105 protein-coding genes, 2 tRNA genes and 1 pseudogene (2 of these 108 running past the window's edge) are annotated in these 112219 nt (G+C 73.3%); 40 read left to right on the top strand and 68 right to left on the bottom strand.

Annotation, left to right across the window (positions count from 1 at the left end):
• Positions 1-356: the end of an aminotransferase class IV gene (locus BLT67_RS12870; RefSeq protein WP_157674359.1), read on the top strand. Its footprint begins 499 nt before the window's first position; the window shows 356 of its 855 coding nt (coding positions 500-855); the start codon falls outside the window, past its left edge; it ends in the stop codon at positions 354-356.
• Between the two features lie 3 nt (positions 357-359).
• Here BLT67_RS12870 and BLT67_RS12865 read toward each other — a convergent pair whose 3' ends face one another.
• The gene (locus BLT67_RS12865) at positions 360-1250 is read right to left on the bottom strand and encodes a hypothetical protein (protein WP_092667375.1); all 891 of its coding nucleotides are present in this window, start codon (positions 1248-1250) and stop codon (positions 360-362) included.
• Between the two features lie 49 nt (positions 1251-1299).
• Complete coding sequence (locus tag BLT67_RS12860; protein ID WP_092667374.1) at positions 1300-1902, bottom strand: TetR/AcrR family transcriptional regulator; 603 nt, start codon at positions 1900-1902, stop codon at positions 1300-1302.
• Positions 1903-1974: 72 nt separating this feature from the next.
• Between BLT67_RS12860 and BLT67_RS12855 the strand changes: the two genes are divergently transcribed.
• Entirely contained in the window at positions 1975-3324 is a 1350-nt protein-coding gene (locus BLT67_RS12855) for an MFS transporter (RefSeq protein WP_092667373.1), read from the top strand.
• Positions 3325-3386: 62 nt separating this feature from the next.
• Positions 3387-4010 carry an IMPACT family protein gene (locus BLT67_RS12850; protein ID WP_092667372.1) on the top strand — a complete coding sequence of 208 codons (624 nt, stop codon included), beginning with the start codon at positions 3387-3389 and terminating at the stop codon, positions 4008-4010.
• A gap of 39 nt (positions 4011-4049) precedes the next feature.
• Here the strand turns inward: BLT67_RS12850 and BLT67_RS12845 are convergent, their stop codons facing one another.
• A complete protein-coding gene (locus tag BLT67_RS12845) occupies positions 4050-4826 on the bottom strand; it encodes a fructosamine kinase family protein (RefSeq protein ID WP_092667371.1) in 777 nt (258 codons plus the stop codon).
• Between the two features lie 53 nt (positions 4827-4879).
• Here BLT67_RS12845 and BLT67_RS12840 point away from each other — a divergent pair, with 53 nt between their 5' ends.
• From BLT67_RS12840 to BLT67_RS12830, 3 genes are all read left to right on the top strand, one after another.
• A complete protein-coding gene (locus BLT67_RS12840) occupies positions 4880-5065 on the top strand; it encodes a hypothetical protein (protein WP_092667370.1) in 186 nt (61 codons plus the stop codon).
• 79 nt (positions 5066-5144) lie between these two features.
• Positions 5145-7745 carry a valine--tRNA ligase gene (gene valS / locus BLT67_RS12835; RefSeq protein WP_092667369.1) on the top strand — a complete coding sequence of 867 codons (2601 nt, stop codon included), beginning with the start codon at positions 5145-5147 and terminating at the stop codon, positions 7743-7745.
• Positions 7745-7978 carry a hypothetical protein gene (locus tag BLT67_RS12830; protein ID WP_092667368.1) on the top strand — a complete coding sequence of 78 codons (234 nt, stop codon included), beginning with the start codon at positions 7745-7747 and terminating at the stop codon, positions 7976-7978. The genes valS and BLT67_RS12830 overlap by 1 nt, the downstream gene beginning before the upstream one ends.
• A gap of 201 nt (positions 7979-8179) precedes the next feature.
• On the opposite strand, the gene BLT67_RS12825 is transcribed toward BLT67_RS12830, so the two are convergent.
• A complete protein-coding gene (locus BLT67_RS12825; protein ID WP_092667367.1) occupies positions 8180-8974 on the bottom strand; it encodes a methyltransferase domain-containing protein in 795 nt (264 codons plus the stop codon).
• 53 nt (positions 8975-9027) lie between these two features.
• On the opposite strand from BLT67_RS12825, the gene BLT67_RS12820 reads away from it, so the two are divergent.
• A complete protein-coding gene (locus tag BLT67_RS12820; protein ID WP_092667366.1) occupies positions 9028-11061 on the top strand; it encodes a M3 family metallopeptidase in 2034 nt (677 codons plus the stop codon).
• Positions 11062-11098: 37 nt separating this feature from the next.
• Entirely contained in the window at positions 11099-11920 is an 822-nt protein-coding gene (locus BLT67_RS12815; RefSeq protein ID WP_092667365.1) for an aspartate dehydrogenase domain-containing protein, read from the top strand.
• A gap of 54 nt (positions 11921-11974) precedes the next feature.
• Here BLT67_RS12815 and BLT67_RS12810 read toward each other — a convergent pair whose 3' ends face one another.
• The 4 genes from BLT67_RS12810 to clpX all read right to left on the bottom strand — a co-directional run bounded on the left by BLT67_RS12810 (position 11975) and on the right by clpX (position 17213).
• A complete protein-coding gene (locus BLT67_RS12810) occupies positions 11975-14005 on the bottom strand; it encodes an iron ABC transporter permease (protein WP_092667364.1) in 2031 nt (676 codons plus the stop codon).
• Positions 14002-15000: an ABC transporter substrate-binding protein gene (locus BLT67_RS12805; protein WP_092667363.1), complete on the bottom strand. Its 999-nt coding sequence runs from the start codon at positions 14998-15000 to the stop codon at positions 14002-14004. Before BLT67_RS12805 ends, BLT67_RS12810 begins: the two co-directional genes overlap by 4 nt.
• 55 nt (positions 15001-15055) lie before the next feature.
• The gene (locus BLT67_RS12800) at positions 15056-15871 is read right to left on the bottom strand and encodes an ABC transporter ATP-binding protein (RefSeq protein WP_231945509.1); all 816 of its coding nucleotides are present in this window, start codon (positions 15869-15871) and stop codon (positions 15056-15058) included.
• Positions 15872-15935: 64 nt separating this feature from the next.
• A complete protein-coding gene (gene clpX, locus BLT67_RS12795; protein ID WP_092667362.1) occupies positions 15936-17213 on the bottom strand; it encodes an ATP-dependent Clp protease ATP-binding subunit ClpX in 1278 nt (425 codons plus the stop codon).
• A 121-nt stretch (positions 17214-17334) separates the two neighbouring features.
• On the opposite strand from clpX, the gene BLT67_RS12790 reads away from it, so the two are divergent.
• On the top strand, positions 17335-18033 hold the full coding sequence (locus tag BLT67_RS12790) for a copper resistance CopC family protein (RefSeq protein ID WP_092667361.1): 699 nt from the start codon (positions 17335-17337) through the stop codon (positions 18031-18033).
• A gap of 60 nt (positions 18034-18093) precedes the next feature.
• On the opposite strand, the gene BLT67_RS12785 is transcribed toward BLT67_RS12790, so the two are convergent.
• The 3 genes from BLT67_RS12785 to tig form a co-directional block, all read right to left on the bottom strand.
• Positions 18094-18762 carry an ATP-dependent Clp protease proteolytic subunit gene (locus tag BLT67_RS12785; RefSeq protein WP_092667360.1) on the bottom strand — a complete coding sequence of 223 codons (669 nt, stop codon included), beginning with the start codon at positions 18760-18762 and terminating at the stop codon, positions 18094-18096.
• Positions 18762-19418: an ATP-dependent Clp protease proteolytic subunit gene (locus tag BLT67_RS12780; RefSeq protein ID WP_231945508.1), complete on the bottom strand. Its 657-nt coding sequence runs from the start codon at positions 19416-19418 to the stop codon at positions 18762-18764. The genes BLT67_RS12785 and BLT67_RS12780 overlap by 1 nt, the downstream gene beginning before the upstream one ends.
• A 134-nt stretch (positions 19419-19552) precedes the next feature.
• Positions 19553-20914, bottom strand: coding sequence for a trigger factor (gene tig, locus BLT67_RS12775; protein ID WP_092667359.1), 1362 nt, complete (start codon positions 20912-20914; stop codon positions 19553-19555).
• A gap of 218 nt (positions 20915-21132) precedes the next feature.
• Between tig and sigK the strand changes: the two genes are divergently transcribed.
• The 5 genes from sigK (at position 21133) to BLT67_RS12750 (ending at position 25135) form a co-directional block, all read left to right on the top strand.
• The gene (sigK, locus tag BLT67_RS12770) at positions 21133-21681 is read left to right on the top strand and encodes an ECF RNA polymerase sigma factor SigK (RefSeq protein WP_231945507.1); all 549 of its coding nucleotides are present in this window, start codon (positions 21133-21135) and stop codon (positions 21679-21681) included.
• Positions 21678-22490 (top strand): anti-sigma factor, encoded by an 813-nt coding sequence (locus BLT67_RS12765; protein ID WP_157674358.1) that lies wholly within the window; start codon positions 21678-21680, stop codon positions 22488-22490. Before sigK ends, BLT67_RS12765 begins: the two co-directional genes overlap by 4 nt.
• An 82-nt stretch (positions 22491-22572) precedes the next feature.
• Positions 22573-23484: a DMT family transporter gene (locus BLT67_RS12760; RefSeq protein ID WP_197674422.1), complete on the top strand. Its 912-nt coding sequence runs from the start codon at positions 22573-22575 to the stop codon at positions 23482-23484.
• A 17-nt stretch (positions 23485-23501) separates the two neighbouring features.
• Entirely contained in the window at positions 23502-24188 is a 687-nt protein-coding gene (locus tag BLT67_RS12755; RefSeq protein WP_092667356.1) for a response regulator transcription factor, read from the top strand.
• Entirely contained in the window at positions 24185-25135 is a 951-nt protein-coding gene (locus BLT67_RS12750; protein ID WP_092667355.1) for a sensor histidine kinase, read from the top strand. The genes BLT67_RS12755 and BLT67_RS12750 overlap by 4 nt, the downstream gene beginning before the upstream one ends.
• On the opposite strand, the gene BLT67_RS12745 is transcribed toward BLT67_RS12750, so the two are convergent.
• The 3 genes from BLT67_RS12745 to BLT67_RS12735 are packed head-to-tail and all read right to left on the bottom strand — an operon-like array spanning position 25132 to position 27905.
• Positions 25132-25968 carry an FAD:protein FMN transferase gene (locus tag BLT67_RS12745; RefSeq protein ID WP_231945506.1) on the bottom strand — a complete coding sequence of 279 codons (837 nt, stop codon included), beginning with the start codon at positions 25966-25968 and terminating at the stop codon, positions 25132-25134. The two genes, BLT67_RS12750 and BLT67_RS12745, sit on opposite strands and share 4 nt — an antisense overlap.
• Positions 25965-26483 carry an FMN-binding protein gene (locus BLT67_RS12740; protein WP_092667354.1) on the bottom strand — a complete coding sequence of 173 codons (519 nt, stop codon included), beginning with the start codon at positions 26481-26483 and terminating at the stop codon, positions 25965-25967. The genes BLT67_RS12745 and BLT67_RS12740 overlap by 4 nt, the downstream gene beginning before the upstream one ends.
• 9 nt (positions 26484-26492) lie before the next feature.
• Positions 26493-27905 carry a ferredoxin reductase family protein gene (locus BLT67_RS12735; RefSeq protein WP_092667353.1) on the bottom strand — a complete coding sequence of 471 codons (1413 nt, stop codon included), beginning with the start codon at positions 27903-27905 and terminating at the stop codon, positions 26493-26495.
• A 135-nt stretch (positions 27906-28040) separates the two neighbouring features.
• Here BLT67_RS12735 and BLT67_RS12730 point away from each other — a divergent pair, with 135 nt between their 5' ends.
• Positions 28041-28931, top strand: coding sequence for a phosphatase PAP2 family protein (locus tag BLT67_RS12730; RefSeq protein WP_092667352.1), 891 nt, complete (start codon positions 28041-28043; stop codon positions 28929-28931).
• Here BLT67_RS12730 and BLT67_RS12725 read toward each other — a convergent pair.
• Positions 28894-29349 carry a hypothetical protein gene (locus BLT67_RS12725; protein ID WP_092667351.1) on the bottom strand — a complete coding sequence of 152 codons (456 nt, stop codon included), beginning with the start codon at positions 29347-29349 and terminating at the stop codon, positions 28894-28896. The two genes, BLT67_RS12730 and BLT67_RS12725, sit on opposite strands and share 38 nt — an antisense overlap.
• Before the next feature lie 209 nt (positions 29350-29558).
• On the opposite strand from BLT67_RS12725, the gene BLT67_RS12720 reads away from it, so the two are divergent.
• A complete protein-coding gene (locus BLT67_RS12720; RefSeq protein ID WP_092667350.1) occupies positions 29559-30455 on the top strand; it encodes a universal stress protein in 897 nt (298 codons plus the stop codon).
• Positions 30456-30497: 42 nt separating this feature from the next.
• Positions 30498-31307, top strand: coding sequence for an alpha/beta fold hydrolase (locus tag BLT67_RS12715; protein WP_231945505.1), 810 nt, complete (start codon positions 30498-30500; stop codon positions 31305-31307).
• Positions 31308-31397: 90 nt separating this feature from the next.
• Here the strand turns inward: BLT67_RS12715 and BLT67_RS12710 are convergent.
• Both BLT67_RS12710 and BLT67_RS12705 read right to left on the bottom strand, forming a co-directional pair.
• Positions 31398-31475, bottom strand: a tRNA-Pro gene (locus BLT67_RS12710).
• A 162-nt stretch (positions 31476-31637) separates the two neighbouring features.
• Positions 31638-33467, bottom strand: a complete 1830-nt coding sequence (locus BLT67_RS12705; protein WP_092667348.1) for a redoxin domain-containing protein — start codon at positions 33465-33467, stop codon at positions 31638-31640.
• A 208-nt stretch (positions 33468-33675) separates the two neighbouring features.
• Here BLT67_RS12705 and BLT67_RS12700 point away from each other — a divergent pair, with 208 nt between their 5' ends.
• Positions 33676-34371, top strand: coding sequence for a fasciclin domain-containing protein (locus tag BLT67_RS12700; RefSeq protein WP_092667347.1), 696 nt, complete (start codon positions 33676-33678; stop codon positions 34369-34371).
• A gap of 57 nt (positions 34372-34428) precedes the next feature.
• On the opposite strand, the gene BLT67_RS12695 is transcribed toward BLT67_RS12700, so the two are convergent.
• On the bottom strand, positions 34429-35841 hold the full coding sequence (locus BLT67_RS12695) for a GH1 family beta-glucosidase (RefSeq protein WP_092667346.1): 1413 nt from the start codon (positions 35839-35841) through the stop codon (positions 34429-34431).
• Positions 35842-35921: 80 nt separating this feature from the next.
• Here BLT67_RS12695 and BLT67_RS12690 point away from each other — a divergent pair.
• The 3 genes from BLT67_RS12690 to BLT67_RS12680 all read left to right on the top strand — a co-directional run bounded on the left by BLT67_RS12690 (position 35922) and on the right by BLT67_RS12680 (position 38099).
• Positions 35922-35992, top strand: a tRNA-Gly gene (locus BLT67_RS12690).
• A 62-nt stretch (positions 35993-36054) separates the two neighbouring features.
• The gene (locus BLT67_RS12685; protein WP_092667345.1) at positions 36055-37311 is read left to right on the top strand and encodes a DUF2254 domain-containing protein; all 1257 of its coding nucleotides are present in this window, start codon (positions 36055-36057) and stop codon (positions 37309-37311) included.
• Positions 37312-37427: 116 nt separating this feature from the next.
• A complete protein-coding gene (locus BLT67_RS12680) occupies positions 37428-38099 on the top strand; it encodes a hypothetical protein (protein ID WP_092667344.1) in 672 nt (223 codons plus the stop codon).
• 101 nt (positions 38100-38200) lie between these two features.
• Here the strand turns inward: BLT67_RS12680 and BLT67_RS12675 are convergent, their stop codons facing one another.
• From BLT67_RS12675 to BLT67_RS12665, 3 genes are read right to left on the bottom strand one after another with little or no spacing between them, the layout of a single operon-like run.
• Positions 38201-39217 carry an Fpg/Nei family DNA glycosylase gene (locus BLT67_RS12675; protein ID WP_092667343.1) on the bottom strand — a complete coding sequence of 339 codons (1017 nt, stop codon included), beginning with the start codon at positions 39215-39217 and terminating at the stop codon, positions 38201-38203.
• A 14-nt stretch (positions 39218-39231) separates the two neighbouring features.
• Positions 39232-39717, bottom strand: a complete 486-nt coding sequence (locus BLT67_RS12670) for a ribose-5-phosphate isomerase (protein ID WP_092667342.1) — start codon at positions 39715-39717, stop codon at positions 39232-39234.
• On the bottom strand, positions 39717-40358 hold the full coding sequence (locus BLT67_RS12665) for a mycothiol-dependent nitroreductase Rv2466c family protein (RefSeq protein ID WP_092667341.1): 642 nt from the start codon (positions 40356-40358) through the stop codon (positions 39717-39719). The genes BLT67_RS12670 and BLT67_RS12665 overlap by 1 nt, the downstream gene beginning before the upstream one ends.
• A gap of 275 nt (positions 40359-40633) precedes the next feature.
• Between BLT67_RS12665 and pepN the strand changes: the two genes are divergently transcribed.
• From pepN to BLT67_RS12645, 4 genes are read left to right on the top strand one after another with little or no spacing between them, the layout of a single operon-like run.
• On the top strand, positions 40634-43171 hold the full coding sequence (gene pepN, locus BLT67_RS12660; RefSeq protein WP_092667340.1) for an aminopeptidase N: 2538 nt from the start codon (positions 40634-40636) through the stop codon (positions 43169-43171).
• Between the two features lie 11 nt (positions 43172-43182).
• Positions 43183-44097, top strand: coding sequence for a mechanosensitive ion channel family protein (locus BLT67_RS12655; protein WP_157674357.1), 915 nt, complete (start codon positions 43183-43185; stop codon positions 44095-44097).
• Positions 44094-44489, top strand: coding sequence for a globin (locus BLT67_RS12650; RefSeq protein WP_092667338.1), 396 nt, complete (start codon positions 44094-44096; stop codon positions 44487-44489). The genes BLT67_RS12655 and BLT67_RS12650 overlap by 4 nt, the downstream gene beginning before the upstream one ends.
• Positions 44490-44505: 16 nt before the next feature.
• Complete coding sequence (locus BLT67_RS12645) at positions 44506-46143, top strand: FAD-binding dehydrogenase (RefSeq protein WP_092667337.1); 1638 nt, start codon at positions 44506-44508, stop codon at positions 46141-46143.
• A 100-nt stretch (positions 46144-46243) separates the two neighbouring features.
• Here the strand turns inward: BLT67_RS12645 and ctaF are convergent, their stop codons facing one another.
• From ctaF to BLT67_RS12620, 5 genes are all read right to left on the bottom strand, one after another.
• On the bottom strand, positions 46244-46663 hold the full coding sequence (gene ctaF / locus BLT67_RS12640) for an aa3-type cytochrome oxidase subunit IV (RefSeq protein WP_092667336.1): 420 nt from the start codon (positions 46661-46663) through the stop codon (positions 46244-46246).
• 1 nt (position 46664) lies between these two features.
• Entirely contained in the window at positions 46665-48386 is a 1722-nt protein-coding gene (gene ctaD, locus BLT67_RS12635; RefSeq protein ID WP_092667335.1) for an aa3-type cytochrome oxidase subunit I, read from the bottom strand.
• 5 nt (positions 48387-48391) lie between these two features.
• Positions 48392-49285, bottom strand: a complete 894-nt coding sequence (gene ctaC / locus BLT67_RS12630; RefSeq protein WP_456236377.1) for an aa3-type cytochrome oxidase subunit II — start codon at positions 49283-49285, stop codon at positions 48392-48394.
• 155 nt (positions 49286-49440) lie between these two features.
• A complete protein-coding gene (locus BLT67_RS12625; protein ID WP_092667678.1) occupies positions 49441-49782 on the bottom strand; it encodes a HesB/IscA family protein in 342 nt (113 codons plus the stop codon).
• A gap of 30 nt (positions 49783-49812) precedes the next feature.
• Positions 49813-51222 (bottom strand): dipeptidase, encoded by a 1410-nt coding sequence (locus BLT67_RS12620; protein ID WP_092667334.1) that lies wholly within the window; start codon positions 51220-51222, stop codon positions 49813-49815.
• Between the two features lie 94 nt (positions 51223-51316).
• Here BLT67_RS12620 and BLT67_RS12615 point away from each other — a divergent pair, with 94 nt between their 5' ends.
• On the top strand, positions 51317-51877 hold the full coding sequence (locus BLT67_RS12615) for a DUF3043 domain-containing protein (RefSeq protein ID WP_157674356.1): 561 nt from the start codon (positions 51317-51319) through the stop codon (positions 51875-51877).
• A 308-nt stretch (positions 51878-52185) separates the two neighbouring features.
• Here the strand turns inward: BLT67_RS12615 and BLT67_RS12610 are convergent, their stop codons facing one another.
• The 3 genes from BLT67_RS12610 to hisD are packed head-to-tail and all read right to left on the bottom strand — an operon-like array spanning position 52186 to position 54997.
• Positions 52186-53211 (bottom strand): quinone-dependent dihydroorotate dehydrogenase, encoded by a 1026-nt coding sequence (locus tag BLT67_RS12610; RefSeq protein WP_092667332.1) that lies wholly within the window; start codon positions 53209-53211, stop codon positions 52186-52188.
• Complete coding sequence (nrdR, locus tag BLT67_RS12605; protein ID WP_092667331.1) at positions 53208-53678, bottom strand: transcriptional regulator NrdR; 471 nt, start codon at positions 53676-53678, stop codon at positions 53208-53210. Before nrdR ends, BLT67_RS12610 begins: the two co-directional genes overlap by 4 nt.
• A complete protein-coding gene (hisD, locus tag BLT67_RS12600; RefSeq protein ID WP_092667330.1) occupies positions 53678-54997 on the bottom strand; it encodes a histidinol dehydrogenase in 1320 nt (439 codons plus the stop codon). The genes nrdR and hisD overlap by 1 nt, the downstream gene beginning before the upstream one ends.
• Positions 54998-55272: 275 nt before the next feature.
• Here hisD and BLT67_RS12595 point away from each other — a divergent pair, with 275 nt between their 5' ends.
• Both BLT67_RS12595 and BLT67_RS12590 read left to right on the top strand, forming a co-directional pair.
• On the top strand, positions 55273-55890 hold the full coding sequence (locus tag BLT67_RS12595) for a hypothetical protein (protein WP_092667329.1): 618 nt from the start codon (positions 55273-55275) through the stop codon (positions 55888-55890).
• A 38-nt stretch (positions 55891-55928) separates the two neighbouring features.
• Positions 55929-56156: a hypothetical protein gene (locus tag BLT67_RS12590; protein ID WP_092667328.1), complete on the top strand. Its 228-nt coding sequence runs from the start codon at positions 55929-55931 to the stop codon at positions 56154-56156.
• Positions 56157-56262: 106 nt separating this feature from the next.
• On the opposite strand, the gene dnaE is transcribed toward BLT67_RS12590, so the two are convergent.
• From dnaE to BLT67_RS12490, 21 genes are all read right to left on the bottom strand, one after another.
• Positions 56263-59772, bottom strand: a complete 3510-nt coding sequence (gene dnaE / locus BLT67_RS12585) for a DNA polymerase III subunit alpha (protein ID WP_092667327.1) — start codon at positions 59770-59772, stop codon at positions 56263-56265.
• A gap of 117 nt (positions 59773-59889) precedes the next feature.
• Positions 59890-60810, bottom strand: a complete 921-nt coding sequence (locus BLT67_RS12580; RefSeq protein ID WP_092667326.1) for an RluA family pseudouridine synthase — start codon at positions 60808-60810, stop codon at positions 59890-59892.
• Entirely contained in the window at positions 60810-61367 is a 558-nt protein-coding gene (gene lspA, locus BLT67_RS12575) for a signal peptidase II (RefSeq protein ID WP_092667325.1), read from the bottom strand. Before lspA ends, BLT67_RS12580 begins: the two co-directional genes overlap by 1 nt.
• 56 nt (positions 61368-61423) lie before the next feature.
• Complete coding sequence (locus BLT67_RS12570) at positions 61424-62206, bottom strand: DivIVA domain-containing protein (protein ID WP_092667324.1); 783 nt, start codon at positions 62204-62206, stop codon at positions 61424-61426.
• 113 nt (positions 62207-62319) lie between these two features.
• Positions 62320-62616: a YggT family protein gene (locus tag BLT67_RS12565; RefSeq protein WP_157674355.1), complete on the bottom strand. Its 297-nt coding sequence runs from the start codon at positions 62614-62616 to the stop codon at positions 62320-62322.
• A 5-nt stretch (positions 62617-62621) separates the two neighbouring features.
• Positions 62622-63101 carry a cell division protein SepF gene (locus BLT67_RS12560; RefSeq protein ID WP_092667322.1) on the bottom strand — a complete coding sequence of 160 codons (480 nt, stop codon included), beginning with the start codon at positions 63099-63101 and terminating at the stop codon, positions 62622-62624.
• 27 nt (positions 63102-63128) lie between these two features.
• Positions 63129-63803: a YggS family pyridoxal phosphate-dependent enzyme gene (locus BLT67_RS12555; protein ID WP_092667321.1), complete on the bottom strand. Its 675-nt coding sequence runs from the start codon at positions 63801-63803 to the stop codon at positions 63129-63131.
• 7 nt (positions 63804-63810) lie between these two features.
• The gene (gene ftsZ, locus BLT67_RS12550; protein ID WP_231945504.1) at positions 63811-64980 is read right to left on the bottom strand and encodes a cell division protein FtsZ; all 1170 of its coding nucleotides are present in this window, start codon (positions 64978-64980) and stop codon (positions 63811-63813) included.
• Positions 64981-65164: 184 nt separating this feature from the next.
• Positions 65165-66382: an FtsQ-type POTRA domain-containing protein gene (locus tag BLT67_RS12545; protein WP_092667320.1), complete on the bottom strand. Its 1218-nt coding sequence runs from the start codon at positions 66380-66382 to the stop codon at positions 65165-65167.
• Positions 66379-67803 carry a UDP-N-acetylmuramate--L-alanine ligase gene (murC, locus tag BLT67_RS12540; RefSeq protein ID WP_092667319.1) on the bottom strand — a complete coding sequence of 475 codons (1425 nt, stop codon included), beginning with the start codon at positions 67801-67803 and terminating at the stop codon, positions 66379-66381. The genes BLT67_RS12545 and murC overlap by 4 nt, the downstream gene beginning before the upstream one ends.
• A complete protein-coding gene (locus BLT67_RS12535; RefSeq protein ID WP_092667318.1) occupies positions 67800-68882 on the bottom strand; it encodes a UDP-N-acetylglucosamine--N-acetylmuramyl-(pentapeptide) pyrophosphoryl-undecaprenol N-acetylglucosamine transferase in 1083 nt (360 codons plus the stop codon). Before BLT67_RS12535 ends, murC begins: the two co-directional genes overlap by 4 nt.
• Position 68883: 1 nt before the next feature.
• A complete protein-coding gene (gene ftsW / locus BLT67_RS12530; protein ID WP_092667317.1) occupies positions 68884-70125 on the bottom strand; it encodes a putative lipid II flippase FtsW in 1242 nt (413 codons plus the stop codon).
• On the bottom strand, positions 70091-71602 hold the full coding sequence (gene murD, locus BLT67_RS12525) for a UDP-N-acetylmuramoyl-L-alanine--D-glutamate ligase (RefSeq protein ID WP_092667316.1): 1512 nt from the start codon (positions 71600-71602) through the stop codon (positions 70091-70093). Before murD ends, ftsW begins: the two co-directional genes overlap by 35 nt.
• Positions 71599-72702 carry a phospho-N-acetylmuramoyl-pentapeptide-transferase gene (gene mraY / locus BLT67_RS12520; RefSeq protein ID WP_092667315.1) on the bottom strand — a complete coding sequence of 368 codons (1104 nt, stop codon included), beginning with the start codon at positions 72700-72702 and terminating at the stop codon, positions 71599-71601. Before mraY ends, murD begins: the two co-directional genes overlap by 4 nt.
• Entirely contained in the window at positions 72702-74120 is a 1419-nt protein-coding gene (locus tag BLT67_RS12515) for a UDP-N-acetylmuramoyl-tripeptide--D-alanyl-D-alanine ligase (RefSeq protein WP_092667314.1), read from the bottom strand. The genes mraY and BLT67_RS12515 overlap by 1 nt, the downstream gene beginning before the upstream one ends.
• Complete coding sequence (locus tag BLT67_RS12510) at positions 74120-75694, bottom strand: Mur ligase family protein (protein ID WP_092667313.1); 1575 nt, start codon at positions 75692-75694, stop codon at positions 74120-74122. Before BLT67_RS12510 ends, BLT67_RS12515 begins: the two co-directional genes overlap by 1 nt.
• A gap of 31 nt (positions 75695-75725) precedes the next feature.
• Positions 75726-77513, bottom strand: a complete 1788-nt coding sequence (locus BLT67_RS12505; protein WP_172802028.1) for a peptidoglycan D,D-transpeptidase FtsI family protein — start codon at positions 77511-77513, stop codon at positions 75726-75728.
• A gap of 97 nt (positions 77514-77610) precedes the next feature.
• Complete coding sequence (locus tag BLT67_RS13560; protein WP_172802027.1) at positions 77611-78261, bottom strand: hypothetical protein; 651 nt, start codon at positions 78259-78261, stop codon at positions 77611-77613.
• Positions 78258-79262, bottom strand: coding sequence for a 16S rRNA (cytosine(1402)-N(4))-methyltransferase RsmH (gene rsmH, locus BLT67_RS12500; protein WP_092667311.1), 1005 nt, complete (start codon positions 79260-79262; stop codon positions 78258-78260). Before rsmH ends, BLT67_RS13560 begins: the two co-directional genes overlap by 4 nt.
• A gap of 97 nt (positions 79263-79359) precedes the next feature.
• Complete coding sequence (gene mraZ, locus BLT67_RS12495; protein ID WP_092667310.1) at positions 79360-79791, bottom strand: division/cell wall cluster transcriptional repressor MraZ; 432 nt, start codon at positions 79789-79791, stop codon at positions 79360-79362.
• A gap of 386 nt (positions 79792-80177) precedes the next feature.
• Positions 80178-80555, bottom strand: a complete 378-nt coding sequence (locus BLT67_RS12490) for a DUF3040 domain-containing protein (protein ID WP_092667309.1) — start codon at positions 80553-80555, stop codon at positions 80178-80180.
• Positions 80556-80628: 73 nt separating this feature from the next.
• Here BLT67_RS12490 and BLT67_RS12485 point away from each other — a divergent pair, with 73 nt between their 5' ends.
• Positions 80629-81741 carry a polyprenyl synthetase family protein gene (locus tag BLT67_RS12485; protein ID WP_157674354.1) on the top strand — a complete coding sequence of 371 codons (1113 nt, stop codon included), beginning with the start codon at positions 80629-80631 and terminating at the stop codon, positions 81739-81741.
• 155 nt (positions 81742-81896) lie between these two features.
• Here the strand turns inward: BLT67_RS12485 and BLT67_RS12480 are convergent, their stop codons facing one another.
• Together BLT67_RS12480 and BLT67_RS12475 are read right to left on the bottom strand one after the other, a co-directional pair.
• Positions 81897-82226 carry a GIY-YIG nuclease family protein gene (locus BLT67_RS12480; RefSeq protein WP_092667307.1) on the bottom strand — a complete coding sequence of 110 codons (330 nt, stop codon included), beginning with the start codon at positions 82224-82226 and terminating at the stop codon, positions 81897-81899.
• A gap of 411 nt (positions 82227-82637) precedes the next feature.
• Positions 82638-82985, bottom strand: a complete 348-nt coding sequence (locus BLT67_RS12475; protein WP_331712144.1) for an Rv2175c family DNA-binding protein — start codon at positions 82983-82985, stop codon at positions 82638-82640.
• A 78-nt stretch (positions 82986-83063) separates the two neighbouring features.
• Here BLT67_RS12475 and pknB point away from each other — a divergent pair, with 78 nt between their 5' ends.
• Positions 83064-84986, top strand: coding sequence for a Stk1 family PASTA domain-containing Ser/Thr kinase (gene pknB / locus BLT67_RS12470; protein ID WP_231945502.1), 1923 nt, complete (start codon positions 83064-83066; stop codon positions 84984-84986).
• A 34-nt stretch (positions 84987-85020) separates the two neighbouring features.
• On the opposite strand, the gene BLT67_RS12465 is transcribed toward pknB, so the two are convergent.
• Complete coding sequence (locus BLT67_RS12465; RefSeq protein WP_092667306.1) at positions 85021-86403, bottom strand: class II 3-deoxy-7-phosphoheptulonate synthase; 1383 nt, start codon at positions 86401-86403, stop codon at positions 85021-85023.
• 64 nt (positions 86404-86467) lie between these two features.
• Positions 86468-87175, bottom strand: coding sequence for a lysophospholipid acyltransferase family protein (locus BLT67_RS12460; RefSeq protein ID WP_092667305.1), 708 nt, complete (start codon positions 87173-87175; stop codon positions 86468-86470).
• Positions 87176-87303: 128 nt separating this feature from the next.
• Here BLT67_RS12460 and BLT67_RS12455 point away from each other — a divergent pair, with 128 nt between their 5' ends.
• Positions 87304-89136, top strand: a complete 1833-nt coding sequence (locus BLT67_RS12455; protein WP_231945501.1) for an AMP-dependent synthetase/ligase — start codon at positions 87304-87306, stop codon at positions 89134-89136.
• A gap of 60 nt (positions 89137-89196) precedes the next feature.
• Here BLT67_RS12455 and BLT67_RS12450 read toward each other — a convergent pair whose 3' ends face one another.
• Positions 89197-89688: a peptide deformylase gene (locus tag BLT67_RS12450; protein WP_092667303.1), complete on the bottom strand. Its 492-nt coding sequence runs from the start codon at positions 89686-89688 to the stop codon at positions 89197-89199.
• Positions 89685-93089, bottom strand: a complete 3405-nt coding sequence (locus BLT67_RS12445) for a pyruvate carboxylase (protein WP_092667302.1) — start codon at positions 93087-93089, stop codon at positions 89685-89687. Before BLT67_RS12445 ends, BLT67_RS12450 begins: the two co-directional genes overlap by 4 nt.
• A gap of 63 nt (positions 93090-93152) precedes the next feature.
• Between BLT67_RS12445 and BLT67_RS12440 the strand changes: the two genes are divergently transcribed.
• Positions 93153-94067 carry a ParA family protein gene (locus BLT67_RS12440; protein WP_092667301.1) on the top strand — a complete coding sequence of 305 codons (915 nt, stop codon included), beginning with the start codon at positions 93153-93155 and terminating at the stop codon, positions 94065-94067.
• A 158-nt stretch (positions 94068-94225) separates the two neighbouring features.
• Here BLT67_RS12440 and BLT67_RS12435 read toward each other — a convergent pair whose 3' ends face one another.
• The 5 genes from BLT67_RS12435 to BLT67_RS12415 all read right to left on the bottom strand — a co-directional run bounded on the left by BLT67_RS12435 (position 94226) and on the right by BLT67_RS12415 (position 97297).
• Positions 94226-94789: a MerR family transcriptional regulator gene (locus tag BLT67_RS12435; RefSeq protein ID WP_092667675.1), complete on the bottom strand. Its 564-nt coding sequence runs from the start codon at positions 94787-94789 to the stop codon at positions 94226-94228.
• 197 nt (positions 94790-94986) lie between these two features.
• Positions 94987-95670, bottom strand: coding sequence for a transcriptional regulator FtsR (gene ftsR, locus BLT67_RS12430; RefSeq protein ID WP_092667300.1), 684 nt, complete (start codon positions 95668-95670; stop codon positions 94987-94989).
• On the bottom strand, positions 95667-96122 hold the full coding sequence (locus BLT67_RS12425) for an FHA domain-containing protein (RefSeq protein WP_092667299.1): 456 nt from the start codon (positions 96120-96122) through the stop codon (positions 95667-95669). Before BLT67_RS12425 ends, ftsR begins: the two co-directional genes overlap by 4 nt.
• Positions 96123-96257: 135 nt before the next feature.
• Positions 96258-96572 (bottom strand): AzlD domain-containing protein, encoded by a 315-nt coding sequence (locus tag BLT67_RS12420; protein WP_092667298.1) that lies wholly within the window; start codon positions 96570-96572, stop codon positions 96258-96260.
• Positions 96569-97297, bottom strand: coding sequence for an AzlC family ABC transporter permease (locus tag BLT67_RS12415; protein ID WP_092667297.1), 729 nt, complete (start codon positions 97295-97297; stop codon positions 96569-96571). Before BLT67_RS12415 ends, BLT67_RS12420 begins: the two co-directional genes overlap by 4 nt.
• 45 nt (positions 97298-97342) lie before the next feature.
• On the opposite strand from BLT67_RS12415, the gene BLT67_RS12410 reads away from it, so the two are divergent.
• Genes BLT67_RS12410 through BLT67_RS12400 form a run of 3 tightly spaced genes read left to right on the top strand, consistent with a single transcriptional unit; the run spans position 97343 to position 99809 of the window.
• The gene (locus BLT67_RS12410) at positions 97343-97966 is read left to right on the top strand and encodes a DNA-3-methyladenine glycosylase I (protein ID WP_092667296.1); all 624 of its coding nucleotides are present in this window, start codon (positions 97343-97345) and stop codon (positions 97964-97966) included.
• Positions 97963-98682 carry a glutamine amidotransferase-related protein gene (locus BLT67_RS12405; protein ID WP_157674353.1) on the top strand — a complete coding sequence of 240 codons (720 nt, stop codon included), beginning with the start codon at positions 97963-97965 and terminating at the stop codon, positions 98680-98682. The genes BLT67_RS12410 and BLT67_RS12405 overlap by 4 nt, the downstream gene beginning before the upstream one ends.
• Positions 98679-99809, top strand: coding sequence for a glycerate kinase (locus tag BLT67_RS12400; protein WP_231945500.1), 1131 nt, complete (start codon positions 98679-98681; stop codon positions 99807-99809). Before BLT67_RS12405 ends, BLT67_RS12400 begins: the two co-directional genes overlap by 4 nt.
• A gap of 26 nt (positions 99810-99835) precedes the next feature.
• On the opposite strand, the pseudogene BLT67_RS13485 reads toward BLT67_RS12400, so the two are convergent.
• From BLT67_RS13485 to BLT67_RS12385, 3 genes and pseudogenes are all read right to left on the bottom strand, one after another.
• A pseudogene (locus BLT67_RS13485) lies at positions 99836-100021 on the bottom strand (CHRD domain-containing protein); the annotation flags it as partial.
• Between the two features lie 28 nt (positions 100022-100049).
• Positions 100050-101051, bottom strand: coding sequence for an LLM class flavin-dependent oxidoreductase (locus tag BLT67_RS12390; RefSeq protein WP_092667293.1), 1002 nt, complete (start codon positions 101049-101051; stop codon positions 100050-100052).
• Positions 101052-101110: 59 nt separating this feature from the next.
• Entirely contained in the window at positions 101111-102289 is a 1179-nt protein-coding gene (locus tag BLT67_RS12385; protein ID WP_092667292.1) for an acetyl-CoA C-acyltransferase, read from the bottom strand.
• A gap of 122 nt (positions 102290-102411) precedes the next feature.
• Between BLT67_RS12385 and BLT67_RS12380 the strand changes: the two genes are divergently transcribed.
• Both BLT67_RS12380 and BLT67_RS13480 read left to right on the top strand, forming a co-directional pair.
• Positions 102412-102825, top strand: coding sequence for an arsenate reductase ArsC (locus tag BLT67_RS12380; protein WP_092667291.1), 414 nt, complete (start codon positions 102412-102414; stop codon positions 102823-102825).
• 98 nt (positions 102826-102923) lie between these two features.
• A complete protein-coding gene (locus BLT67_RS13480) occupies positions 102924-103079 on the top strand; it encodes a hypothetical protein (RefSeq protein ID WP_157674351.1) in 156 nt (51 codons plus the stop codon).
• A gap of 36 nt (positions 103080-103115) precedes the next feature.
• On the opposite strand, the gene BLT67_RS12375 is transcribed toward BLT67_RS13480, so the two are convergent.
• Together BLT67_RS12375 and BLT67_RS12370 are read right to left on the bottom strand one after the other, a co-directional pair.
• Complete coding sequence (locus tag BLT67_RS12375) at positions 103116-103538, bottom strand: VOC family protein (protein ID WP_092667290.1); 423 nt, start codon at positions 103536-103538, stop codon at positions 103116-103118.
• Positions 103539-103611: 73 nt separating this feature from the next.
• On the bottom strand, positions 103612-105582 hold the full coding sequence (locus BLT67_RS12370; RefSeq protein ID WP_231945499.1) for an FAD-dependent oxidoreductase: 1971 nt from the start codon (positions 105580-105582) through the stop codon (positions 103612-103614).
• A 113-nt stretch (positions 105583-105695) separates the two neighbouring features.
• Here BLT67_RS12370 and BLT67_RS12365 point away from each other — a divergent pair, with 113 nt between their 5' ends.
• Both BLT67_RS12365 and BLT67_RS12360 read left to right on the top strand, forming a co-directional pair.
• Positions 105696-106991, top strand: a complete 1296-nt coding sequence (locus BLT67_RS12365) for a hypothetical protein (protein WP_092667289.1) — start codon at positions 105696-105698, stop codon at positions 106989-106991.
• 164 nt (positions 106992-107155) lie between these two features.
• Positions 107156-108304 carry a trans-sulfuration enzyme family protein gene (locus BLT67_RS12360; protein ID WP_407922507.1) on the top strand — a complete coding sequence of 383 codons (1149 nt, stop codon included), beginning with the start codon at positions 107156-107158 and terminating at the stop codon, positions 108302-108304.
• Between the two features lie 6 nt (positions 108305-108310).
• Here the strand turns inward: BLT67_RS12360 and BLT67_RS12355 are convergent, their stop codons facing one another.
• On the bottom strand, positions 108311-110290 hold the full coding sequence (locus BLT67_RS12355) for a sensor histidine kinase (protein WP_172802026.1): 1980 nt from the start codon (positions 110288-110290) through the stop codon (positions 108311-108313).
• A 105-nt stretch (positions 110291-110395) separates the two neighbouring features.
• Here BLT67_RS12355 and BLT67_RS12350 point away from each other — a divergent pair, with 105 nt between their 5' ends.
• The gene (locus BLT67_RS12350; protein ID WP_092667672.1) at positions 110396-111535 is read left to right on the top strand and encodes a PQQ-dependent sugar dehydrogenase; all 1140 of its coding nucleotides are present in this window, start codon (positions 110396-110398) and stop codon (positions 111533-111535) included.
• 38 nt (positions 111536-111573) lie between these two features.
• On the opposite strand, the gene BLT67_RS12345 is transcribed toward BLT67_RS12350, so the two are convergent.
• A protein-coding gene (locus BLT67_RS12345) for an isocitrate lyase/PEP mutase family protein (RefSeq protein WP_092667286.1) crosses the window boundary here: on the bottom strand, positions 111574-112219 show its 3' portion. The gene runs 170 nt beyond the window's last position; 646 of the gene's 816 nt are visible here — the last part of the coding sequence; the start codon falls outside the window, past its right edge — the gene reads right to left on this strand; the stop codon is at positions 111574-111576.

Here is a 112219-nt window from a genome sequence, read left to right as displayed (position 1 = left end):
CCGCGAAGCGGCATGCGGCGCAGCACGGCTTCGACGACGTCGTCTTCGTCTCCCCCGCCGGGCTGCTGCTCGAGGGCCCGACGTCGACCCTCGTGGTCGACCGGGGCGGGCGGCTGCTGACGCCGCGGCAGGACGGCATCCTCGCCTCCATCACGCTCGACCACCTCATGCGCGACGCGCCTGCGGCGGGCCTCGACGTCGCGTTCGCGGCGCTCGAGCCCGAGGACCTCACGAGCGCCGACGGCGCGTGGCTCCTGTCGTCGGGGCGCCTGCTGGCACGCGTCACGAGCGTCGACGGCCGGCCGCTGCCGACCTCGCCGCTCGATGCGGCGCTGCGCCGCGTGCTCGGCGTCTGAGCCTCACCGCACCGCGGCCAGGAGCGCCGTGACCGCCTCGGGCGGCGCGCCCTCGTGCTGCACGACCACGAGCAGCTCGCCGCGCACCGCCGACTCGACGACGAGCGCGGCGTCGCCGGCGCGCAGCAGCACGATCGCGCCGTGCGCGCCGACGCCGGTCCCGAGCGTCCCGTCGGCGGTCGGGACGCCCGCGCACGCGACGCCGAGGGCGCGCAGCGCCGTGAGCGCCTCCCGCGCGACGGTGTCGCTCGGGTAGCGCACGAGCGCGAGGTCGAACGGCGCTCCCGGCGCGGGGTCGGCGGCGTAGGACGCGCTGGCCGCCTCGAGGCTCCCGGCGACCGCGGCGTCGGCGATCGCGGCGCACTCGGCGCTCGCGTCGCGGGCGGCGGCGACCGGCGCGATCGCGAGCGCCGCGGGCAGCTCGCGCGCGGGCAGCACGGCGCTCCAGGCCGCGGTGCGCTCGCGGTCGCCGTCGTGCCAGGCGAGCGGCGGCAGCGAGGCCGCCGCCGGCAGCCGTGCCGCGAGCCCGGCAGCCGCGGGCGGAGTCGGCTCGGGCGACGGCGCGGCCGTCGGCCGAGGCGTGGGCGTGGGCGTCACGGCGGGCGCGGGTGTCGCCGCAGGCGGCGTCGAGCCCGGCGGCCGGGGCGCGTCGGACGGGGGCGGCGGCGGCACGTACGGGCCGACGACCGTCGGCACCTCCGGCATCGGCACCTCCACCGGCGGCGAGAGCGGCGCGGGCTCGAGCACGACCGGCGGCGCGACGACGGCGGTCGGCGGGCTCGCGCTCGGCGCGTCGGGCAGCTGCTGCGGGGCCGGCTGCAGGCCGCAGCCCGTCAGCGCCGCGGCTGCGAGCACGCCCGCGGCGATCCTGACGGCGATCGGCCCGGGTCGCATGCCACCCATGATGCGCCCACCACGCTGGACGCGCCGTGCGACGCGGCCGTCAGCCGCGGGATCCGTCGGGCGCGCGCGACGCCGCCGCGAGCGGCGCGATCGCCGCCCGCACCGCGTCGGCCGCCGCGGGCCTGCCCGGCGTGCCCGCCCACGCGACGAGGGCCGCGCACGCGGCCGCCACGATCGCGACCGGGGCGACCGCCGCATCCGCCGACTCGGGCAGCGCGTCGCGCTCGAGCGCGAGCGCGAGCGCCGCGCGATCGACGAGCGGCTGCAGCCGTGCCGGCGCACCGTCGCGGAGCGCCTCGACCGCGCCCATCGCCGCCGCGTCGCGCAGCGCCGTGGGCGGGGCGCTGCCCCACGGCTCGACCGCGAGCGCGAGCGCCTCGACGAGCCGGTGCAGCGCGTCCCCCTCACCCGCCTCGAGCGCGGCGGCGGCGCGCTCGATCGCGGCGTCGAGCCCGACCCAGAGGGCGTCGGCCTTCGAGTCGCAGTACGCGAAGACGGTGCCGCGCGAGACGCCGGCGCGGCGTGCGATGTCGTCGACGCTCACCGCGTCGTAGCCGCGCTCGAGGAAGAGCTCGAGCGCCGCCTCGTGGATCGTCGCCGCGCTCGAGGCGCGCGGACGCCCGGGACCTCTCGACGATGCCATGGGAATCCCTCCTGAGGACTATTGTTGCACCCGGTACCGATATCGTGCCGACCCGCGCACCGAGGAGCATCCGTGAGCACCATCCCAGCCGCACCGCTGCGGCAGCCGACCTCGACGCGCCGCGTCGCCGCCGCGGCGACCGTCGGCACCGCGCTCGAGTCGTACGACTTCTACGCCTACTCGTACTTCGCGGCGTTCTTCGCCGGGCCGTTCTTCTTCTCGGCCCTCGGCGAGACCGGGGCCCTCCTGGCCTCCTTCGCGACGATCGGCATCGCCTTCGTCGTGCGGCCGATCGGCGCCGTGCTCTTCGGCCACCTCGGCGACCGCATCGGCCGCCGCTCGACGCTGCTCATCACGATCACGCTCATGGGCATCGCCACGGGCCTCGTGGGCCTCCTGCCCACCGGCGAGGGCTGGGCGGCGTTCGGCGCCGTCGCGCTCGTCGTGCTGCGCATCGTGCAGGGCCTCTCGCTCGGCGGCGAATGGGGCGGGGCGGTGCTGCTGGCCACCGAGCACGCCGACGCCCGCCGGCGCCCGTTCTTCGCGTCGCTGCCGCAGCTCGGCTCCCCCATCGGCTCGGTCGCCGCGGGCGGCCTCATGCTCGCGATGTTCTTCGGGCTCGGCCCCGAGGCGATGGCGGCGTGGGGCTGGCGCGTGCCGTTCCTCATCGCGATCCCGCTCATCGCCGTCTCGCTCTACCTGCGCTGGTCGATCGACGAGACGCCGGTGTTCAAAGAGCTCGCCGAGCGCGGCGAGCGTGCCAAGAACCCGGTGTGGGCGGCCATCCGCACGCAGCCGGCGGCCTTCGGCGTCGCGATCCTCGTGGCCCTCCTCGGCATCGGCTCGTACTCGCTCATGAACACGTACACGATGGGCTACGGCGTCACGGCGCTCGGCTTCGACGAGATGCAGCTGCTCACCGCGGCGACGATCGGCGGCCTGCTGCAGTTCGTGACCGTGCCGCTGTTCGGCGTGCTCGCGACCCGCATCGGCTCGGCCCGCGTCGTCGCGCTCGGCGCGCTCGGCACGCTGCTCATCGCGTTCCCGATCTACTGGCTGCTCGGCTCGGCGACCTTCGCGGTGCTCGTCGCGCTTATGATCATCGGCGGCATCCTGCCGACCGCGTCGTGGGCGGCGCTCGGCGGCACGATGCAGGAGCTCTTCCGCGGCCGCCACGCCTACTCCGCGCTCTCGGTCGCGTACGCGCTCGCCGCCGTGCTCTCGGGCTTCATCCCCTCCATCACAGCCGCCCTCGGCGCCGCGACCGACGAGGCGTGGTGGCACCCGGGGCTCGTGCTGGCGCTGCTCTCGGCGCTCACGCTCGTCGGCGCGGTCATCGCGGGCCGGATGCGCAAGCTCGGCGACGAGGACGCCGACGCCGCGCAGGCGGCCGTCGCCGAGACGGTGCCCGAGCCCGCCTGACGCGCGGCGCGCATCCGCCGCCCCGCCGGTCGCGCCGACGGCGGATCGGCGAGGATGGACGCATGGCGAGGCCCACGATCGCGCGGACCGCGAGCGCCGAGATCGAGATCTCCCGCTCGCGGTTCCTCGCGACCGCCCACCGCATCGGCTCCCTCGACGACCTCCCCGAGCTCGTGCGCGCCGCGCGCCGCGCGCACCCCGACGCGCGGCACGTGTGCAGCGCCGCCGTCGCCGGACCGCACGGCGAGGCGAGCCGCTCGAACGACGACGGCGAGCCCGCGAGCACCGCCGGGGCGCCGATCCTCGCCGCGATCGCCGGCCGCGACCTCACCGACGTCGCGGTGCTCGTCGTGCGCTGGTTCGGCGGCGTCAAGCTCGGCACCGGCGGGCTCGTGCGCGCCTACGGCGGCATCGCGGCCGACGCGCTCGACGCCGCGGGGCGGCTCGCGCGCGTGCCCGCGACCGAGCTCGCAGGAGCCGTGCCCATCGCCGACGCCCCTCGCATCGAGCACGCGCTGCGCGCCGGCGGCTACGAGCCCGCGCTCGACTACGCGGCCGCCGAGGCAGGCCTGCGCATCACCGTCGAGGACGAGGCGCTCCCGGCCGCCGAGGCGCTCCTCGCGCAGCTCGGCGTGCGGCACGAGCGCGGCCGCGCGCTGCTGCTCGAGGTGCCCGGACCCCGCTGAGCCCGGCCTGCCGGGACGTGCGCTGCGCGCCGGCCGCAGTCAGCGCAGCGCGCGGGCGACCGCGACCGCCTGCGCGCCGTAGCCGCCGCCGAAGAGCATCGTGTGCACGAGGAGCGGCTGCAGCTGCTGCATCGGCACGCGCTCGCGCCAGCCGTCGGCGAGCGGCGACGCCTCGTCGTACGCGGCGAGCACCGTCTCGAGCCTCGGCAGCCCGAAGAGCGCGAGCATCGCGAGGTCGGTCTCCGCGTGCCCGCCCTGCGCGTGCGGGTCGATGAGCACCGCCCCGGTGTCGACATCCGACCACAGCACGTTCCCGCTCCACAGGTCGCCGTGGATGCGCGCGACCCCCGCGACGAGCGCGGGCTGCGGCGCGTCGAACGCGCCCTCGGCCATGCGGTCGACCGCGCGGGCGACGACCCGCGCATCCGCCGCGTCGAACCTGCCGAGCGCGATGCAGCGCTCGAGGATCGGCCGCACGGCGGTCGCCGCCCACGCCTCGCCCCACCCTTCGCCCGCGGGCTCGGGCGCGAGCGGCGTGCGCGACGAGCCGACCTCGAAGGGCGCGACGGCGCCGCTCGGCGGGCAGCAGTGCCACACGGCGCCGTGCGCGTGGAGCGCGGCGAGGCTGCGCCCGAGCGCCTCGGCGCGCTCCGCCGTCGCCGGCGCCGCTGCGACGTGCGCGACCCGCAGCGCCTCGCCGTCCAGTCGCGCCCGCGCGATGCGCGTGCCCCCGTGCGGCTCCGCCTCGGCGAGCCACGCGAGGCCCGCGGCCTCCATGCCGAGGGCCGAGGCCGGGCCGGTCTTGACGACGTCCATGCCCCGACCCTACGAGCGCGCCCCACGGCATCCGCCCCGCTAGCGTGGATCGCATGGCCCGCTCCCCCAAGCCCGCGCCCCTGTGGGTGCCGATCGTCGCCGCCGTCTGCTTCGCGCTCGCCGCGCTGCTGCAGGAGGACACGTTCGGCCGCGTCGCGTTCGGGATCGCCGCCGTCGCCCTCGGGCTCACCGCGCTCGTGCAGTGGCGGATGCGCCGCAGCGGGCGCGAGCGCGCGTAGGATCGGACGAGCAACAACCAGGCTTCATGCCGCACGAGCGGCGCAGACGCGAAGCCGCGCACATCGAAAGCGAGACGCCATGAGCGCCCAGCCCGCCGCATCCGGCATGCCCGAGAAGCCCGCCCTCGAAGGACTCGAGGAGAAGTGGGGCCAGCGCTGGGAGGAGGCCGGCACCTACCGCTTCGATGGCGTCGGCGCCGACGGCGCCCCGCTCGAGCGCGACGCGATCTACTCGATCGACACGCCGCCGCCGACCGCATCGGGCTCGCTGCACGTCGGCCACGTGTTCTCCTACACGCACACCGACCTCATCGCGCGCTACCAGCGCATGCGCGGCAAGCACGTCTTCTACCCCATGGGCTGGGACGACAACGGCCTCCCGACCGAGCGCCGCGTGCAGAACTACTACGGCGTGCGCGTCGACCCGACGCTCGCGTACGACCCCGACTTCACGCCCCCGCAGGAGGGCGGCGAGGGCAAGAGCGCGAAGGCCGCCGACCAGGTGCCCGTCTCGCGCCGCAACTTCATCGAGCTGTGCGAGCGCCTCACCGAGGAGGACGAGGAGAAGTTCGAGCACCTGTGGCGCACGCTCGGGCTCTCGGTCGACTGGCAGCAGTCGTACCGCACGATCTCCGACGACGCCCGGCGCACGTCGCAGCTCGCGTTCCTGCGCAACCTCGAGCGGGGCGAGGCGTACCAGGCGGATGCGCCGACGCTGTGGGACGTCACGTTCCGCACCGCGGTGGCCCAGGCCGAGCTCGAGGATCGCGAGCAGCCCGGCGCGTACCACACGCTGCTCTTCACGAGCGAGGAGGGCGACCTCCGCATCGAGACGACGCGGCCGGAGCTGCTGCCCTCGTGCGTCGCCGTCGTCGCGCACCCCGACGACGAGCGCTACCGCCACCTGTTCGGCACGACGGTGACGACGCCGGTGTTCGGCGTCGAGGTGCCGTTCGTCGCGCACGAGCTCGCCCAGGTCGACAAGGGCACGGGCGTCGCGATGATCTGCACGTTCGGCGACGTGACCGACGTCATCTGGTGGCGCGAGCTCGACCTGCCGAGCCGCTCGGTGATCGGCTTCGACGGCCGCTTCGTCGCCGAGGCCCCCGAGGCGCTCGCGAGCGACGCGGCGAAGGCCGCCTACGCGGAGCTCGCCGGGAAGACCGTCTTCAGCGCGAAGAAGGCGATGGTCGAGCAGCTGCAGGCCGCCGGCCGCATGGTGGGCGACCCCAAGCCCATCCAGCACCCGGTGAAGTTCTACGAGAAGGGCGACAAGCCGCTCGAGATCGTCTCGACGCTGCAGTGGTACATCAAGAACGGCGGTCGCGACACCGAGCTGCAGGAGCGGCTCATCGGGCACGGGCGCGAGATCGCGTGGCACCCCGAGCACATGCGCACGCGCTACGAGAACTGGGTGCAGGGCCTCAACGGCGACTGGCTCATCTCGCGCCAGCGCTTCTTCGGTGTGCCGATCCCGGTCTGGTACCGCCTCGACGAGGCGGGCGAGCGCATCCCCGGCGACGTGCTGCTGCCGACGCCCGACCAGCTGCCCCTCGACCCCTCGACCGACGTGCCCGCGGGCTTCGACGAGTCGCAGCGCGGCGCACCGGGCGGCTTCGAGGGCGAGGTCGACATCATGGACACGTGGGCGACGTCGTCGCTCACCCCGCAGCTCGCCGGCGGCTGGGCCGACGACTCGGCGCTGTGGCAGCAGATCACCCCGTTCGACCTGCGGCCGCAGGGCCAGGACATCATCCGCACCTGGCTCTTCTCGACCCTGCTGCGCTCGATGTTCGAGGACGGCCGGGCCCCGTGGAAGCACGCGGCGCTCTCGGGCTGGATCCTCGACCCCGACCGCAAGAAGATGTCGAAGTCGAAGGGCAACGTCGTCACGCCCCTCGGCATGCTCGAGGAGCACGGCTCCGACGGCGTGCGCTACTGGGCGGCGTCGTCGCGGCTCGGCGTCGACGCGACGCTCGACCCGCAGAACCCGAAGATGATCAAGATCGGCCGGCGCCTCGCGATGAAGGTGCTGAACGCCGCGAAGTTCGTGCTCTCGATGGAGGGTCAGCCCGGTGACGTGACCGAGCGGCTCGACCGCGAGATGCTCGCCGAGCTCGCCGACGTCGTGCGCGCCGCGACGCGCGCGTTCGAGTCGTACGACCACGCCAAGGCCCTCGAGGTGACGGAAGGCTTCTTCTGGACGTTCTGCGACGACTACCTCGAGCTCGTCAAGGAGCGCGCCTACACGGGCGAGGCGGCCGGACGCGGCTCGGCGATCGCGGCGCTGCGCCTCGCGATCGACGTGCAGCTGCGCCTGCTCGCGCCATTCCTGCCGTTCGCGACCGAAGAGGTCTGGTCGTGGTCGCACGAGGGCTCGATCCACGTGAGCGCGTGGCCGACGCCCGAGGAGCTCGGCAACGGCGAGCTCGGCGCGGGGGCGACCGGGATGCTCGACACGGTGGGCCGCGCGCTCATCGGCATCCGCCGGGCGAAGACGGATGCGAAGGCGAGCCAGAAGACGCCCGTCGCGTCGGCCGTCATCGCCGTCCCCGGGGCGCTCCGCGAGCACCTCGAGGCCGCCGCCGGCGACCTGCGCGCCGTCGGCCGCATCCAGGACCTCGAGCTCGTCGAGGCGGACGAGCTCGCCGTGCGCGAGATCGTGCTCGAGGAGGCCTGATGCAGATCGGCACCCGCTGGCCGGTCGGCGGCGAGCCGCCGGCCGCGGTGCCGGTCGCGATGCGCGCGGCGATCGCCGACGAGGAGCGCACGCTCGTCGAGCTCGGCGCCGACACCGCCGCGTGGCGGTGGACGCTCACCTTCCTCGAGGGCCAGCCCGTCGTCGAGCTCGACGACGGCACGACGATCCGGCTCGACGGGGACGACGTGCTCGTCACGCGCGAGCAGCCGTAGGTCCGCCACGCTGGTCGACTAGGTCGGCGCAGCCGGCCGTATCGAGACCCGCCACCCGCGTCTCGATACGCCCCTTCGGGGCTCCTCGACGACCGAGTGTGGTCACGCTGGTCGAGTAGGCCGGCGTAGCCGGCCGTATCGAGACCCATCACCTGCGTCTCGATACGCCCCTTCGGGGCTACTCGACGACCGAGCGTGGCGTCACTCCCGCGCGAGGATCCACCCGTGCAGCATGGCCATCCAGCCGTCCTCGTCGCGCTGCCACGCCGCCCACGCGTCGGAGATCGCCTGGCGCTCCGCCGCATCCGCGAGCCCGAGCCGCTCGGTGCCGTCGGCGAAGGCCGAGTGCAGCGCGCGCTCGACCCACTGCCCGCCCCAGAAGTCCCGGCCCCGCTGCGTCTCGAAGCACCACGTCTCGACGTCGGTCTCGATGCTCGTGAAGCCCGCGGCCCGCGCCCACGCCTTCAGCTTGGCTCCCGCGTCGCCGTCGCCGCCGTTCGCCGACTGCAGCCGGCCGACGAGGTCGCGCCAGCGCGCGAGCTCGGGCGTGAGCGGATGGATCGTGGTCGCCGAGTAGACGACGTCGCGCGCCGCGACCACCTCGCCGACCGCCCGCCACGCGCGCAGCGCCGCGACCGGGTCGCCGAGATGCTGCAGCACCTGGTGCGCGTGCACGATGTCGTAGCGCTCGGCGGGCGTGGGGTCGTAGGCGTCGCCGACCTCGAAGACGGCGTTGACGATCCCGGCCTCCGCCGCCGCGGCACGCGCGGTCTCGACCACCTCGGCGCTCGCGTCGATGCCCACGACGAGCCCCGCATCCCCCACCCGACGGGCGAGGTCGATCGTGATCGACCCCGGCCCGCAGCCCACGTCGAGGATCCGCATGCCCGGCTCCACGAGCGGCGACAGGTAGGCGGCGGAGTTCGCGACGGTGCGGGCGGCATGCGCGGCCACCACGGATGCGTGGTGGCCATGCGTGTAGGTTGCAGCGGTCATACGCAGACTGTATAGCCAAGTCGCTGCCTCGGCCGCCGCTTAGGGTGGATCGCATGACCAACCCCTTCCTGACGCCCAGCGCGCTCCCCTACCAGCTGCCGCCGTTCGCCGACATCCGCGACGAGCACTACGAGGAGGCGCTCGAGGCGGGCTTCGAGGAGCAGACGCGCGAGGTGCAGGCGATCGTCGAGGCCGACGACGCGCCCACGTTCGAGAACACGATCGAGGCGCTCGAGCGCAGCGGCCAGACGCTCTCGCGCGTCGCGCACGTGTTCTGGAGCATGACCTCGACCGATTCGACGCCGTTCCTCGAGGAGCTCGAGGAACGCTACGCGCCGCGCTTCGCCGCGCACGCCGACTCGATCACGCTCGACCCGCGCCTCTACGCGCGCGTGCGCGCCCTGCACGAGCAGCCCGACGCATCCTGGACCGCGGAGCAGCGCTACCTCGTGCAGCGCCAGCACACCGAGATGACCGTGGCGGGCGCGGGCCTCGACGATGCGGCGCGCGAGCGGCTCAAGGAGCTCAACCAGCAGATCGCGACGCTCACGACGCGCTTCGACAAGCACCTGCAGGCCGACACCAACGACCTCGCGGTCGTGATCGACGACGCCGCCGAGCTCGACGGCCTCTCGGACGGTGAGATCCAGGCCGCCGCGGCCGCCGCCGCCGACCGAGGCCTCGAGGGCAAGCACCTCGTCACCCTCCCGCTGTTCTCGGGCCACCCGTGGCTCGCGTCGCTCACGAACCGCGACGTGCGGCGCCGCATCATGGAGGCCTCGCTCGCGCGCGGCACGCGCGGCAACGAGCACGACAACCGCGCGACCGTGCTCGAGCTCACCGCGCTCCGCGCCGAGCGCGCGCAGCTGCTGGGGTTCGCCACGCACGCGCACGCGATCACCGCCGACGAGACCGCCGGCTCCCCCGACGCCGTCATGGCGATGCTCACGCGGCTCGCCGCCCCCGCGGCTGTCAACGCGCGCGCAGAGGCGGCGGCGCTCCAGGCGCAGATCGAGTCGGCGGGCGAGTCGTACGAGCTCGCCGCGTGGGACTGGGACTACTGGACCGAGAAGGAGCGCACCGCCCGCTTCGACGTCGACACCGCGGCGCTGCGGCCCTACTTCGAGGCCGAGCGCGTGCTGTGGGACGGCGTCTTCTACGCCGCGACCCAGGTGTACGGCATCACGTTCGAGGAGCGTCACGACCTCGTCGGCTACCACCCGGACGTGCGGGTGTTCGAGGTGCGCGACGAGGACGGCTCCGAGGTCGGCCTCTACCTGCTCGACCTCTACACGCGCGACTCGAAGCGCGGCGGCGCGTGGATGAACTCGCTCATCCAGCAGAACGCGCTGCTGGGGCAGCCGACCGTCGTGATGAACAACCTCAACGTGCCGAAGCCCCCGGCCGGCACGCCGACGCTGCTGACGTTCGACGAGACGACGACCCTCTTCCACGAGTTCGGGCACGCGCTGCACGGGCTCTTCGCGCGCGTCACCTACCCGTCGCTCGGCGGCACGAACGTCTTCCGCGACTTCGTCGAGTTCCCGAGCCAGGTGAACGAGATGTGGATGCTGTGGCCCGGCATCGTCGACCACTACGCCAAGCACATCGAGACGGGCGAGCCGCTGCCGGCCGACGTCATCGAGCGGCTGCAGGCGTCGGAGTCGTTCAACCAGGGGCACGACACGAGCGAGTACCTCGCCGCCGCGCTGCTCGACCAGGCGTGGCACGCGCGCACCGCGGGCGATGAGGTGACGGATGTCGCGGCATTCGAGCGCGACGCCCTCGACGCCGTGGGCCTGCTGAGCGAGACGGTGCCGACGCGCTACTCGACCGGCTACTTCCAGCACGTGTTCTCGGGCGGCTACTCGGCGGGCTACTACTCCTACATCTGGTCGGAGGTCATGGACGCCGACACCGTCGAGTGGTTCAAGCAGCAGCCGTCCATCCGCGAGGCCGGGCAGCGGTTCCGCGAGCGGCTGCTGGGCGTCGGCGGCTCGAAGGATCCGCTCGAGGCGTTCCGCGACTTCCGCGGCCGCGACGCCGAGATCGCGCCGCTGCTCGAGCGCCGCGGGCTCCAGGGGTAGCGCGGCGCAGCGCGGGCTCCAGGGGTAGCACAGAGCCATGACGGCACGCATCGCCCTGATCGGCTACGGGGCCATCGCCCGCGAGCTCGTCGAGCACCTCGCGCCCGAGCGCGAGGCAGGCGTCGTCGAGCTCGCGGGTGCCGTCGTGCGGCACCCCGAGCGGCACCCGTCGCCGCCCGGCGGGTTCGTCCCGATCGGCGAGGCAGCGGCCCGCGACCTGGTCGTCGAGTGCGCCGGCGTGGCCGCCGCGCGGCAGCACGGCCCGGCGCTCGTCGCGGCCGGCACCGCCCTGCTCGTGACGAGCGTCGGCGCGCTCGCGGATGCGGAGGTCGCGCGAGCGCTGCTCGGAGGGCCCGGCGAGCTCGTGCTGACGAGCGGCGCGATCGGCGGGCTCGACCTCATCCGAGCGGCGGCGCAGGCCGGCGGCCTCGACCGGGCGACGATCACGACGACGAAGACCGCGTCGTCGCTCGTGCAGCCGTGGATGGGTGCGGCGGAGGCCGCCCGCATCCGTGGTCTCGCCGAGCCGGAGCTGCTCTTCGACGGCACGCCCGCGGAGGCGATCGAGCGGTTCCCCGGGAACGTCAACGTCGCGGTCGCGCTCGGCATCGCGGCGCGCGGGCTCGGCGACATCGCCGACGGCCTCGCGAGGGTCCGGGTGCGCATCGTCGCCGACCCGCGCACGGACACCTCCACCCACGTCATCGGGGCCGAGGGCTCGAGCGGCGCCTACCGCTTCGAGATCGGCAACCGGCCCTCGCGCGCGAACCCCCGGACGAGCGCGCTGACCGCGCAGGCGGTGGCGGCCGACGTGCGCGCGTGGCTCGCTCGGCGGGGTCACGGCGCCGCTGGCCCGTGACCCGCAGCCCGTGACCCGCAGCCCCGTGACTTGCTGCCCCGTGACCCGCAGCCGCTACCGCGCGCGGCCGGCCTGCAGCACGAGCCAGATGAAGTAGGGGATGCCGACGAGGGCCGTCATGATGCCCGCCGGCAGCTGCGCGGGCGCGATGAGGGTGCGGCCGAGCGTGTCGGCGAGCAGCGTGAGCGAGCCGCCGAGCAGCGCCGCGAGCGGCAGCAGCACGCGGTGCCGCGCGCCCACGAGCGCGCGCGCCGCGTGGGGGGCCACGAGCCCCACGAACGCGACGACCCCGATCGCGGCGACCGCCGTCGAGGCGAGGACGACCGCGAGGGCGAGCGCGGTGATCTGCACGGCCGTCAGCCGCACGCCGAGCAGCCGCGGGGTCGCCTCGTCGAGCTGCGCGAGGTCGAGGTCGCGGTGCATCCACACGAGCGCGAGCACGGCGACGACGATCGCGACCGCGACCGGCGCGACGTCCTCGAAGCCGCGCCCGTAGGTGCTGCCGGCGAGCCACACGATCGCCTTGCCGCGGTTCCACGGGTCGGTGACGACGATGAGCATGCTCGTGAGCGCGGCGGTCGCCGCCGAGAGCGCGAGTCCGGTGAGCACGAGCCGCAGGCTCCCGAGCCGGCGCCAGCCGACGAGCAGCAGCACGACGACGCCGGCGAGCGCACCGCCGGCGAGGGCGCTGCCCGCGACCGCCCAGCCTGTCGCGACCGGCACGAGCGTGATGATCCCGACCGCGCCGAGGCCCGCGCCGCCCGCGACGCCGAGCAGGTAGGGCTCGGCGAGGGCGTTCCGCGCGACCGCCTGCACGAGCGCGCCGGAGAGCGCGAGCGCCGTGCCCGCGAGCACAGCCGCGGCGACGCGCGGCGCGCGCGAGTCGAGCGAGAGCCGCACCGCGTCGCCGGCGCGGCCCGCGAGCCAGTTGGCGACGTCGCCGAGCAGCAGCATGCGGTCGCCGAGCAGCACCGCTGCCACGACGAGCGCCGCGAGCACGACGGCCCCGATCGCGATCGGCGGCCACGCCCGGCGGGCGAGCGTGCGCGCACCGAGCACCGTCATCGACTCCGTCTCGGCAGCGCCGGCCATCGTGCGGGCGAGCACGATGATGCAGACTGCGCCGACGAGGCTCGTGACGACGCCCGTGGGCACGTCGAGCGAGGCGGAGCCGGGCAGCACGGCGCGCAGCAGGACGTCGGCGCCGACGACGAGCACGGCGCCGGCGAGCGCGGCGAGCGGGATCGCCACCACGTGCCGAGCGGCGCCGGGGATGCGAGCGGCGAGCATCCGCACGACGATGGGCGCCGCGAGCCCCACGAAGCCGATGGGCCCGGCGATCGCGACCGCAGCGGCGGCGAGCGCGACGGCAGCGATGAGGGTGCCGAGCCGCAGGCGGCCGACGCCGACGCCGATCGTCGTGGCCGCCTCCTCGCCGAGGGAGAGGACGTCGAGCCGACGGGAGAGCACCAGGAGCACCGCGATGCCGGCGAGCACGACGGGCAGCAGCTGCGCGACCGTGTCGATGCCGTTCTGCGACAGCCGGCCCACGCCCCACGCGTAGAGGCCCGCCGTCTCCTGCTCGTTGAGGATGATCGTGACGGTCACGACCGATTGCAGCGCGAGCGCGAGCGCGGTGCCGACGAGCACCATCTGCGTCGTCGACCCGCGGCCGCGCCCGATCGCCACGACCGCGAGGGCGGCGAGCAGCCCGCCCGCGAACGCGATGCCTGCCCCGCCGATGCCCGGCAGGCTGATGCCCGCGACCGCCGCGAACGCGATCGCCGCCCCCGCTCCCCCGTTGACGGCGAGCGTGTCGGGCGAGGCGAGCGGGTTGCCGGTGAGCGTCTGCATCGCATAGCCGGCGGCGCCGAGCGCGAGCCCGACGACGATCGCTGCGGCGATGCGCGGCAGCCGGCTCTCGACGATGACGGCGGCGTGGCCGCGCTCACCACCGAGCCAGCCCAGCAGCTCGTCGACCCCGAGGTCGGTGGTGCCCTGCGTGGCGTGCCAGCCCGAGAGCAGCACGAGCGCGACGAGGAGGGCCGCGCCGAGCGTGAGCCCTCCCGGTCGGACGCGCGTCACGGCGTGGGCGCGAGGGCCTCGACGAGCGCGTCGAGGTAGGCGGTCAGCGAGTGCACGCCGCCGAACAGCCAGATGCCGTCGGGCAGGCGGTGCACCTTGCCGGCCTGCACCGAGGGCAGCTCGTTCCAGATCGCGTTGGAGGCGAGCTGCTGGGTGAAGACGTCGCGGTCGCCGACCGTCATGTAGACGATGTGCGCCTCGTCGTCGAGCGCGGTGAGGCCCTCGACGTCGGTCACGCCGAGCCCGTACTGCGGGTCGCCCTCGCCCGGCCAGCCGTTGACGAAGCCGATCGACTCGAACGCGGCGGGCAGCAGCGCGCCGTCGGCGTACGGACGGATCTCGACCTGGCCGCCGTTCTCGTAGCCGTCGAGCTGCGCGACGGGCGTGCCGGTGAGCCCGGCCTCCTCGACGGCACCCGCGAGCTCCTCGACGTGCGCCTCGTAGTCGGCGATCGCCGTCTCGGCGGCGTCCTCGGCCCCGACGGCCTCGGCCACCAGGCGGAGGTCGTCGTACATCGTCTCGATCGGCGCGGATGCGTCGGCGCCCTGCAGCACGAGCACGGGCGCGATGGCCTCGAGGTCGGCGTAGGCGCCGGCGTCGCGCCCCGCGACGGCGACGATCAGGTCGGGCGCGAGCCCCGCGATCGCGTCGATCGACGGCTCGATGCGCGTGCCGACGTCGGCCGGCTCGCCCTCGAGCGGCGCGCCGACGCCCGCCCAGTCCTCGTAGCCCGCGACGTCCGCGACGCCGACGGGCGTGATGCCGACCGTCTGCAGGTGCTCGACGGCCACCCACTCGAGCGCGACGACGTCCTCGACGCCTGCCGGGATCTCGACGGCTTCGCCACGCGCATCCGTGACCGTGACGGCCTCGCCGGCCGCGTCGGGGGCGGAGCTCTGGGCCGGGGCCTCGGTGGTGCCGCACGCGGCGAGGGCGAGCGCGGTGAGCACCGCGGCGCCCGCGAGCAGCGGCCGCGTCAGGGTTCGCTGGGACATGGTCAGCCTTCCTCGGCCCGGGGCGCGCAGCCCTCGAGCCCGATGGTGGATCGCGTCACGCGGCGCGTGGCACGAGCGGCCTGCGGCGGAGCCGCTGGGGCCGGATGCGCAAGCCGTCGGAGACGGGCTCGACGTCGATGGGCACCTCGTAGGCGGCGCTGAGCCGCTCGGCGGTCAGCACCTCCTGCGGGGTGCCGGTGGCCTGGATGCGGCCGCGCACGAGCAGCACGACCTCGTCGGCGACCTCGGCGGCCTGCTCGAGGTCGTGCAGCACGATGCCCACCGCGACACCGTCGTCGGCGAGGTCGCGCACGATCTCGAGGATCTCGCGCTGGTAGCGCACGTCGAGGTAGGTCGTGGGCTCGTCGAGCAGCACGATGCCCGTCTGCTGCGCGAGGCACGTGGCGAGCCAGACGCGCTGGCGCTGCCCGCCGGAGAGCTGCGCGACGGGGTGGCCCGAGAGATCGGCGATGCCCGTCGCCGCCATGGCGCGGTCGATCACGTCGGCGCCGTCGGGGTCGCCCGACCGGAAGCGCCCGCGGTGCGCGAAGCGGCCGTACGCGACGACTTCGCGGACGCTCACGCCCGAGGGGTCGGGATGCGACTGCGCGAGCAGCGCGATGCGGCGCGCGAGCTCGCGCTCCCCCAGGCCCGACGCGTCGGCGCCGTCGGCGAAGACGACGTTGCCGTGGGTGGGCCGGTGCAGCGCCGTGAGGCCGCGCAGCAGCGTCGACTTGCCGCTGCCGTTGGGGCCGACGAGCGCGGTGACGGTGCCGGGCGTCAGGGCGACGGATGCGTCGTGGACGATCCGCTCTCGGCCGTACGCGAGCGACACGTCGGTCGCGCGCAGCGCCTCAGGACCCGTGATCACGAAGTAAGGCTAGCCTTACCTCACCCGCCCGCGCAATTCGGGGCGGCACCGCAGCGTCAGCGCGTCAGGCCGAGAGCTCCTCGATGTCGTCGGCGGTGAGCACGACGGGCGCCTCGTCGCCCGAGACCGATTCCTTCGTGACGATCACGCGCTCGACGCCCTCGCGGCTCGGCACCTCGAACATCACCGGCGCGAGCACCGTCTCGAGGATCGAGCGCAGGCCGCGGGCGCCGGTCTTCCGCTCGACGGCGAGGTCGGCGATCGCCTGCAGCGCCTCGGGCTCGAAGTCGAGCTTCACGCCGTCGATCTCGAAGATGCGCTGGTACTGCTTCACGAGCGCGTTCTTCGGCTCGGTGAGGATCTCGACGAGCGCCGACTGGTCGAGCGGCGACACCGTCGCGATCACCGGCAGGCGGCCGATGAACTCGGGGATGAGCCCGAACTTGTGCAGATCCTCCGGCAGCACGTCCTCGAAGACGTTGAGGTCGGGCTTGAGCGAGGCGACCGGGGCGCCGAAGCCGATGCCGCGCTTGCCGGCGCGGCCGGCGATGATGTCCTCGAGGCCCGCGAAGGCGCCGGCGACGATGAAGAGCACGTTCGAGGTGTCGATCTGGATGAACTCGGAGTTCGGGTGCTTGCGCCCGCCCTGCGGCGGCACCGATGCGACCGTGCCCTCGATGATCTTGAGCAGCGCCTGCTGCACGCCCTCGCCCGAGACGTCGCGCGTGATCGACGGGTTCTCGGCCTTCCGCGCGACCTTGTCGATCTCGTCGATGAAGATGATGCCGGTCTCGGCGCGCTTGACGTCGAAGTCTGCGGCCTGGATGAGCTTGAGGAGGATGTTCTCGACGTCCTCCCCCACGTAGCCCGCCTCGGTGAGCGCTGTGGCGTCGGCGACCGCGAACGGCACGTTGAGCTGCTTCGCGAGCGTCGACGCGAGGTAGGACTTGCCGCAGCCCGTCGGGCCCACCATGAGGATGTTGGACTTCTGGATCTCGACGCCCTCGCCCGCCGTGTCGGCCGACTCGAGCTGCTGCGACGCCGCGATGCGCTTGTAGTGGTTGTAGACCGCGACCGCGAGCGACCGCTTGGCGCTCGCCTGCCCGACGACGTACTCCTCGAGGAACTCGAAGATCTCGCGCGGCTTCGGCAGCGTGAAGCCCTCGGGCGCCGAGGCCTCGCCGGCCTCGGCCATGCGCTCCTCGATGATCTCGTTGCAGAGCTCGACGCACTCGTCGCAGATGTAGACCGCGGGACCCGCGATCAGCTGCTGCACCTGCTTCTGGCTCTTGCCGCAGAACGAGCACTTCAGCAGATCGCCGCTCTCGCCCAGTCGCGCCATCTCGCACCTCTTGATCGTCGTCGAACGCAGGCTGCGCCCGTGCCTCCAGGGTAGAACAGGCCGCCGACACCGCCGTCGACCACGCCGCCGGGGCCGGAATCGCCGCCGATAGGCTGGAGGCATGCTCGCCCACGTCGCCGCGATCGCGGCCCTCATCGCCCTGCCCGCCCACGCATCCGTCATCGGCACCACGCCCGCCGCGGGCGACGTCGTGACCGAGCAGCCGGGCACGTTCAGCGTCGTGATGAACGAGGAGATCCTCTCGGTCGAGGGCGCCGACAGCGCGAACGCGCTGCAGGTGACGGATGCGTCGGGCCGCTTCTACGGCGACGGGTGCGTCGCCGTCGACGGCGACACGATCTCGCTCGACGCGCAGCTCGGCGAGGCGGGCGACTACGCCATGACGTTCCAGGTCGTCTCGGCCGACGGGCACCCGGTCTCCGACACGATCGCGTTCTCCTTCGAGCCCGCCGAGGGCGAGGCCGGCGCGCCGGGCGCCGCCGAGGCGCCCGTGTGCGGCGTGGCCGCGCCCGACGCGACCTCGGACGGCGGGACGGCCGCCGCATCCGCCGACCCGGAGGCCGTCGCGCCCGGCGCGGTGCCCGGCGAGGAGTCGCCGAGCGGTGACGACGGCGGCGCGTTCCCCTTCCTCGCCGTCGGCGTGCTCGCGGTGCTCGCCGTGCTCGCGGTCATCGCCTTCCGCGCCAACCGGCTGCGCGGGGAGCTCCGCGAGCGGCGCGACGAGGGCAGCGCGCTCGACGAGGAGCAGCGGCTGCTCGAGCAGGAGCGGCGCGAACGCGAGCAGCGCGACCAGGGCTGAGCCCGGCACGACAAGAGGGCCGGCACCACGATGGTGCCGGCCCTCTCGTCGTCGGGCGCGTCAGCCGGCCAGCTGGCCGACCGACGTCTTGCGGCTCGAGAGCACCTGGTCGATGAGGCCGTACTCGAGCGCCTCCTCGGCCGAGAGGAACGTGTCGCGCTCGATGTCCTTCGAGACGCGGGCGACGTCGTGGTTCGAGTGCTTCGAGAGCGTCTCCTCGAGCCACTCGCGCATGCGCAGCACCTCGCGCGCCTGGATCTCGATGTCCGAGGCCTGGCCGCGGCCGGCGTCCGAGGTCGCCGGCTGGTGGATGAGGATGCGCGCGTTCGGGAGCGCGAGGCGCTTCCCGGGCTCGCCCGCGGCGAGCAGCACCGCGGCCGCCGAAGCGGCCTGGCCGAGGCACACGGTCTGCACGGCGGGGCGGATGTACTGCATCGTGTCGTAGATCGCCGTCATGGCCGTGAACGAGCCGCCGGGCGAGTTGATGTACATCACGATGTCGCGATCCGGGTCCTGCGACTCGAGCACGAGCAGCTGGGCCATGATGTCGTCGGCCGAGGCGTCGTCGACCTGCACGCCGAGGAAGATGATGCGATCCTCGAACAGCTTCGCGTACGGGTCCTGGCGCTTGAAGCCGTAGGCGGTGCGCTCCTCGAAGCTCGGCAGGATGTAGCGCGAGCCGGGCATCTGGAGGGCGCTGCCGCCCGCCTGGAACGTGGGGGTCTCCATCAGTTGCCGCCCTCCTGGTCGGTCGACGCATCCGACGTGCGGTCGTCTGCCGCCGCGCTCGTCGTGACGCCGTCGTGGTCGGTGCCGCCGCCGCCGGCGACGTCGGTCGCCGACTCGCGCACGTGGTCGACGAAGCCGTACTCGAGCGCCTGCTGCGCCGTGAACCAGCGGTCGCGGTCGCCGTCGGCGTTGATCTGCTCGACCGTCTTGCCGGTGCGCGACGCGGTGATCTCGGCGAGGCGCTTCTTCATGTCAAGGATGAGCTGCGCCTGCGTCTGGATGTCGCTCGACGTGCCGCCGAAGCCGCCGTGCGGCTGGTGCAGCAGCACGCGCGCGTTCGGCGTGATGTAGCGCTTGCCCGCGGTGCCCGAGGTCAGCAGCAGCTGCCCCATCGAGGCGGCCATGCCGATGCCGACGGTGACGATGTCGTTCGGCACGAACTGCATCGTGTCGTAGATCGCCATGCCTGCCGTGATCGATCCGCCGGGCGAGTTGATGTAGAGGTAGATGTCCTTGTTCGGGTCCTCTGCGGCGAGCAGCAGGATCTTCGCGCAGATCTCGTTCGCGTTGTCGTCGCGCACCTCCTCGCCGAGCCAGATGATGCGATCCCGCAGGAGCCGGTCGAAGACCGACGGCGGGAAGACGGGTTCAGCCACAGGTGACTCCTTCTCTCGGTTGCTCTCAACCCTAGGCGAGCGGAGGGCGCGCGCCGGGCCGTGTTCGCCGCAGGCGGAGGCATGCGAGAGGCCGGGCTCGCGCCCGGCCTCTCACGCCTGCTGGAGGCGCCGGATCAGTCCTCGGCGTGCTGCGCCGCGAGCTTCGCCTCGGTCTCCTTGATGGCTGCCTCGACGTCGTCCTCGCCGATCTCGTCCGACTCCGCCGGCGGCAGGAAGTCCGACAGGTCGACCGTCTCGCCCTTGTCGTCGACGACCGTCACGCGGCCGAGCAGCGTCGAGAGGGTCTTGCCGCGCAGGATGTCGCCGAGCAGCACCGGCAGCTGGCCGTTCTGCTCGAGCGCCTGCACGAGGTCCTGCGGCGACATGCCGTACTGCGCGGCCTGCTGCACGATGATCTGGGTCAGCTCCTGCTGGGTGACCTGGAGGTTCTCCTCCTCGGCGAAGCGGTCGAAGAGCATCTGCTGCTTGAGCAGCTTGCGGGTCTCCTGGCGCACCTCCTCGCCGTGCTCGGCGTCCTCGGCGCGGTTCTCGGCCTCGAGGTGGCGAACGACCTCGTCCTCGACGACCTGCGAGGGGACCTCGATCTCGACGGCCTCGATGAGCTCGTCCTGGAGGCGCTGGCGCGCCTGCTCGGCCTGGCCGAGGCGCTTCGAGCGGCCCGCCTGCTCGGCGAGGTCGGCCTTGAGCTCGTCGATGGTGTCGAACTGGCTCGCCATCTGGGCGAAGTCGTCGTCGGCCTCGGGCAGCTCGCGCTCCTTGACGGCCTGCACGGTGACGCTCACCTCGGCGTCCTTGCCGGCGTGGTCGCCGCCGACGAGGGTCGAGGTGAAGGTGGTCTCCTCACCGGCGGTGAGCGACTCGACGGCCTCGTCGACGCCGTCGATGAGCTCGCCCGAGCCGACCTCGTACGAGATGCCGGAGGCCGAGTCGACGACCTCGCCGTCGATCGTCGCGGTGAGGTCGAGCTGCACGAAGTCGCCCTTGGCGGCCGGGCGGTCGACCGTGACGAGCGTGCCGAAGCGGCTGCGGAGCTCGTCGAGCTCGGTCTGCACCGCGTCGTCGCCGACCTCGATCGCGTCGACCGTGATGGTGCGGCCGTCGACCTCGGGGAGGTCGAAGTCGGGGCGCACGTCGACCTCGATCTCGAGCACGAGGTCGCCCGAGAAGTCCTTGACCTCGGGCCACGCGGTCACGTCGGCCTGCGGGCGGCCGAGCGGGCGGATGCCGGCCTCGGCGACGCCCTGCCGGTAGAACTCGTCGATCGACTCCGAGACGGCCTGGTTCAGGATCTGCTCGCGGCCGACGCGCTGGTCGATGATCGCGGCCGGCACCTTGCCCTTGCGGAAGCCCGGCACGCTGATCTGCTCGGCGACCTCCTTGTAGGCCTGGTCGATGGCGGGCCGCAGCTCGTCGGGCTCGACGTTGATGACGAGCTTGGTGCGCGTGTTCTCGATCTTCTCGACCGTGGTCTTCACGAGGTGGTCTCCTGAGTGGTTCGTGGATGTGCCGGCCCTGCCGGCCGTCAGCGCGATGGCACGCCGAGACCGCCACGACGGGCGGGCTGTCCTGCGAGTCTACCGGCCGGGCGCGTCGGAGCCGCAATCCGGGCGTTCGCCCGCGACGAACCACCGACATGCCCGCCGCGCTGCTCGACGCGCAGGCCGTGATCGCACGGCCTGCGATACTCGCGATCGTGGAGATCGACGTCGAGCAGTGCCTCGTGCGCGCCGCCGACGGCGACGAGCGGGCCTTCGCCGACCTCTACGACGCCACCGCGCCGCGCGTGTTCGGGCTCGTGCTGCGCATCCTCGTCGACCGGTCGCAGGCCGAGGAGGTCGCGCAGGAGGTCTACCTCGAGGCGTGGCGCAGCGCCCGGCGCTTCGACCCCGCGCGCGGCGCGGCCATCAGCTGGCTGCTGCAGATCGCCCACGCCCGCGCCGTCGACCGGGTGCGCTCGTCGCAGGCGCAGCGCGACCGCGACGCGCGCATCGGCGTCCGCGACGTCGCCGTGCCGGTCGACGAGGTCGCCGAGCACGCGGAGGTCGCGCTCGAGTCGGCCCGCGCCCGGCAGGCGCTCGCCGAGCTGAGCGACGTGCAGCGGCAGGCGATCGAGCTCGCCTACTTCGGCGGGCTCACCCAGACCGAGATCGCCGAGCGGCTCGAGACGCCACTCGGCACCGTGAAGACACGCATGCGCGACGGCATGCACCGATTGCGAGAGATCCTGGGGGTGACGACGTGACCGGGCGCGAGGACGACATCGCCGGCGGGCCGGCGCATGAGCGCGAGGTCGATGGGCTCGCCGCCGCGTACGCGCTCGACGCGCTCACGCCCGAGGAGCGCGCGCGGTTCGAGGCGGAGGCCTCGCCCGCGGCGCTGCGCGAGGCGGCGCTGCTCGCCGAGACGGCCACGCACCTCGCCGACGACGAGGTGCCGCCGCCGGCGAGCCTGCGTGCGGGCGTGCTCGGCGCCATCCGCGCCGAGCCGCAGCTGCCCGCCGAGCCGACCGACGCATCGGCTACCGCGCCGCCCCCCGAGGCACCGGCGTCGACGGCCGCCGCTCCCCCGCAGCCCGAGCGCGCGCCCGGGCCCGCCGAGCGCCGCGCCCGCGCCCGCTGGCGCCCCATGCGCGTCGTCGCGGCCATCGCCGCGGGCGCCGCGCTGCTCGCGGGCGGCATCGCGATCGGCGCGCAGCTCGGCGACGGTCGGCAGGAGGCGCTCGGCGCGGTCGTCGCGGCTTCCGATGCGCAGCGCAGCGAGATCGAGCTCGCCGACGGCGGGACGGCGACCGTCATCTGGTCGCAGCAGCGCGCCCAGACGGTGCTGCTCTTCGACGGCCTCCCCGCCGCGCCGAGCGGCAGCACCTACCAGGCGTGGTACATCGACGCGGCCGGGCCGCGCAGCGCCGGCACCTTCGAGGCCGCGGGCGCGAGCACCGCCGTGCTGCTCGAGGGGCGGTGGGATGCGGGGGTCGCCGTGGGCGTCACGGTCGAGCCCGAGGGCGGGTCGGAGGCACCGACGACCGAGCCGTTCCTCGTCGTGCAGACCTGACGCATCCACCCCCGCCCCGCCGCGGCGACGCGCCCCGCGCGGCGGACGACGAGCAGCGGGGGCGAGGTGCCAGGATCGAGCGGTGTCAGACTCCGCGCGCAGCCGCACCCGCCTGGGCCCCACCGCCATCGTGTTCGCCTCGGTGGGCCTCGTGGCGATGTGGAGCTCGGGGTTCGTCGGCGCCGAGCTCGCCGCCCGCGCCGGCGGCGAGCCCATCACGGTGCTCGCGTGGCGGTTCGCCGTGCTCGCGGGCGTCCTCGTGGCGGTCATGCTGCTCGCGCGCCGCCGCTGGCCGTCGTGGAGCAGCTGGCGCCGGCAGGGCACGATCGCGCTGCTGAGCCAGGCGGGCTACCTGCTGCTCATCTTCGAGGGCGTGCGCTTCGGCGTCGACGGCGGCACGGCGGCGCTCATCGCGGCGCTGCAGCCGATGCTCGTCGCGACCGTCGCCGGGCGCATCCTCGGCGAGCGGGCGAACGGATGGATGTGGGCAGGCATGCTGCTCGGGTTCGGCGGCGTCGCGCTCGTCGTCTCGGGGCAGGTCGGCGCCTCGGGGGCGCCGCTGTGGGCGCACGCGCTGCCGCTCGGCGCGGTGCTGTGCCTCTCGGCGGGGACGCTGCTGCAGCGCCGCTGGCACATGCACGACGACCTGCTGCAGACGATCACGATGCAGTCGATCGTCGCGGGCGCCGCGTTCATGCTCGTCGCGCTCGTGCGCGGGCACGCCGCTCCCCCGGCGACGCCCGAGGTGTGGGCGGCGGTGCTGTGGCTCGTGGTGCTCTCGAGCCTCGGCGGCTACGTGCTCTACGTGACGGTCACCCGCTCGCACGGCGCGACCTACGTCTCGACGATGCTCTACCTGACCCCGCCGACGACGATGCTGTGGGTGTGGCTCGTCTTCGGCGTGCCCGTGTCGCTCCTCGGCCTCGTCGGGCTCGCGGTCGCGGCGGTCGGCGTCGCGGTCGTGCTCGTGGCGCAGCGGCGCTCGCGCACGTAGTCGGGCAGAATCGCCCCATGGGCGCGGGCGCAGCGGCGAGCGGAGCCGCGCTGCCGCGCCTGCTGTACGTCGAGGACGACGCGTCGGTCGCGGAGATGGTGCTCGAGGTGCTGCGCGAGCACTACGAGGTCGACCATGCCGGCGACATCGCCGCGGCCCGGCGGCAGCTCGCGACGCACCGGTACGCGGTGGTCGTCGTCGACCGGAGGCTGCCCGACGGCGACGGGCTCGCGATCGTCGCGAGCCTCCGAGCGGCGCGCCTGACGACGCCGGTGCTGCTGCTCACCGCCCTCGACGCGGTCGACGACCGCGTCGCAGGGCTCGACGCGGGTGCCAACGACTACCTCGCGAAGCCGTTCGACCTCGAGGAGCTGCTCGCGCGGCTCCGGGCGCTGCGCCGCGGCTTCGCGGCCGACGCGGCGCGGCGCGACCTCGGCAGCTGGACCTTCGTGGCCGAGCCCGCCGCCCTCTACGGGCCCGACGGCCGACGCGTGCCGCTCACCGCGACCGAGACCCGGCTGCTCGCGCTGCTCACCGAGAGCCCCGACCACGTCTTCACGCGCGAGGAGATCCTCGGGTCCGTGCTCGGCGGCGGCCGCTCGCTCGCCTCCGTCGACGCGCTCGTGCACTACCTGCGGCGCAAGAGCGACCCCGGCGTGGTCGACACCGTCCGGGGCCGGGGCTACCGCGCGGGTGCGCCATGAGCGACGACGCCGACCGCCGGCGGGTGCGCGCCGCGGCGCTTCGGGTGGGCGCGTGGGTCGGCGCGGCCTCGGCGGCGACGATCGTCGTGGGCGTCGCCATCCTGCTCGGCGTGCTCTCGGCCACCGCGCGAGCCGAGCGCGACGAGCCGCCGTGGGGCGACGCGCTCGTCGTCGACGTCGACGACGTCGTGCCGGTCGTCGTGCTCCTGGGGGTGCTCGGCGTCCTGCTCGTCGCAGGCATCGCCGCGCTCGCCGCTCGGCGGGCCGCTGCGCCGCTCGGCGAGGCGCTGCGCGCCCAGCGCACGTTCGTCGCCGACGCGAGCCACGAGCTGCGCACGCCCCTGACGGCGCTCTCGACGCGCATCCAGCTGATCCAGCGCAGGCACGCGCGCGGTGAGCCGTTCGAGGCGGAGCTCGCTCGCCTGCGGGCGGATGCGGACGCGATGGACGACGTGCTGACCGACCTGCTGCTCGCGGCCGAGGATGCGGCCGCGCCCGATCGCAGCGCCTCGGTCGCCGCAGCGATGCACGAGGCGGAGGCGCTGCTCGCGCCGCTCGCGGAGCGCCGCGGGATCGCGCTCGACGTGCGCGTGCACGCCCCGGTCGCCGCGCGCGTGGCACCTGCGACCCTCGTGCGGATGCTCGTGGCGCTCCTCGACAACGCCCTGCAGCACGCGCCGGAGGGATCCGCCGTCACGGTCACGGCGGATGCCGACGGCGGCCAGGTCGCCCTCCGCGTCGCGGATCACGGCGCCGGCATCCCCGTCGCCGAGCACGAGCGCATCTTCGAGCGGTTCGCGAGCGCCGAGGGCGAGGGCCGACGGCGAGGATTCGGGATCGGGCTCGCGCTCGTCCGGCAGGCATCCGAGCGCGCCGGCGGCAGCGTGCGGATCGAGCGCTCCTCCCCCGCCGGCACCGTCATGCTGCTGCGGCTCCCGCGCGCCTAGCGTGCTGCGATCGCTTCGGCGGTGACCGCCTCCGCCGTCACCACCTCGGCCTGGCCGACCCACCGTCGCACCGTGCCATCCGGGGCGACGACGAGCCCCGAGCGCGTGCCCGCCTCGCCGATCCACGACAGGTCGGCCGCCCCTGCGACGACCGCTGCGGTCGCCCATGCGTCGGCCTCGGTGAGCCCGTCGGCGACCACCGTCGCTGCGACGGCGCCGAGCGCCGGCCGGCCGGTCGTCGGGTCGACGATGTGCGATCCGCGCTCGACCGTGCCCGAGGTCGCGACGGCGCCGTCCACGACCTCGACGACGGCGAGCAGGCCGCCCGGCGCGAGCGGATCCGTGATGCCGATCCTCCACGTCCAGTCGGCGCCCGGCGCCGTCGCGAGCTGCATGTCGCCGCCGGCGTTCATACCGACCGCGACGACGCCCGGCACCGCGAGCAGCGGCGCGAGCTCGAGCGCGACCGCCCGCTCGACCGCCCAGCCCTTCGCGAGGCCGGTCGGGTCGAAGCCGCCCCGCCAGCCCGCCGAGACCCGGCCGTGCGTGGCGTCCTCCATCTGCCGGCACCGCTCGGCGAGCTCGTGCACGAGCGGGTGCGCGTCGGCCCAGTCGAGGTCGCCGGAGCGCAGCCGCTCGACCTCGGAGTCGGCCCGATACGTCGAGCACAGCGCGTCGATGCGGCGCACCTCGCCGATCGCCGCATCAGCCGCCCCCGCCGCCCGTGCCGCGAGCGACGCGTCGGCGCCGGCTGCCAGGTGCACGTGGACGCTCACCGCGGTGCCCATCACGCGGGCGACCCGCGTGATGCGTCGCCCCTCGACGCGCGTCACGGTCGGGCTCCGTCGATCGCGCTCTGCAGCGACTGCACGTAGCCCTCGCTCGTGTAGGTCGCGCCCGAGACCATGTGCACGTCGGCGCTCTGCGCGCTCAGCGTCTCGGTGACGAGCTGGGGCACCGCCCGCGCGCTCAGCTGCGCGTCGCGGGCGTTGGCGTCGGGCGCCTGCGGCACGTCGACCGCGGTGATCGCGCCGCCGTGCACGGTGATGACGACGTCGACCGGCCCGTACGGCGTCTGCACGACGCCGCCGTCGTGGACGCCGTCGACGAGGCCCGCGGCGTCCGCCCCCGCGTGCCCCGCCGACGACGGCGCGGTGCCGGCCGACGGCCGCTGCCCCGTCGAGCCGTCGCCCGCCGCCGAAGTGCCGTCCTGCGGAGCCGATGCCGATGCATTCGCCGCGTGGTCGCTCGGGAGCACGGGCAGCATCGCGCCGGTCGAAGTGCGATAGGTGAGCAGCAGGACGAGCCCGCCGAGCGTCGCGAGGACGCTGAAGATGATGCGCCGCATGGCCGCCTCTCAGCTCGTGAAGGATTCCTGGTGGATGCGGCCGGGCTGCACCCCGGCGCGGAAGAGGTCGTGGCGCACGGCCGATGCCCACGCATCCGGACCGCAGAGGTAGATGTCGACGTCGCGGACGTCGACGAGCGAGCGCACGAGGTCGGCGCCGTCCCATCCCTCCCAGTCGCTCGGCAGCCACGACGAGCGGCCGCCGGCTCGCGGGCCGTGCAGCGGCACGTGCCGGACGCCCCTGCCCTCGACGAGCGCCCGCACGTGCTCGCCGCCGAGCAGGTGCTCGGGCGCGGAGTCGCGCGTGACGAGGGTCGCCTCGCCCCAGCCGTACGGCTCCTCGTCGAGGATCGCGAGCAGCGGCACGACGCCCGAGCCGGCGCCGAGCAGCAGCAGCGAGCGCGTGCGGCGGGCCTCGCCGGTGAGCACGCCGAGCGGGCCCTCGACGATCGCCCGGACTCCGGGTCGCAGGTCCCGCAGCCGCGCGGTGCCGTCGCCGACGAGGCGCGCGACCAGCACGAGCTCGCCGCGCCTGGGCGACCTCGCGAGCGAGAACGGGTGGCCGCGCATCCACCCCGGCCCGTCGAGGAAGCGCCAGATGAGGAACTGGCCCGCGCGCGCCCCCAAGCGGTCGAGGTCGCGCCCGCGCACGTGCACCCGCACGCCGGTCGCCCCGTCGCGCTCGACCGACGCGACGCGGAGGTCGTGCCGCAGCGAGCGCACGACCGGCAGCACGATCCGCCAGAGCACGATGCTGCCGACAGCCGCGATCCACAGCGCCCACCAGTAGCCGGCCGCGAGCGGCGTGCGCAGGTCGGTGCCGGTCCACAGCATGTGCGGGATCGCGAGGCCGACCCCGAGGTAGGCGTAGAGGTGCAGCAGGTGCCACGACTCGTAGCGGATGCGAGCGCGGGCCCGGCGTGCCGACGTCACGACGACGAGGATCATCAGCAGCGTCGCGGCTGTCGCGAGCAGCATGCCGGGGTAGCCCCAGACGAGCGCCCACAGCTGCAGGAGCGGCTGCATGCCGCTGTCGGCGGCGTAGCCGAGCACGAGCAGCACGATGTGCGCGACGAGCAGCCAGAACGACCACATGCCCACCGCTCGGTGCGAGCGCGTCAGCACGTCGTGGCCGAAGGCGCGCTCGAACAGCGGCACCCGTGCCATGAGCAGCACCTGGTAGAGCAGCAGGTTGGCCGAGACGAGGCCGGTCATCCGACCCATCGAGGCGAGCGCTCCGCCCGGGAGCCGCGTGAGCTCCTGCGCCCCGCCTCCGGCGAGCCAGAGGACGGCCACGCCGACGCTCGTCAGCCACAGCACGCCGATGGCGGCCCGCCGCCAGAGCCGCCGGCTCCGCGCTCCCCGTGGTGCCCGCTCGAGCGCCGGGGCGGGGGTGTCCGGCGGGGCTTGCGTCGTGTCCATGCCTTGAGGGTGCGCCTCGGCCTCCAAGACGACCCCAAGACTGGCGAACCGATCGCAACCGCATGGCGATCCCATAGCCGGTGCGGGCTCGCGCGCTCAGGCGATCCCTCCGCTCCGGGAGTAGCGTCGTCGCCCATGGAGCCGTCTGCACCGCCACCGCCGGGCGGCTCGCGCCCGCGCCGGATCTCTGCGGCCGAGCAGGGCCCCGAGGCCGAGCGCCGCCAGGACACGACCGTCGGATTGGTCGAGCTGACGCGGTGGCGCACGCCGATCGGCCGCGCGCTCGCAGGGGTGGCGCACCGCATCGGCGCGCTCCTCGGACCGCACGCCGCGCTCGTGCTCGTGCTCGTCATCGGGCTCGCCGTGACGACCGCGCTCGGCTTCCTCGCCGCCGAGGTCTACGACGCGGTGACCGATCGCGACGGCGTCGCGGGCGTCGACCGGCCCGTGCTCGATGCGATCCTCGCCGTCCGCGATCCCGCGACCGCGGTCGTCGTCACGCACTTCACCGACTTGGCCGGCACCGTCGGCATGCCGCTCATCGCGATCGGTGCGCTGCTCGTGCTCGGCATCCGCCGCCGGTCGTGGACGCCGCCCATCCTCATCGTCGCCGCCGGCGCCGGATCGCTCCTCATGACCGTCGCGGGCAAGCTCGTCGTCGGCCGCGACCGCCCGCCGCTCGCCGACGCGGTGCCGCCCTACGAGCTCTCCGCCTCGTTCCCGAGCGGGCACACGCTCAACGCCGTCGCGATCCTCGGGATCGTCGCCTACCTGCTGATCCTGCGACGGCACCACGCCTGGTCGCGCGCCGCGATCATCGTCGGCGCCGTGGTCGCGACCGTGCTCGTCGCGGCGAGCCGCGTCTACCTCGGGCACCACTGGGTGACGGATGTCGTGGCCGGGTGGCTGTTGGGCGCCGCCTGGCTCGCGATGGTCATCACCGCGCATCGCCTCTACCTGACGCTGCGGGCGGACCGCGTGGAGCCGCTCACGGAGCGGGCGTCTGGCCCGCCTCCGTCGCGGTGAACCACGCGAGCCACCCCGCATCCGTCTCGTGCACCTCGTAGGAGCCGCAGAGGAGCACCTCGTCGGGCAGCTCGCCCGCGTCCTCGAAGCCGCCGTAGCGACCGTCGAAGGGCAGCGAGGAGCGCGCGCCGGCGTCGCACCCTGTCGGCGCGCTCCCGGCGTAGGCGATCACCGCGTGCGTCTCGTCGGTCGTCGCGGTCGTGCGGATGTCGGCGGCGTCCTCCGGCAGCCATGCCGGCATGGGCACGCCGACCCAGCCGCTCGCGGCCTCCGCGCGGGTGTCGAAGGATTCGCTGTGCACGCCCTCGAGGGTGTCCTGGATGCTCGCGCATCCGGTGAGCCCCGCGAGGGCGATGGCGGCGGCCGCGGCTGCGGCTGCGGCTGCGGCTGCGGTGAGGGTGGTCTGGCGTCTCGTCATGCCTCCATCCCAGCGCGAGGCATCCGCACGTCGCGTCGGGCGCGGGGCGGATCGCTGTCGTCCTCCGGGATGATCCGCGTCGCTCGCGACGGCTGCTGGCGTCGCACTGCGGGACGAACGCCTCTTCCGCGGCATCCGTGATCTGGCGAAGATCGGAGTGAGCGGGAGTCCTCCCGCATCCACGCCGCTCGGAGGAAGGGAGTGGGCACATGACCGAGCACGTCGTGGTGGCCGTCGACGGTGGCCCCGCGAGCGCCGCCGCCCTCGACTGGGTGGTCGATCGGGCACGCACGGTGGAGATGCGCCTCGAGATCACCACCGTCGTCGACATCGACTGGTTCCCGCAGCCGAACCCCGATCCGGTCCTCGCCGAGTACGAGCGGATCGTGGACGAGGCCGGGAAGCGGGTCGTGTTCAGCCACGTGCCGGTCGACGTCTCGACCACGCTGCACCACGCTCGCCCCGTCCCCGGGATCGTCGACGCCTCTCGGCGCGCGGACCTGCTCGTGATCGGCTCCCACAAGACCCGCGGCCTCAGCGGCATCGTGAACGGCACGCTGCCGCTCGCCGTCGCCGCGCGGACCCAGTGCCCCCTCGTGGTCGTGCCGGTCGACTGGGCACCGGGCGACGGCCCCGTGGTGGTGGGCGTCGACGACGAGACCGGCCACGCCGCCATGGCCTTCGCTGCCGGCGAGTCGGTGCGCGCGGACGCGCCGCTGCTCGCCGTTCGCGCCTGGGAGATCCCGCCGCTCGTCTCCGGAGCGTGGGCCGCGCTCGAAGCCGGCCAGGACGAGTTCGAGGCGGCCGAGCGCACGCTGCTCGACACCGAGGTGGAACGGATGCGGCAGGCCGACGAGCGCGTGCAGGTCGAGGCGGTGCTCGAGCACGGGCGGCCCTCGATCGTGCTCGCCCGGCGGGCTGCGAGCGCGCGGCTGACCGTGGTGGGCACGCACGGGCGCGGAGCGCTCGCGGGCCTGCTGCTGGGCTCTGTGGGGCACGACCTGCTGATGAACATGCCGAGCCCGATCGCCATCGTGCCCGACAGGGCTCGCGCCGGGCACGGCACGGTGGAGGAGGTGTCGACGAGCGAGACGCCCCGCGCGTGACGGCGCCGCGGCGCGTGCGCGCGGTGGTGGATGATCGTAGGCATGCGTTGGCCGTGGTCTCGAAGCAAGCAGCTGCCGCTGCTGCACGTCGCGATCGACGAGGGCACCGGCCCGACGGTCGTGCTCGTCCACGGCATCGCATCCTCGACGAACGCGTTCGAGAACGTGATACCGCTGCTCACGCCGCAGCATCGCGTCATCGCGCTGGACCTGCTCGGGTTCGGGGCGTCGCCCTCCCCCGCCGGCGCGACCTACACCATCGAGGAGCACGTCGAGCATCTCGAGCACACCCTCGCGGCGCTCGGCATCGAGCGCTGCATCATCGTCGGCCATTCGCTCGGGAGCCTGATCGCGGCGCGGTACGCCGCCACGCACGCGGATGAGGTCCGCGGACTCGTGCTCGTGAGCCCGCCGGTCTACCTGCCCCCGGAATCCTTCGGCGACCCTGTCGAGCGCACCGCGATGGGTCTGTACCTCCGCGCCTACGAGTTCCTCCGGAACAACAAGCGCTTCACGATGCGGAACGCCGCCGTGCTCGCGCGCCTCTCCCCCATCAGGGACGTGCTCGAGGTCAGCGAGCGCAACTGGCGGGCGTTCACGCTCTCCCTCGAGCACGTCATCGAGACGCAGACCGCGGTGAGCGACATCGCAGCGGTGTCGGCGCCGGTGCAGGTCGTCTACGGCACGCTCGACCCGTTCCTCATGCCGGGAGGCCTGCGGATCATCGAGCAGATGCGGCACGTGTCGGTGCACCGCGTCGCCGGCGGCGACCACGTCATCCGCCGACGGATGGCGAGGGTCGTCGCCACCGCGGTCGCGAGCGTCTCGGCCCACGCGGCTGACCTGCGCTGACCGGGCGCATCGGTCGGGGCGACAGCATTCGAACCCGCGAAGCATCGCTTCGCGCTCCTCGCCCAGAGCCGGAGGCGCTGCGGCGCCCACTGGTCGGGGCGACAGGATTCGAACCTGCGACCTCCCGCCCCCAAAGCGGGCGCTCTAGCCAAGCTGAGCTACGCCCCGTAGGGATCGCTCCCGTACGCCTGGTGAGTCTATCGGCGGGCGGGGGGCCCGCTGTGCGCCGAAGGGGCCCCGCGGTAGCACGGGTGATCTCGATACGCGGTCGGGCGGTGCCCGACCGCTACTCGATCAGCGTGAGTTGCGTCCCTCGAGGGCGCGGGCCGCTCACCCGAACGTGAACGAGTAGGCCTCGACGCCCGCGGGCACCGTCACCTCGATCGTCCCCTCGCGCGGCGCGTCTGCGAGCAGCAGTCGGTACGACCGCGGGGTGCCCGACGCCTCGAGCTCGACGCGCTCGCCATCGACGTCCGCGACGACCGTGCCCGTGCCGGCCAGCACCATCCGCACCTCCTGCCCCCGATAGAGCAGGCGGATGCGCGCCTCGGCGTCGCGGGGCGTGACGAACTGCGTCTCGAGCCGCCACGCGCCGTCGAGCGCGAAGGTGTCCTGGGGCTGATCCGCGGGCAGGGTGAAGACCTCGGTCTGCGCCGAGTAGCGCTCGGCGCCGCCGAAGTTCTGCTCCTTGGTGGTGCCGAGGTACGACTCGGGGGTGATGTCGGCGTTCGCGGGCGTCTCGTCGGCGGTCTCGGTGGGCGGAGGCAGCTCGATGCCCGGCTGCGCCTCCTCGAGCAGCGCGCGCAGCATCCGCTCGCCCTCCGCGTACTGGCCCTCGCCGAAGTGCACGTTGCGCACCACGCCGTCGGCGTCGATGAGATACCGGGCCGGCCAGTAGGCGTTGCGGTAGTTCGTCCACGTGGCGAGCTGGTTGTCGATCGCGACCGGGTACTCGATGCCGAGCGCCGCGGCGCCTGCGATGACGTTGTCGCGCTCCTTCTCGAACGCGTACTCGGGGCTGTGCACGCCGATCACCTCGAGCCCCGCATCCGCGTACGCGTCGTACCAGGCGTTGATGTGCGGGGTGGAGCGCTGGCAGTTGATGCACGAGTAGGCCCAGAAGTCGACGAGCACCACCTGGCCGCGCAGCGACGCGAGGTCGACGGATGCGTCGCCGGGCGTGTTGAACCACGACTCGATGCCGCGCAGGTTCGGGGCCGTACCGCACTCCTGGAGCTCGGTCGCGCCCGGGTCGCAGCGGTCGAGCTCCGCGTTCTCGTCGTTCTCGAGCCCGCCGATCGCGATCGCCTCCTGCACCTCGTCGCTGCCCGCGAACGCCTCCTGGATGGCCGCGGTGTAGTCGGGCACGAGCCGCTGCAGCCGCGCCGGCACGTCGAGCACGAGCCCTGCCGCGAGCGCGAGCATGAGGGCGCCGGAGACGACGCGGATGACGCCCTGGCGCCGCCGGAACGCCGCGATGCGCTCGGCGAGGCCGCGGCCCGCGAGCGCGAAGAACAGCAGCGGCAGCGCCGCACCGATCGCGAACGAGACCGTGAGGACGACGGTGTCGGCGCCGATCTGCCCGGTCGAGCCGGCGACGGTGATGGCCGCGAGCACGGGGCCCGCGCACGGCACGTACACGGCGCCGAGCGCGAGGCCGAGCGGGAAGCCCTGCAGCTTGGAGGACTGGCGGTTCGCGGCGTTCAGGAACGGGATGCGCTCGAAGGGCTTCTCGAGCAGGTGCTGGAACGCCGGCACGATGAGGCCGATGCCGATGAGCGCGAGCACGACGATGCCCGCCCAGCGCAGCACGTCCTGCGGCAGGCCGAGCAGGCCCAGCAGCAGGCTGCCCGCGAGCGTCATGAGCGTAAAGCTCACGACGATGCCGGCGATCACGAGGTAGGGGCGCCAGCGCGAGACGGTGCGCGGCGGCGCCTGCGCGGGCGCTGCGGTCGCAGTGGCGGCCGCGGTCCCGCCACCTGCGCTCCCCCGCCCGCCCGCAGTGCCGGCCGACGCATCCGCACCCCTTGGCGCCTCGCGCGCCGACTGCATGCCGCCCGAGAACAGGATGACCGGCAGCACGGGGATGATGCAGGGCGAGATGCCGGTGACGAAGCCGCCGAGCAGTCCGATGAGCGCGAGCACGTTGCCTCCAGGCATTCGGCCGCGCATCGTAGCGCGGGGGCGAGTGGTGCACGGGGTTCGGCGCGGAGGGCCGAGCGGATGGGTCGTGCCGCGCGTCGAGCGGATGCGTCGGCCGGGCGCCTCAGATCGGTTCCAATCCGTCTGCGAGCGGGCTCCGAAGCCCCTGCACGACCGGCTCGCACGAGTCGGACCAGAGGGAACGCTTGAGGAGAGGAGAGCAGCGATGCTCACCAGGAAGAACCCCACGATGGCAGGGCTCGTGCTCGTCGGCGCGGCGACGCTCGCGCTCGCAGGATGCTCGATGGGCGGCGCAACGGCCGACGACGAGTCCGCCGCGCCCGCCGAGCCGAACGGCATGTCGCAGGAGCCCATGGAGACCGAGGAGGGCGACGCCGCGGCGATGGATCCGGCGTACGACGAACTCGTCGGCCCCGGCTGCGCGATGTACGACGAGGAGGTGCCCGACGGCGCAGGCTCGATCGTCGGCATGTCGCAGGACCCGGTCGCGGTCGCGGCCTCCAACAACCCGATGCTCACGCAGCTCGTCGCGGCGGTCTCCGGTCAGCTCAACCCCGAGGTCGACCTCGTCGACACGCTGAACGGCGACGAGTTCACCGTCTTCGCGCCGGTCGACGACGCGTTCGCGGCGCTCCCGGCCGACACGGTCGAGATGCTGCAGACGCCCGAGGGCGCCGAGGCGCTCCAGAGCGTGCTGACCTACCACGTCGTCCCCGGCCAGATCGCGCCGGATGCCATCGTCGGCACGCACACGACGGTGCAGGGCGAGGACGTGATGGTCGAGGGCGAGGGCGACGACCTCATGGTCGAGGGCGCGAGCGTCGTCTGCGGCGGCGTGCAGACCGCCAACGCGACCGTCTACCTCATCGACACCGTGCTCATGCCGCCGTCGATGGGCTGATCACCGCATGCACGATCGAGGGGCCGGTCCGCGAGGGCCGGCCCCTTCTTCGCGCGGTCAGAGCGTGCGCTCGCGGATCATGCGCGCGAGCTCGAGCCCCGAGTCCTTCACGGTGCGCTCCTGCGTGTCGTAGTCGACCCGCACGATGCCGAAGCGCTTGTGGTAGCCCCACGCCCACTCGTAGTTGTCGAGCAGCGACCAGTACATGTAGCCGTGCACCGGCACGCCCGCGTCGATGGCGTCGAGCACGGCGCCGACGTGCGCGCGGAGGAACGACGTGCGCTCGGTGTCGTGGATGCACGCCTCGCCCGTCGCCGCATCCGTCTCGACCTCGTCGTCGTAGGCCGCGCCGTTCTCGGTCACCCACAGCTCGATGCCGGCCGGCCCCGTGTACTCCTCGTGCAGCTGCCGCAGGAGCGCCGTGAGGCCCTCGGGCCGCACCTCCCAGCCCATCGAGGTCGTCGGCACGTCGCGCGGATGCGCGTGCACGCCCTCCGCCGCCGGGTAGGGGCTGCGGATCGGCCGGTCGGTGGGCGCGTCCTGCAGCATCGGCGTCGCCGGCGGCGCGAACGAGACGACGTCGTCGTGGTAGTAGTTCACGCCGAGCACGTCGATGGGCGCGGCGATCGTCGCGAGGTCGCCCTCCTGCACGACGGCGTCGAGGCCGAGGTGGCCGACGTCGGCGAGCAGCGACTCGGGGTACTCGCCGCGCACGATGGGGTGCACGAAGAAGCGGTTGTACTGGTCGTTGAGGCGTCGGGCGGCGTCGCGGTCGGATGCGCTGGTCGGGTCGAGCGGCTCGGCCGGCTGGAAGTTGAGGGTGATGCCGACGCGCTCGGCGCCCGCGTCGCGGAGCGCCTCCACCGCCATGCCGTGCGCGAGCAGCAGGTGGTGGCCGGCCTGCAGGCCCGCCTCGACGCTCTGCCGGCCGGGCGCGTGGGCCCCCGCGGTGTACGAGAGGAACGACGAGCACCACGGCTCGTTCATCGTGGTCCAGTTGACGACGCGGTCGCCGAGCGCCTCGTGGACGGTGCGCGCGTAGTCGACGAAGCGGTGCGCGGTGTCGCGGTTCGTCCAGCCGCCGGCATCCTCGAGCGCCTGCGGCAGATCCCAGTGGTAGAGCGTGAGCCACGGCATGATGCCCGCGCCGAGCAGCTCGTCGACGAGACGCGAGTAGAAGTCGATGCCCTTCGGGTTCGGCGCGCCGCCGTCGGGGCGCACGCGCGCCCAGCTCGTCGAGAATCGGTAGGTCTGGAGTCCGAGCTCGCGCATGAGCGCGACGTCGGCGGGCATGCGGTGGTAATGGTCGCACGCGACGTCGCCGGTGTGGCCGTCGATCACGGCGCCCGGCACGCGCGAGAAGGTGTCCCAGATGCTGGGGCGGCGGCCGTCCTCGGCGGCGGCCCCCTCGATCTGGTAGGCGGCCGTCGCGGCGCCGAGGACGAGGTCTGCGGGGATGCTGCGCTGCACGCCACGAGCGTATCCCGGCGGGGGCGGGCTGGCGGATGCGGTAGATTCGTGCCGTCCCGCACGCACGTCTCGCGGGGCGCGCGGGCGTAGCTCAATGGTAGAGCCTCAGTCTTCCAAACTGATTACGCGGGTTCGATTCCCGTCGCCCGCTCCGACCGACACGGCCTCGTCCCCGCTCGGCACCTCGCGGACGTCAGCGCATAGCATGCGTCCATGGCCGACAAGAGCGATGGACCCCTCGCGAGAGCGCTTCGCATGCTGTCTCGGCGGGTCTGGTTCCGCGCCACCGTGTTCACGGCGCTCGCGATCGTGTTCGCGCTCGCCGCCGGCGTCCTCGGCGCGGTGCTGCCGTTCCGGGTCACCATCGAGCTGGGCCAGAACTCGGTGGGGTCGCTGCTGCAGATCATCGCCACCGCGATGCTGACCGCGACGACGTTCTCGGTGACGGCGATGGTGAGCGCGTACTCCGCCGCGACGACGAATGCGACGCCGCGCGCGACGCAGCTGCTCATCGCCGATCCCACGTCGCAGAACGCCCTCTCGACGTTCGTCGGCTCGTTCACGTTCGCGATGGTCGGCATCATCGCGCTCTCGACGGGGTACTACACCGAGCAGGGTCGCACGATCCTGTTCTTCGGCACGCTCGTGGTGATCGCCGTGATCGTCGTCACCCTCCTGCGCTGGATCGCGCATCTGGCGGACTTCGGTCGGATGCCGGACGTCGTCGACCGCGTCGAGGAGGCCGCAACCGCCGCGCTCGTCGCGCATGCCGCCTCGCCGGCGCTGGGAGCGAGCGTGGCCAGCGGGCCGCACGAGCATTGGTCACCGGTGTGGGCCGAGCGGAGCGGATACGTCTCGCACGTCGACATGGACGCGCTCCAGCAGGCCGCGGAAGGCGCCGCTGTCACGCTCCTCGTCGTCACGCAGGCCGGACGCCTGACCGATCGCTCCCGCCCGCTCGCGCGCGTCTCGGGCGACATCGACGACGAGACGCGACGGGCGATCGTGGCGGCGTTCAGAGTCGGTGCACGACGGAGCTTCGAGCAGGATCCACGCTTCGGCGTGATCGCACTGGCCGAGATCGGGAGCCGAGCACTGTCGCCCTCCACGAACGACCCGGGCACGGCGATCGAGGTCATCGCTGCTCTGCAGCGCGTGTTCGAGCGGGCGCTCACGACGGCGCCCGACCGCAGCGTCGCCCATCCGTCGCTCGCGGTGGTGCCGCCGACCCTCGAAGAGCTGCTGGTCGACGCGTTCCGCCCGATCGCGCGCGACGGCGCAGGGTTCGTCGAGGTGCACGTCCGGCTCCAGAAGAGCCTCGCTGCGCTCGCCGCATGCGCACCCGAGCGCGCGCGGCAGATCGAGACGGTCGCGCGGGCGCTCGCGAAGCGCGCCGACGAGCACCTCGACGAGGCAGATCGAGCCGAGCTCGCGCGCGAGGGCCGAGGCGCCTGGGCGGGCGTGGCGTAGCCGCAGGGCTCCGGCGGCTCCGTCGCCGGCGCGTGCGCCGAGCCGGTGCCGCAGGCCCTTCGTGCCCGAGCCACCCGCGGCCGTGCGCTCACAGTCGCTGCGGGTAGCGTTGCAGCGTGCAGGCCAGGTTCACCACGCGACCGCGTCCGCGCGGCTCTGCGCCGCTCGGCGTCGCGCTGCTGGCCGGGGTCGCGTTCACGCTCGCCGCCTGCGTCGCGATGCCCGCGACGGTGCCCGACGACCCGGCCATCCCGGTGAGCGCGAGCCCGGCGTTCACCGATCTCGCGCCGCCGCCGACGACCGACGGTCCGACCGACCCGCCGGTGCCGACGACCGAGCCGGGCGACCACGCCTTCGGTGAGACGGCGGTCATCCACACCGATCGCGGCTCGACGTGGGAGATCACCGCGACCGGCTCGACCGATCCCGCCGACAGCCTCGCGACGCTCGGCTGCGGCGGCAGCGGCGGACCGGCGTCGCCCCGCGCCGGTGAGCGCTTCGTGATCCTCGACCTCGAGATCGAGAACGTCGGCGTCATCACGACGCACCCGATGTACGACCTCACCTTCGGCTACCAGCCCGACGGCGGGCCGGTCGCCGACCAGAACCACGCATCCATCGCCGCGGCACCGGTCGACCTCGGCTGCACGATGGAGTTCGCACCCGGCGACCGGGAGACGGCGCAGGTGATCGTCTCGATCCGCGACGACGCGGCGAGCACCGGCACGTGGATCATCAGCCCGACGGACGGGACGATCGATCCGTCGCGGAGCTATCGCTGGCGCTGAGGGGCGCGGGCGAGCGGATGGTGTCGTGACGCGTGCGGCTTGCGGCCGCGCGCTCCTCGACCGGCGGGGTGGGCGCTCCCCCACCTACGGGGCGGGGGTGACTACAGCTGGCAGCCGGGGCACCAGTAGAGCTTGCGGCCCTGCATCGTCTCGAGCGCGATCGACGTGCCGCATCGCCGGCACGGCATCCCCTCGCGCTTGTAGACCCAGTGGCGGTCGGCGCGGTTCGCGAGCGCCGCGGCGCGCTTCGCCCCGCGCAGTCCGTCGATCGTGAGCATCTGGCCCGTCTCGACGCCGATGCGCAGCAGCTTCACCCAGTCGCGCCAGAGGCCGCGCAGCTCGTCGGTCGTGAGCTGCGAGCCCGGCCGGTGCGGGTCGATGCGGGCGCGGAAGAGCAGCTCGGCGCGGTAGACGTTGCCGATGCCCGCGACGACCGACTGATCCATGAGCAGCTGCCCGATCGGCTGGTTCGAGCGCGACGCGCGGTCGACGAAGCGCTGCTCGGCGTGCCGCCTCGACTCCGTGGGCGCCTCCGGGTCGGGCCCGAGCCGCTCGGCGAGCGCGCGCACCTGGCCGGGCTCGAGCACCTCGCACACCGTCGGCCCGCGCAGGTCGGCGACCGCGGTGTCGGTGAGGATGCGCACGCGCACCTGGCCGACCGGGTCGGGCGGGAAGGCGGTGGCCTCCCCTGCCGTCTCCTGCTCGCCCGCGCGCAGGCGCGCGAGGCGCGGGGCGCCGATCGACGCGATCGACTCCTCGTTCTCGCCCATCGTGCCCGCGCCGCCGATGCCGCGCATGCCCGTCTGCCCCATGCGCGCGGCGCCGACGGCGGCGCGGCTCGCGAGGATCGTCGGGTCGATCGAGATGTCGCCGGCGAAGTCCCAGGCGCCGTAGATGCCGAGGTGCACGTGCAGCACCAGGTCTGCCGCCTCCGCCGTGCCGTCGAAGCCGAGCAGCAGGTGCTTGCCGATCGCCTCCGACGACGTGATCGTGCGCCCGTCGAGCTCGGCCGCGCCGACCTCGAAGCGCCCCTGCGGGCTGCTGACGGCCGCGGTGCTGCCGACGAAGTTCGCCTGGAACTGGCGCGCGATGCGATGGACGGAATGGCCCTCGGGCATGCAGCGGCTCCGGCCTAGACGATCTCGTGGCCGGCGATGGCCCCCGTCGTCTCGTACTCGCCGAGCTGCGCGATGCGACGCGCGTGCCGCTCGGCACCCGTGAACGGCGTCGCGATGAAGGCGTCGATGATCTCGAGCATCTCGGCCTCCTCGTGCTGCCGCGCACCGACGGCGACGACGTTCGCGTCGTTGTGCTCGCGGGCGAGCTCGGCGGTCGCGAGGCTCCACGCGAGCGCCGCGCGCACGCCCTCGACCTTGTTGGCCGCCATCTGCTCGCCGTTGCCGGAGCCGCCGAAGACGACGCCGAGCGCCTCGACGCCCGAGCGCTGGTCGCGCACGACCGCGCGCGCCGCGTTGATGCAGAACGAGGGGTAGTCGTCCTCGGCGTCGTACTCGGTCGGGCCGTGGTCGACGCACTCGTGGCCGTTCGCCGTCAGGTGCTCGATGAGCCGCTTCGACATCTCGAAGCCCGCGTGGTCGGTCGCGACGTGGATGCGCATCAGGCCGCCTCCTCCGGTGCCACGTCGAAGCGCGGCCCGCGCGTGCGGGTGCGCTTGAGCTCGAAGAAGCCGTCGATCGATGCGGCGGCGACGATGCCGTCGAAGAGCGCGAGCGCATCCGCGCCCTTGGGTGCGGGGCTCACGACCGGGCCGAAGAACGCGACGTCGTCGACCGCGACGACGGGCGTGCCGACGTCGTCGCCGACGAGGTCGATCGCCGTCTGGTGGCTCGTGCGCAGCGCGATGTCGTGCGCGTCGGTCTCCTCGACGAGCGACGCGTCGAGACCCACCTCGGCGAGCGCCTCGGCGATGAGCGCATCGTCGTCGTCGCGCTTCTGGTGGTGGATGCGCTCCCCGAGCGCGTCGTACAGGGGCTTCACGACCGCGTCGCCGCCCGCCGCGCGAGCGGCGGTCACGAGGCGCGTCAGGCGCATGGAGCGCGGCATGCGCGCGGCGTACGCCTCGGGCAGGTCGCGGCCCTCGTTGAGCACCGCGAGGCTCATCACCTGCCAGTCGACGTCGAAGCCGCGGGTCTCGGCGACCTCGCCGAGCCAGCGGGAGGTCATCCACGCCCACGGACACGTCGGGTCGAACCACATGCGCACGCGCTGCGGAGCCTGCTGGGAAGCGACTGCACTCATGCCTCGAGCCTATCGAGGGTGGTCTCGTGACGCGTGCGGCCTGCGGCCGCGCGCTCCTCGACCGGCGGAGTGGACGAGCGCGCAGCGGGTCTCGTGACGCGTGCGGCCTGCGGCCGCGCGCTCCTCGACCGGCGGGCTGAACGAGCGCGCAGCGGGGTCTCGTGACGCGAGCGGCCTGCGGCCGCGCGCTCCTCGACCAGCGGGGTGCCGACGGGCGATCAGCGGCGGCGCACTACGCTGGTGCGACCAGCACATCACTGCCGAAGGAGTCCAGCGTGCCCGGAGAGAACCTCACTCGCGCCGAAGCCGAGGAGCGCGCCGCGCTCGTCGCCGTCGAGAGCTATGACATCGCCCTCGACCTCACCACCGGCGACGAGGTCTTCCGATCCACCACGACGGTGCGCTTCACCGCCACCGAGGGCGCGTCGACCTTCATCGACCACATCTCGCGCACCGTGCACTCCGTGACGCTCAACGGCACCGAGCTCGACGCATCCGCCGTGAACGACGGCGTGCGCATCCAGCTCGACGGCCTCGCGGCCGAGAACGAGCTCGTCGTCGTCTCCGACGCGATGTACGTCAACACGGGCGAGGGCCTGCACCGCTTCGTCGACCCCGTCGACGGCGAGGTCTACCTCTACTCGCAGTTCGAGGTGCCCGACTCGCGGCGCGTCTTCGCCGTCTTCGAGCAGCCCGACCTCAAGGCGACCTTCCGCTTCACCGTGACGGCGCCCGCACACTGGCAGGTGGTCTCGAACCAGCCGACGCCCGAGCCGACCGTCGAGGGCGACACCGGCACGTGGGCCTTCGAGCCGACGCCGCGCATCTCGAGCTACATCACCGCGATCGTCGCGGGCCCCTACACCGTCACGCGCTCCGAGCTCACCTCGAGCGACGGCCGCATGATCCCGCTCGGCATCTTCTGCCGCGCCTCGCTCGCCGAGCACATGGACGCCGACTACCTCTTCGACATCACGCGCAAGGGCTTCGCGTTCTTCGAGGCGCAGTTCGGCGTCGCCTACCCGTTCGAGAAGTACGACCAGCTCTTCGTGCCGGAGTTCAACGCGGGCGCGATGGAGAACGCCGGATGCGTGACCTTCACCGAGGCGTACGTGTTCCGCGCGCAGGTGACCGACGCAATGCGCGAGCGCCGTGTCGTGACCGTGCTGCACGAGCTCGCCCACATGTGGTTCGGCGACCTCGTCACGATGCGCTGGTGGAACGACCTGTGGCTCAACGAGTCGTTCGCCGAGTGGGCCTCGACCCTCGCGACCGCTGAGGCGACCGAGTGGACGGGCGCCTGGACGACGTTCCAGGCGATGGAGAAGACCTGGGCGTACCGCCAGGACCAGCTGCCCTCGACGCACCCGATCGTCGCCGAGATCCGCGACCTCGACGACGTGCAGGTCAACTTCGACGGCATCACCTACGCCAAGGGCGGCTCGGTGCTCAAGCAGCTCGTCGCCTGGGTGGGCCTCGAGGCCTTCATGCAGGGCGTCGGCGCCTACTTCCGCAAGCACGCGTGGGGCAACACCGAGCTCACCGACCTGTTGACCGAGCTCGAGGCGGCGAGCGGCCGCGAGCTCGGCGAGTGGAGCCGCAAGTGGCTCGAGACCGCCGGCGTCAACACCCTGCGACCGCGCCTCACCGTCACGACCGACGGCATCATCACCGACTTCGCGATCGAGCAGACCGCGCCCGAGGAGCACCAGACGCTGCGCCCGCACCGCCTCGCGATCGGCTTCTACGACCTCGACGGCAAGGTGCTGCGACGCACCGAGCGCATCGAGCTCGACGTCGACGGCGAGGAGACCCAGGTGCCGCAGCTCGTCGGCCACCTGCGCCCCGCGCTCATCCTCATCAACGATGAGGACCTCGCGTACGCGAAGATCCGCCTCGACGAGCAGTCGACGCAGACCGCGCTCTCGAGCCTGAGCCAGATCGAGGACCCGCTCGCGCGCGCCCTCGTGTGGGGCGCCGCTTGGGATGCGACCCGCGACGCCGAGACGCCCGCGAGCGACTACGTCGACCTCGTGCTCGACAACATCGGCGCCGAGACCGAGTCGACGACCATCCGCCTCGCGCTCGCGCAGCTCGCGCAGGCCGCCCGCACCTACGTGCACCCGTCGCGCCGCGCGAAGACGATCGAGAAGGTCGGCGACCGCCTCTGGGCGCTCGCGTCGGAGGCCGAGCCCGGCTCGGACGCGCAGTTCCAGTTCGTCGGCGCCTTCGCGGGGCTCGCCTCGACGCCCGCGCACGTCGCGGTGCTGCGCAGCCTGCTCGACGGCAGCCGCACGCTCCCGGGCCTCGAGGTCGACACCGACCTGCGCTGGCAGCTGCTCGACGGCCTCGTGCTCAACGGCGCTGCCGGCGAGCAGGAGATCGCCGCCGAGCTCGCGAACGACGACACGGCCACCGGCCGCCAGTTCGCCGCCCGCGCCCGCGCGACCATCCCCACGCCCGAGGCGAAGGAGGCCGCGTTCGCGTCGGTCGCCGACGAGGCGGGCGCGTCGAACCTCATCGTGCGCTACACGGGCCTCGGCCTGCAGCACGTGAACGACGCATCCGTGCTCACCGGCCTCGTCGGGCGCTACCACGACGCGATCCAGCAGATCTGGGACTCGCGCACCTACCAGATCGCCGAGGGCCTGCTCACGGGCCTCTACCCCGCCGTCGTCGCGAACGAGGAGCTCGCGGCCGCGTCGCGGGCGTGGCTCGAGGCGAACGAGTCCGTGCCGGCGCTGCGCCGCATCATCGTCGAGCACCTCGCCGGCGTCGAGCGCGCGCTCGAGGCCCAGCAGCGGGACGCCTGATCGGAGGAGCCGTGCAGCAGACCGCAGCCGAGGGGTGGGAGGCCGTCGCCGAGTGGTGGGCGGCCTGGGGCCAGCCGATCGGCATCGTGCTCGTCATCGTCGGCGCGTTCATCGCGTACTGGATCGTCAAGGCGATCGTCAGCCGCGTCGTGCACGAGGTGGTCACGGGCGTCAAGCGCAAGGCCGACGCCGCCGACACCGAGGCGCTCGCCAACTCGCCCCTCGCGCAGGTGCGCGTGGTGCAGCGCACCCGCGCGATCGGCAGCGTGCTCAACACGCTCGCCGGCTGGGTGATCGGCGCGTTCGCGCTCATCGTCATCCTCAGCATCCTCGGCGTGAACGCCGCGTCGCTCGTCGCGATGGCGGGCTTCCTCGGCGCTGCGGCCGGCGTCGGAGCGCAGGGCATCATCAAGGACTTCCTGAACGGGCTGTTCATGGTGTTCGAGGACCAGCTCGGCATCGGCGACACCGTCGACCTCGGCGAGGCGTCGGGCGTCGTCGAGTCGGTCGGCATCCGCGTGACGCAGGTGCGCGACGTGCACGGCACCCTCTGGTACGTGCGCAACGGCGAGATCGTCCGCGTCGGCAACGAGTCGCAGGGCTGGGCGCGCGTCGTGATCGACCAGGCGGTGCCGTACGAGGCCGACATCGACGCGGTCACCGAGCGGCTGCTCGACGTCGCGACGGCGATGAGCGAGGAGCCCGAGTGGCTCGGCCGCATCATCGACAAGCCCGCCGTGTGGGGCATCGAGTCGGTCTCCGCCGAGGCCGTCGTCGTGCGGCTCGTCGTCAAGACGCGCGCGAGCGCGAAGTACGAGGCGGGCCGCGAGCTGCGCCGCCGCGTCAAGGAGGGCCTCGACGAGCTCGGCGTGACGCTGCCGTCGCTGCAGAAGATCGTCGTCAAGGGCATGGAGGAGCGCGCATGACGCAGCAGACGCTCTTCGACGCGGTCGGCGGCGAGCCGTTCTTCCGCAGCCTCGTGCACGAGTTCTACGAGCGGGTGTGGGCGGATGCGGTGCTGCGGCCCATGTACCCGCAGGACGACCGCGCCGGGGCCGAGGACCGCCTCGCGCTCTTCCTCATGCAGTACTGGGGCGGCCCCGGCACCTACAGCGCCCAGCGCGGCCACCCGCGGCTGCGCATGCGCCACCACCCCTTCCCGATCGACCTCGACGCGCGCGAGCGATGGATCGCCGCGATGCACGGCGCCCTCGACGCGCTCGCGCCCGCGCCGCTGCACCGGGCCGAGCTCGAGGACTACTTCGATCGCGCCGCGACCGCGATGATCAACCACAACCCGCTGCTCCGCCAGCGGTAGACCGCCGGGAGGCAGCATGGCCGCGCACACCACCGACGTCATCGTGATCGGCAGCGGCCTCGCGGGCCTCGTCGCCGCATCCACCGCGCTCGACCGCGGGCGAACGGTCACGATCGTCGAGCAGGAGGGCCCGCAGTCGATCGGCGGCCAGGCCTTCTGGTCGTTCGGCGGCCTCTTCCTCGTCGACTCCCCCGAGCAGCGTCGGCTCGGCATCGACGACTCGCTCGAGCTCGCGTGGGAGGACTGGGATCGCTCCGCCGGCTTCGACCGCGATGAGGACGAGTGGGCGCGCCGCTGGGCCGACGCCTACCTCGACTTCGCGCACCGCGACCTGCGGCCGTGGCTGCGGGAGCTCGGGGTCGGGCTCTTCCCGATCGTCGGCCACGCCGAGCGCGGCGCGCGCACGCCGGGCGGGCACGGCAACACGGTGCCGCGCTTCCACATCGTGTGGGGAACGGGCCCCGGGCTCGTCGCGCCCTTCACCCGGCGGCTGCGGGATGCGGTGCGCGCCGGCCGCGCCCGGCTCGCGTTCCGCCACCGCGCGACCGCGCTCGTCAGCGAGGGCGGCCGGATCGTCGGCGTGCGCGGCGAGCGGCTCGCCGACGACGTCACGGTGCGCGGTGAGCCCTCGAGCCGCGAGGCGGTGGGCGCGTTCGAGCTGCGCGGCGAGAGCGTCGTCGTGGCCACCGGCGGCATCGGCGGCGAGCTCGAGCGCGTGCGCGAGCTGTGGCCCGCGCGACTCGGCTCCGCCCCTCGCGAGGCGGTGCGCGGCGTGCCCGTGCACGTCGACGGCTCCGGCCTCGCGCTCGCCGAGGCGGCCGGTGCACGGCTCGTGAACGGCGACCGCATGTGGCACTACACCGAGGGCATCCGCAACTGGGATCCCATCTGGCCCGACCACGGCATCCGCATCCTGCCCGGTCCCTCGAGCCTGTGGCTCGACCACCGAGGCAACCGGCTCCCCTCCCCCAACTACCCCGGCTTCGACACGCTCTCGACGCTCGAGCACCTGCGCAGCGTCGGCGCCGAGCACTCGTGGTTCGTGCTCACGCAGTCGATCGTCGAGAAGGAGTTCACGCTCTCGGGCTCCGAGCAGAACCCCGACCTCACCGGCCGCAGCCTCGCGAAGCTCGCGCAGCGCATCCTGCCCGGTGCGCCCGCGCCCGTGCAGGCGTTCCTCGACCACGGCGAGGACTTCGTCGTCGCCGACAGGCTCACGGCGCTGCTCGACGGCATGGAGCGCCTCGGACCCGGCGTCGACCGCGCGGCCGTCGTCGCCGCGATCCACGAGCGCGACGACGCCGTCGCCGACCCGACCTCGACCGACCCGCAGGCGGTCGAGATCCGCCGCGCCCGCGAGTACGTCGGCGACCGGCTCGTGCGCACCGCCGCGCCCCACCGCATCCTCGACGAGCGCCACTGGCCGCTCATCGCCGTGCGGCTGCGCACCCTCACGCGCAAGACCCTCGGCGGCATCCAGACCGACCTCGACTCGCGCGCGCTCGGCGCCGACGGCGAACCGATCCCGGGGCTCTTCGCGGTCGGTGAGGCGGCCGGCTTCGGCGGCGGGGGCGTGCATGGCTACCGCGCCCTCGAGGGCACGTTCCTGGGCGGATGCCTGCACACCGGCCTGCGGGCCGGGCGCGCGGTCTGAGGCGGCTCCGTCGGCCAGCCTCGCACCGTGCCGGCTCCGCCGCTCCCCCGCAACGCGCAGCGCCCCCGTCCGCTCTGGACGGGGGCGCTGCGCTCGTGCGTCAGCGGCTGAAGTTGCCGCGGTAGTACTCGTAGACCCAGCCGGTGAGCATCACCAGCAGCAGCACTGCGGCGATCGGCAGGAGGAACGTCGGGCCCGTGAACGAGAGGAACACGAGCGCGAACGCGGCCGCGAGGCCGATCGGCCACCAGCTCCAGGGCGAGAAGTGCCCCTGGTCGGGGTCGTCGTCGTCCAGCTCGGCGTCCATGCGGTCCATCGCGACCTCGCCGCCCTGGCCGCGGTAGACCAGCACGAGGTAGAAGCCGATGAGCGTCGCCATGACACCCGTCAGGCCCAGGCCCAGCGTGCCGGCCCACTCGACCTGGCCGCCGTAGGAGCCCATGTGCCACAGCGTGTAGACCGCGGCGCACAGGTAGAAGAACACGGCGAGGATCGCCAGCAGGATGATGTTCGCGCGCATGTCAGCGCACCTCGCCCTTCGAGAGATCGACGACCGGACGGTCCGGTGCATCCTTCAGCGGTCCGACGCCGTACTGCGGCCCAGCGTTGGGGTGGTGCAGGTCGAACGCCGGCGACTCCGAGCGGATGCGCGGGATGTGCGTGAAGTTGTGGCGCGGCGGCGGGCAGCTCGTCGCCCACTCGAGCGACCGGCCGGTGCCCCACGGGTCGTCGACCTCGACCTTCGGCGCGGTGCGCGCCGTGATCCAGACGTTCCAGAGGAACGGCACCATCGAGAGGCCGAGGATCATCGCGCCGACCGTCGAGAGCTGGTTCATCCAGGTGAACCCGTCCTCGGCGAGGTACGTGTAGTACCGGCGCGGCATGCCGACGACGCCGAGCCAGTGCTGCACGAGGAACGTCATGTGGAAGCCGATGAACAGCATCCAGAAGTGCACGTGCCCGAGGCGGTCGTTGAGCATCTTGCCCGTCCACTTCGGCCACCAGAAGTAGAAGCCGGAGAACATGGCGAACACGACCGTGCCGAACACCACGTAGTGGAAGTGCGCCACCACGAAGTACGTGTCGGAGATGTGGAAGTCGAGCGGCGGCGAGGCGAGGATGACGCCGGTGAGGCCGCCGAACGTGAACGTCACGAGGAAGCCGAACGCCCAGAGCATCGGCGACTCCCACGTGATGGAGCCGCGCCACATCGTGCCGATCCAGTTGAAGATCTTCACGCCCGTGGGCACCGCGATCAGCATCGTCATGAGCGCGAACCACGGCAGCAGCACCGTGCCGGTGACGTACATGTGGTGCGCCCACACCGTGACCGAGAGCGCCGCGATCGCGATCGTCGCGCCGACGAGGGTGTTGTAGCCGAAGATCGGCTTGCGCGCGAAGACCGGGATGACCTCGGAGATGATGCCGAAGAACGGCAGCGCGATGATGTACACCTCGGGGTGGCCGAAGAACCAGAACAGGTGCTGCCAGAGCACCGCTCCGCCGTTGGCGGGGTCATAGATGTGGCCGCCGAAGATGCGGTCGATCGCGAGGCCGAAGATCGCGGCCGCGAGCACCGGGAAGACGACGATCACGAGCAGCGACGTGATGAGGATGTTCCAGGTGAAGATCGACATCCGGAACATCGTCATGCCGGGCGCGCGCATCGTGATGATCGTGGTGATGAAGTTGACACCACCCATGATCGTGCCGAAGCCCGAGAGGCCGAGGCCGAGCGCCCACAGGTGACCGCCCATGCCGGGCGAGAACGCCGCGGTGCTGAGCGGGGTGTAGGCGAACCAGCCGAACGAGGCCGCACCCTGCGGGGTCAGGAAGCCGGCGAGCGCGATGAGCGAGCCGAACGTGAACATCCAGTACGCGAGCGCGTTCAGCCGCGGGAAGGCGACGTCGGGCGCACCGATGTGCAGCGGCATCATGACGTTCGCGAAGCCCGCGAACAGCGGCGTCGCGAACATCAGCAGCATGATCGTGCCGTGCATCGTGAAGAGCTGGTTGTACTGCTCCTCGGTCGGCACGATCTCCAGGCCCGGCGCGAAGAGCTGGGCGCGGATCAGCAGCGCCATGACGCCGCCGATCATGAAGAACAGCACGGAGGTGATCAGGTAGAGGTACCCGATCGTCTTGTGGTCAGTGGAGGTGATCCAGCTGACGAGCACGTTGCCCTTGCGGTGCGCGCTGGGGCTGATGGGTGCCCGGGTGCCGGGCGTGGCCGTGGCGGTCATCGGTCCTACTCGCCTTCCGTCGTGTCGACGTTCTCGTCGCGCTCGGGGTCGATGCTGCCATCGCCCGAGAAGGGGTTGATCGACTCGTCGATCGCGCCGACGTTGCCCTCGGCCTCGAGGCTCTCGAGGTACGCGTCGTACTCCTCGGGGCTGACCAGCTCGACGTTGAAGAGCATGAGCGAGTGGTACTCGCCGCACAGCTCCGCGCACTTGCCGCGGAAGACGCCCTCCTCCGAGCCCGTCTCGAAGTACATGTGGTTGGTGACGCCGGGGAGCATGTCCTTCTTGTAGAGGAACTCCACGACCCAGAACGAGTGCGCCACGTCGCGCGCCTCGAGCGTGATCTCGATCGACGAGTCGGTCGGCAGGTAGAGCGTCGGCAGCGAGTCCGGGTCGATCAGGTTCGTCTCGGGGTCGTTCATCGCCTGGAGGCCCTGGTAGTAGACCGGGTCCTGGCCCTCGCGCTCGTAGACGAAGTCCCACGCCCAGCGCTTGCCGTAGACGGTGATCGAGGCGTCGGGATCCTCGATGGGCTCCTCGATGATGGCCTGGTCACGCGCGGTGAACGCGAAGAAGCCGGCGACCAGGATGACGGGCACGATCGTGAAGAAGATCTCCATCGGCATGTGGTACCGCAGCTGCACCGGCAGGCCCGTCTGGCCCTTGCGGCGACGGTACGCGACGGCGGCCCAGATCATGAGGCCCCACGTGATGAGACCCACGGCCATCAGCACGATCCACGAGGTCGTCCACAGGCCCATGATCCGGTCGACGTGGTTCGTCAGACCGGACGTCGACGGCATCCATCCCTGCAGCTGCGTCTGGGTGCATCCAGCGAGCACCAGCGCGACCACCACCGCGACCGGGGCCGCGATCCAGCGAGATCGACGATTGCGCAATGTCTTCCTCCGACTCTTGTGAACGTCCCCATCGATCCTAGTACCCACAGGCGAGGCTCAGGCTCCTGCGACGCTCCACAGAACTGCCCGTGAACGACTGCACGCCGCCGATCCGAGGATCGACGGCGTGTCGTCTTGCGCCATGGCTCGCGCGGCTAGTGGAACGAGTCCCCGCACGCGCACGAGCCCTCGGCGTTGGGGTTGTCCATCGTGAAGCCCTGCTTCTGGATGGTGTCCTCGAAGTCGATCGTCGAGCCGTCGAGGTAGGGCACGCTCATTCGGTCGACGATCACCTCGACGCCGTCGAAGTCGCGCACCGCGTCGCCGTCGAGCACGCGCTCGTCGAAGTACAGCTGGTAGATCAGGCCCGAGCAGCCGCCTGGCTGCACGGCCACGCGCAGGCGCAGGTCGTCGCGGCCCTCCTGGTCGAGCAGGCGGCGCACCTTGTCGGCCGCCGTGTCGGTGAGGGTGACGCCGTGCGTCAGGACATCCGTCATCTGCAGCTCCTCTCGCATGCTCCCTCCATGCTACTCCTGGCGCTCCGAGGCGCGCGAGAGCAGCAGCGCCTCCGCGGCGATCGCCTTCCGCAGCACGCCGAGGTGCTGCGACTCGTTGGGGCTGTGCGCCATGGTCGCGGGGTCCTCGACGCCGGTCACGAGGATCTGCGCCTGCGGGAACTGGGCGACGAGGTCGGCGATGAACGGGATGGACCCGCCGATGCCGGCCTCGACGGGCTCCGCACCCCACGCATCCGCCATCGCCCGCTTCGCCTCGGTCGCGCCCCAGCCGGTCGTGTCGACGAGGAACGGGTCGCCGAGGTCGACGCCGTCGTACTCGACGTGCGCGCCGAAGGGCGCGTGCGCGGCGATGTGGCGCTGGAGCGCCGCGAACGCGTCGGCGGCCGACTGCCCCGGGGCGATCCTCGCCGAGAGGCGGAAGCGCACGGTCGGCAGGATCGTGTTGGATGCGTCGCGGACGCTCGGCGCGTCGATGCCGGTGATGGTGATGGAGGGCTTCGCCCACATGCGCGCGAGCACGGGGCCGGACCCGATGAGGTCGACGCCGTCGAGCGTGCCGGCCTCGTCGCGCACGTGCTGCTCGGACTGCTCGGGCACCTCGAGCTCGGCCTCGGTGAGGCCCTCGACCGCGACCGAGCCGTCGGCGTTCCAGAGGGTCGCGGCGAGGCGCGAGAACGCGAGCATCGCGTCGGGCACGGCGCCGCCGAACATGCCGGAGTGGCTCGCGTGCTCGAGCGTCGTGAGCCGCACGTTGCACGCGACGTTGCCGCGGAGCGCGACGGTGAGCGAGGGGATCTCGGTCGACCAGTTGTCGCTGTCGGCGACGACGATGACATCGGCGCTCAGCACGTCGGCGTGGAGCGCGAGGAAGCGCTGGAACGAGCGCGAGCCGTGCTCCTCCTCCCCCTCGATGAAGAGGGCGAGGCCGACCTCGGGATCGGCGACCTCGGCGAGCGCGCGGATCGCGGCGATGTGCGTGATGACGCCGGCCTTGTCGTCGGAGGCGCCGCGGCCGTAGAGGCGGCCGTCGATCTCGGTGGGCTCGAACGGCGGCGTGCGCCACAGCGCCTCGTCGCCCCACGGCTGCACGTCGTGGTGCGCGTAGAGCAGGATGGTCGGCCTGCCGGCCTTCGCGGGGCGCACCGCGAGCACCGCGGGCTGGCCGAGCTCGTCGGTGTCGCCGATGGGCGCGCGCTCGATGCTCACGCGCTCGAACACCCCGGTGCCCTCCGCGAGGGCGGCGACGGCCTCGGCGCTCGCCTGCACGTGCGCGTGATCGTAGTCGTCCCACGCGACCGAGGGGATGCGCACGAGCGCGCGCAGGTCGTCGAGGGCGCGATCGAAGCCGGCGTCGACGGCGGCGAGGATGGCCTGGTCGCGCTCGGAGAGCGCGCGGGAGTCAGCGGAGAGATCGGTCATGCGCACGATCCTAGGCGGCGCTCGAGCGCGCCCGGCCGCACGCCCTCGGCGGTACGATGGACGCATCCCCGCACCGAATCGAGAAGGACCTCCCGTGGCGCTGTTCAGCCGTTCTGCCGACGACAAGGCTCAGCCCGAGCCCCAGCCGGAGGCGCGGCGCACGCCGAAGCAGTCCGAGCAGGTCGCCCGCAACCGCCGCCCGCTCGTGCCGGAGGACCGCAAGGAGGCGCGGCGCCAGGTGCAGCAGAAGATGCGCGCCGAGCGGGAGAAGGCGCGCCTCGGCTTCGAGCGCGGCGAGGACAAGTACCTGCCGGCCCGCGACAAGGGCCCGGTGCGCAAGTACGTGCGCGACTTCGTCGACGCGCGACTGTCGATCGGCACGCTCGCGATGCCGATGATGATCGTCGTGCTCGTGCTCACGTTCATCAACGACCCGCAGTGGCGCATGATCGCCAACCTCGTGCTGTGGGGCTTCGTCGCGATCGTCGTGCTCGACTCGGTGCTGCTCGCGTGGCAGCTGCGCCGCGCGATCCGCGCGAAGTTCGGCGAGAAGGATGCGAAGGGCCACGGCTGGTACGCGACGATGCGGTCGGTGCAGCTGCCGTTCATGCGCATGCCGAAGCCGCAGACGAAGCTCTTCAAGTACCCCGAATAGAGCCCTCCTCGCTCGTCGAGCAGCCCGAAGGGCGTATCGAGACGACGACCGCCTGCGGCTCCCTCGCTCGTCGAGTAGCCCGAAGGGCGTATCGAGACGACCGCCTGCAGCCCCCTCGCTCGTCGAGTAGCCCGAAGGGCGTATCGAGACGACGACCGCTGCGAATCTCGATACGGGCCCGCGGCCCTACTCGATCACCGAAGCGCCGCTCGTCGAGCAGCCCGAAGGGCGTATCGAGACGACGACCGCGCAGCCCCTGCGGTCTCGTGACGCGTGCGCCTCCGGCGCGCGCTCCTCGACCGACGGGGCTACGAGACCGGGGCGAGCAGCCCCCGGTTCAGCTCGCGCGCCCAGCCGGGCCCGCGGTAGATGAAGCCCGTGTAGCCCTGCACGAGCGCTGCGCCCGCGGCGAGCCGCTCGCGCACGTCGTCGGCCGTCTCCACGCCGCCGACCGAGATGACCTCGAGCGGCTCCGGCAGCGCCGCCCGCAGCAGCCGCAGCACCGCGAGCGAGCGCGACCGCACCGGCGGGCCCGACAGCCCGCCCGCACCGGCGCGCGCCACCGCATCCGCCGTGCTGCGCAGCCCCTCGCGGCTGATGGTCGTGTTGGTGGCGATGACGCCCGAGAGCCCGACGCGCGCGGCGAGCGCGGCGATGCCCTCGACCTGCTCGTCGTCGAGGTCGGGCGCGATCTTGACGAGCACGGGCACGTCGCCCGCCGCCCCGCGGATCGCGGCGAGCAGCGGCTCGAGGCGCGACTGCTCCTGCAGGCCGCGGAGCCCCGGCGTGTTGGGCGACGAGACGTTGACGGCGAGGTAGTCGGCGACCGGCGCGAGCAGCCGCGTCGAGCGCAGGTAGTCCTGCTCGACCCCCGCTGCGTCGTCGGCGTCGACGATGCGGCTCTTGCCGATGTTGACGCCGATCACCGGGCGCGAGCGGGCCTCGCGCGCGGCGGCGATGCGCTCCGCTGCCGCCTCGGCGCCGCGGTTGTTGAAGCCCATGCGGTTGACGAGCGCGCGGTCGTCGGTGAGCCGGAACAGGCGCGGGCGCTCGTTGCCGGGCTGCGCGTGCGCCGTGATCGTGCCGACCTCGACGTGGCCGAAGCCGAGCGCGCCGAGCCCGGCGATCATCGTCGCGTCCTTGTCGAACCCGGCGGCGATGCCGAACGGCGTCGGGAACTCGCGGCCGAGGGCGCGCGTGCGGAGCCGCGGGTCGGTGCGCACGCCCGGCGCGGCGGCGCCGATCGCCCGGATCGCGCTCGCGCCGAGGTGGTGCGCGGTCTCGGGGTCGACGTGCGTGAAGCCGTGGCGGAAGAGCAGGTCGTACGCGGTCACTCGCCCGGCTCCTCGGCCGCGCGGCGCTCCTCGCGGAGCGCGCGGATGGTGGCCTCGAAGTCATCGAGCGAGTCGAAGTTGTTGTAGACGCTCGCGAAGCGCAGGTAGGCGACCTCGTCGAGCTCGCGCAGCGGCGGCAGCACCGCGAGCCCGATCTCGTTCGCGTCGATCTGGCTCGCACCGGTCGCGCGGATCGTCTCCTCGACCGACTGCGCGACGCCCGCGAGGTCGGCGTCCGTCACGGGGCGGCCGCGCACGGCCTTCCGCACGCCCTCGATGACCTTCTCGCGGCGGAAGGGCTCGAGCACGCCCGAGCGCTTCACGACCGACAGGCTCGCGGTCTCGGTCGTGGTGAAGCGGCGGCCGCACGCGGGGCACTGCCGGCGGCGGCGGATCGAAGTGCCGTCGTCGGTCGTGCGCGAGTCGACGACGCGCGAGTCGGCGTTCCGGCAGAACGGGCAGTGCATCAGCGGCCCTCCTCGAAGCGCGCCTCGATCGCCTCGCCGTGGGCGGGCAGCCCCTCGGCGGCGGCGAGCGCCGTGACCTCGGCGCGCACGGCGGCGAGCGCCTCGTGGTCGTAGCGGACGACCTGCTGCGCCCGCAGAAACGTCGCGGCGCCGAGGCCCGAGACCCGGCGCGCCTGGCCGCCGGTGGGCAGCACGTGGTTGGAGCCCGCCGCGTAGTCCCCGAGGCTCACGGGTGTCTGCGAGCCGACGAAGATCGCGCCCGCGTGCCGCACGTGCGCGAGCACCGACTCGTCGTCGCGCGTGACGATCTCGAGGTGCTCGGGCGCGTAGGCATCGCTCACGCGCGCGGCCGACTCGAGGTCGGCGACGAGCACGATCGCCGACTGCTCCCCCGTGAGCGACGCCGTGACGCGCTCGGATGCGGCGGTCGCCGCAGCGCGCCGGGCGACGGATGCGTCGACGCGGTCGGCGAGGTCGGCCGAGTCGGTCACGAGCACGGCCGATGCGAGCTCGTCGTGCTCGGCCTGGCTCACGAGGTCGGCGGCGACCAGCTCGGCGTCGGCGCTGTCGTCGGCGATCACGAGGATCTCGGTCGGCCCGGCCTCGGCGTCGACGCGCACGGTGCCGGCGACGACGCGCTTGGCCGCGGCGACGAACACGTTGCCGGGGCCCGTCACGACGTCGACGGGCGCGAGGCCGATCGCGGGGACGCCGTGCGCAAGCGCGCCGATCGCGCCCGCCCCGCCCATCGCGTAGACCTCGTCGACGCCGAGGAGCGCGCACGCCGCGAGGATCGTCGGGTGGGGCGCGCCGCCGTGCTCGGCCTGCGCGGGGCTCGCGACCGCGATCGAGCGGACCCCCGCGGCCTGGGCGGCGACGACGTTCATGACGACGCTCGACGGGTAGACGGCCTTGCCGCCGGGCACGTAGAGGCCGACGCGGTCGACGGGCTGCCAGCGCAGCTCGATCTCGGCGCCCGGGGCGATGTGGGCGATCATCGACGGCGGGACCTGCGCGATCGAGCCGATGCGCACGCGCTCGATGGCGGTCTCGAGCGCCGACCGCACGTCGGCGTCGAGCGCGTCGAGCGCATCCGCGAGGGCCTGCGCCTCGACGCGGATCGCCGCGGGGCGCACGCCGTCGAACCGCTCGGCCTGCTCGGCGAGCGCGTCGGCTCCGCGCTCGCGCACCGCGTCGATGAGCTCGGCCGCGGCCGGCAGGCTCGCAGCGACGTCGACCGCCGGCCGGGGCAGCAGCGCGCGCAGCTCCTGCTCGGCGGGCAGCGCGGTCAGGTCGATTCGTCGGAGCACGTCCTCCATCGTAGATCCCGGGGCGCCGCTGGGCTCGCGCCGGGGCGGGGCCGGTCTCGCGACGGCAGCGCGCCTGCGGCGCGCCGCCTCCTCGACCGACGAGGGAACGGCAGCGCGCCTGCGCGCGGCCGCCTCGACCGACGAGGGAACCACAGCACGCCTGCGGCGCGCGGCCTCCTCGACCGACGAGGGGACGGCAGCGTCGCGCAGTCGTGGACACCGCTTCTCCACATCGACGGTGCGAGCGGGCGCGCGCGCCGGCATCGCTGCCGCATCCTGCCGTCATGGACGACCGCACCGACGATGACGAGCTGCTCGAGGCGTTCCGCCACGACCCCGCGCCCCGCAGCGGCAAGCCATGGACCGAGACGGACTACGCGGCGATCATGCAGCAGTGCCGCGCCGGCGCCGCGATCGAGCAGATCGCCCGCCGGATCGGACGAACGCCGACGACGACGTCGACGCAGATCCGCCGTCTGCTGCCGCTGCACGAGCGGCACCTGTCGGCCGAGCTCGCGCTGCCGCGGCTGCGGCAGCTCGATGGCGACGGCGACTACGACTGGCTTGCCGCACTCGCGCAGCGCGAGCAGTCGGCCTGGGAGCTGCAGGCAAAGGCGCAGCAGCAGCGGCAGGAGGCGGGCATCGGTGCGCTCGACGACGACGAGCTGCTCAGCATCGCGGTCGCGCTCGCGCTGACGCCCGATGCGCATTCGCCTGGCCTGCGTGGGCGCTGCGTGCAGGAGCTCGCCGCGAGGGGACTCGGCGACGAAGTCGAACGTCAGGTCGACGCCGCTCGCCAGCACGCGCTCGATCGCCTGTTCGGGCGCGACGAGGGCGGGTGGTGCAGCGACGACCGATATGGCTGGTCCGATCGCGATCAGCCCTACGGTGCGCTCGGATGACGCTTCCGCTGCACCGGGCGCGTAGTCATACTCGAGGTATGAGCCTGGCGACGATCACGCTGTCCGCCGCGACGCGCGACCGGCTCAAGGTCCACGCTGCTCGGCGCGGCGAATCCCTCGGCGCGCAGATCGAGCGACTGCTCGACCTCGCCGATCGCGAGGCACGCTTCGAGGCTCTGCGGGCCGCGATCGCGGCGACGCCGCCCGTTGCCCTGGCCGAATACGACCGCGAGGCCTCCGAGTGGCTCGATGCCGACCTCTCCTGAGCTCGAGCAGGCCCGAGAGTGGGTCACGCAGTTCATCACCGAGCCCCAGGTGTGATGACGGCGCTGCCTGTCAGCGCGGTGGACACCAGGTCGGCGCCGCAGGGGGTCAGGCGATGGATGCGGGGCCGAGGAGCGACTTGATCTCGCCGAAGAGGTCGCTCGAGATGCGCACCTGCTGCGGCAGCGCGAAGACCCGCTCGACCTCGGGGCGCTGGAGCGCGATCCGCACGTCGGTCGGGCCCTTGTGGCGCTCGAGGAGCCCGCGCAGCTCGCGCATCGCCGTCATCGAGGCACGGCGCTCCGGGATGCGCAGCTCGAGCGGCCGCGTCTCGTCGATCGGCTGCACGTCGGGGGTGTCGATGCTGTTGACGTGCACCGTGATGCTGTCGTCGCGCGTGCGGATTCGGCCTCGTACGACCGCGACCTGATCGGCGACGAGCGCCGCGCGGAACTCGGTGTAGGTCTTCCCGAGCACCATCATCTCGAGCTCGCCGCCGAAGTCCTCGAGCGCGATGATGCCGTAGGGGTTGCCCGACTGCCGCGCGACGCGGTGCTGCACGCTCGTGATGAGGCCGGCGAGCGTGACGGTGTCGCCGTCCTCGACCGTCTCGGCGAGCTCCTGGATCTGGTGCGTCGCGTACTTCGCGAGCTCGAGCTCGAGGCCCGAGAGCGGATGGTCGGAGACGTAGAGCCCGAGCATCTCGCGCTCGAATGCGAGCTTGTCCTGCTTGCCCCACTCGGGGCGGTCGGGCACGCGGTCGGCGACGGTGTCGAGGTCGTCGAAGATGTCGCCGAAGAGGTCGACCTGGCCGTTCGCCTCGTTGCGCTTGATCGAGACCGCGGCGTCGACCGCATCCTCGTGGATCTCGAGCATGCCGCGCCGCGTCGCGCCCATGGTGTCGAAGCCGCCCGACTTGATGAGCGATTCGACCGTGCGCTTGTTGGCGACGCCGAGCGGCACCTTCTTGAGGAAGTCGTGGAACGACGTGAACGCGCCCTCCCGCTCGCGGGCGGCGATGATGCCCTCCACGACGCCCTCGCCGACGTTGCGCACGGCGCCGAGGCCGAAGCGGATGTCGTCGCCGACAGCCGTGAAGAACAGTGTCGACTCGTTGACGTCGGGCGGCAGCACCGTGATGCCCATGCGGCGGCACTCGGAGAGGTAGATCGCCATCTTGTCCTTCGAGTCGCCGACGCTCGTGAGGAGCGCCGCCATGTACTCGGCCGGGTAGTGCGCCTTGAGGTAGGCGGTCCAGTAGGAGATGACGCCGTAGGCGGCGGAGTGCGCCTTGTTGAACGCGTAGTCGGAGAACGGCAGCAGGATGTCCCACAGGGCCTTGATGGCGGCCTCCGAGTAGCCGCGCTCGCGCATGCCGCCGGAGAAGGCCTCGAACTGCTTGTCGAGCTCCTCCTTCTTCTTCTTGCCCATCGCGCGCCGCAGGATGTCGGCTTGGCCGAGCGAGTAGCCGGCGACCTTCTGCGCGACCGCCATCACCTGCTCCTGGTAGATGATGAGGCCGTACGACTCCGCGAGGATCTCGGAGAGCGGCTCCTCGAGCTCGGGGTGGATGGGCGTGATCGGCTGCAGGCCGTTCTTGCGCAGCGCGTAGTTGGTGTGCGAGTCGGCGCCCATGGGGCCCGGCCGGTAGAGCGCGATGACGGCCGAGATGTCCTCGAAGCTGTCGGGCTTCATGAGCCGCAGGAGCGACCGCAGCGGACCGCCGTCGAGCTGGAAGACGCCGAGCGTGTCGCCGCGCTGCAGCAGCTCGTACGCGCCGCGGTCGTCGAGCGGGAGCGTCTCGAGGTCGATCGTCTCGCCGCGGTTCGCGCGGATGTTCTCGAGCGCGTCGGAGACGATCGTGAGGTTGCGCAGCCCCAGGAAGTCCATCTTGATGAGGCCGAGGGCCTCGCACGCCGGGTAGTCGAACTGCGTGATGATCGCGCCATCCTGCTCCCGCTTCATGATCGGGATGATGTCGATCAGCGGATCGGACGACATGATGACGCCCGCGGCGTGCACGCCCCACTGGCGCTTGAGGTTCTCGAGCCCGAGCGCCGTCTCGTAGACGGTCTTCGCCTCCGGGTCGGTCTCGATGAGCGCGCGGAAGTCGCCCGCCTCCTTGTAGCGCTCGTGCGAGGGGTCGGTGATGCCGGCGAGCGGGATGTCCTTCGCCATGATCGCCGGGGGCATCGCCTTCGTGAGCTTCTCGCCCATGCCGAAGGGGAAGCCGAGCACGCGACTCGCGTCCTTGAGCGCCTGCTTCTGCTTGATCGTGCCGTAGGTGACGATCTGCGCCACCCGCTCGGTGCCGTACTTCTCGGTCACGTACTTGATGACCTCGCCGCGGCGGCGGTCGTCGAAGTCGATGTCGAAGTCGGGCATCGAGACGCGGTCGGGGTTGAGGAAGCGCTCGAAGATCAGGCCGTGCTCGAGCGGGTCGAGGTCGGTGATGCGCATCGCGTACGCGGCCATCGAGCCCGCACCCGAGCCGCGCCCCGGCCCCACGCGGATGCCGTTGTCCTTCGCCCAGTTGATGAAGTCGGCGACCACGAGGAAGTAGCCCGGGAATCCCATGTTGGTGATGACGCCGATCTCGTACTCGGCCTGCTTCCGCACCGCATCCGGCACGCCCTGCGGGTAGCGCCGCTCGAGCCCGACCTCGACCTCGTGGCGGAACCACGACGGCTCGTCGTGCCCCTCGGGCACGGGGTAGCGCGGCATGTAGTTGGCGCTCTCGTCGAACTGCACGTCGCAGCGCTCGGCGATGAGCAGCGTGTTGTCGCACGCCTCGGGCATGTCGCGGAAGAGGTGCCGCATCTCGGCGGCCGACTTGACGTAGTAGCCGCCGCCCTCGAGCCGGAAGCGGTTCGGGTCGTCCATCGTCGAGCCCGACTGCACGCACAGCAGCGCCTCGTGGCTCTTCGCATCCTCGGCGTGCGTGTAGTGCAGGTCGTTCGTCGCGAGCAGCGGCAGGCCGAGTCGCTTGCCGATGTCGAGCAGGCCGTCGCGCACGCGGCGCTCGATCTCGAGCCCGTGGTCCATGAGCTCGAGGAAGTAGTTCTCGGCGCCGAACAGGTCGCGGTAGGAGGCCGCCGCCTCGAGCGCGAGGTCGAACTGGCCGAGCCGCAGGCGCGTCTGCACCTCGCCCGAGGGGCAGCCGGTCGTCGCGATGAGGCCCTTCGAGTACCGCTCGAGCAGCTCCCGATCCATGCGCGGCTTGAAGTAGAAGCCCTCCATCGAGGCGTAGGAGGAGAGCCGGAAGAGGTTGGCGAGGCCCTCGTTGTTCTCGGCGAGCAGCGTCATGTGCGTGTACGCCCCGCCGCCGGAGACGTCGTCGCCCGGGTTCGCGTCCTGCCCGCCCCACTTGACGCGCGTCTTGTCGGAGCGGTGCGTGCCGGGCGTGATGTACGCCTCGGTGCCGATGATGGGCTTGACGCCCTGCGCCCGCGCCGCCTTCCAGAACTCGTAGGCGCCGAAGACGTTGCCGTGGTCGGTCATCGCGACCGCCGGCATGCCCTCCTGCTGCACCGCCCCCATGAGGTCCTTGATGCGGGCGGCGCCGTCGAGCATCGAGTACTCGGTGTGGACGTGGAGGTGCGCGAAGGAGTCTGCCATGGCCCCTCGATCCTACGGCGCGGGGCCCACCTGCCGCGCCGGCGTCGGCCCGAGACTGGCCGACGAGCTGGCGTCGCGGCGGAGACCCGAAAGGGTCTCCGCCCCCAGCTCCAGCGCTCAGTCCTCGCGCAGCACCTCGAGCGCGTGCGCGAGATCGGCCGGATAGGTCGACTCGTAGACGACCTGCTCCCCCGAGCCCGGGTGGCGGAAGCCGAGGCGCATCGCGTGCAGCCACTGGCGCGTGAGCCCGAGCCGCGCGGTCAGGGTCGGGTCGGCGCCGTACATCGTGTCGCCGAGGCACGGATGCCTGCGGGCGGCCATGTGCACGCGGATCTGGTGGGTGCGGCCCGTCTCGAGCTCGATCTCGAGGAGGCTCCCGCCCCGGAAGGCCTCGATCGTCTCGTAGTGGGTGACGGCGTGCTTGCCGCTCGAGACGACCGCGAACCGCCATTCGTGGCTCGGGTGCCGTCCGATCGGCGCGTCGATCGTGCCGGCGAGCGGGTCGGGATGCCCCTGCACGGCCGCGTGGTAGATCTTCTGCACCTCGCGGTCGTGGAAGGCGGCCTTGAGGCGCGTGTAGGCGCGCTCGCTCTTCGCGACGACCATGAGGCCGCTCGTGCCCGCGTCGAGCCGGTGCACGACGCCCTGCCGCTCGGCGGCGCCCGACGTCGCGATCTGGAAGCCCGCGGCGGCGAGCGCCCCGACGACCGTCGGCCCCTCCCATCCCACCGAGGGGTGGGCAGCGACCCCCGCGGGCTTGTCGACCACGACGATGTCGGCGTCGTCGTGCACGATGCCGAGCTCCGGCACGGGCGTCGCGACGATGCGCGGCTCCTCGCGCGGCTGCCAGCTGAGGTCGAGCCACGCGTCGGCCCGCAGGCGGTCGGACTTCCCGAGCACGGCGCCGTCCTGCACCGCGCCGCCGGCCTCCAGCATCCCGACCACGGCGGTGCGCGAGAGCCCGAGCAGCTTGGCGAGCCCCGCATCCGCCCGCACCCCGTCGAGGCCCGGCGGCACCTGCAGGAAGCGGGTCTCCATCAGGGCCGGTCGCTCGGGTCGAGGGGCTCGGTCGCGTCGGGGTCGGCCGCCGCGCCGCCGCGGTCGTCGCGCGCCGGCTCGTCGGTGTGGCGCACCCCGTCGAGGCCGATGTTCGCGAGCACGAGCAGCACGACGCCCATCATCGAGCCGACGATGAAGATGTCGGCGACGTTGAAGATCGCCGGGAAGCCCCACACCTGGATGAAGTCGACGACGTGGCCGACGAAGAAGCCGGGCTCGCGCGTGAGTCGGTCGGTGAGGTTGCCGAGCGTGCCGCCCAGCAGGAAGCCGAACGCGAGCGCCCACAGGATCGAGCGGATGCGCCGCAGCTGCAGGACGATGAAGACCACGACCGCTGCGGCCAGGATCGTGAAGATCCACGTCGACCCGGCAGCGAGCGAGAACGCCGCGCCGGGGTTGCGGACGAAGTGCCACTGCAGCAGCTCGCCGAGCACCAGGCGCCGCTCCCCCTCGGCCATCGACGCGATGACCCACTCCTTGCTGAGGAAGTCGGCGACCCACACGGCCGCGGCGGCCCCGAGGACCAGCGCGAGCATCCGCCAGGGCGTGCGGGCCCGACGCGCCCCGGAGCCGTCCGGCACTGAGGGGCGGCTCAGTTGCCGCCCTGCCCGCCGAAGGCGAGCGAGGACGAGCGGTCGAGATCGCGCAGCTGGCTCTCGATGTAGCCGCGGAGCTTGAGGCGGTAGTCGCGCTCGAAGCTCTTGAGCTCGTCGATCTTCTGCTCGAGGCCGGCCTTCTGCTCCTCGAGCTTGGCCTTCTGGCCCTCGAACTCCTCCTGCAGCGCGACCTTGCGCTGCTCGGCGGCGTCCTCGATCGCCTGCGCGGAGGCCTCGGCGGCGGCGATGAGCTCATCGCGCTTGCGCTCGCCCTCGGCGACGTGCTCGTCGTGCACGCGCTGGGCGAGCGCGAGCAGGCCGTCGGCGTTGGTGACGGCGGGGGCGGCCTCGGGTGCGGCGGCCTGCGGCGCCTCGGCGACCGGCTCGACCTCGGCCTCGACGGGCTCCTCTGCGGGCTGCTGCGCGGCGGCCTCGGCGGCTGCCGCGTCGGCGGCCTGGCGCTCGGCGTCGGCGGCGTCGCGCTCGGCGGCGGCCGCATCGCGCTCGGCGAGCTGCTGCTTGAGCTGCTCGTTCTCGCTGCGGAGCGCGTCGAGCTCTGCGGTGTCCACGGCGGCCGGCTCGGCCTCGCGCGGCTCGGGGACGACGCCGGCGCGCAGCTGCTCGTTCTCGGCGCGCAGCGCGTCGTTCTCCTCGGTCAGGCGCCGGAGCTCCGTGACCACCTCGTCGAGGAAGTCATCGACCTCGTCCTGGTCGTAGCCGTCGCGGAAGCGCGTCGTCTCGAAGCGCTTGTGGACGACGTCGTCAGGAGTCAGTGCCATGGGGTGCCTTTCTCGATCAGCCCCCGACCGGCGGGTCGGCGGCGCAGGTTCACTGTACCTGCCGCATTTCGCGTTCCGATGATCATAACCACGCGTTTCCGCAAAGCCCGCGATCAGCGCAGCGGGCCGACGATCGTCATGAGCAGCAGCAGCGCCAGCAGCAGCACGAGCATCGCGATGTCGAGCATGGCGCCGCCGATGCGCACCGGCTTCACGAAGCGGCGGGTGAAGCGCAGCGGCGGATCGGTGATGCGCAGGATCCACACCGAGACGAGGAGCCAGAACCCCGTCGGGCGCCAGTCGCGCCGCAGCTGCCGGACGAAGTCGAGGATGATCCGCGCCCAGAGGACGTAGAACGCGACCAGCGCTGCGGTGTGGACGATCCAGGCGAGGATCGAGACGATCGCCACCGCCGTCAGTGGGCGAAGACGGCGGCGTCCGGGTCCTCTTCGACGCCGCGGCCGCCGGAGACGGCGATGTGCTCCGGCGTGAGCAGGTACACCTTGGTGGTGACGCGCTCGATGCGGCCCTCGAGGCCCTGCGTGAGGCCCGCCGAGAAGTCGATCAGCCGACGGGCGTCGCCGTCGGTCATCTGCGAGAGGTTGATGATCACCGGCGTGCCGTCGCGGAACGCCTGCGCGATCGGCTTGGCGTCCTTGTACTGGCGCGGGTGCACCGTGAGGATCTCGCTCATGTCGCTCACCTTCTGTGCGGCGCGGAGCTTGGTGACGGGGGCGCGGCGCGGCTCCTCGGCGCGCTCGCGCGGCTGCTGCTGATGCTGCTGGGGGGCACGCTCGTGCTCCTCGGTCCGCTCGACGGGACGGACCTCCTGGGTCAGCTCGTCCTCCTCGGCGAAGCCGAAGTAGATCGCCGCCTTCTTCAGTGCGTTGCTCATGGATCCTCCTCGTGGCTGGGGTTCACGCTATCCGCCGGCAGGACGGTTTCCCGTGATTGCCGTGCCGATTCGCAGGTGTGTCGCGCCGTGCTGGAGGGCCTCGCGCCAGTCGGCGCTCATGCCCGCCGAGATCCAGTCGGCGGAGGGCTCGATCGCGCGCACGCGCTCGGCGAAGCGGGCGAGCCGCTCGAAGGCTGCGGCGGGCGCCTCGTCGAGGGGCGCGACCGCCATGACGCCGCGGAGCCGCAGCGCGCTCGAGGCAGCGACGCGCTCGGCGAGCGCGTCGAGCCCCGCGGGGGCGACGCCGCCTCGGCCGGGGTCGTCGGTGAGGTTGACCTGCACGAGGGCGTCGCGCACGGGGCGGTCGTGCGGATGCTCGCCGCCCTCGAGCGCGTCGACGAGGTCGGTGGAGTCGATGGAGTGGAGCACATCGGCGTAGCTCGCGACCTGCCGCGCCTTCTTGCGCTGCAGCTGGCCCACGTAGTGCCAGGTGAGGTCGAGGTCGGCGAGCTCGGCGGCCTTGTCGCGCGCCTCGGGGTGGCGGTTCTCGCCGAAGTCGCGGTGGCCGACGGCGGCGAGCTCGCGGACGAGCGCGGCGGGGTGGAACTTCGTGACCACGATGACCGTGACGCCGCGCGCCGGCCGCTCCCCCTCGAGCTGCTCGAGGAAGGCGGCCAGGCGCGCGGCGGGGGCGTCGGTCATGGGCGTGTCAGCGCAGGAAGTCGGGGAGGAACTCGTCCTCCTCCTCGTCCACCTGGGTCAGCGGCTGGACGGGGCCGGTGAGGTGGTCGGCGACCGGCGGGGCCGGCACCGGGCGGCGCTCGGCGGGCTCCTCCGAGCGGGGCGCCGGGGCGCTCGGGCTCGAGGCGCGCAGGCCCATCGACTCGCGCGCAGCGGTGCGGATCACCGAGTCGTCGTCCTTCGCGATCGGGCCCGCGCCGTCGAAGCCCGCGGCGATGACGGTGACGCGCACCTCGTCGCCGAGCGTGTCGTCGATGACCGTGCCGAAGATGATGTTCGCCTCCGGGTGCACGGCCTCCTGCACGAGCTTCGCGGCGTCGTACGTCTCGTGGATGCCGAGGTTGCTGCCAGCCTGGATCGACAGCAGCACGCCGTGGGCGCCGTCGATCTTCGCCTCGAGCAGCGGACTCGCGACCGCGAGCTCGGCCGCCTTGATCGCGCGGTCGGCGCCGCGCGACGAGCCGATGCCCATGAGCGCCGAGCCCGCGCCCTGCATGACCGACTTCACGTCGGCGAAGTCGACGTTGATGAGGCCAGGCGTCGTGATGAGGTCGGTGATGCCCTGCACGCCCGCGAGCAGCACCTGGTCGGCGGTCTCGAACGCCTCGACCATCGAGATGCCCATGTCGCTGATCTCGAGCAGGCGGTCGTTCGGCACGACGATGAGCGTGTCGACCTCGTTCTTGAGCGCCTCGACGCCCGCCTCGGCCTGCGCCTGGCGACGCTTGCCCTCGAACGAGAACGGCTTCGTCACCACGCCGACCGTCAGCGCCCCGAGGCTCTTCGCGATGCGCGCGACGACGGGCGCTCCGCCCGTGCCGGTGCCGCCGCCCTCACCCGCGGTGACGAAGACCATGTCGGCGCCCGCGAGCGCCTCCTCGATCTCCTCCGCGTGGTCCTCGGCGGCACGGCGGCCCACCTCGGGGTCGGCACCTGCGCCGAGCCCCTTCGTGAGCTCGCGTCCGACGTCGAGCTTGACGTCCGCGTCGCTGAGCAGCAGCGCCTGCGCGTCGGTGTTGACGGCGATGAACTCGACCCCGCGCAGTCCGAGGTCGATCATGCGGTTCACGGCGTTCACGCCGCCACCGCCCACGCCGACCACCTTGATGACGGCGAGGTAGTTGTTGTTGGAAGTCACGTCCCGGCCCCTCGATCGAACCCTCAACCTCTAGTTGAAGTTTAGAGAATTCCTCACTTCATGCTGACGTCTCCGACGGTACGGGCGCGGAGGTCGCGGGGGCGGGATCCGGTGGGCGTGTCCGCCCAAGAAAAAGTTTCGTCACCTTCCCGCAGGCAGCGAGGGGCGGCGGCTCGAGCGCGGCTCAGGACGAGGGGCTGCGCACGACGGGGTGCTCGGGCGCCCGTACGTCGAGCACGGCGGCGGCCGCGGGGTCCTGCGTCGCCATGAGGGCAGCGAGCACCGCGGCCTTGAGGGGGCTCTCGTCGGCTCCGCCCCACTGCACGGTCTGACCGCTCTCGAGCGTCAGGCGGATGTCGGATGCGGTGGGCGCCTCGACGGTCTCGGTCGACTCGAGCACGTCGACCGGCACCGCGACGAGCATCGCCGCCACCGCCTCGAACTGCTCGCTGCCGACCTCGACGCCCTCGAGGCGGGGCAGCGCCGCGGTCGACTCGTCGACCGCGCCGAGCGCCACGCCCGCGCCGTCGATGACCGTCTCGCCGTCGTCGCCGGGCAGGATCGCGACCGGCCGCCGCTCGACGAGCCGCACGATGACCGTCGAGGGCGGCACGACGTCGAGCTGGAACGACTCGATCTGCGGGATGGTGCGCAGCTGCTCGGCGACGCCGGCCTCGGTGACCGTCGCGATCGGCTGGCCGACCTGGCCGGCGAGCGCCTGCTGCACCGCCGCCGGGTCGACGCGATCGGCGCCCTCGACCTGCACGTCGCGCACGGCCATGAGCGGCGACCACACGAGGCCCACGAGCAGCGCGAGCGCGAGCCCGAGCCCGCCGATGCCGAGCAGCGCCATCCGCAGCTGGCGGCGTCGCGCCGCGGTGAAGCGCCGCACCTCGGCGCGCTCCTGCCGGACGCGCGCCCGCTTGGCGAGTCGCGCCTCGCGCCTCGCGTCGCGCAGCTCGGCGCGGTCGAGGCGGCGCTGCTCCTGCTCGGCGCGCCGCCACGCGCGATCGACCCGCTGGGCGTTCGAGCCGCCGCCGAGCAGCGCCTCCTCGCGCTCGGTGGGCGCGACATCCGCGTCCGCGCGGCCGACCTCCCCGTCGCCGCGTGCGTCGTCCTCGCGCTGCCCCCGCGCCTCCTGCTCGTCGAGCGCCTCGAGGTCGGCGTAGGCGCTGAGCGCCCAGCGCCGCGGCTCCGGCCCGGGCTCCGGCTCGACGCGGCCCGACGCATCCGCACCCCATCGCTCGAGGAGCGCCGCCTCGGCCTCGCGTCGGCGCCGCAGCGCGTCGAGCCGCACGACGCCGCGCGACTCGGCCTCCGGCGCGGACGCGCGGGAGCGCCCAGCGCGAGCCGCATCGGCCGACCCGCGCGGCGGCTCGTCGAAGCCCTCGGGCCGCTTCACGCGCCCTCGCCGTGCTCGGCGTGCTCGAGCGCCGAGAGGACCTGCGGGATGATGCGGTACACGTCGCCGCACGAGAGCGTGACGATGATGTCGCCCTCCTCGGCGAGCTCGGCGGCGCGCTCGGCCGCCTGCTGCCAGTCGGGCAGGAAGTCGACGTCGTCGGCGCGCTGGAAGCGCTCGGCGACCATCGCCCCTGTGACGCCCGGGATCGGATCCTCGCGGGCGCCGTAGACGTCGAGCACGACGGTGTGGTCGGCGACGCGCTCGTAGACGGCCGCGAACTCGCCCGCCATGTCGCGCGTGCGGGTGAAGAGGTGCGGCTGGTGGATCGCGATGATGCGGCCGTCGCCGATGATCGTGCGCGCGGCCGTGAGCGCGGCGTCGACCTCGGCGGGGTGGTGGGCGTAGTCGTCGTAGACGCGCACGCCGCGGCGCTCGCCGTGCAGCTCGAAGCGGCGCCCCGTGCCGCGAAAGGCGGCGAGCGCGTGCGCGGCCTCGGCGGGAGCGAAGCCGAGCGCGACGAGCGTCGCGAGCGCACCGGCGGCGTTGACGGCGTTGTGCCGGCCGGGCACGCCAGCCTCGAGCTCGATGCGCTCCCCCGCGACCTCGACGGTGCACGCGGCGCTCGCGCCCGTGCGGATCCCGACGATCCGCACGTCGGCGCCGGCGGCCTCGCCGAACGTCACGACGCGCTCGTGGTCGATGAGCGCGCGCACGCGCCGGGCGCCCGCGTCGTCGGCCGAGATGACGACCGCCTCGCTCGCGCGGTTCGCGAACTCCGCGAAGGCCGCGTCGAACGCCTCGGGCGTGCCGTAGTGGTCGAGGTGGTCGGTGTCGACGTTCGTGATGAGCGCGACCGCGACGTCGTAGAGCAGGAACGAGCCGTCCGACTCATCCGCCTCAAGCACGAACAGGTCGGAGGAGCCCGCCCCGCTCGACGCGTCGACGCCCGCGATCACCGCGCCGTTGACGAAGCCGGGGTCGACGCCCAGGCCCTGGAGGCCGACGACGAGCATGCCCGTCGTCGTGCTCTTGCCGTGCGCGCCGCCGACCGCGACGACGCGCTTGCCGCGCGCGAGCACGTGCAGCGCCTGGGAGCGGTGGAGGACGGGGATGCCGTGCTCGCGCGCCGCGAGCAGCTCGGGGTTGTCGGGCCAGAGGGCGCTCGTGACGACGATCGCGTCGACGCGTCCCTCCCCCTCGACGGCGAGGTTCGCGGCGTCGTGGCCGATCGCGACGGTCGCGCCGCGCTGGACGAGCCGGTCGACGGTCGCGGAGCCGGAGCGGTCGGAGCCGCTCACGGCGATGCCGGCGTCGAGCATCATGTGGGCGATGCCCGACATGCCCGAGCCGCCGATGCCGACGAAGTGGATGCGCTCGATGCGCTCGGGGATCGGCTGGCTGAAGTCCGGTTCGATCACGACTGCCTCCTCGTGGCCGCGGCCCGCTCGATGAGATCGCACATGCGGTCGCTGCCGTCGTCCGAGCCCGCGCCGGCGCTCGCACTGGCCATCTCGGCGATCCGGTCGGCGTCGCGCAGCAGCGGCACGAGCCGCGTGCGCACCCATTCTGCCGTGAAGCCGGCGTCGGCGACGAGCAGCGCTCCCCCGGCCGCCACCTGATCGGCGGCGTTGAGGCCCTGCTCACCGTTGCCGTACGGCAGCGGCACGTAGACGGCGGGCAGCCCGACCGCCATGAGCTCGCTCACCGTGAGGCTCCCGGCGCGGCACACGACGAGGTCGGCGGCGGCGAGCGCGAGGTGCATGCGGTCGAGGTACTCGATCGCCACGTAGTGCGGCACCGTCGCCGGCTCGAAGTCGGTCTGGCGGCCGCCAGAGAGGTGCAGGATCTGCCAGCCGGCGTCGACGATGTCGGCGGCCGCGGCGACGATCGCGCGGTTGAGCGAGCGGGCGCCCTGCGAGCCGCCGGTCACGAGCAGCGTGGGCCGGTCGGCGTCGAGGCCGAGCTCGGCGACGGCGTCGTCGCGCAGCCCAGCGCGGTCGAGCCCCGTGATCTCCGGCCGCAGCGGCATGCCGACGAGCTCGCCGCGCAGCCGCGTCGACCGGTAGGACAGCCCGACGAACGGCGTCCAGCGGGCGCCGAGCACGTTCGCCATGCCCGGCTTCGCGTTCGCCTCGTGGATCGCGATCGGCACGCCCTCGAGGCGCGCGGCCCGGTAGGCGGGCGCGGAGGCGTAGCCGCCGAAGCCGACGACGACGTCGATGCCGCGCTCGCGGATGAGCGCGCGGACCTCGCGCACGGCGCGGCGCCAGCGGCCGGGGAACCGCAACGCGGCGACGTCCGGACGCCGCGGGAAGGGCAGCTTCTCGATCGTGACGAGCTCGAGGCCCGCGCGCGGCACGAGCTCGCGCTCGAGCCCCTCCGCGGTGCCGAGCACCGTGAGCTCGGCCTCGGGATGGCGCTCCCGCAGCCGCTGCGCGGTCGCGAGCAGCGGGTTGACGTGTCCGGCGGTCCCGCCGCCGGCGAGCAGCACACGCACGTCAGGCCTCCGCGGCCAGGGGCTCCTCGCCCCTCGCCCTCGGGTTGTCGACCCGCTCGAGCGAGAGGACGACGCCGATGATGAGCAGCGCCGCGATGAGCTGCGATCCGCCGGAGGAGATGAACGGCAGCGGCACGCCGAGCACGGGCAGGAGGCCCAGCACGACGCCGATGTTGACGAGCGCCTGACCGATGAGCCACACCATCGCGGCGCCCGTGACGACGCGCGTCATCTGCTGCTTCGCGTGCCGCACGATGCGCAGCATGGTCCACGCGAGCAGCGCGAAGAGCGCGAGCACGACGACGGCGCCGAGCAGCCCGAGCTCCTCGCCGATGATCGCGAAGATGTAGTCGTTGTCGGCCTCCGGCAGCCACGACCACTTCGCGCGCGAGTTGCCGAGCCCGACCCCGAAGAGGCCGCCCGCCGAGAGCGCCCACGTGCCGTGGAGCTGCTGCCAGCAACCGGAGTAGTAGTCGGCGTCGGTGCAGCCGTGCCAGAACGCCGAGATGCGGCGGATGCGCGACGGGCTCGAGAGCACCACGGGCACCGCGAGCACGGCGAGGCCCGCGACGGGCAGCAGCAGGTGCCACCACTTGACACCCGCGAACCACAGCGCGCCGAACGAGAGCGCGACCATGATGACGACGGTGCCGAGATCGCTGCCGAGCAGCACGAGGCCGATCGAGAGGCCCGCGACGGGCGCCGCCGGGATCCACGCCTGCCAGAACTTGCCGAGCTGCTTCTGCTTGCGCGTCATGATCATCGCGAGCCACACGCACAGCGCGACCTTGACGAACTCCGACGGCTGCATCGAGACGCCGCCGACGCCGATCCAGTTGCGGTTGCCGTTCGCGCCGAAGCCGATCGGGGTGAACACGAGCACCTGCAGGGCGATGCCGAGCAGGATCGCGATCCACGCGACCCGCTGCCACGTGCCCGCGGGCATGCGGGCGGCGATGAGCATGACGACCACGCCGATCGCCGCGAACGCGCCCTGCTTCGCGAAGTCGGTGAAGAACGAGCCGCCCGCGACGTAGCTCTCGACCGACGACGACGAGAGCACCATCACGAGGCCGAAGGCCACGAGGAAGAGCGCGGTGCCGAGCAGGAGCGTCGCGTTGAGCGTCGGCGCGCCGAACGCCGCGCGCACGCGCACGAGCGCGCGCCGCCCCATCCGCTCGACGCGTCCGGAGCCGTCGGGTGCGAGGTCAGTCGCGGTCGTGGGGGCCGTCGCTGTCGCCATGGGCTCCCCCTTCCCGCTCTCTCCTGGCCCGCACCGCCTCGGCGAACCGGTCGCCGCGCTGTGCGTAGTCCTCGAACTGGTCCATGGATGCGGCCGCCGGCGCCAGCAGGACCGTCACGCCCGGCGCGGCGTGCGCTGCGGCCGCCTCGACGGCCAGCCGCATCACCGCACCAGTGTCCGCCGTGTCGACCTCGACGAGCGGGATGCCGGGCGCGTGTCGCGCGAACGCCTCGCGCACCGGCGCCCGGTCGGCGCCGATCGCGACGGCCGCGACGAGGCGGCCGCGGTGCCGCTCGACGAGCGGTGCGACGTCGGCCCCCTTGAAGAGCCCGCCCACGATCCAGACGACCCGGTCGAAGGCGCTCAGGGATCCCTCGGCCGCGTGCGGGTTGGTGGCCTTCGAGTCGTCGACGAAGCGCACGCCGTCGATCTCGTCCACGAGCTCGGTGCGGTGCCGGTCGAGCTGGAAGGAGCGCACGGCGTCGCGCACCTGCGCGGGCTCGGTGCCGAAGCCGCGCGCGAGGGCCGCGGCGGCGAGCACGTTGCGCGTCATGTGGGGCGAGCGCAGCCCCGCGGGCTCGAGGTCGGCGAGCGAGCCGAGCTCGAGCGCCTGGCGGTGGCGCTCGTCGAGGAACGCGCGGTCGACGAGCACGTCCTCGACGAGGCCGAGGTCGCTCGGGCCGGGCACGCCGAGCGAGAAGCCGATCGCCCGGCAGCCCTCGACGACGTCGGCCTCCTCGACCATCGTGCGCGTCACCGCGTCCTCGACGCTGTAGACGGCGGCGACCCGAGCGTTCCGGTAGACCTTCGCCTTCGCAGCGCGGTACGCATCCGCCGACCCGTGCCAGTCGAGGTGGTCGTCGTCGATGTTGAGCACGGCGGCCGAGTGCGGCCAGAGCGCGCCCGCGCCCTCCTCGGGCAGCCAGTGCAGCTGGAAGCTCGAGAGCTCGACGACGAGCGCGTCGAAGCCCGCCGGGTCGCGCACCGCGTCGAGCACGGGCGTACCGATGTTGCCCACCGGCGCGACGCGGAGCCCCGCCTCGCGCAGCATGTGCGCCGTGAGCTGCGTCGTCGTGGTCTTGCCGTTCGTGCCGGTGATGAGGATCCACTCGGCCGACTCGACCTTGTCGCGCACGCGCCACGCGAGCTCGATGTCGCCCCACACGGGGATGCCGCGCTCGGCGGCCGCGACGAGCCACGGGTGGTCGGGGCGCAGGCCCGGCGAGGCGATGACGACCTGGGCGCCCGCGATCGCCTCGGGCAGGTCGTCGCGGCCCGCCTCGACGATCGGCACGCCGAGCACGCCGAGGATCGTGCGCCGCTCGTCGTCGACGCGCTCGGCGACGACCGTGACGGATGCGCCGAGCTCGGCGAGCGTGTCGGCGGCGGCGAAGCCCGTGACGCCGAGGCCGAGCACGGCCGCACGCACGCCCGACCAGTCGGCGTGCCAGGAGGTGAGGGAGTCGAGCCGGCTCATGGGCGGTGGATCGACCACTCGAAGTAGAACAGCCCGACGCCGGCGGCGACGAACAGGCCGGCGAGGATCCAGAACCGCACGACGATCGTCACCTCCTCCCAGCCCCTGAGCTCGAAGTGGTGGTGGAGCGGCGTCATGAGGAAGACGCGCTTGCCGCCGGTCGCCTTGAAGTAGGCGCGCTGCACGATGACGGAGCCGGTGACGATGATGGGGAGGCCCGCGATGAGCAGCAGCAGCAGGTGCGTGTCGGTCATGATCGCGAAGCCCGCGAGCGCCCCGCCGAGCGAGAGCGACCCGACGTCGCCCATGAAGATCTGCGCGGGGCTCGTATTCCACCACAGGAAGCCGATGAGCGCGCCGACGATCGTGGCGGCGAGCGTCGCGATGTCGAGCGGCTCGAGCACGCTGTAGCAGCGGTAGGCGTTCTCCTCGGCCGCGCCGCCGGCGAAGCACGACTGGTTGAACTGCCAGAACGCGATGAACGCGTAGCCGATCGTCGAGAGGATCACGGCACCGGTCGCGAGCCCGTCGAGGCCGTCGGTCACGTTGACGGCGTTCGACGCCGAGACGTTCATGATGAGGATCCAGAGCACGAACAGGATGCCGCCGAACGCGCCGAGCGGCGCGAGGTCGAGCCACGGGATGTCGCGGACGCCCGAGATGACCGGGTCGACGAGCGTGCGTCCGGCGCTGCCGTACGGCAGCGTGATGACGAGCACGCCGAAGAGCACCGACACGACGACCTGGCCGGCGACCTTCGCCCAGCCGCCGAGGCCGAGCGAGCGCTGGTTCGAGATCTTGAGGAAGTCGTCGACGAAGCCGACCGCGCCCATGCCGACCATGAGCAGCAGGATCATCAGCGCCGGGAGCGTCGGGACGTCCTGCCCGAGCAGCTTGCCGCCGAAGTAGCCCAGCAGCGTCGCGACGATGAAGATGAGGCCGCCCATCGTGGGCGTGCCGCGCTTCACGTGGTGCGACTGCGGACCGTCGTCGCGGATGAACTGCCCCCAGCCGATGCGCGCGAACACGCGCACGAACAGCGGCGTGCCGAGCAGGGAGACGAGCAGGGCGATCCCCGCCGATGCGAGCAGCACGAGCATCAGAGCCCTCCGATCCTCTCGGCGAGGGGCTGGAGGCCCGACACGTTCGACGACTTGAACAGCACGACATCGCCCTCGGCGAGCTCGGCGCGCAGCAGCGCCTCAGCCTCGTCGGCCGTCTCGACGAACGTCGTCTCCTGGCCGAAGGACGACTCCAGCTCGGCGGCGTCGTGGATCGCCTTCGCGCCCGAGCCGACGACGATGAGGCGGTCGATGCGCACGCGCACGGCGAGCCGGCCGAGCCGGTCGTGCTCCTCGACGGCGTGCGGCCCGAGCTCGGCCATCTCGCCGAGCACCGCGATCGAGCGGCGCCCGGCCTGCCGCGTCATGTGCGCGAGGGCGCGCAGCGCCGCCGCGGTCGAGTCGGGGCTCGCGTTGTAGGCGTCGTTGATGACGGTGATGCCGCCGCCCGGCTCGAGCAGCTCCATGCGGCCGCGCTCGGCGCGCTCGAGCCCGGCGAGGGCGTCGATCGCCCGGCCGACGTCGAGGCCGAGCGCGTCGGCGACGGTGAGCGCGGCGAGCGCGTTCATGACGTGGTGCTCGCCGAGGATGCGCATGCGCAGCGGCCACGACTGCTCGCCGCCGTCGGCATCCTGCCGGTGCACGGTCGCGACGGTGCCCTCGAGCGTCGAGTCGATCCCGTCGGCCCACAGGCGCGTCGGCTCATCCGCCGGCCCCGGCTCGGTCCCGAACCAGGTCACGCGGGCGCGGGTCGCGCCGGCCATCGCCCGCACGCGCTCGTCGTCGCGGTTGAGCACCGCGACGCCGTCCTCCGCGAGGTCGCTCACCATCTCGGTCTTCGCACGAGCGGTCGTCTCGATGCCGCCGAACTCGCCAGCGTGGGCGAGCCCGACCTTCAGGACGACCCCGACATCCGGATGCGACATGGCCGTGAGGCGCTTGATGTCGCCCTCGACGCTCGCGCCCATCTCGAGCACGAGGTAGCGGGTCGCCTCGTCGATGCGGAGCATCGTCATCGGCGCGCCGACCTCGTTGTTGAACGACTTCACGGGGCTCACGGTCGGGCCGTGCTCCTCGAGGATCGCCTGCAGCATGTTCTTGGTCGTCGTCTTGCCGTTCGAGCCGGTGACGCCGATCACGGTGAGCTCGCCCGCCGCGCGCACCCGCCGGATCACCTCGGCTGCGAGCAGGCCGAGCGCGACGACGCCCTGCTCGACGACGACGTGCGGCACCGGCTGCTCGAGCGGCCGCTCGGCGATGATGAGCGCGGCGCCGGCCTCGACCGCGGCGTCGATGAAGCGGTGGCCGTCGGTGACCTCGCCGGGCATCGCGACGAACACGCCGCCCGCGGTCACGAGCCGGGAGTCGGTCTCGACCGAGCCCGTCACCAGGGCGTCGTCGCCGTGGAGCGCTCCCCCGACGGCCTGCGCGATCTCGCTCGCCCGCATCCCCAGCATCAGCGCACGTCCCCGCTGCGGCCGAGCGAGCCGTCGTCCCAGCCAGCTTCGTGGAGCGCGAGCCGCGCCTCGTCGCGCGCGACGAAGGGCTCGCGCACGCCCGCGACGTCGCGGTAGTCGGCGTCGCCCGGGCCTGCCCACAGCACGGTGTCGCCCGGGCCCGCCATCGAGAGCGCGACGCGGATCGCGGCCTCCTCGGGCGAGGACTCGACGACCGGCTTGTCGCCGGCGACGGCGCGCGCGCCCTCGAGCACCTGGGCGCGGATGCTCGCGGCATCCTCGGTGCGCGGGTTGAAGTCGGTCACGACCACGGCGTCGGCGAGCGAGGCGGCGATGCGCCCCATCTCGGCGCGCTTCGTCGCATCGCGGTCGCCGTCGGCGCCGAACATCATGATGAGGCGTCCCTCGGTCACGCGCCGCAGCGCCTCGAGTGTCTGGGCGAAGGCGTCCGGGCTGTGGCCGTAGTCGACGAAGACCGCAGGCCCGCTGTCGCCCGAGACCCGCTCGATGCGGCCCGGCAGCGTCGGCCGCATGCCGCGGTCGATCGCCTCGGCGATCGCCTCGATCTCGAAGCCGTCCTCGACGAGCATGAGGATCGCGATCGCCGCGTCGACGGCCATGTGGCGCCCGATGAACGGCACCTGCACCTCGATCGCGCCGCCGTCGATGCCCGTAAGCGTGAACGAGGTCGACGCCGGCGTCTCCTCCCAGATGTCGACGCGCCAGTCGGCGCTCCGCTCCGGGTCGCTCGTCACGGTCGTGACCGGGATGCGGCTGCGCTCGGCGACGCGCGCCCCCCAGTCGGTGTCGACACACACGACGCCGCGCACGGCGCGGTCGGGCGTGAACAGCTCGAGCTTCACGTCGAAGTACGCCTCCATCGAGCCGTAGTCGTCGAGGTGGTCGTGGCTGAGGTTCGTGAACGCGACGACGTCGAACAGCACGCCGTCGACGCGGTGGCGCTCGAGCGCCTGCGCGCTCACCTCGAGCACGGCGGCGCGGACCCCGGCCTCCTTCATGCGCGCGAGCAGGGCGTGCAGCTCGCTCGCCTCGGGGGTGGTGAGCTTCGACGTGACGACGAGGTCGCCGACGTGCCGCTCGGCCGTCGTCGACAGACCGGTGACGAAGCCGAGGTCCGACAGCAGGCCCTCGAGCATGAACGACGTCGAGGTCTTGCCGTTCGTGCCGGTGATGCCGAAGAGCTTCGGCGGCTGCTCGGCGGTGCGGTAGACCCACGCGGCGATCTCGCCGAGCGCCGCGCGCGGGTCGTCGAGCACGATCACGGGCGCGTCGGTGCGCAGCAGGGCCGCGCCCGCGGCGTCGGTCACGACCGCGACGGCGCCGCGCTCGACGGCGTCGGCGGCGAACTCGGCGCCGTGCCTGCGGGCGCCCGGGAGCGCGGCGAAGATGTCGCCGGGCTGCACGTCGCCGGAGTCGTTGGTGATGCCGGTGACCTCGACGCCGTCGAGGTCTGCCTCCACCTGCAGGCCGAACTCGTCGACGAGGCCCGCGAGGGGCCGCGGGGCGGGGTGCTCCGGTCGCAGGATCCTCGGGGTCACGCCCACCACGGACATCGTCTCCTCAGTGTGTCTGCCCTGCTCGGTGTCAAGGCTGCTCGGCCGGCCACTCGAGCGGCACGTCAGGTGCTGGGGTCGTGCTCGGGGGGATGTCGTAGTGGCGGATCAAGAGGTTCACCATATCGTGAAAGGCCGGGATGGCCCCGCCGCTCGTGCGGATCGTCTGGGGGCTGTCGTACAGCGTGACGACCACGAACTGCGGGTCGTCGACCGGGAACACGCCCGCGACCGAGATCATCATGCGGTCGGGGTCGTAGCCGGATCCGTCGTCGTAGGCCATCTGCGCCGTGCCCGTCTTCGCTGCGATGCGGTAGCCCTCGATCGGGAAGGTGTCGTAGCCGTAGTCGGTGACGACGTGCTCGAGCACCTCGAGCGTCGACTCCGCCGTCTCGGAGCTCACGACCCGCTGGCCCTCGGGCAGCTCGGGGCTCGTCACCTGGCCCTCGGCGTCGGTGCAGCCGGCGATGAGCCGCACGGGCAGGTGGACCCCGTCGTTCGCCATCGCCTGGTAGCCGGAGGCGAGCTGGATGGGCGTCGCCGACAGGCCCTGGCCGAACAGGGAGGTGAGGCTCGTCTGCGGGTCGAGCGTCGCGGGGTCGTGCAGCACGCCCGCCTGCTCCCCCGCGAAGCCGACCGCGGTCTGCTGGCCGAAGCCGAAGCGGTCGAAGTAGTCGTAGAGGTCCTCGCGGTCGAGCTGCTCGGCGAGGCGGGACATGCCCGAGTTGGAGGAGTTGACGAGGATGCCCGCGGCCGTCCACTGCTTGGGCTCGTGCGAGTGCGCATCGCGCACGCGGGCGCCGGGCGCCTCGTACGTCCACGGCACGCTCAGCTCGTCGGTGCGCTCGATGAGGCCGAGGTCGAGCATCGCGGCCCACGCGAACGTCTTCCAGATCGAGCCCGGCTCGTACGCCGAGGTGAAGGCGCGCGAGCCGCGGTCCTTCGCTGCGGTGCCCGTGGGGTCGTTGGGATCGACGGTCGTCGACTCGGCGACGGCGACGACGGTGCCGTCCGCCCGCATCACGACCGAGGTGCCGCTGCGGGCGCGCAGCTGCGACGTGTACTGCGCCGTGAGCTGCTGCACCTGGTACTGCACGTCGGCGTCGATCGTGAGCTGCACCGTGCCGCCGTCGACGGCGGGCGTGGTCGTGATCGAGCCCGGGATGGGCGTGCCGTCGGCCGAGCGGTCGAACATGCGCTGGCCATCGGTGGGCGCGAGGCACGCGTCGTGGCTGCGCTCGATGCCCGCGAGCGGATCGTCGGTGCCCATGAAGCCCACGAGGTTGCCGGCGACCGCTCCCGCCGGGTAGACGCGCTGCGGGTTGAGCCGCAGGTACACCCACGGGATGCGCAGGTCGCGCACCGCCTCGAACTGCCGCGCGTCGAGGCCCGTCGAGAGCATGAGGTAGTCGGAGTCGGGGTCGCGCTCGAGCTCGGCGTAGATCATCGCCTGCAGGTCGCGCGGGTCGTCACCGGTGATGCCGCCGATCGCGATGAGCGCATCCCCCACCGTCATGAGCTCGTCGACGGGGTCGATGCCGGGCTGCAGGTCGCGCGTGTACTGCGGCGAGATCGTGAGGTCCCACCGATCGACGCTCTCGGCGAGCACCGTGCCGTTCGCGTCGACGATGGGGCCGCGCGTGCCGAAGAGCGTCTGCGTGACCCCGCGCCGCCCATCCGCCTCGGCGTTGAGCGCCTCGGCGCGCACGAGCTGGATGTCGGCGAGCCGCACGACGAAGGTCGCGAGCAGCGCGAAGGTCAGCACGGCGACGATCGCGGTGCGGATCCTCGTGCGCGATCGGGTGCGCCTGGCTGCCACGGTCACCTCCGCCTCTCGCGCCTGCGGGTGCAGGCGGGCTCGCATCGAGCCGTCAGCACGGTAGCGGCGGCCGGCCGCCGCAGCGCGCCGCCACGCCTCACTCGGCCGCGTTCGCCGGCAGCAGCGTGCCGGGCGCGGGCTGGTCGGGCTGCTGCGCGGTCGCCGGCGCCGGCGTCGCGGCCTCCGCGGGTGCGGGCGACGACTCCGAGGCCGGCAGCAGCATGCCCGGGTACGGCTCGATCGCGGCGCGCACGTCGGCGACCGCCGCCGCGGTCGCCGGCTGCGACTGCAGCAGCGCGTTCGGCACGTACATGCCGAAGCGGTCGAGCGCGGGCACCTGCATGTGCAGCGCATCCGGGCCCCCCGCGGTCGCCTCGCCCGAGAGGGTGAGGAACTGCGACGGCTGGCCCGCGAGCATGCCGAGGTCGTCGGCGGCGACCGCGACGTGCTGCGGCGACGAGAGCACCGCGACCTCCTCGGCGAGGGTCTGCTCGGTGCGGGCGAGCGCGCTCGACTCGGCGGAGAGGGCGCCGAGGTCGTAGGCGCCCTGGCTGATCACCACCGAGAGGCCGAGCTGGGCGGCGACGATGCCGACCAGCCCCGTGAGCGCGAGCACGCCGTGCACGAGGCGCGGTGCGCGGCGCACGCTGGGCGCGGGCAGCGCCCGCAGGTGTCGCTCCCGTCGCGGCTCCGGCTGCGGCTGGGGGTGCGGCTCGAAGTGCGGCTGGGCGTAGGCGACGTCGGTCATGACTGCTCCTCACGGTGCGGTCGGTCGTCTGAGGGATGGACGGGGCGGATGCGCTCTGCGGCGCGGAGGCGGACGGGCGCGGACCGGGGGTTGGCCGCGCGCTCGGCGTCGTCGGCGAGCTCGGCGCCGCGCACGAGGAGCCGCAGGTGCGGCGCGTGCTCGGCCAGCTCGACCGGCAGGTCGCGCGGCGCGGTCGACGAGGCCGCGGCCTGCAGCGCGCGCTTGACGATGCGGTCCTCGAGCGACTGGTAGGCGAGCACGACGAGGCGGCCGCCGACGGCGAGCGCGTCGATCGCGGCGGGCATCGTGCGCTCGAGGATCGCGAGCTCCTGGTTGACCTCGATGCGCAGCGCCTGGAAGACCCGCTTGGCGGGGTGGCCCTGGTTGGCGACCGCGCGCGGCGTCGCCGCCTGCAGGATGTCGACGAGCTGCGCCGAGGTCTCGATCGGGCGCTCGGCGCGCGCCGCGACGATCGCCCGGGCGTAGCGGTCGGCGAGCTTCTCGTCGCCGTACACCTTGAACAGGCGCGCGAGCTCGCGGGCGTCGCGCTCGGCGAGGATCGTCGCGGCGGTCACGTCGCCCGCCTGGCCCATGCGCATGTCGAGCGGCGCGTCCTTCGCGTAGGCGAAGCCGCGGTCGGCGGCGTCGAGCTGCAGGCTCGAGACGCCGAGGTCGAGCAGGATGCCGTCGGCGGCGTCGGCGCCCGCGGCCTCGAGCGCGAGGTCGATGCGGTCGTAGGTCGCCTGGACGGGGCGGAAGCGGTCGCCGAATCGCGCGAGGCGCTCCCCCGCGAGCCGGATCGCGTCGGGGTCGCGGTCGATGCCGGCGACGACGAGCGTCGGGTGCGCAGCGAGCATCGCCTCGGTGTGGCCGCCCATGCCGAGCGTGCCGTCGACGACGACGGGCGTGCGGCCGGCGGCCGTCGCGGCCTCGATCGCGGGGGCGAGCAGCCCGAGCGTGCGCTCGAGCATGACGGGGGTGTGGAGCTCGGATGCGTCCATGTCGTCTCCCTCCTCCTCCCGGGCCCTGATCCCCATCCGCTCGACGCGCCACCGGGGAAGGTGCGGCGCGGCGACCAGCTGAGGGTCACGGCCAGGGTCAGAAGATGCCGGGGATCACCTCCTCCGTCGTGCTCGCGAAGTCGGCCTCCTTGGCCGCGTAGTACTCGTTCCAGGCCGCGGTGTCCCAGATCTCGGCGCGGGAGCCGGCACCGATGACGGTGAGCTCGCGCCCGAGCCCCGCGTACTCGCGCAGGTTCGCCGGGATCGTCACGCGGTGCTGGCTGTCGGCCTGCTCGCTCGAGGCGCCCGAGAGGAAGAGCCGCAGGAAGTCGCGCGCACCGGCCGAGGTGAGCGGCGCCTGCCGGATCTGCTCGTGGACGCGCTCGAACTCGCGCATGGAGAAGACGTAGATGCAGCGCTCCTGGCCGCGGGTGAGGACGAGGCCGCCCTCGAGCTCCTGCCGGAACTTGGCGGGGAGGATCACGCGGCCCTTGTCGTCGAGCTTGGGCGTGTGGGTGCCGAGGAACACTCCGCCCCCTCTCGTCCGGCCTTACGAGATCCGCCAGCGTCCGCCGGCTTCCTCCACTGTACTCCACATACCGCCACCTAGTCTCAGAATCTGCTAAGGAACACGCCGACTGCCCAATATTGGCGCGGCGAAAGCCAGTGGAGGGGTTTGGCGCGGATCGTGACGTGCGGGAGCATCACGGGCATGCACACGCGGCACAGCGCCCAGGCGCTGCCGCGCTGGGAGGCGCACGAGCGGGGCGCGGCGCCGCGGCCGCGCCCGCGCGGGCGCGGGCGGATCTCGGGCACGCAACGACCGCCCGCGCGCACGACCGAGCGGCGCGAGGGCACGAGAGAGGGCCGACCCTGACGGATCGGCCCTGGTGGGTGGAGGGAGGTGGAGGAGCGCTAGCGCTGGTTGCGGTCGTCCCACTCCTGGGACAGGCGCTCCATGAGGCTCGGGCCGTGCTTCGCAGCGGCCGGGCCCTCGCTCGCCGTGCCGCGCGCGGCGGCCTCGTCGCCCGTCGCGGGACGCGAGGCGGAGAGCGCCCACAGCGCACCGCCGACCGCGACGGCGAAGCCGGCGACGCCGATGATCGCGAGCTTCATGCTCACGCCGATGACGACGAGCACGAGGCCCAGCACGACGCCGAGCACGCCGACCGCGACCTTCGTGTAGTTGACGGTGCGGGGACCGGCCGACGTGTTGACGATGTCGGCCTCGTGCTTGTAGAGATTGCGCTCCATCTCGTCGAGCAGTCGCTGCTCGTGCTCGGAGAGGCCCATCTCGCACCCCCTTCGTGCTCAACCGGTGCGGAACGACAGTCTACGTCCTCACCCTGTCAATAGCATGTGTCTTGTGTCAGCACAGCAGCGCTTCGCCCAGGCCGTCGAGTCCTCGATCCAGCAGTACCTCGACGAGCGCGAGCGGGCACTGACCGAGCTCTCGAGCGACGCCGGCCCGCTGCTGCGCCTCGTCCGCGACCTCGTCTCGGGCGGCAAGCGCGTGCGCAGCGCCTTCGTGCTCTGGGGGTGGCACGCGGTCACGGCCGCGCGGCCTGACGCATCCCACACCACGGGCACCGAGCAGGACCCCGAGTGGCACGACGCGGTGGGCGTCGCCACCGCGATCGAGCTCTTCCACGCCGCTGCGCTCGTGCACGACGACATCATCGACCAGTCGGACACCCGCCGCGGTCGCCCGGCGATGCACCGCGCGCTCGAGGCGATGCACCGCGACGGCGAATGGGTCGGCGACGCGGGCGCCTGGGGCCAGCACGCCGCCGTGCTCGTGGGCGACCTGCTGCTCAACTGGGCCGACGACCGGATGCTGCGGGCATGCCGCGGGACGGCGCGCGGCCACGCGGTGCACGACGCCTACCGCCGCATGCGCGAGGAGGTGACCTTCGGGCAGTACCTCGACGTGCTCGAGGAGGCCGCGTGGATCCGGCAGGACCCCGCCGCCCTGCTCGACCGGGCGCACACGGTCGCGGTCTACAAGTCGGCGAAGTACTCCGTCGAGGCGCCGCTGACGCTCGGCGCGCTGCTGGCCGGGGGCGAGCCCGGGCAGCTCGAGGCGCTCGCGGGCTACGGGCTGCCGGTCGGGATCGCGTTCCAGATGCGCGACGACCTGCTGGGCGTCTTCGGCGACCCCGAGGTGACGGGCAAGCCCGCGGGCGACGACCTGCGCGAGGGCAAGCGCACGGTGCTCGTCGAGATCGCCCGCCAACGACTCACGCCCGGTGTGCGCACGATGCTCGACGAGCTGCTCGGCGACCGCGAGCTCGACGAGCGGCAGATCGCCATCCTGCAGGACGCGATCCAGCGCTCCGAGGCACCGCAGCGCCTCGAGGCGCTCATCGACCGCGCGGTCGGCGAGGCGCTCGAGTCCCTCCACGACGGCGACCTGTCGCGCTCGGCCGTGCTCGAGCTCGAGCGGCTCGCCGACTCGGTCGCGAAGCGCGACCGCTAGGGAGCGGCGAGCCGCACCCGGCGCCCGCACCGCGCCTGCCTCGGTGATCGAGCAGCACTTCCCTCGGTGATCGAGTAGCGCGCAGCGCGTATCGAGATCACACCCCGCGCCTCCCCCACCCTCGGTGATCGAGTAGCGCGAACCGCGTATCGAGATCACGAGAGCTCCCCGCGCTCCGTCGCGCCGCGTCGCCGCCGGAACCCCTCCCAGTCGCGCTTCTTCGCCGCTCGAGCGATCCCTTCGAAGTCGCCCAGGATGAGCGCCTCGCGCTTGGCCCGGCTCCATCCCTGGATCTGCTTCTCGAGCGCGAACGCGGCAGCTACCGACTCGTCGAAGTGCGCGAAGGCGAGCTCGACTGGGAGTCGGCGCCGCGTGTACTCAGCGCCCGCCCCGCGCTGATGCTGATCCACGCGGCGATCGATGTCGCGGGTGCTCCCGACGTAGGTCGAGCCGTCGCTGCAGCGGAGGATGTAGACCCATGGCATCGGCAGAGGGTGCCATGGCGGGGCCGGCAGACGTTCGTGGGATGCGCTGCCTGTGGAGCGGGATCCCGATACGCGCTTCGCGCTACTCGATCAGCGAGGGGGCGGCGGATCCCGATACGCGCTTCGCGCTACTCGATCAGCGAAGCGACGGCGGATCTCGATACGCGCTTCGCGCTACTCGATCAGCGAAGCGACGGCGGATCCCGATACGCGCTTCGCGCTACTCGATCAGCGAGGGGACAGCGGGATCTCGATACGCGCTTCGCGCTACTCGATCAGCGAGGGGGCTGCGGATCTCGATACGCGCTTCGCGCTACTCGATCAGCGAAGCGGCGGCGGATCTCGATACGCGCTTCGCGCTACTCGATCAGCGAGGGGCGCTTCGCGCTGCTCGATCAGCGAGGGGGTCGCTCAGCCCTGCGTCTGGGCGACGCGGCGCACCTCGGCCTTGCGGCCCTGGCGGAGCGCGTCGATCGGCGTCGTGCCGAGCGCGTCGTCGTCGCCGAGCAGCCAGTCGATCGCCTCGTCCTCGGTGAAGCCGAGGTCGAGCAGCACGAGCAGCGTGCCGCGCACCTCCGACATCGGCTCGCCGTCACGGATGCACGCGGCGGGCACCTGCAGCGGACCGTTCCGGCGCGTGGCCGGCAGGCGGTGCTCCTGGATCAGTCGATGGATGCGCCCGACCGGCTCGTCGAGCATCTCGACGAGGTCGGGCACGGTGAGCCACACGGCGTCCTGCGCCTCAACGTCTTGCGTCACGCATCCATCATGCCCTGACTCCCGCGCGACGCGGCGTGGAACACCCCTCGCGAGCACAGCAGCGCCTATCCTCTGTGGGTGCCCGTCGACCCCCGCGATCCCGTCATCGGACGGCTGATCGACCGCCGCTACGAGGTGGGCGACCGCATCGCGCGCGGCGGCATGGCGAGCGTCTACGAGGCGGTCGACCGACGGCTCGACCGCAAGGTCGCCGTCAAGGTCATGCATCCGCACCTCGGGGACGACCCCGACTTCCGCGAGCGCTTCATCCAGGAGGCGAGGGCCGCAGCCCGCCTCGCGCACCCGAACGTCGTCAACACCTACGACCAGGGCGAGGACGGCGACCTCGCGTGGCTCGTCATGGAGCTCGTGCCCTCCATCACGCTCCGAGACCTGCTCGGCGAGCGCGGCCGCATCACGCCCGAGCAGTCGCTCGACGTGCTCGAGGCGGTGCTCGCCGGCCTCGCCGCCGCGCACCGCGCGGGCATCGTGCACCGCGACCTCAAGCCCGAGAACATCCTGCTCGCGCACGACGGCCGCATCAAGATCGGCGACTTCGGCCTCGCCCGGGCCGCGCACGCCAACACCGCGACCGGCAAGGCGCTGCTCGGCACCATCGCCTACCTCTCCCCCGAGCTCGTCACCCGCGGCGTCGCCGACACCCGCAGCGACATCTACGCCGTCGGCATCATGCTCTTCGAGATGCTCACCGGCGCGCAGCCCTTCACGGGCGACGAGCCGATGCAGATCGCCTACCAGCACGCCAACGACGACGTGCCGCTGCCCTCGAGCAAGGCCCCCGGGATCCCCGAGGCGCTCGACTCGCTCGTGCACTGGGCGACGCAGCGCGAGCCCAACCTGCGGCCCGCCGACGCGGGCGAGATGCTCGCCGAGCTGCACGCGATCCGCGAACGGGGCATCGACACCCCGACGACCGTGCTGCCGTCGGTCTCCGAGGACGACCGCACGACGACGATCATCGAGCGGCCGAGCAAGCGCCGCGCCGTCATCCCCGAGCCCGAGGTCGTGCACGACGCGGGCGACGGCGCGGCGACGGTCGCGCTCTCGCGCCGCGTCACCGTGCGCCGGCGCCGCGGCGTGCTGTGGCTCGGGCTCGTCCTGCTCGGCGCGCTGCTCGCCGCCGGCGTCGGCTGGTGGTTCAACGGCGGCCCGGGAGGGGTCTCGACAGTGCCCGAGGTCGCGGGCGAGCCGGAGGCCGTCGCGGTCGAGCTGCTCGCGGCGCAGGGCATCGAGGTGGCCGAGCGCGTGACCGAGCCGCACTACGACGTGCCCGCCGGTGCGGCGCTCCGCACCGATCCCCCGGCCGGCACCGAGATCGGCAACCGCGACGCCGTGCAGCTCGTCATCTCATCGGGCCGCCGGAGCCTCCCGGTGCCGGAGGTCGCGGGCATCCCGCTCGAGCAGGCTCGGGCCGCGATCGAGGAGGCCGAGTTCCGCGTCGCCGACGACGTCGACGAGGTCTTCGACGCGCGCGACGCCGGCACCGTGCTCGAGGGCTTCGCGCCCGACGGCACCGCGCTGTCGGAGCTCGACGAGCTCGAGGAGCGCTCACCCATCCGCCTGCGCGTCTCGCTCGGCCCGGTGCCGGCCGAGGCCGGCCAGGTGGCGACGGATGCGCGGGCCGCGCTCGAGGAGGCGGGCCTGCGCGTCGACTTCTCGGCCGAGGAGCACTCGAGCGACGTCGAGCAGGGCCGCCTCATCTCGCTCGCGTGGCCGACCGATCGCTACCTGCGCCCGGGCGACACCGTCACCGGCGTCGTCTCCCTCGGTCCGCGGCTCGTGGCGGTGCCGGATGTCGTGGGCCTGCCCATCCAGGAGGCGCTCGACACGATCCGCGAGGCCGAGCTCGAGCCTGACCTGCAGACGAACGTGCCCGAGGCGCTCTGGAGCCTCACGGGCGCGAACATCGTCTCGCAGGGCACCGAGGCGGGCACCGAGGTCGAGGTGGGCTCGACCGTCGTGCTCGACGCGACCTTCTAGCGCGGCCGCCGCCCGCGCATCCGCCCGGCTGCCGCTACGGGCGCGGCGCGGCCCGCAGCTCCTCGGCCACGAGGAACGCGAGCTCGAGCGACTGCATGTGGTTCAGGCGCGGGTCGCACAGCGACTCGTAGCGCGACTCGAGCGCGACCTCGTCGATGTCCTCCGAGCCGCCGAGGCACTCGGTGACGTCGTCGCCGGTGAGCTCGACGTGGATGCCGCCCGGGAACGTGCCGACCTGGCGGTGCGCCTCGAAGAAGCCGCGCACCTCGTCGACCACGTCGTCGAAGCGGCGCGACTTGTAGCCGTTCTTCGTCGTGATGCCGTTGCCGTGCATCGGGTCGGTGACCCACAGCGGCGTCGACTCGAGCGACTTCGAGGCCTCGAGCAGGCCCGGCAGGACGTCGCGGATGCGGCCGGCGCCCATGCGGGTGATGAACGTGAGGCGGCCGGGCTCGCGCTCGGGGTCGAGCCGGTCGACGAGCGCCTCCATGTCGGCGGGCGTCGTCGTGGGACCGAGCTTCACGCCGATGGGGTTGCGCACGCGCGAGAAGAAGTCGACGTGCGCGCCGTCGAGCTCGCGGGTGCGCTCCCCGATCCACTGGAAGTGGCTCGAGGTGTTGTAGGCGAGGCCCGTGCGCGAGTCGATGCGCGTGAGCGGGCGCTCGTAGTCCATGAGCAGGCCCTCGTGGCCCGTGAAGAACTCGACGCCCTTGAGCTCGTCGAAGTTGGCGCCCGCGGCCTCCATGAAGCGCACGGCGCGGTCGATCTCGGCGGCGAGCGCCTCGTAGCGCGCGAACGAGGGGTTCTCGGCGAAGCCCTTGTTCCAGGAATGCACCTGCCGCAGGTCGGCGAAGCCGCCCTGCGTGAACGCGCGCACGAGGTTCAGCGTCGAGGCGGCCATGTGGTAGCCGCGCAGGATGCGCTGCGGGTCGGCCGCGCGCGACTCGGGCGTGAAGTCGTAGCCGTTGACGATGTCGCCGCGGTAGGCCGGGAGCGTCAGGTCGCCGCGGGTCTCGGAGTCGCTCGAGCGAGGCTTCGCGAACTGGCCCGCCATGCGGCCCATCTTGATGACGGGCATCGCGGCGCCGTAGGTGAGCACGACCGCCATCTGCAGGATGGTCTTCACCCGGCTGCGGATGTTGTCGGCCGTCGCGCCCGCGAACGTCTCGGCGCAGTCGCCGCCCTGCAGCAGGAAGGCCTCGCCGCGCGCCGCGGCGGCGAGCCGGTCGCGCAGCATGTCGACCTCGCCCGCGAACACGAGCGGCGGGGCGCTGCGCAGCTCGCGACGCACGCGCTCGACCTCTGCCTCGTCGAGCCACGTGGGCTGCTGCTTGATCGGCAGTGCGCGATACGCGTCGAGGCCCTGCTCGATGGAGCCGTGCTCCAGAAGGCCGGGGGTCGCGATCGTGTCAGTCATGCGTGCCTCAATGTCGGGCGGCGCCGAGGTGCGCCGACATCCCAGTCTACTGCGGGGCGTGTGCTCAGCGACGGGCGGCGAGCGCCTTGCGCTCCGCCTCGACCCGGGCCTTGACGCTCGATGCGTAGACGTCGACGTACTCCTGGTCGGAGATGCGGTTGAGCGTCACCATGATCTCGTCGGTGATCGAGCGCAGCACGAAGCGGTCGCCCTCGAGGTTGTAGTAGCGCGAGAAGTCGAGCGGCTCGCCGAAGATGATGCCGATGCGGCCGACGCGCGGCAGGCTGCGGCCGATGGGCATGACCTTCTCGGTGTCGACCATGACGCACGGCACGACCGGCACGCGGGCGTCGAGCACCATGCGGGCGACGCCGGTGCGGCCGCGGTAGAGCTTCCCGTCGGGGCTGCGCGTGCCCTCGGGGTAGATGCCGATGAGCTGGCCCTCCTGCAGCTTCTCGAGCGCGGCGTCGAGGCTCTGCGAGCTCTTCGAGCCGCCCGAGCGATCCATCGGAAGCTGACCGACGCCGAGGAAGAACCAGCGCACGAGCTTGCCCTTGAGCCCCTTGCCGGTGAAGTAGTCGGACTTCGCGAGGAAGTAGACCCGACGGTCGAGCACGAGCGGCATGAGGAAGGAGTCGATCACCGAGAGGTGGTTGCCGGCGATGATCGCGCCGCCGTGCTCGGGGATGTTCTCGAGCCCGACCACCCACGGCCGGAAGACCCGTGTCATGTACGGACCGACGATCCAGTGCCGCAGCAGCCAGTAGAACATCGCACCTCCCGTTCGCCCCACGAGCCTAGGGCAGGCGAGCGCCTGCCCCGGACATGCGTCCGCGCTGCCGTCCCCGGCGGCGCGCCGACCCTAGACTGGAGCGACGCACGCACGCCGAAGGAGTCCCAGTGCCAGAGCTCACCGCCCCCGAGGGGGTCGTCCCGCCCGTCGTCGCCGCCGATCCTCAGGCCAACATCACCGACCTGCTCGAGGACACGGTGCGGCAGTACCCCGACGCTCCCCTGTTCGCAGTCCCCGACGGCGAGGGCTGGCGCGACATCTCGAGCACGGAGTTCCGCCGCCAGGTGGTCGCCCTCGCCAAGGGCTTCGTCGCCGCCGGCGTGCAGCCGGGCGACTTCGTCGGCTTCATGTGCAAGGTGCGCTACGAGTTCTCGCTCGTCGACTTCGCGCTCTTCTACGCCGGTGCCCGCATGGTGCCGGTCTACGAGACCTCGGCGCCCTCGCAGATCCAGTGGATCCTCTCGGACAGCGGCGCGACGCGCGTCATCCTCGAGGACGCCGAGCTCGTCTCGCGCTTCGACGAGGCGCACGGCGACCTCCCTGCAGTCACCGACGTGTGGCGCATCGACCGCGGCGACCTCGACCGCCTCGTCGAACAGGGCAAGGATGTCGCCGACGACGAGATCGAGCGCCGCCGCGCACTCGCCGACGGCGCCGACCTCGCGACGCTCATCTACACCTCGGGCTCGACCGGCAGGCCCAAGGGCACGATGCTCACGCACGCCAACTTCGTCGAGCTGTGCCGGAACGCCAAGACGGCGCTCGCCGAGGTCGTCGGCCCCGGCTCGTCGACGCTGCTGTTCGTGACCCAGGCGCACGTCTTCGCCCGCTTCATCTCGGTGCTCGGCGTCGCGGCGGCGGTGCGGGTCGGCCACCAGTCCGACACCAAGAAGCTGCTGCCCTCGATGGGCTCGTTCAAGCCGACGTTCTTCCTCGCGGTCCCCCGCGTCTTCGAGAAGGTCTACAACGCGAGCGAGCAGAAGGCGGAGGCAGGCGGCAAGGGCAAGATCTTCCGCGCCGCCGCGCACGCCGCCGTCGCGCACTCGAAGGCGCTCGACGCCGGGCACGTGCCGCTCGGCCTCAAGCTGCGCTTCGCGGTGCTCGACGCGCTCGTGCTCAAGAAGCTGCGCACCGCGCTCGGCGGCAACGTCAAGTACGCCGTCTCGGGTTCGGCACCGCTCGGCACGTTCCTCGCGCACTTCTACCGCTCGCTCGGCATCCGGATCCTCGAGGGCTACGGCCTCACCGAGACGACGGCGCCCGTGACGGTGAACCTGCCCGACAAGTTCAAGATCGGCACCGTGGGACCGGCGCTGCCGGGCAACGGCGTGCGCATCGCGGAGGACGGCGAGGTGCTCGCGAAGGGCGTGTGCGTCTTCGACGGCTACTGGAAGAACGAGCAGGCCACCGCCGAGGCGTTCACCGAGGACGGCTGGTTCCGCACCGGCGACATCGGCGCGCTCGACGCCGACGGCTACCTCACCATCACGGGCCGCAAGAAGGAGCTCATCGTCACCGCCGGCGGCAAGAACGTCGCGCCGAACACCCTCGAGGACCCGATCCGCGCGAACACGATCGTCGGCCAGCCCGTCGTCGTGGGCGATCAGCGCAAGTTCGTCGCCGCGCTCATCACCCTCGACTCCGAGATGCTCGCGACGTGGCTCGCGAACAACGGGCACGACGGCTCGATGTCGCTCGAGGAGGCCGCCGCGCACCCCGCGGTGATCGAGGAGGTCCGCTCGGCGATCCAGCGCGCCAACAAGCAGGTCTCCCGCGCCGAGTCGGTGAGGAAGTTCGCGATCCTCCCCATCGAGTTCATCGAGGCCAACGGCCACCTGACGCCCAAGATGTCGATCAAGCGGCACAACATCCTGCAGGACTTCGCCGCCCAGATCGACGACATCTACGCGTCGAACTCCACGGCGCACGACGTCGACTGAGCGGCGCCGCGCCGCACACGGCGAGGGCCCCCGCGATCGCGGGGGCCCTCGCCGTCTGCGTCAGTACCAGGAGGCCTTGCGCACCTCGGCCATCGCCGCCGAGCGCATCTCCTTCTCGAGCGCCTGCAGGTAGAGCAGGCCATCGAGGTGGCCCATCTCGTGCTGCAGCATCTGCGCCATGAGCCCCTCGCCCTCGAGCACGACCTCATCGCCCTCGAGGTCGACGCCGACGACCCGGCAGTACGGGTGGCGCGGCGTCGGGAAGCCGAGCTCGGGCACCGAGAGGCAGCCCTCGTCCACGAGCTGCGGCTCGCCGCGCACCTCGTCGATGCGCGGGTTGAGCACGTAGCCGACCTCGCCGTCGACGGCGTAGGAGAACGCCGCCTTCGCGACGCCGATCTGGCACGCTGCGACCCCGGCCCGGCCGGGCACCACGACGGTGTCGAGCAGGTCCTGCACGAGCGCGGCGGTCGCTGGGTCGGCGGGGTCGACGGGGGCCGCGCGCTCCCGCAGCACGGGGTCGCCGAAGACCCGGATCTCGCGCACCGTCATGCGGGCTCCACCACCGCGATGAGGTCGCCCGCCTCGACGGGGGTCGTGCCGGTGAGCGCCAGGCGCTGCACGATGCCGGCGACCGGCGTCGTGATCGCCGCCTCCATCTTCATCGCCTCGATCGTCGCGACCGCGTCGCCCGCGGCGAGCGTGTCGCCCTCGGCGACCTTGATGGTGACCGCCCCGGCGAAGGGGGCGGCGACCTGGCCGGGCACCGACGCATCCGCCTTCTCGGCCTGCGGCTTGTCGACCTTGACGGAGCGGTCGCGCACGTAGACGGGGCGCAGCTGGCCGCCGAGCACCGTCATGACCGTCACCATGCCGTCGTCGTCGGGCTCGCCGACCGCCTCGAGCTCGACGTTGAGGGTCACGCCGCGGCCGATGCCGACGTGGTGCTCCTCGCCGGCCTGCATGCCGTACAGGTAGTCGATCGTGTCGACGACCGAGAGGTCGCCGTACTGGGCGCGGCTCTCGTCGAACGCCTTGGTGGGCCCGGGGAACAGCAGCTCGTTGAGCGCGTGCTGGCGGTCGGCGCCGGGGGTCTGCAGGCGCTCGGCCTGCTCGGGCGCGAGCGGCTTGACCGAGACGTCGACGTCGCGGCCCTCGAGCACCTTCGAGCGGAAGGGCTCGGGCCAGCCGCCGGGCAGGTCGCCGAGCTCGCCCGCCATGAAGCCGATCACCGAGTCGGGGATGTCGTACTTGCGCGGGTCGCGCTCGAAGTCGTCGGGGTCGACGCCCTGCGCGACGAGCTGCAGCGCGAGGTCGCCGACGACCTTCGACGACGGCGTGACCTTCGTCGGGCGGCCCAGGATGCGCGAGGCCGCCGCGTACCAGTCCTCGATCTTCTCGAAGTCGTCGGCGAGGCCGAGCGCGATCGCCTGCTGGCGCAGGTTGGAGAGCTGGCCGCCGGGGATCTCGTGGTGGTACACGCGCCCGGTCGGGCCCGGCAGGCCCGACTCGAACGGCTTGTACAGGCGACGGACCGCCTCCCAGTAGGGCTCGAGGTCGCTCACGGCCTGCAGCGAGAGGCCCGTGTCGCGCTCGGTGTGCGCGACGGCGGCGACGAGCGCCGACATCGAGGGCTGGCTCGTCGTGCCCGACATCGCGGCGCTCGCGACGTCGACCGCGTCGACCCCGGCGGCGGATGCGGCGAGCAGGGTGGCGAGCTGGCCGCCGGCGGTGTCGTGCGTGTGGAGGTGCACCGGGAGGTCGAAGCGCTCGCGGAGCGCCGCGACGAGCTTCGATGCGGCGCCCGCGCGCAGCAGGCCCGCCATGTCCTTGATGGCGAGCACGTGGGCGCCCGCCTCGACGATGCGCTCGGCGAGCCGCAGGTAGTAGTCGAGCGTGTAGAGGTCCTCTGCAGGGTTCAGCAGGTCGCCCGAGTAGCACAGCGCGACCTCGGCGACCGTCGATCCCGTGCCGCGTACGGCGTCGATCGCGGGGCGCATCTGGTCGACGTCGTTGAGCGCGTCGAAGATGCGGAAGACGTCGATGCCCGTGCGGGCGGCCTCGTCGACGAACGCGCTCGTGACCTCGGTCGGGTACGGCGTGTAGCCGACGGTGTTGCGGCCGCGCAGCAGCATCTGCAGCGGGATGTTGGGCATCGCCTCGCGGATGCGCGCGAGGCGCTCCCACGGGTCTTCGCCGAGGAACCGCAGCGCGACGTCGTAGGTCGCCCCGCCCCAGGCCTCCATCGAGAGCAGCTGCGGCGTGAGCCGCGCGACGTGCGGCGCGACGGCCACGAGGTCGGCGGTGCGCACGCGGGTCGCGAGCAGCGACTGGTGGGCGTCGCGGAAGGTGGTCTCGGTGACCGCGAGCGAGGTGCGCTCGCGCAGCGCCTTCGCCCAGCCCTCGGGCCCGAGCTCCTGCAGCCGCTGCCGCTCGCCGTCGGGCGCCGGCAGGTCGACGTCGACCGCGGGCAGCTTGATCGCCGGGTTGATGACTCCGTCGGCCTCGCCGTTGGGCTTGTTGACCGTGACATCGGCGAGCCACGCGAGCACCTTCGACGCGCGATCCTTCGGCGGGTTGATGCGCGTGAGCTCGGGGTGCTCGTCGATGAAGTTCGTCGAGACGTCGCCCGCGCGGAACTCCTCGGTCTCGAGCAGGTTGAGCAGGAAGGGGATGTTCGAGGCGACGCCGCGGATGCGGAACTCGCTCACCGCGCGGTGGGCGCGACGGATGGCGGTGTCGAGGTCGCGGCCGCGGCACGTGACCTTCGCGAGCATCGAGTCGAAGTGCGGGCTCACCTCGGTGCCCGGGTTGATCGTGCCGCCGTCGAGGCGCACGCCGGCGCCGCCGGGCGAGCGGTAGGCCGTGATGCGGCCGGTGTCGGGGCGGAACCCGTCGGCGGGGTTCTCGGTCGTCACGCGGCACTGCAGCGCGGCGCCGTGCATCTCGATCTGGTCCTGGGTCAGGCCCAGCTCGGCGAGCGTCTCCCCCGCGGCGATGCGGATCTGGCTCGCGACGAGGTCGACGTCGGTGATCTCCTCGGTGACGGTGTGCTCGACCTGGATGCGCGGGTTCATCTCGATGAAGACGTGCTCGCCGGCCCGCTCGCCCGCGGTGTCGAGCAGGAACTCGACCGTGCCCGCGTTGACGTAGCCGATCGACCGTGCGAAGGCGACGGCGTCGCGGTAGAGCTCGGCCCGCTTCTCCTCGCTGAGGTTGGGCGCGGGCGCGAGCTCGACGACCTTCTGGTGCCGGCGCTGCACCGAGCAGTCCCGCTCGAAGAGGTGCACGGTCTCCCCGGTCGCGTCGGCGAGGATCTGCACCTCGATGTGGCGCGGGCGGACGACGGCCTGCTCGATGAACATGGTGGGGTCGCCGAACGCGCTGTCGGCCTCGCGCATCGCGGCCTCGAGCGCCTCGCGGAGGTCCTCGCGGCGCTGGACGAGCCGCATCCCTCGCCCGCCGCCGCCGGCGACCGCCTTGCAGAACACGGGGAAGCCGATCTCGTCGGCGCCCGCGAGGAGCGCCTCGAGGTCGGTCGTCGCGGGCGTCGAGCGCAGCACCGGCACGCCGGCCGAGATCGCGTGCTCCTTCGCCGTCACCTTGTTGCCGGCCATGGCGAGCACCGAGGGTCCGGGGCCGACGAACGTGATGCCCGCCTCGGCCGCGGCGGTCGCGAGCTCGGGGTTCTCGCTCAGGAAGCCGTAGCCGGGGTAGATGGCGTCGGCGCCGGCGTCCTTCGCGACGCGGATGATCTCGCTCACGGTGAGGTAGGCGCGCACCGGGCGACCGGGCTCGCCGATCTGGTACGCCTCGTCGGCCTTCTGGCAGTGGAGGGAGTTGCGATCCTCGTGGGCGAAGACGGCGACCGTCTTGATGCCCAGCTCGTTGGCGGCGCGGAACGCCCGGATCGCGATCTCGCCTCGATTGGCGACGAGGAGCTTGGAGAACATGCAGGACCCTTCGGGGTGTGGCGGCGTGTCCGCTCCAATCTAGTGGCGCTAGGCTTGGCCGCCGTGCACGTACTCTCGATCAGCTCGCTCAAGGGCGGTGTCGGCAAGACCACGGTGACGCTGGGTCTGGCCTCGGCCGCCTTCGCCAAGGGCCTCCGCACGCTCGTCGTCGATCTCGACCCCCAGTCCGACGCCTCGACCGGCATGGACATCGAGATCGAGGGCCGCCTCAACATCGCCGATGTGCTCTCGAACCCGCGGGACAAGGTCGTCCAGCAGGCCATCTCGCCCTCGGGCTGGACCCAGGGCCACGGCGGCACGATCGACGTGCTCATCGGCAGCCCCTCGGCGATCAACTTCGACGGCCCGCACCCGACGATCAAGGACATCTGGAAGCTCGAGACGGCGCTCACGACCGTCGAGAACGACTACGACCTCGTGCTGGTCGACTGCGCCCCGTCCCTCAACGCGCTCACCCGCACCGCGTGGGCGGCCTCCGACCGCGTGCTCGTGGTGACCGAGCCCGGGCTCTTCTCGGTCGCGGCCGCCGACCGCGCGCTGCGCGCGATCGAGGAGATCCGCCGCGGCCTGAGCCCGCGCCTCCAGCCGCTCGGCATCGTCGTGAACCGCGCGCGCCCGCAGTCCCTCGAGCACCAGTACCGCATCCAGGAGCTCAAGGACATGTTCGGGCCACTCGTGCTCGACACCGTGCTGCCGGAGCGCACGTCGATGCAGCAGGCGCAGGGCGCGGCCCGTCCCCTGCACGTGTGGCCCGGCGAGGGCGCGCAGGAGATGGCGCTCCAGTTCGACGAGCTGCTGCAGACCGTGCTCACGTCGGCCGGCCGCATGGGCGACGAGGCGGCTTCGGGTCGCCGGGTGCCCGCACCGACAGCCGCGGTCGACGCGACCGCCGCTGCTGAGCTCGAGGCCGCCGCGGCTGAGGCCGAGGCGAACGACAGCGAGGCCGGCAAGGCATAGCCGGCGAGGCATAGCCGGCACCGTACGTCGCGCCTGCAGGCGCCGGCGCTCGGCGCCCCCCGACGATCAGGGATCGCCTGCGAGGCGCCCGACGTCGCGGCGGAAGATCGGCGCGCAACAGCGCAGCCGTCACCGCAGCGCGGCGACGATCGCGGCCGTCAGGCGGTGCGGCTCTTGCGCGCCCGCCGCGCGGCGAGCTCGTCGACCGGATGCTGGTCGACCGGCGTGACCTCGAGCTCGATGAGCTGCGTCTCGACCTCGCGCAGCACCTTGCCGACCGCGATGCCGAACACGCCCTGGCCGCGGCCGAGCAGGTCGATGACCTCGTCGCTCGAGGTGCAGAGGTAGACGCTCGCGCCGTCGGAGATGAGGGTCGTCTGCGTCAGGTCGCGGACGCCGGCGTCGTGCAGCTGCTGGATCGCCACGCGGATCTGCTGGAGCGAGATGCCCGTGTCGAGCAGGCGCTTGACGAGCTTGAGCACGAGGATGTCGCGGAACGAGTAGAGGCGCTGGCTGCCCGAGCCCTTCGCGGGGCGGATGCTCGGCTCGACGAGGCCCGTGCGGGCCCAGTAGTCGAGCTGGCGGTAGGTGATGCCGGCGGCGTCCGCGGCGATGGCGCCCTTGTAGCCCACGGCGTCCTGCTCCTGCGGGAGGCCGTCGGTGAACAGCAGGCCCAGGTCGTAGCGACCGGCGCGCTCCTCGGCGGCACCGTCGTGCGCCATGCCGCTCTGGTCTGCATCGCCGCGCTCGCGCATGGCCGTCCCTTCCGCTGTGCTGGGCTCAACCTTCAAGTGCGGGTTGAGTGTTGGCCCCACCGTAGCGACTCGACGCCCCGACTCCGTGCATCTGGCGATCGGCGCGGCGTGTCGGAGCCGAGTCTACGCCCTGCCGCCCACCGAGCACAGGGACGCGCCCGCGATCAGCCCTCGAGCGCCTCGCGCGTGAGCAGCTCGCGCACCGACTGGATGTGGCTCGCGAGGTCGCGCGCGGTCTCGGCGGCCTTCGCCTGGCTGCCCGTCTCGCGACGGCCCCGCATGGGCGCGAGCGCCGACTCGATGAGCGCGGCCTCCCGCTGCGCCGACTGCCGCATGCCGCGCAGGTGGCGCGGCTCGATGCCGAAGCGCTGCAGTTCGACGAGTGCCTTGAGCGACTGCAGCGCCGCCTCGCCGAAGGGCTCGGCGCCCGGCACGAGCTGGGCTGAGATCGCATCGGCGAGCAGCTGCTTGGAGGCGCCCGACTCGGCCTGGAGCTCGGCGCGCGAGAGCCGCCGATCGGCGCCGAGGATCGACGGCGCCTCGACGCGCACGTTGGCGCCCGGGATCTGCGGCGAGCGCCCGGCGTCGATGTCGTCGAGGTGGGAGAGGATCACCTTGAGCGGCAGGTAGTGGTCTCGCTGCAGCGTGAGGATGTAGCGCAGCCGCTCGAGGTCGGCCGCGTCGAACTTGCGGTACCCGGATGCGGTGCGCTGCGGCGTGATGAGGCCCTGGTCCTCGAGGAAGCGCAGCTTCGACGGCGAGAGGTCGGGGAACTCGGGGCCCAGCTTCGCGAGCACCTGGCCGATGGAGAGGAGGCCCGACTGCTTCCGGGCCGCCTGCGCGCTCACGCCTGGGGCTCGAGATCGAGGCGGGAGCGGTAGAACGTCAGGCGGAACTTGCCCACCTGCACCTCTGCGCCGTCGCGCAGCGTGACCTGCTCGACCCGCTCGCCGTTGTGGTACGTGCCGTTGAGCGAACCGAGGTCGCGCAGCTCGAAGGTGGTGCCGGTGCGGGAGAACTCCGCATGCCGGCGCGAGACCGTGACGTCGTCGAGGAAGATGTCGGCATCCGGGTGGCGACCCGCGATGGTGGAGTCCTGGTCGAGCAGGAAGCGCGCGCCGACGTTGGGGCCGCGGCGCACGACGAGGATGGCGGAGCCGGACGGCAGCGAGGCGACCGCCTCGCGGTCCTCGGCCGAGGTTCCCGACAGCATCGACGCCAGCTGCGCGCGGTAGTCGTCACCCCACGACTGCGTGCTCTCGCTGTCGGGGCCGGGCCTGCGGCCGTCCTGCTCGGTCATGCGCTTCCTCCACGCGACGGTGCCAGCGGCGCTGGCGGGACGATCAGCATAGCGACAGGACGCTGTGACCCTGCACCGGGCCACGGCGATCGCTCGATCCGCCCACCCTAGCGAATGCGGCGGGGTCACGGGACGTCACGCGAAGCCCGCCCACTGGCGCAGCGCCGCCGCGACCGCCGCAGCGGCCGCGACCGCGACGATGAACGGCGCGCGCACCGCGAAGAGCCCGGCCGCGACGAGCACCGCCGGGATCCGCGCGTCGAGCACGAGCCCGCCGTCGCCGCCGAGCGTCTGCACCGCCACGAGGCCCGCGAGGAGCGAGACGGTGAGGAGCTCGAGGGTGCGACGGGGCCTGGGTCGCTCGAACAGCCGCGGCGGCACCGCGTAGCCGACGAGCTTGATGGCGAGCACGGCGATCGACGCGAGGAGGAGGAGGTGCCACAGGGTCACGCGTGCTGCCCCTCTCGGTGATCGGGGCCGCCGGGATCGGGCAGCGACGACTCGTGCCGTGGTCCGAGCACGTTCGTCACGCCCACCACGACCCCGACGACCGCCGCGACGATCACCGGCATGCCCGAGGGCAGCACCGGCAGCAGGGCTGCCGCGAGCGCCGCGCTCGCAGCCGCGGTCGCGATCGCCTGCCGCGCCTTGAGCCGCGGCCACAGGAGGCCGACGAACGCGGCAGCCGCGGCAGCGTCGAGCCCCCACTGCTTCGGATCCCCGAGCAGGTCGCCCAGCAGCGCGCCGGCGAGGGTCGCGAGGTTCCAGCCGATGTAGATGCCCACGCCCGTGACCCAGAAGCCCACCCGCTGCGCGCGCGGCTCGGTCTGCGCGAGCGACACCGCGGTCGACTCGTCGATCGTCACGTGGGCGGCGATCGCCGCCATCGCGCGCCGCGGCTGCACGACCTGCCGCATCCGCATGCCGTAGAGGGCGTTGCGCAGCCCGAGCATCGCGGCGCTCGCCACGCCCGCGACACCGCCGCCCGCGGCGATGACCCCGATGAAGGCGAACTGCGAGCCCCCGGAGAACATCAGCAGGCTCAGCACCATCGTCTGCCACAGGTCGAGGCCGCTCGCGATCGAGAGCGCCCCGAACGAGAGCCCGTACGCGCTCGTGGCGACGACGACCGACAGGCCCTCGCGCCAGGCGCGGCCCACCGCATCCGTCTGCACCGATCCAGCCTATGCGGGGCCGCGGGCGCGACTAGCCTGGTCGGCATGCACCTCATCGTCGGCGACGACGGCCGCGCCCGGCCCGCATGGGCGGCGACCGATCCGCTGCTGCGCGACTACTACGACGGCGAGTGGGGCATGCCGGTGCGCGACGAGAGGGGCCTGTTCGAGCGGCTCTCGCTCGAGGCCTTCCAGTCGGGGCTCTCGTGGGCGACGATCCTGCGCAAGCGCCCCGCGTTCCGCGCCGCGTTCGCGGGCTTCGAGGCGGATGCGGTGGCCCGGTTCGGCGAGGCGGACACGGCCAGGCTCATGGCCGACGCCGGCATCGTGCGCAACGCACGCAAGATCGCCGCGACGATCCAGAACGCGCGCGCGACCGTCGCGCTGCGCGAGTCCGAGGGGCTCGCGGCGCTCATCTGGTCGTTTCAGCCGGAGGCGACGCCGATGCCGCTGACGGCCGCCGACGTGCCGACGCAGAGCGCCGAGTCGATCGCGCTGTCGAAGGAGCTCAAGCGCCGCGGCTTCGCGCACGTGGGGCCGACGACGATGTTCGCGCTCATGGAGGCGGTCGGCATCGTCGACACGCACCTCTTGGGCTCGCACCGCCGCGGCACGAGCGGCGTGTGGACCGCCGACGGACGGCGGGCGGATGCGGGGAGGGCGGCATGAGGCGGATCCTGATCGTGCAGTCGCGGCCGGAGGACGCGGTCGCCGACGCCGAGCTCGAGGCGATGCTGCGCTTCGGCTCGCTCGACACGGCGCGCGTCGAGCGCGTGCGGCTCGACCGCGAGCAGCCGGCGATCGACCTCGCCGGCGTCGACGCGGTGCTCGTGGGCGGCGGTCCGGCGAACTTCAGCGACGAGCACCTGCGGCCCGACGGGCACGCGTCGACGATCACGTGGCTCACGCGCCTCGCGACCGAGGTCATCCGGGACGACGTGCCCTACCTCGGCGCCTGCCTCGGCCTCGGCGCGCTCGTGCACGCGCTCGGCGGGCGCATGGTGCGCGGCATCGCGGAGTCGGTCGCGCCGGTCGAGCTGAGCCTCGTGGGCGAGGACTGGCTCACCGACGGCCTGCCGCGCGCATTCACCGCGTTCGGCGGCCACAAGGAGGGCATCGCGGAGGCCCCGGAAGGCGCGACGACGCTCGCCGTCTCGGCCGCGTGCGTGCACATGGTGCGCGTCGGCGAGCACGTGGTCGGCACGCAGTTCCATCCCGAGCTCGACGCCGACGGGCTCGAGCAGCGCATCCGCGTCTACCGCGACCACGGCTACTTCTCGCCCGACGAGGTCGACGACCTCGTCGCCGCGGGCCGCGCGGCGCACGTGACGCATCCGCAGACGATCCTCGCCCGATTCGCCGAGCGCTACGGGCTGCAGCGGTGAGGGCGGTCGTCGCCTTCGACGCGTTCAAGGGCAGCCTGACCGCCGCCGAGGCGTGCGAGGCCGCCGCGCGCGGCATCCGCGGCGCGGTGCCCGGAGCCGAGGTGGTGCTGGTGCCGATGGCGGACGGCGGCGAGGGCAGCCTCGACGCACTCCTCGCGCGCGGCGGCGAGGAGGTCATCACCGACACCGTCGACGCGATCGGCCGGACGGTCTCGGCCCGCTGGGCGCTCGACGGCTCGCACGCGATCATCGAGCTCGCCCAGGCCGCCGGGCTCCCCCAGGTCGAGGACGTGCCGCTGCGGCCGCTCGAGGCGTCGACCGCCGGCCTCGGCGCCGTCGTGCTGGACGCGCTCGACCGCGGCGCCGACGAGGTGACGCTGCTGCTCGGCGGCTCGGCGACGACCGACGGCGGGGCCGGGCTGCTCTCGGCGCTCGGCGCGAGGCTCACGGATGCGTCGGGCCGGCCGGTGCCGCCCGGCGGCGGTGGCCTCGCGGCCGTCGCGCACCTCGACGTCGCCGACTTCGACGCGCGCGCGAGGGCCGCGCGATGGCGGTTCGTGACCGACGTCGACGCACCGCTCACCGGCCCGCGCGGCGCTGCCGCCGTCTTCGGGCCGCAGAAGGGCGCGAGCCGCGACGAGGTGCGGACGCTCGACGCGGCGCTCGACCGCTTCGCGCGCCTCGGCGCCGACGCGCTCGGCGTGGACGCCGCATCCATCGTCGACGTGCCGGGCGCCGGCGCGGCGGGCGGGGTCGCGAGCGTGCTGCGCGCGCTCACCGGCGGCGACGTCGTCGCGGGCGGGGCGTGGTTCGCCGAGCTCGCGGGACTCGACGCCGCGATCGCGGATGCCCAGCTCGTGCTGACCGGCGAGGGCCGCTTCGACGGCCAGTCGGCGGGCGGCAAGGTCGTCTCGGTCGTGCACGCGGCCGCCGCCCGGCGCGGCGTGCCGCTGTGCGTCGTCGCAGGCTCGGTGGACGCCGATGCAGCCGCCGCGATGGGCGTGCCGGCGTTCTCGCTCGCCGTCGGCCCGGCGGCGCTCGACGCGCTGCAGCGCGACGCGGCCGACCTGCTGGCGGCGACCGCCGCATCCGTCGCCCGGCTCGCGCGAGCGATGCGCTCCGCCTGAGCGGAGCGTCCGACACGAGCCTGGCCTCAGCCCAGCTGGCCGCGCAGCGCGCCTGCGGGGAACGCGGCGGTGTGGACGTTGACGTAGTAGTCGGCGGGCGACCTGAGCAGGGCGAGCGCGAGCTCGCGCGAGACGCTGGCGCAGTCGTCGCCGAAGGAGAGCGGCACGACGACGGAGCCCGCCACCCCTGCGGGTGCGGCGTGGATGTGCGCGGCGAGCGCGTCGTCGCGGGTGGCGGGGCTAGGGGCCGGTTGCGTCGCCGAGCGCGCCTGCCGCGGCGAGCAGCTCGAGCGCGCGCACGCGCTCGGGCGTGCGGCCCTGCACGGCCATGATGAGCTCGTCGGCGTCGGCCTCGTGCTGGAAGCGCCGCAGGGTCGCGGTGGCCTCCTCGCCGGTGCCGAGGGCGGTGTACTGGACCATCTTCGCGACCTGCGCGCCCTGGGGGCTCGCGGCGAGCGCGTCGAGCTCGTCATCGCCGACGGTCTGCGCGATCGGGCTGTCCCGCAGCAGGATGCTGCGCACGCGCGAGCGCACGACCTGGCGCTGGAGCGCGAGCGCCTCGTCACGCGTGTCGGCGACCACCGCGTTGATGCCGGCGATCACGTAGGGCTCGGCGAGCTGCTCGCTCGGCTCGAACCGCTCGCGGTAGACCGCGACGGCCTGGTGGAGCGCGTCGGGGGCGAAGTGCGAGGCGAACGCGTACGGCAGGCCGAGCGCCGCGGCGAGCTGCGCCCCGAAGAGCGACGAGCCGAGGATCGTCAGCGGCACGCGCGTGCCCCGGCCGGGCACCGCCGCGATGCCGGGGACGACCGACTCGCCGGCGAGGTAGCCGCGCAGCTCGACGACGTCCTCGGGGAAGCGCTCGGACGCGCGGATGTCGCGGCGGAGCGCGCTCCACGTGCGCTGGTCGGTGCCGGGCGCGCGGCCGAGCCCGAGGTCGATGCGGCCCGGGTGCAGCTCGGCGAGCGTGCCGAACTGCTCGGCGATCACGAGCGGCGAGTGGTTGGGCAGCATGATGCCGCCGGCGCCGAGCCGGATCGTCTCGGTGTGCGCCGCGACGTGCGCGATGAGCACGCTCGTCGCGCTCGAGGCGATCGTCGCCATGTTGTGGTGCTCCGCGTACCAGACGCGCGCGTAGCCGAGCCGCTCGGCGGCGCGCGCGAGCTCGACCGAGCCCTGCAGCGCTGCGCCGACGGACTCGCCGGGGGCGATGTGGGCGAGATCGAGCACAGACAGACGCACCCGCCCAGCCTAGGCGGGGCGGGTGCGTCTCGCGCGGGTGTCCGCTCGAGGCGGAAGCGTCAGATGGCCTCGAGCACGACGGCCGAGCCCTGGCCGCCGCCGCCGCAGATGCCGGTCGCGCCGATCGAGCCCGAGCCGAGCCGCTGGAGGCGGAGCGCGAGGTGGCCGACGATGCGGGCGCCCGACGCGCCGATCGGGTGGCCGAGCGCGATCGCGCCGCCGTTGGCGTTGACGATCTCGGGGTCGACGCCGAGCTGGCGGGTCGATGCGACGCCCACCGCCGCGAACGCCTCGTTGATCTCGACCGCCTGCAGGTCGCCGGTGCTGAGGCCCGCGCGTTCGAGCGCCTGCTCGATCGCGTCGGCGGGCTGCGAGTGCAGCGACACGTCGCCGCCCGCGACGAAGCCCGTCGAGCGGATCTTCGCAAGCCCCGCGATGCCGTGGGCGGATGCGTAGGCGTCCGACACGAGCACGACCGCGGCCGCGCCGTCGGTGATCTGGGATGCGTTGCCGGCCGTGACCGTGCCGTCCTTCGTGAAGGCGGGGCGGAGGGCCGCGAGCGACTCGGCGGTCGTCTCGGGGCGCACGCCGTCGTCGGCCGAGACCGTGACGGTCTTCCGCCCGGCCTTCGCCTCGATCGGCACGATCTCGTCGTCGAAGGTGCCGTCGCCCTGGGCGCGCGCGAGGCGCGCGTGCGAGGCCGCCGCGAGCTCGTCCTGCTGCTCGCGCGTGATCTCGAACGACGCGTTGTAGCCGTCGGTCGACTCCCCCATCGCGACCCGGTCGAACGCATCCGTGAGCCCATCGAACTGCATCGTGTCGATGAGGCTCGCGTCGCCGAACTTGCTGCCGGCGCGCATGGGCACGGCGTGCGGCGCGAGCGTCATCGACTCCTGGCCGACGGCCACGACGACGTCGGCCTCGCCCAGCTGGATCATGCGGTGGCCGGTCACGATCGCCTCGGTGCCCGAGAGGCACACGGCGTTGATGCCGAGCGCGGGCGTCGTCATCGGGATGCCGGCGCCGACGGCGGTCTGCCGCGGCGGGTTCTGGCCGACGGTTGCCTGCAGCACCTGGCCGACGACGACGGCGTCGACCTCGTCGGGAGCGACGCCGGCCTTCGCGAGCGCGTGCTTCGCGGCGTGCGCGCCGAGCTCGGTCGACGGCGTCTGGGCCAGCTGGCCGAGGAACTTGGCGAACGGCGTGCGGGCGTAGCCGGCGATGATCGTCTCGGGCATGGTGCTGCTCCTTCGCAGGTCGGGATCGCGCCCATCGTACCGCCGCCGGGCCCGAAGCGAGCCACGAACCTGACGAGCGGTTCAGGTCGCGCCGCGCCCGGCGTACGCGCGATGATGGACCCGTGACCGATCCCGTCAGCGCCTTGTTCGTGTGCGTGCACAACGCCGGCCGTTCGCAGATGGCCGCGGGCCTCCTCCGCGAGCTCTCCGGCGGCGCCGTCGAGGTGCGCTCGGCCGGGAGCCTGCCCGCCGACCAGATCAACCCCGTCGCCGTCGAGGCGATGCGCGAGATCGGCATCGACATCGCCGCCGAGACCCCCAAGGTGCTGACGACGGATGCGGTGCGCGCGTCCGACGTCGTCATCACGATGGGCTGCGGCGACGCGTGCCCCGTCTTCCCGGGGAAGCGCTACGAGGATTGGGAGCTCGACGACCCCGCCGGTCAGGGCATCGACGCCGTGCGGCCCATCCGTGACGACATCGAGCGCCGCATCCGCGGCCTGCTCGACTCGCTCGGCATCGAGCCGACCCGCTGACCCTCTCGCCTCGCCGCTCTCCCTCGCCTGCACTCTCCCCTGGCACTCAGCCGCGGCGGGTAGGAAAGGGGGCCAGTGCGAGACGAGAGGAGCGATGGATGGACCACCACGACGACCGCAGCGAGCACGACGGCGCCGCGACCCCGCAGCAGGGGCATGGCGACGAGGGCCGGCCCGAGCCCGACCAGCACGACCCCGGCACCGAGGAGGACACCGCCTCGGGCGGAGCCGCGCAGGAGCCCGACGGCGCCTGACGCAGCCGGAGCGCGCGGCGCCGGCCGAGGCGCGGGTCAGCCCGAGTGCCCGGTCGGCGCCGCGATGCTCACCATCCAGGTGACGCCCCACCGGTCGACGAGCATGCCGAACGTGTCGCCCCATGGCGCCTGCGCGAGCGGCTCGACGATGCGGGCACCGTCGCTGAGGCCCTCCCAGTAGCGCGTGAGCAGGTGCGCGTCGTCGCCCGAGACGGAGACCTGCTGGCCTCGCTCGGGCACCGGCATCGTCGACGGCGTGTCGCTCGCCATGAGCGTGTGGCCGTCGGCGGTCGTGAGCTGCGCGTGCATGACGAGGTCGGCCTCGCCCGGCTCGTGCTGCATGCCGCCCTCGCCGAAGGTCGTCACGACGAGGTCGCCGCCGAAGACGCCGTGGTAGAAGTTCATCGCCTCGCGCGCCTCGCGGCCGAACGCGAGGTAGGGGTTCAAGACCGTCGACATCGTGCCTCCTCCTGCGGCCGCCGGCCGGCCGCACCCGGCCAGCATCGCGCAGGCCAGCGGGAGCCGCCAGAGCTCAGTCGGCGGTCGAGAGGGCCAGCCGCCACGCCTCCGCGATCGCCGCGTCGATGCCGCGCGGCGAGAGCGCGTCGCCGATCGCCGCGACCGGTACGCCGAGCTGCGCCTCGAGGCCCTCTGCGTCGAGCCCCGCGAGACCGACCGACCGGCGCGGGGTGAGCGCCACGACGGCGTCCGGCTCCCGCAGCGGCGTCTCGGCGCCCGTGAGCGCGTCGACGGCGACGAGCCGCTCGGCGTCCGCGCGCACGCGCGCGCTCGTGATGCGGTCGAACGCGCCGGCGGCGAGCGTGCGCAGCACCAGCTGCCGCTCGTAGCCGGTGCCCACATGCGGCAGCAGCTGCTCGAAGGGCGTCACGACCTGCACCGCGAGCCCCGCGGCGACGAGGCTCAGCAGCACGCCGGAGGCGTGGGCGGTGCCGTCGTCGTCGACCACGAGCACCCGAGCGCCCAGCCGGTCGGGCGCATCCATCGCCGTCCACGCGTCGACCGTCGCGGGCCGCTGCCCCGCGAAGCCGCCGCCCGCCGCGAGCGTCGTGCCCTCGGGAGCGACCGCGCCGGTCGCGAGCGCCACGCGGTCGGGTGCCGTCGCGCGGATCGCCTCGGCCGTCGCCTCCACGCCGAGCCGCAGGTCGACCCCGGCCGCGCGCGCGTCGCGCTCGAGGTCGGCCACGAGCAGGCCGACCGAGCCGCGACCGGGCACGCGCGACGCGCGCCGCAGCTGCCCGCCGAGCTGCGCCTCCCGCTCGAGCAGGGTCACCGCGTGGCCGAGGCGCGCGAGGTCGAGGGCGGCGCGCAGCCCCGCCGGGCCACCGCCGACGACCGTCCAGCGCTCGCGCGCGGCGGCGCGCTCGGGCGACGCCTCGAGCTCGCGACCGGCCTGCGGGTTGACGGTGCAGGTGACCGCGAGGCCCTGGCTGCCGCGACCGAGGCAGCCCTGGTTCAGGCGGATGCAGTGGCGGATGCCCGAGGTCTCCCCTGCGAGCAGGCGGTTGCCGAGGTCGGGGTCGGTGAGCTGGCCGCGCGTGAGCGCCACCGTGTCGGCGATCCCGCTCGCGAGCACCTCCTCGGCCTGCTCGACCGAGTGGGCGACGCCGACGCCGAAGACCGGGATGTCGGGGTTGGCGCGCTTGAGCTCGGCGACGTCGTCGCGCAGCCAGTCGACGGGCATCGCCGACGACGGGAACACCCAGTGCACGTCGTCGTAGCTGCCTGCGGCCGGGTCGAGGAAGTCGATGCGCGCCTCCTCGCGGAGGGCCGCGACGAGCGTGCGGCACGCGGCGGCGTCGAGGCCGGCGTCGTTGTGCTCGTTGACGACGATGCGGATGCCGACGGTGAAGTCGTCGCCGACGCGCGAGCGCACCGCGCGCAGCACCTCGCGCGGGAACCTCGTGCGCCCCTCCACGTCGCCGCCGTACGCATCCGTGCGCCGATTCGAGATCGGGCTCAGGAACTGGTGCAGCAGGTAGCCGTGGGCCATGTGGATCTCGACGCCGTCGAAGCCGCCCAGCCGGGCGCGCTCGGCCGCATCCGCCCACGCCTCGACGAGCGTCGCGATGTCGCGCGCGCTCGCCGCACGCGTCGCGATCGCGGTCGAGGGCGAGAGGATGCGGCTGGGCGCGATCACGGCGCGCGGCCCGTCGGGCCCCTCGGGCGCCGCCTGCGCACCGTGGTGGTTGAGCTGCACGAGCACGCGCGCGCCGGCCTCGTGGATCGCGTCGGTCATGCGGCGGTTCGCGTCGACCGACTCGGGCCGCCACGCATCCTGGAACCCGCGCGTCGAGGCGCTCGGGTGCACGAAGTGGTTGCCGGCGACGAACAGCCCGCAGCCGCCGCGGGCACGGCGCACGAAGTACGCGGTCTCGCGGTCGGACTCGACGCGGTCGGAGTACTGCTTCGAGTGGGCGGCCTGCATGATGCGGTTCGGCGCTTCGAAGGATCCGATGCGCAGCGGCTGGGCGAGGAGGGTCACGACACGATCCTGGCACTCCCGCGCGGGCGGAGCGCGCACGCATGCTGGCCTTCGACGCCCCGCGTCCTCTACCTTGGAACCTGCACATCACGCACGATTGCGAGGTCTCCCCGGTGGATGAGCAGCCGGCGTCGCGGCCCCCGACGCTCTCCGCTGAAGCGGAGGCGCGTCGGCGTGCCGGCGTGCTCGCCGAGCTGCGGCGCCGACGCACCCGCCGGCGCTGGACGGTTGGGCTCTCGACGCTCGCCGCCTCGGCGCTCATCATCGCGGGCTCGGCGGTCGCGTGGAGCTCGCAGGCCCGCGCCGGAGCGCTCGCCGGAGCGATCGAGTCGTGGCACGTCGAGCACGAGCGCGCGGGCTGCGAGCTCGCGGTGCGGATCGTGCGCGCCGTCGGGCTCGAGCGGCGCGCGAAGGACGTGCTCGAGGCCGCCGACCTCGGCGCGGCCGAAGAGCTGCTCCCCTCCGCCGAGCGCACCCGCTTCGCCGAGCAGCGGGAGGCGCTGCTGACGGGCATCGCCGACGGCGTCTACATGACGGATGAGGATCGCGAGCTCGCCGACCGCTGGGAGGCGCGGGCGCTCGCGACCGGCGATCCCGGCTCGTTCGACCTCCTCGGCGAGTGCATCGCCGCGGCGGCCGCCGATCGGCAGCCGCTCGCCGGGGTGACCGCCGAGCGCGTCGACGCGCTCGCGCGCGAGCTGCGGCGGCTCGGCGACCCGCGCGACTTCGACGACGCCCGCATCGATCGCCTCGAGGCGGCGCTCGCGCAGCTCGGCGCGAGCGCGGTGCGCACCGCCGAGGGCCGCGCCGACGTCGCCGCGGTGCAGGCGCGGCTCGGGCTCGCACCGGCGGAGGCCCTCGGCGCGCTCAAGGATGCGGACGACCACCTCGCGGCGCTGCTCGCCGCGCGAGACGAGCAGCCGTCGCTCGCCGACATCCTCGACCTCGTGGAGGGCATGGGGCTGCACGCGGCGGCCGCGTGGGTCGCGGAGGCCTTCCAGCTCGCCGCGCAGGGCGAGCAGGAGGCCGCCGACGCGCTCCTCGCGGCATCGCAGCAGACGCGTGACGCGATCGCGCGCGCCGCGCCTCGCCCCATCACCGACTACGCGCCCGTGCGGCCGGCACCGGTGCGCGAGGTGCCCGCGCCAGCGCCCGCGCCGTCGAGCCCGTCGCCGGGCCCGTCGCGCACGCCCGTGCCGCCGCCCGCGCCGTCCGGCGGCGTCGGTCCCGCGCTCCCGCCCGTCATCGTGCCGCCGCTCGACCCGTCGCCGGCGCCCGAGCCCCAGCCGACGGCGCCCGCCGAGCCGTCCGAGCCGCTCCCGCCGGTCGATCCCTCCCCGAGCATCGACCCCTCGCCCGACGCGGGGCTGTCGCTCCCCGGCGACGGCGGCCCGACCTCGGCGCCCTAGCGACCAGCCGCAGCCCGTAGCGACCAGGCCGAGCCCGTAGCGACCGAGCCGAGCGCCGCGGCGACGCGCGCCGCCGCGCCTCCCGGCCATCACTGCGCGTTTGCGGCATGATCGGACGCATGACGACGAGCAATGACGCTCGCCTCCGACTCGACTCACTCGCGGTGCATGCTGGCCGCGAGGACTTCCAGTCGCTCGGCGTGCACGCGACCCCCATCGACCTCTCCTCCACCTACCCGCTGCCGAGCGTGGCGGCGGGCGGCGACGCCTACGAAGTGGGCGCCGGCGGCGGCGACCCGTCGGAGGTGACCGCCGTCTACCAGCGCCTCTGGAACCCCACGGTGGCCCGCTTCGAGCGGGCGTTCGCCGCGCTCGAGCGCGCGGAGGCAGCCGTCGCGTTCGCGACCGGCATGGCCGCCGTGACGGCGGTGCTCACGGCGGCGAAGCAGCGCCGCGGCAGCCACGTCGTCGCGGTGCGGCCGCTCTACGGCGGCACCGACCACCTGCTCGCGAGCGGACTGCTCGGCACCGAGACGACCTTCGTCGAGCACCACGACCAGGTCGCGCGGGCGGTGCGGTCCGACACGGGCCTCGTGGTCGCCGAGACGCCGGGCAACCCCACCCTCGAGCTCGTCGACCTCGACGCGCTCGTCGCCGCGGCGGGCGATGCGCCCGTCCTCATCGACAACACGTTCGCGACCCCCGTGCTGCAGCGTCCGCTCGAGCACGGCGCCGCCTTCTCGATGCACTCGGCGACAGAGTACATCGGCGGCCACGGCGACGTCATGGGCGGCGTCGTCGCGTGCAGCGACGAGTGGGCGCAGGCGCTGCGCCCCGTCCGCGCGATCACCGGCGCGATCGCCCACCCGTTCAGCGCCTACCTCATGCATCGCGGGCTCCAGACGCTGCCGCTGCGCGTGCGCGCGCAGCAGGCGGGTGCCCAGCGCGTCGCCGAGGCGCTCGCCGCGATGCCGGGGGTGCACGAGGTGCGCTACCCCGGTCTCGACGGATGCGACCCGTCCGGCCTCGTCGGCGAGGGCCGGCAGATGGAGGGCCCCGGCTCGATGCTCGCCTTCGACCTCGGCTCGCACGAGCGGGCCGCCGCGGTCGCGGAGGGCGTGCGGCTCTTCACGCACGCCGTCTCGCTCGGGAGCGTCGATTCGCTCATCCAGCACCCGGCGTCCCTCACGCACCGGCCGGTGCAGGCCGAGGCGAAGCCCAACGCGGGCGTGCTGCGCGTCTCGATCGGCCTCGAGGACCCTGAGGACCTCATCGACGATCTCGAGCGGGCGATCGCCGCGGCGGTCGCGTAGCGCCCGTCAGGCAGCCGCCGGCGGCGCGGCCGGCAGGTGCAGCTCGGCCGTGATGCCCCCGCGATCGTTCGTCGCGAGCGCGGCCATGCCGCCGTTGCGCTGCGCGAGCTCCGAGACGATCGCGAGCCCGAGGCCCGTGCCCGGCGTGCTCTCGCGCTCGGCGCTCGGCGCTCGGTAGAAGCGGTCGAAGGCGTGCATGAGCTCCTCGGGGCTCATGCCGGGGCCGGTGTCGGAGACGAGGATGCGCACCGCATCCCCCGCCTGCTCGGCCCGCAGCTCGATGCGACCGCCGTCGGGCGTGAACTTGCACGCGTTCATCAGCAGGTTGGAGAGCATGCGGATGACGTCGCTGCGCACGGCGAGCACGGCTTCGTCGCGGCAGTCGACCAGGACCTCGAGCCGCTTGGCCGCGCTCACCACCTGCAGGTTATCGCGCACCTCCTCGAGCAGGACGTCGCAGCGCAGCCGCTCGGGCTGCGGCGAGCTCGGCGCGGGAGCCGTGCGGCTGAGCGTGAGCAGGTCCTCCACGAGCTCGGAGAGCCGGAACGCGTTGCGGTCGATCACCTCGACCCACTTGCGCTCCGGCTCGCCGAGCGTGCCGCCGCCGAGCAGCTCGGCGTAGCCGACGATGCTCGTGATGGGCGTGCGCAGCTCGTGGCTCGTGGTGACGAGGAAGTCGTCGCGCTGGCGCTCGAGCTCCGCGCGGATGGCCCTCGCGGCGTCGCGCTCCACCTCGGCCTCGAGCTGCGTGCGGCGCGCGCTGAGCATCGCGGTGACGTCGAGCAGCTGCACCGCGAGGCGGTCCCCCTGGCCGGCGATCCGGTTGGCCGCGACGGTGATCGTGCGGCCCGCGTCGGTCGTGACGGTCACCTGCTCGCCGGTGCGCAGCGCCGCCAGCGCGGCGGAGCGCAGCGGACCCGCCCACTCATGGCCGATGAGCTCGCGGCTCAGCAGCCGGCGTCCGGCCGGGTTCGTCCACGTGACGCGCGTCGCGTGCTCGTCGCGCGCGGCCAGCACGAGCCCGATCTGCGCGTCGAGGAGGCTGCCGCTCAGCAGCCGGTGGTTCGCCTCGACCTGCTGCGTGAGGGCTCGCAGCTCGTACTGGGCGGCCGAGAGCACGACCGCGAAGCCGCCGAACGACACGAGCATGAGCTCGAACATCACCGCGCCGAGCGCCGGGTCGAGCCCCGCCCGCACGAAGGGTCCGCCGCCGTCGAGCATGAGCACGAGCATGAGGAGCGCGGCGATCGCCGCCTCGGGCAGCACGACCCGCACGGGGAACCGCAGTGCCGCCCACGCGAGCAGCGGGAAGGGGGCGAAGGCGAGCGGCAGGGTGGACTCGGGGTGGTAGACGATCGCGATGACCGCTCCGAGCAGCACCGCCTGCACCGCCATCTCGATCGGGCGGGCCGAGACGGGGATGCGGTTCGGCAGCGCCGCGAGCGGCGCGATGAGGATGACGGCGGCGGCGTGCGAGGCGGTCACGTGCAGGAGCGTCGGCCAGAAGGAGGCGCCCTCGACGAGCGCCAGGGCGAGCGCAGCCATCGCCCCTGCCGTCGCGGCCCCCGCGAGCGTCGCGAGCGCGAAGCGCATGCCGGCCCGCAGCGATGCGAGCGCGAAGCGGCGCCTCGCGACGCCGAGCAGCGCAACGACGACGGCGACCTCCGCGGCATTCGCGGCCCCAAAGGCGAGCGCGAGCGGCAGCGGCCTGCCGCTGACCGCGTTCGCGATCGCGGTCATGACGAGCACCATCCCGACCGCCGCGGGCAGGCGCGACGCGGGCTGCAGCATCGCGAAGAGCACCGAGAGCCCCGCCGCGGGCCACCACAGCGCCACCGAGGTGCCGGGCGGCGTGAGCTGCACGCCGAGCGCCGCGGCGGCGAAGATCGCCGCCGGGGCGAGCACCCACGCCCACCAGGGCAGCACGGGGCGCCAGCCGGTCTCGCGCTCCCCGTAGGGCGGGCGCGCCGCCTCCACGGTGCTCATGGAGCAAACGCTACGCATCCTCGCCCGATCTGCACAGCCTCGGGCCCGCCGCGGGCTCCCGCGCCACTCGCGGCGCGCCTATGCTGGCACCGTCGGGAGGTGGCGATGCGGGGACCCAGACGCGCGGCGGTCGGCGCGCTCGCCGCGGTCGCCGCGCTCGCGCTCGTGGCGTGCGGGATCGGCTCGCCGCCTCCGGGGCCCGACGCGACCGGCGCAGGGACGGCCGCGTCCGAGGGCCCCGGTCCGAGCGGATCCGGCCCAGCCGCGACGGCGGCCGCGGTGCCGCCGGGAACGCTCGATGCGCCCGCCGTGCTCGCGACGGGACTGTCGTCGCCCTGGTCGGTCGTGCCGATGCCGGGCGGCGGGGCGCTCGTGAGCGAGCGCGACACCGCGCGCATCCTCGAAGTCTCGCCCGCGGGAGCGGTGCGCGAGCTCGCGCGCATCGACGGCGTCGCCCCGCGCGGCGAGGCGGGCCTGCTCGGGCTCGCGATCGCCGACGGGCACCTCTACTGGTACGCCACGGCGCGCGACGGGAACGCGGTCTCGCGGGCGCGCCTGACCGGCTCCCCCGGCGCGCGCGAGCTCGGCGCGCCCGAAGCGGTGATCGCGGGGATCCCCGCCACCTCGTTCCACGACGGCGGCCGCATCGCCTTCGGGCCCGACGGCATGCTCTACGTCACGACGGGCGACGCCGGCGATCCGTCCGCGGCGCAGGACCGGGACAGCCTCGCCGGCAAGATCCTGCGGCTCGAGCCCGACGGCGCGATCCCGGCCGACAACCCGTTCCCCGGCTCGCCGGTCTACACGCTCGGCCACCGCAACCCGCAGGGCCTCGCGTGGGACGACGACGGCACGATGTGGGCGACCGAGTTCGGGCAGGACACGTGGGACGAGCTCAACCGCATCGATGCGGGGGCGAACTACGGCTGGCCCGAGGTCGAGGGGGCGGCGGGCTCGACCGGGTTCGCTGATCCCGTGCAGCAGTGGCGGCCGGCCGAGGCGAGCCCGAGCGGCATCGCGATCGCGGGCGGCAGCATCTGGATCGCGCACCTGCGCGGTGCGGCGCTGCGCGAGGTGCCGCTCGCCGACCCCGGCACCTCCACGGTGCACTGGCAGGGGCGGTACGGGCGGCTGCGCGACGTCGCGACCGCGCCGGACGGCTCGCTCTGGATGCTCACGAGCAACACCGACGGGCGCGGCTCGCCCGCAGAGGGCGACGACCGCATCCTCCTCGTCTCGCCCTGACCCCGACCCGCCGCTCGATCGCACGCCGGGCTTCCTCGTCAGGCTTCGCGTGCGCCGAGCATGCCGTCGACGTCGGGCAGCTGTGCGAAGCGCGTGACCGTGCCGCGCTCGCGCAGCTCGTGGGCGGCAGCGAGCCAGCCGCCCCACGCGGCGCGCGCGAGCGTGCCGCCGACGCTGATCCGGCGCACCCCCAGGTCGGCGGCCTCGGCGACGCTCAGGAACGGCGCGTTGAGCAGCACGTTGACCGGCTTCGGTGCGACGGCGCCGACGATCGTGGCGACCTCGTCGGCGGTCGTCAGCCGCGGCGCGTAGAGGCAGTCGGCGCCGGCATCGGCATACGCCTGCAGGCGCGCCACCGTCTCGTCGAGGTCGGGCCGTCCGACGACGAAGCCCTCCGAGCGGGCGGTCAGGAGCACGCCGGTGCCGCTCTCGTCGATCGCCCGACGTGCCGCGGCGATGCGCTCGATCGCGAGCGCCCGATCGTGCAGGGGGTGCTCGGCGACGCCCGTGGAATCCTCGATCGACAGCCCCGCGATGCCGGTCGCGACGGCAGCCGCGACGTGCTCGGCGACCTCCTCGGACTCGACGGCGTAGCCGCCCTCGAAGTCGGCGTTGAGCGGCACCGCCACCGCATCCGCGAGCTCGCGCAGGTGCGCGAGCGCGTCGTCGAGCCGCAGCCCGCGG

Source organism: Agrococcus carbonis, from assembly GCF_900104705.1.
Classification (GTDB): Bacteria; Actinomycetota; Actinomycetes; order Actinomycetales; family Microbacteriaceae; genus Agrococcus; species Agrococcus carbonis.
This window is presented reverse-complemented; position numbering and strand designations above follow the sequence as displayed.

Bases quoted from the DNA above. Each gene is read 5' to 3' on its own strand.
- BLT67_RS12865 (WP_092667375.1), bottom strand. From the start codon at position 1,250: ATGCGACCCGGGCCGATCGCCGTCAGGATCGCCGCGGGCGTGCTCGCA.
- BLT67_RS12860 (WP_092667374.1), bottom strand. From the start codon at position 1,902: ATGGCATCGTCGAGAGGTCCCGGGCGTCCGCGCGCCTCGAGCGCGGCG.
- BLT67_RS12850 (WP_092667372.1), top strand. From the start codon at position 3,387: ATGGCGAGGCCCACGATCGCGCGGACCGCGAGCGCCGAGATCGAGATC.
- BLT67_RS12845 (WP_092667371.1), bottom strand. From the start codon at position 4,826: ATGGACGTCGTCAAGACCGGCCCGGCCTCGGCCCTCGGCATGGAGGCC.
- BLT67_RS12840 (WP_092667370.1), top strand. From the start codon at position 4,880: ATGGCCCGCTCCCCCAAGCCCGCGCCCCTGTGGGTGCCGATCGTCGCC.
- valS (WP_092667369.1), top strand. From the start codon at position 5,145: ATGAGCGCCCAGCCCGCCGCATCCGGCATGCCCGAGAAGCCCGCCCTC.
- BLT67_RS12830 (WP_092667368.1), top strand. From the start codon at position 7,745: ATGCAGATCGGCACCCGCTGGCCGGTCGGCGGCGAGCCGCCGGCCGCG.
- BLT67_RS12825 (WP_092667367.1), bottom strand. From the start codon at position 8,974: ATGACCGCTGCAACCTACACGCATGGCCACCACGCATCCGTGGTGGCC.
- BLT67_RS12820 (WP_092667366.1), top strand. From the start codon at position 9,028: ATGACCAACCCCTTCCTGACGCCCAGCGCGCTCCCCTACCAGCTGCCG.
- BLT67_RS12815 (WP_092667365.1), top strand. From the start codon at position 11,099: ATGACGGCACGCATCGCCCTGATCGGCTACGGGGCCATCGCCCGCGAG.
- BLT67_RS12805 (WP_092667363.1), bottom strand. From the start codon at position 15,000: ATGTCCCAGCGAACCCTGACGCGGCCGCTGCTCGCGGGCGCCGCGGTG.
- clpX (WP_092667362.1), bottom strand. From the start codon at position 17,213: ATGGCGCGACTGGGCGAGAGCGGCGATCTGCTGAAGTGCTCGTTCTGC.
- BLT67_RS12790 (WP_092667361.1), top strand. From the start codon at position 17,335: ATGCTCGCCCACGTCGCCGCGATCGCGGCCCTCATCGCCCTGCCCGCC.
- BLT67_RS12785 (WP_092667360.1), bottom strand. From the start codon at position 18,762: ATGGAGACCCCCACGTTCCAGGCGGGCGGCAGCGCCCTCCAGATGCCC.
- BLT67_RS12755 (WP_092667356.1), top strand. From the start codon at position 23,502: ATGGGCGCGGGCGCAGCGGCGAGCGGAGCCGCGCTGCCGCGCCTGCTG.
- BLT67_RS12750 (WP_092667355.1), top strand. From the start codon at position 24,185: ATGAGCGACGACGCCGACCGCCGGCGGGTGCGCGCCGCGGCGCTTCGG.
- BLT67_RS12740 (WP_092667354.1), bottom strand. From the start codon at position 26,483: ATGCGGCGCATCATCTTCAGCGTCCTCGCGACGCTCGGCGGGCTCGTC.
- BLT67_RS12735 (WP_092667353.1), bottom strand. From the start codon at position 27,905: ATGGACACGACGCAAGCCCCGCCGGACACCCCCGCCCCGGCGCTCGAG.
- BLT67_RS12730 (WP_092667352.1), top strand. From the start codon at position 28,041: ATGGAGCCGTCTGCACCGCCACCGCCGGGCGGCTCGCGCCCGCGCCGG.
- BLT67_RS12725 (WP_092667351.1), bottom strand. From the start codon at position 29,349: ATGACGAGACGCCAGACCACCCTCACCGCAGCCGCAGCCGCAGCCGCA.
- BLT67_RS12720 (WP_092667350.1), top strand. From the start codon at position 29,559: ATGACCGAGCACGTCGTGGTGGCCGTCGACGGTGGCCCCGCGAGCGCC.
- BLT67_RS12715 (WP_231945505.1), top strand. From the start codon at position 30,498: ATGCGTTGGCCGTGGTCTCGAAGCAAGCAGCTGCCGCTGCTGCACGTC.
- BLT67_RS12705 (WP_092667348.1), bottom strand. From the start codon at position 33,467: ATGCCTGGAGGCAACGTGCTCGCGCTCATCGGACTGCTCGGCGGCTTC.
- BLT67_RS12700 (WP_092667347.1), top strand. From the start codon at position 33,676: ATGCTCACCAGGAAGAACCCCACGATGGCAGGGCTCGTGCTCGTCGGC.
- BLT67_RS12685 (WP_092667345.1), top strand. From the start codon at position 36,055: ATGGCCGACAAGAGCGATGGACCCCTCGCGAGAGCGCTTCGCATGCTG.
- BLT67_RS12675 (WP_092667343.1), bottom strand. From the start codon at position 39,217: ATGCCCGAGGGCCATTCCGTCCATCGCATCGCGCGCCAGTTCCAGGCG.
- BLT67_RS12670 (WP_092667342.1), bottom strand. From the start codon at position 39,717: ATGCGCATCCACGTCGCGACCGACCACGCGGGCTTCGAGATGTCGAAG.
- BLT67_RS12665 (WP_092667341.1), bottom strand. From the start codon at position 40,358: ATGAGTGCAGTCGCTTCCCAGCAGGCTCCGCAGCGCGTGCGCATGTGG.
- BLT67_RS12650 (WP_092667338.1), top strand. From the start codon at position 44,094: ATGACGCAGCAGACGCTCTTCGACGCGGTCGGCGGCGAGCCGTTCTTC.
- BLT67_RS12645 (WP_092667337.1), top strand. From the start codon at position 44,506: ATGGCCGCGCACACCACCGACGTCATCGTGATCGGCAGCGGCCTCGCG.
- ctaF (WP_092667336.1), bottom strand. From the start codon at position 46,663: ATGCGCGCGAACATCATCCTGCTGGCGATCCTCGCCGTGTTCTTCTAC.
- ctaD (WP_092667335.1), bottom strand. From the start codon at position 48,386: ATGACCGCCACGGCCACGCCCGGCACCCGGGCACCCATCAGCCCCAGC.
- BLT67_RS12625 (WP_092667678.1), bottom strand. From the start codon at position 49,782: ATGACGGATGTCCTGACGCACGGCGTCACCCTCACCGACACGGCGGCC.
- BLT67_RS12620 (WP_092667334.1), bottom strand. From the start codon at position 51,222: ATGACCGATCTCTCCGCTGACTCCCGCGCGCTCTCCGAGCGCGACCAG.
- nrdR (WP_092667331.1), bottom strand. From the start codon at position 53,678: ATGCACTGCCCGTTCTGCCGGAACGCCGACTCGCGCGTCGTCGACTCG.
- hisD (WP_092667330.1), bottom strand. From the start codon at position 54,997: ATGGAGGACGTGCTCCGACGAATCGACCTGACCGCGCTGCCCGCCGAG.
- BLT67_RS12595 (WP_092667329.1), top strand. From the start codon at position 55,273: ATGGACGACCGCACCGACGATGACGAGCTGCTCGAGGCGTTCCGCCAC.
- BLT67_RS12590 (WP_092667328.1), top strand. From the start codon at position 55,929: ATGAGCCTGGCGACGATCACGCTGTCCGCCGCGACGCGCGACCGGCTC.
- dnaE (WP_092667327.1), bottom strand. From the start codon at position 59,772: ATGGCAGACTCCTTCGCGCACCTCCACGTCCACACCGAGTACTCGATG.
- BLT67_RS12580 (WP_092667326.1), bottom strand. From the start codon at position 60,810: ATGGAGACCCGCTTCCTGCAGGTGCCGCCGGGCCTCGACGGGGTGCGG.
- lspA (WP_092667325.1), bottom strand. From the start codon at position 61,367: ATGCTCGCGCTGGTCCTCGGGGCCGCCGCGGCCGTGTGGGTCGCCGAC.
- BLT67_RS12570 (WP_092667324.1), bottom strand. From the start codon at position 62,206: ATGGCACTGACTCCTGACGACGTCGTCCACAAGCGCTTCGAGACGACG.
- BLT67_RS12560 (WP_092667322.1), bottom strand. From the start codon at position 63,101: ATGAGCAACGCACTGAAGAAGGCGGCGATCTACTTCGGCTTCGCCGAG.
- BLT67_RS12555 (WP_092667321.1), bottom strand. From the start codon at position 63,803: ATGACCGACGCCCCCGCCGCGCGCCTGGCCGCCTTCCTCGAGCAGCTC.
- ftsW (WP_092667317.1), bottom strand. From the start codon at position 70,125: ATGGCGACAGCGACGGCCCCCACGACCGCGACTGACCTCGCACCCGAC.
- murD (WP_092667316.1), bottom strand. From the start codon at position 71,602: ATGAGCCGGCTCGACTCCCTCACCTCCTGGCACGCCGACTGGTCGGGC.
- mraY (WP_092667315.1), bottom strand. From the start codon at position 72,702: ATGCTCGTGCTGCTCGCATCGGCGGGGATCGCCCTGCTCGTCTCCCTG.
- BLT67_RS12515 (WP_092667314.1), bottom strand. From the start codon at position 74,120: ATGCTGGGGATGCGGGCGAGCGAGATCGCGCAGGCCGTCGGGGGAGCG.
- BLT67_RS12510 (WP_092667313.1), bottom strand. From the start codon at position 75,694: ATGTCCGTGGTGGGCGTGACCCCGAGGATCCTGCGACCGGAGCACCCC.
- BLT67_RS13560 (WP_172802027.1), bottom strand. From the start codon at position 78,261: ATGACCGACGTCGCCTACGCCCAGCCGCACTTCGAGCCGCACCCCCAG.
- rsmH (WP_092667311.1), bottom strand. From the start codon at position 79,262: ATGGACGCATCCGAGCTCCACACCCCCGTCATGCTCGAGCGCACGCTC.
- BLT67_RS12490 (WP_092667309.1), bottom strand. From the start codon at position 80,555: ATGGGCCTCTCCGAGCACGAGCAGCGACTGCTCGACGAGATGGAGCGC.
- BLT67_RS12480 (WP_092667307.1), bottom strand. From the start codon at position 82,226: ATGCCATGGGTCTACATCCTCCGCTGCAGCGACGGCTCGACCTACGTC.
- BLT67_RS12465 (WP_092667306.1), bottom strand. From the start codon at position 86,403: ATGACTGACACGATCGCGACCCCCGGCCTTCTGGAGCACGGCTCCATC.
- BLT67_RS12460 (WP_092667305.1), bottom strand. From the start codon at position 87,175: ATGTTCTACTGGCTGCTGCGGCACTGGATCGTCGGTCCGTACATGACA.
- BLT67_RS12450 (WP_092667303.1), bottom strand. From the start codon at position 89,688: ATGACGGTGCGCGAGATCCGGGTCTTCGGCGACCCCGTGCTGCGGGAG.
- BLT67_RS12445 (WP_092667302.1), bottom strand. From the start codon at position 93,089: ATGTTCTCCAAGCTCCTCGTCGCCAATCGAGGCGAGATCGCGATCCGG.
- BLT67_RS12435 (WP_092667675.1), bottom strand. From the start codon at position 94,789: ATGGCGCACGACGGTGCCGCCGAGGAGCGCGCCGGTCGCTACGACCTG.
- BLT67_RS12425 (WP_092667299.1), bottom strand. From the start codon at position 96,122: ATGACCGAGCAGGACGGCCGCAGGCCCGGCCCCGACAGCGAGAGCACG.
- BLT67_RS12410 (WP_092667296.1), top strand. From the start codon at position 97,343: ATGCACCTCATCGTCGGCGACGACGGCCGCGCCCGGCCCGCATGGGCG.
- BLT67_RS12405 (WP_157674353.1), top strand. From the start codon at position 97,963: ATGAGGCGGATCCTGATCGTGCAGTCGCGGCCGGAGGACGCGGTCGCC.
- BLT67_RS12385 (WP_092667292.1), bottom strand. From the start codon at position 102,289: ATGCCCGAGACGATCATCGCCGGCTACGCCCGCACGCCGTTCGCCAAG.
- BLT67_RS13480 (WP_157674351.1), top strand. From the start codon at position 102,924: ATGGACCACCACGACGACCGCAGCGAGCACGACGGCGCCGCGACCCCG.
- BLT67_RS12375 (WP_092667290.1), bottom strand. From the start codon at position 103,538: ATGTCGACGGTCTTGAACCCCTACCTCGCGTTCGGCCGCGAGGCGCGC.
- BLT67_RS12355 (WP_172802026.1), bottom strand. From the start codon at position 110,290: ATGAGCACCGTGGAGGCGGCGCGCCCGCCCTACGGGGAGCGCGAGACC.
- BLT67_RS12350 (WP_092667672.1), top strand. From the start codon at position 110,396: ATGCGGGGACCCAGACGCGCGGCGGTCGGCGCGCTCGCCGCGGTCGCC.